At 44.9% G+C, this 96785-nt stretch carries 83 protein-coding genes and 2 tRNA genes (1 of these 85 cut by a window edge); 43 read left to right on the top strand and 42 right to left on the bottom strand.

Annotated elements, in window-relative coordinates:
* The 3 genes from recN to nadK form a co-directional block, all read right to left on the bottom strand.
* On the bottom strand, window positions 1-1611 hold the 5' portion of the coding sequence (gene recN / locus R7D93_RS17030) for a DNA repair protein RecN (RefSeq protein WP_005383750.1). It extends 54 nt beyond the left edge of the window; the window shows 1611 of its 1665 coding nt (coding positions 1-1611); its start codon is at window positions 1609-1611; its stop codon lies beyond the left edge, outside the window.
* A 165-nt stretch (window positions 1612-1776) separates the two neighbouring features.
* Complete coding sequence (locus tag R7D93_RS17035; RefSeq protein ID WP_017820586.1) at window positions 1777-2958, bottom strand: DUF3103 domain-containing protein; 1182 nt, start codon at window positions 2956-2958, stop codon at window positions 1777-1779.
* A 265-nt stretch (window positions 2959-3223) separates the two neighbouring features.
* Window positions 3224-4108 carry an NAD(+) kinase gene (gene nadK, locus R7D93_RS17040; RefSeq protein WP_005381631.1) on the bottom strand — a complete coding sequence of 295 codons (885 nt, stop codon included), beginning with the start codon at window positions 4106-4108 and terminating at the stop codon, window positions 3224-3226.
* A 146-nt stretch (window positions 4109-4254) separates the two neighbouring features.
* Between nadK and grpE the strand changes: the two genes are divergently transcribed.
* The 4 genes from grpE (at window position 4255) to dnaJ (ending at window position 10157) form a co-directional block, all read left to right on the top strand.
* Entirely contained in the window at window positions 4255-4851 is a 597-nt protein-coding gene (grpE, locus tag R7D93_RS17045) for a nucleotide exchange factor GrpE (protein ID WP_021034134.1), read from the top strand.
* Window positions 4852-5268: 417 nt separating this feature from the next.
* The gene (locus R7D93_RS17050) at window positions 5269-6543 is read left to right on the top strand and encodes a dicarboxylate/amino acid:cation symporter (protein ID WP_005381625.1); all 1275 of its coding nucleotides are present in this window, start codon (window positions 5269-5271) and stop codon (window positions 6541-6543) included.
* 347 nt (window positions 6544-6890) lie between these two features.
* Window positions 6891-8804 carry a molecular chaperone DnaK gene (gene dnaK, locus R7D93_RS17055; RefSeq protein WP_005381623.1) on the top strand — a complete coding sequence of 638 codons (1914 nt, stop codon included), beginning with the start codon at window positions 6891-6893 and terminating at the stop codon, window positions 8802-8804.
* A 204-nt stretch (window positions 8805-9008) separates the two neighbouring features.
* Window positions 9009-10157 carry a molecular chaperone DnaJ gene (dnaJ, locus tag R7D93_RS17060; RefSeq protein ID WP_005381620.1) on the top strand — a complete coding sequence of 383 codons (1149 nt, stop codon included), beginning with the start codon at window positions 9009-9011 and terminating at the stop codon, window positions 10155-10157.
* A 69-nt stretch (window positions 10158-10226) separates the two neighbouring features.
* Here dnaJ and R7D93_RS17065 read toward each other — a convergent pair whose 3' ends face one another.
* Window positions 10227-10658, bottom strand: a complete 432-nt coding sequence (locus R7D93_RS17065; RefSeq protein ID WP_213868847.1) for a type IV pilin protein — start codon at window positions 10656-10658, stop codon at window positions 10227-10229.
* Between the two features lie 103 nt (window positions 10659-10761).
* On the opposite strand from R7D93_RS17065, the gene R7D93_RS17070 reads away from it, so the two are divergent.
* The 6 genes from R7D93_RS17070 to tadA all read left to right on the top strand — a co-directional run bounded on the left by R7D93_RS17070 (window position 10762) and on the right by tadA (window position 16128).
* On the top strand, window positions 10762-11271 hold the full coding sequence (locus R7D93_RS17070; RefSeq protein ID WP_213868819.1) for a GspH/FimT family pseudopilin: 510 nt from the start codon (window positions 10762-10764) through the stop codon (window positions 11269-11271).
* Window positions 11252-11869: a PilW family protein gene (locus R7D93_RS17075; protein WP_225496916.1), complete on the top strand. Its 618-nt coding sequence runs from the start codon at window positions 11252-11254 to the stop codon at window positions 11867-11869. The genes R7D93_RS17070 and R7D93_RS17075 overlap by 20 nt, the downstream gene beginning before the upstream one ends.
* Entirely contained in the window at window positions 11866-13119 is a 1254-nt protein-coding gene (locus R7D93_RS17080) for a hypothetical protein (protein WP_213868817.1), read from the top strand. The genes R7D93_RS17075 and R7D93_RS17080 overlap by 4 nt, the downstream gene beginning before the upstream one ends.
* Window positions 13109-13519 (top strand): prepilin-type N-terminal cleavage/methylation domain-containing protein, encoded by a 411-nt coding sequence (locus R7D93_RS17085; protein ID WP_031780848.1) that lies wholly within the window; start codon window positions 13109-13111, stop codon window positions 13517-13519. Before R7D93_RS17080 ends, R7D93_RS17085 begins: the two co-directional genes overlap by 11 nt.
* A 288-nt stretch (window positions 13520-13807) precedes the next feature.
* The gene (locus tag R7D93_RS17090; protein WP_017635695.1) at window positions 13808-15367 is read left to right on the top strand and encodes an AbgT family transporter; all 1560 of its coding nucleotides are present in this window, start codon (window positions 13808-13810) and stop codon (window positions 15365-15367) included.
* A gap of 212 nt (window positions 15368-15579) precedes the next feature.
* The gene (gene tadA / locus R7D93_RS17095) at window positions 15580-16128 is read left to right on the top strand and encodes a tRNA adenosine(34) deaminase TadA (RefSeq protein WP_054730513.1); all 549 of its coding nucleotides are present in this window, start codon (window positions 15580-15582) and stop codon (window positions 16126-16128) included.
* A 573-nt stretch (window positions 16129-16701) separates the two neighbouring features.
* On the opposite strand, the gene mltF is transcribed toward tadA, so the two are convergent.
* Window positions 16702-18279: a membrane-bound lytic murein transglycosylase MltF gene (mltF, locus tag R7D93_RS17100; protein ID WP_031779069.1), complete on the bottom strand. Its 1578-nt coding sequence runs from the start codon at window positions 18277-18279 to the stop codon at window positions 16702-16704.
* A 299-nt stretch (window positions 18280-18578) separates the two neighbouring features.
* Here mltF and purL point away from each other — a divergent pair, with 299 nt between their 5' ends.
* The gene (gene purL / locus R7D93_RS17105) at window positions 18579-22472 is read left to right on the top strand and encodes a phosphoribosylformylglycinamidine synthase (RefSeq protein ID WP_225496928.1); all 3894 of its coding nucleotides are present in this window, start codon (window positions 18579-18581) and stop codon (window positions 22470-22472) included.
* A gap of 295 nt (window positions 22473-22767) precedes the next feature.
* A complete protein-coding gene (locus R7D93_RS17110; protein WP_025998700.1) occupies window positions 22768-23076 on the top strand; it encodes a DUF3622 domain-containing protein in 309 nt (102 codons plus the stop codon).
* A 90-nt stretch (window positions 23077-23166) separates the two neighbouring features.
* Here the strand turns inward: R7D93_RS17110 and R7D93_RS17115 are convergent, their stop codons facing one another.
* From R7D93_RS17115 to R7D93_RS17125, 3 genes are all read right to left on the bottom strand, one after another.
* Complete coding sequence (locus R7D93_RS17115; RefSeq protein ID WP_225496914.1) at window positions 23167-23607, bottom strand: DNA-directed RNA polymerase subunit beta; 441 nt, start codon at window positions 23605-23607, stop codon at window positions 23167-23169.
* 118 nt (window positions 23608-23725) lie between these two features.
* Complete coding sequence (locus tag R7D93_RS17120; RefSeq protein WP_225496912.1) at window positions 23726-25912, bottom strand: TonB-dependent receptor domain-containing protein; 2187 nt, start codon at window positions 25910-25912, stop codon at window positions 23726-23728.
* Between the two features lie 263 nt (window positions 25913-26175).
* Complete coding sequence (locus R7D93_RS17125) at window positions 26176-27243, bottom strand: succinylglutamate desuccinylase/aspartoacylase family protein (RefSeq protein WP_017820600.1); 1068 nt, start codon at window positions 27241-27243, stop codon at window positions 26176-26178.
* A gap of 330 nt (window positions 27244-27573) precedes the next feature.
* Between R7D93_RS17125 and R7D93_RS17130 the strand changes: the two genes are divergently transcribed.
* Window positions 27574-28113: a DUF3332 domain-containing protein gene (locus tag R7D93_RS17130; protein ID WP_005381596.1), complete on the top strand. Its 540-nt coding sequence runs from the start codon at window positions 27574-27576 to the stop codon at window positions 28111-28113.
* Between the two features lie 64 nt (window positions 28114-28177).
* Here R7D93_RS17130 and R7D93_RS17135 read toward each other — a convergent pair whose 3' ends face one another.
* On the bottom strand, window positions 28178-29650 hold the full coding sequence (locus R7D93_RS17135) for an aminoacyl-histidine dipeptidase (RefSeq protein ID WP_225496910.1): 1473 nt from the start codon (window positions 29648-29650) through the stop codon (window positions 28178-28180).
* A gap of 1024 nt (window positions 29651-30674) precedes the next feature.
* Here R7D93_RS17135 and R7D93_RS17140 point away from each other — a divergent pair.
* The 14 genes from R7D93_RS17140 (at window position 30675) to pgpA (ending at window position 43549) form a co-directional block, all read left to right on the top strand.
* Entirely contained in the window at window positions 30675-31964 is a 1290-nt protein-coding gene (locus tag R7D93_RS17140; protein WP_005381592.1) for an NCS2 family permease, read from the top strand.
* Window positions 31965-32227: 263 nt separating this feature from the next.
* A complete protein-coding gene (gene tet(34) / locus R7D93_RS17145) occupies window positions 32228-32692 on the top strand; it encodes an oxytetracycline resistance phosphoribosyltransferase domain-containing protein Tet(34) (protein ID WP_005381590.1) in 465 nt (154 codons plus the stop codon).
* Window positions 32693-32783: 91 nt separating this feature from the next.
* Complete coding sequence (gene frsA, locus R7D93_RS17150) at window positions 32784-34031, top strand: esterase FrsA (RefSeq protein ID WP_005381586.1); 1248 nt, start codon at window positions 32784-32786, stop codon at window positions 34029-34031.
* Window positions 34032-34146: 115 nt separating this feature from the next.
* On the top strand, window positions 34147-34536 hold the full coding sequence (gene crl / locus R7D93_RS17155; RefSeq protein WP_005381584.1) for a sigma factor-binding protein Crl: 390 nt from the start codon (window positions 34147-34149) through the stop codon (window positions 34534-34536).
* Between the two features lie 120 nt (window positions 34537-34656).
* Entirely contained in the window at window positions 34657-35796 is a 1140-nt protein-coding gene (gene proB / locus R7D93_RS17160) for a glutamate 5-kinase (RefSeq protein ID WP_005383771.1), read from the top strand.
* A 17-nt stretch (window positions 35797-35813) separates the two neighbouring features.
* Window positions 35814-37064, top strand: coding sequence for a glutamate-5-semialdehyde dehydrogenase (locus R7D93_RS17165; protein ID WP_225496908.1), 1251 nt, complete (start codon window positions 35814-35816; stop codon window positions 37062-37064).
* Window positions 37065-37270: 206 nt separating this feature from the next.
* On the top strand, window positions 37271-37720 hold the full coding sequence (nrdR, locus tag R7D93_RS17170) for a transcriptional regulator NrdR (RefSeq protein WP_005381578.1): 450 nt from the start codon (window positions 37271-37273) through the stop codon (window positions 37718-37720).
* Window positions 37721-37727: 7 nt separating this feature from the next.
* Window positions 37728-38855: a bifunctional diaminohydroxyphosphoribosylaminopyrimidine deaminase/5-amino-6-(5-phosphoribosylamino)uracil reductase RibD gene (gene ribD, locus R7D93_RS17175; RefSeq protein WP_225496906.1), complete on the top strand. Its 1128-nt coding sequence runs from the start codon at window positions 37728-37730 to the stop codon at window positions 38853-38855.
* An 8-nt stretch (window positions 38856-38863) separates the two neighbouring features.
* Complete coding sequence (locus tag R7D93_RS17180) at window positions 38864-39517, top strand: riboflavin synthase (RefSeq protein WP_005381574.1); 654 nt, start codon at window positions 38864-38866, stop codon at window positions 39515-39517.
* A 173-nt stretch (window positions 39518-39690) separates the two neighbouring features.
* Entirely contained in the window at window positions 39691-40800 is a 1110-nt protein-coding gene (gene ribBA, locus R7D93_RS17185; RefSeq protein WP_005381573.1) for a bifunctional 3,4-dihydroxy-2-butanone-4-phosphate synthase/GTP cyclohydrolase II, read from the top strand.
* 169 nt (window positions 40801-40969) lie between these two features.
* Entirely contained in the window at window positions 40970-41440 is a 471-nt protein-coding gene (gene ribE, locus R7D93_RS17190; protein WP_005381572.1) for a 6,7-dimethyl-8-ribityllumazine synthase, read from the top strand.
* Complete coding sequence (nusB, locus tag R7D93_RS17195; protein ID WP_005381571.1) at window positions 41440-41907, top strand: transcription antitermination factor NusB; 468 nt, start codon at window positions 41440-41442, stop codon at window positions 41905-41907. The genes ribE and nusB overlap by 1 nt, the downstream gene beginning before the upstream one ends.
* Before the next feature lie 78 nt (window positions 41908-41985).
* Window positions 41986-42951: a thiamine-phosphate kinase gene (gene thiL / locus R7D93_RS17200; RefSeq protein ID WP_005381570.1), complete on the top strand. Its 966-nt coding sequence runs from the start codon at window positions 41986-41988 to the stop codon at window positions 42949-42951.
* Between the two features lie 91 nt (window positions 42952-43042).
* A complete protein-coding gene (pgpA, locus tag R7D93_RS17205) occupies window positions 43043-43549 on the top strand; it encodes a phosphatidylglycerophosphatase A (protein ID WP_031780838.1) in 507 nt (168 codons plus the stop codon).
* Between the two features lie 47 nt (window positions 43550-43596).
* On the opposite strand, the gene dxs is transcribed toward pgpA, so the two are convergent.
* From dxs to xseB, 3 genes are read right to left on the bottom strand one after another with little or no spacing between them, the layout of a single operon-like run.
* Window positions 43597-45462, bottom strand: a complete 1866-nt coding sequence (gene dxs, locus R7D93_RS17210; RefSeq protein ID WP_017820607.1) for a 1-deoxy-D-xylulose-5-phosphate synthase — start codon at window positions 45460-45462, stop codon at window positions 43597-43599.
* 20 nt (window positions 45463-45482) lie between these two features.
* On the bottom strand, window positions 45483-46367 hold the full coding sequence (gene ispA / locus R7D93_RS17215) for a (2E,6E)-farnesyl diphosphate synthase (RefSeq protein ID WP_065274231.1): 885 nt from the start codon (window positions 46365-46367) through the stop codon (window positions 45483-45485).
* Window positions 46368-46388: 21 nt separating this feature from the next.
* Window positions 46389-46631, bottom strand: a complete 243-nt coding sequence (gene xseB / locus R7D93_RS17220; protein WP_005381566.1) for an exodeoxyribonuclease VII small subunit — start codon at window positions 46629-46631, stop codon at window positions 46389-46391.
* A 263-nt stretch (window positions 46632-46894) separates the two neighbouring features.
* Here xseB and pomA point away from each other — a divergent pair, with 263 nt between their 5' ends.
* The 7 genes from pomA to rlmM all read left to right on the top strand — a co-directional run bounded on the left by pomA (window position 46895) and on the right by rlmM (window position 53789).
* Window positions 46895-47656 carry a flagellar motor protein PomA gene (pomA, locus tag R7D93_RS17225; RefSeq protein WP_005381564.1) on the top strand — a complete coding sequence of 254 codons (762 nt, stop codon included), beginning with the start codon at window positions 46895-46897 and terminating at the stop codon, window positions 47654-47656.
* Between the two features lie 14 nt (window positions 47657-47670).
* Window positions 47671-48618, top strand: coding sequence for a flagellar motor protein MotB (locus R7D93_RS17230; protein ID WP_042521210.1), 948 nt, complete (start codon window positions 47671-47673; stop codon window positions 48616-48618).
* A 211-nt stretch (window positions 48619-48829) separates the two neighbouring features.
* On the top strand, window positions 48830-50278 hold the full coding sequence (gene thiI / locus R7D93_RS17235) for a tRNA uracil 4-sulfurtransferase ThiI (RefSeq protein WP_005383617.1): 1449 nt from the start codon (window positions 48830-48832) through the stop codon (window positions 50276-50278).
* 510 nt (window positions 50279-50788) lie between these two features.
* The gene (locus R7D93_RS17240; RefSeq protein ID WP_005383616.1) at window positions 50789-51709 is read left to right on the top strand and encodes a transcriptional regulator GcvA; all 921 of its coding nucleotides are present in this window, start codon (window positions 50789-50791) and stop codon (window positions 51707-51709) included.
* Window positions 51690-52313, top strand: a complete 624-nt coding sequence (locus R7D93_RS17245; protein WP_137281757.1) for an alpha/beta fold hydrolase — start codon at window positions 51690-51692, stop codon at window positions 52311-52313. Before R7D93_RS17240 ends, R7D93_RS17245 begins: the two co-directional genes overlap by 20 nt.
* A complete protein-coding gene (locus R7D93_RS17250) occupies window positions 52303-52701 on the top strand; it encodes a DUF423 domain-containing protein (RefSeq protein ID WP_065274233.1) in 399 nt (132 codons plus the stop codon). Before R7D93_RS17245 ends, R7D93_RS17250 begins: the two co-directional genes overlap by 11 nt.
* Window positions 52698-53789 carry a 23S rRNA (cytidine(2498)-2'-O)-methyltransferase RlmM gene (gene rlmM, locus R7D93_RS17255; RefSeq protein WP_017820611.1) on the top strand — a complete coding sequence of 364 codons (1092 nt, stop codon included), beginning with the start codon at window positions 52698-52700 and terminating at the stop codon, window positions 53787-53789. Before R7D93_RS17250 ends, rlmM begins: the two co-directional genes overlap by 4 nt.
* A 109-nt stretch (window positions 53790-53898) precedes the next feature.
* Here rlmM and xni read toward each other — a convergent pair whose 3' ends face one another.
* From xni to queF, 5 genes are all read right to left on the bottom strand, one after another.
* On the bottom strand, window positions 53899-54681 hold the full coding sequence (xni, locus tag R7D93_RS17260; RefSeq protein ID WP_213966981.1) for a flap endonuclease Xni: 783 nt from the start codon (window positions 54679-54681) through the stop codon (window positions 53899-53901).
* A 58-nt stretch (window positions 54682-54739) separates the two neighbouring features.
* Window positions 54740-56116 carry a nucleotide 5'-monophosphate nucleosidase PpnN gene (gene ppnN / locus R7D93_RS17265; protein WP_005383611.1) on the bottom strand — a complete coding sequence of 459 codons (1377 nt, stop codon included), beginning with the start codon at window positions 56114-56116 and terminating at the stop codon, window positions 54740-54742.
* Between the two features lie 291 nt (window positions 56117-56407).
* Window positions 56408-57973, bottom strand: a complete 1566-nt coding sequence (locus R7D93_RS17270; protein WP_005381978.1) for a sensor domain-containing diguanylate cyclase — start codon at window positions 57971-57973, stop codon at window positions 56408-56410.
* 98 nt (window positions 57974-58071) lie between these two features.
* Entirely contained in the window at window positions 58072-60354 is a 2283-nt protein-coding gene (locus R7D93_RS17275) for a tetratricopeptide repeat protein (RefSeq protein ID WP_225496904.1), read from the bottom strand.
* Window positions 60355-60518: 164 nt separating this feature from the next.
* Complete coding sequence (queF, locus tag R7D93_RS17280; protein WP_017821755.1) at window positions 60519-61364, bottom strand: NADPH-dependent 7-cyano-7-deazaguanine reductase QueF; 846 nt, start codon at window positions 61362-61364, stop codon at window positions 60519-60521.
* Window positions 61365-61472: 108 nt separating this feature from the next.
* Between queF and syd the strand changes: the two genes are divergently transcribed.
* Together syd and R7D93_RS17290 are read left to right on the top strand one after the other, a co-directional pair.
* Window positions 61473-62009 (top strand): SecY-interacting protein, encoded by a 537-nt coding sequence (gene syd / locus R7D93_RS17285; RefSeq protein WP_213966980.1) that lies wholly within the window; start codon window positions 61473-61475, stop codon window positions 62007-62009.
* Between the two features lie 2 nt (window positions 62010-62011).
* Window positions 62012-62788 carry a Zn-ribbon-containing protein gene (locus tag R7D93_RS17290; protein WP_005383605.1) on the top strand — a complete coding sequence of 259 codons (777 nt, stop codon included), beginning with the start codon at window positions 62012-62014 and terminating at the stop codon, window positions 62786-62788.
* Between the two features lie 126 nt (window positions 62789-62914).
* Here R7D93_RS17290 and R7D93_RS17295 read toward each other — a convergent pair whose 3' ends face one another.
* The 3 genes from R7D93_RS17295 to metN are packed head-to-tail and all read right to left on the bottom strand — an operon-like array spanning window position 62915 to window position 65458.
* Window positions 62915-63724 carry a MetQ/NlpA family lipoprotein gene (locus R7D93_RS17295; RefSeq protein ID WP_005381966.1) on the bottom strand — a complete coding sequence of 270 codons (810 nt, stop codon included), beginning with the start codon at window positions 63722-63724 and terminating at the stop codon, window positions 62915-62917.
* 32 nt (window positions 63725-63756) lie between these two features.
* A complete protein-coding gene (locus tag R7D93_RS17300; protein WP_005383604.1) occupies window positions 63757-64434 on the bottom strand; it encodes a methionine ABC transporter permease in 678 nt (225 codons plus the stop codon).
* Window positions 64424-65458: a methionine ABC transporter ATP-binding protein MetN gene (gene metN, locus R7D93_RS17305; protein ID WP_005381962.1), complete on the bottom strand. Its 1035-nt coding sequence runs from the start codon at window positions 65456-65458 to the stop codon at window positions 64424-64426. Before metN ends, R7D93_RS17300 begins: the two co-directional genes overlap by 11 nt.
* Window positions 65459-65799: 341 nt before the next feature.
* Here metN and gmhB point away from each other — a divergent pair, with 341 nt between their 5' ends.
* The 4 genes from gmhB (at window position 65800) to treC (ending at window position 70747) form a co-directional block, all read left to right on the top strand.
* On the top strand, window positions 65800-66351 hold the full coding sequence (gmhB, locus tag R7D93_RS17310; RefSeq protein WP_005381961.1) for a D-glycero-beta-D-manno-heptose 1,7-bisphosphate 7-phosphatase: 552 nt from the start codon (window positions 65800-65802) through the stop codon (window positions 66349-66351).
* Window positions 66352-66425: 74 nt separating this feature from the next.
* Complete coding sequence (gene treR / locus R7D93_RS17315) at window positions 66426-67373, top strand: trehalose operon repressor TreR (RefSeq protein ID WP_005381960.1); 948 nt, start codon at window positions 66426-66428, stop codon at window positions 67371-67373.
* A 176-nt stretch (window positions 67374-67549) separates the two neighbouring features.
* On the top strand, window positions 67550-68974 hold the full coding sequence (gene treB, locus R7D93_RS17320; RefSeq protein WP_005381959.1) for a PTS trehalose transporter subunit IIBC: 1425 nt from the start codon (window positions 67550-67552) through the stop codon (window positions 68972-68974).
* 87 nt (window positions 68975-69061) lie between these two features.
* Window positions 69062-70747 carry an alpha,alpha-phosphotrehalase gene (treC, locus tag R7D93_RS17325; protein WP_225496902.1) on the top strand — a complete coding sequence of 562 codons (1686 nt, stop codon included), beginning with the start codon at window positions 69062-69064 and terminating at the stop codon, window positions 70745-70747.
* Window positions 70748-70836: 89 nt separating this feature from the next.
* On the opposite strand, the gene R7D93_RS17330 is transcribed toward treC, so the two are convergent.
* The 3 genes from R7D93_RS17330 to R7D93_RS17340 all read right to left on the bottom strand — a co-directional run bounded on the left by R7D93_RS17330 (window position 70837) and on the right by R7D93_RS17340 (window position 74078).
* Window positions 70837-71733, bottom strand: a complete 897-nt coding sequence (locus R7D93_RS17330) for a hypothetical protein (protein ID WP_213868793.1) — start codon at window positions 71731-71733, stop codon at window positions 70837-70839.
* Between the two features lie 131 nt (window positions 71734-71864).
* Complete coding sequence (locus tag R7D93_RS17335; protein WP_213877548.1) at window positions 71865-73385, bottom strand: transcriptional regulator; 1521 nt, start codon at window positions 73383-73385, stop codon at window positions 71865-71867.
* A 90-nt stretch (window positions 73386-73475) separates the two neighbouring features.
* Window positions 73476-74078, bottom strand: coding sequence for a YitT family protein (locus R7D93_RS17340; RefSeq protein WP_054579054.1), 603 nt, complete (start codon window positions 74076-74078; stop codon window positions 73476-73478).
* A 347-nt stretch (window positions 74079-74425) separates the two neighbouring features.
* On the opposite strand from R7D93_RS17340, the gene glyA reads away from it, so the two are divergent.
* On the top strand, window positions 74426-75676 hold the full coding sequence (gene glyA, locus R7D93_RS17345) for a serine hydroxymethyltransferase (RefSeq protein ID WP_005381985.1): 1251 nt from the start codon (window positions 74426-74428) through the stop codon (window positions 75674-75676).
* A 461-nt stretch (window positions 75677-76137) separates the two neighbouring features.
* Here the strand turns inward: glyA and lipA are convergent, their stop codons facing one another.
* The 12 genes from lipA to leuS all read right to left on the bottom strand — a co-directional run bounded on the left by lipA (window position 76138) and on the right by leuS (window position 88671).
* Window positions 76138-77103: a lipoyl synthase gene (gene lipA, locus R7D93_RS17350; RefSeq protein WP_005384139.1), complete on the bottom strand. Its 966-nt coding sequence runs from the start codon at window positions 77101-77103 to the stop codon at window positions 76138-76140.
* Window positions 77100-77762 (bottom strand): lipoyl(octanoyl) transferase LipB, encoded by a 663-nt coding sequence (gene lipB, locus R7D93_RS17355; RefSeq protein WP_005384137.1) that lies wholly within the window; start codon window positions 77760-77762, stop codon window positions 77100-77102. Before lipB ends, lipA begins: the two co-directional genes overlap by 4 nt.
* Window positions 77763-77938: 176 nt before the next feature.
* Window positions 77939-78217 carry a DUF493 family protein YbeD gene (gene ybeD, locus R7D93_RS17360; protein WP_005384135.1) on the bottom strand — a complete coding sequence of 93 codons (279 nt, stop codon included), beginning with the start codon at window positions 78215-78217 and terminating at the stop codon, window positions 77939-77941.
* Between the two features lie 139 nt (window positions 78218-78356).
* A complete protein-coding gene (locus tag R7D93_RS17365; RefSeq protein ID WP_005384132.1) occupies window positions 78357-79535 on the bottom strand; it encodes a serine hydrolase in 1179 nt (392 codons plus the stop codon).
* 91 nt (window positions 79536-79626) lie between these two features.
* The gene (locus tag R7D93_RS17370) at window positions 79627-80430 is read right to left on the bottom strand and encodes a septal ring lytic transglycosylase RlpA family protein (protein ID WP_017635670.1); all 804 of its coding nucleotides are present in this window, start codon (window positions 80428-80430) and stop codon (window positions 79627-79629) included.
* A gap of 2 nt (window positions 80431-80432) precedes the next feature.
* Window positions 80433-81554, bottom strand: a complete 1122-nt coding sequence (gene rodA, locus R7D93_RS17375; RefSeq protein WP_005373004.1) for a rod shape-determining protein RodA — start codon at window positions 81552-81554, stop codon at window positions 80433-80435.
* A complete protein-coding gene (mrdA, locus tag R7D93_RS17380; RefSeq protein ID WP_005384126.1) occupies window positions 81554-83470 on the bottom strand; it encodes a penicillin-binding protein 2 in 1917 nt (638 codons plus the stop codon). The genes rodA and mrdA overlap by 1 nt, the downstream gene beginning before the upstream one ends.
* Window positions 83471-83499: 29 nt before the next feature.
* Window positions 83500-83970 (bottom strand): 23S rRNA (pseudouridine(1915)-N(3))-methyltransferase RlmH, encoded by a 471-nt coding sequence (gene rlmH / locus R7D93_RS17385; RefSeq protein ID WP_017821762.1) that lies wholly within the window; start codon window positions 83968-83970, stop codon window positions 83500-83502.
* Between the two features lie 4 nt (window positions 83971-83974).
* Entirely contained in the window at window positions 83975-84292 is a 318-nt protein-coding gene (gene rsfS / locus R7D93_RS17390) for a ribosome silencing factor (protein WP_005373015.1), read from the bottom strand.
* A gap of 88 nt (window positions 84293-84380) precedes the next feature.
* Window positions 84381-85400, bottom strand: coding sequence for a DNA polymerase III subunit delta (gene holA / locus R7D93_RS17395; protein WP_206949551.1), 1020 nt, complete (start codon window positions 85398-85400; stop codon window positions 84381-84383).
* A 5-nt stretch (window positions 85401-85405) separates the two neighbouring features.
* Window positions 85406-85945: an LPS assembly lipoprotein LptE gene (lptE, locus tag R7D93_RS17400; protein WP_005384122.1), complete on the bottom strand. Its 540-nt coding sequence runs from the start codon at window positions 85943-85945 to the stop codon at window positions 85406-85408.
* 152 nt (window positions 85946-86097) lie between these two features.
* Window positions 86098-88671: a leucine--tRNA ligase gene (gene leuS, locus R7D93_RS17405; protein ID WP_005384121.1), complete on the bottom strand. Its 2574-nt coding sequence runs from the start codon at window positions 88669-88671 to the stop codon at window positions 86098-86100.
* A gap of 153 nt (window positions 88672-88824) precedes the next feature.
* Between leuS and R7D93_RS17410 the strand changes: the two genes are divergently transcribed.
* Window positions 88825-89295, top strand: a complete 471-nt coding sequence (locus R7D93_RS17410) for a zinc ribbon-containing protein (protein ID WP_005373024.1) — start codon at window positions 88825-88827, stop codon at window positions 89293-89295.
* A gap of 84 nt (window positions 89296-89379) precedes the next feature.
* On the opposite strand, the gene lnt is transcribed toward R7D93_RS17410, so the two are convergent.
* From lnt to miaB, 5 genes are all read right to left on the bottom strand, one after another.
* Window positions 89380-90897, bottom strand: a complete 1518-nt coding sequence (gene lnt / locus R7D93_RS17415) for an apolipoprotein N-acyltransferase (RefSeq protein WP_005384119.1) — start codon at window positions 90895-90897, stop codon at window positions 89380-89382.
* A 33-nt stretch (window positions 90898-90930) separates the two neighbouring features.
* Window positions 90931-91830: a CNNM family magnesium/cobalt transport protein CorC gene (gene corC, locus R7D93_RS17420; RefSeq protein ID WP_005384118.1), complete on the bottom strand. Its 900-nt coding sequence runs from the start codon at window positions 91828-91830 to the stop codon at window positions 90931-90933.
* 105 nt (window positions 91831-91935) lie between these two features.
* On the bottom strand, window positions 91936-92400 hold the full coding sequence (gene ybeY, locus R7D93_RS17425) for an rRNA maturation RNase YbeY (RefSeq protein ID WP_005373030.1): 465 nt from the start codon (window positions 92398-92400) through the stop codon (window positions 91936-91938).
* A 2-nt stretch (window positions 92401-92402) separates the two neighbouring features.
* The gene (locus tag R7D93_RS17430) at window positions 92403-93500 is read right to left on the bottom strand and encodes a PhoH family protein (RefSeq protein ID WP_005373033.1); all 1098 of its coding nucleotides are present in this window, start codon (window positions 93498-93500) and stop codon (window positions 92403-92405) included.
* A gap of 73 nt (window positions 93501-93573) precedes the next feature.
* Entirely contained in the window at window positions 93574-94998 is a 1425-nt protein-coding gene (miaB, locus tag R7D93_RS17435; protein WP_005373038.1) for a tRNA (N6-isopentenyl adenosine(37)-C2)-methylthiotransferase MiaB, read from the bottom strand.
* Between the two features lie 258 nt (window positions 94999-95256).
* Between miaB and R7D93_RS17440 the strand changes: the two genes are divergently transcribed.
* On the top strand, window positions 95257-96435 hold the full coding sequence (locus R7D93_RS17440) for a 2-octaprenyl-3-methyl-6-methoxy-1,4-benzoquinol hydroxylase (protein ID WP_017821766.1): 1179 nt from the start codon (window positions 95257-95259) through the stop codon (window positions 96433-96435).
* A 135-nt stretch (window positions 96436-96570) separates the two neighbouring features.
* Here R7D93_RS17440 and R7D93_RS17445 read toward each other — a convergent pair.
* Window positions 96571-96655, bottom strand: a tRNA-Leu gene (locus tag R7D93_RS17445).
* 53 nt (window positions 96656-96708) lie between these two features.
* Window positions 96709-96783: transfer RNA gene (locus tag R7D93_RS17450), tRNA-Gln, on the bottom strand.
* Between the last annotated feature and the right edge of the window lie 2 nt (window positions 96784-96785).

Consider the following 96785-nt stretch of genomic DNA (forward strand, 5'->3'; position numbering starts at 1 on the left):
ACTACCCCCAAGTAAGCGAGCTAATTCTGCCACACGTTGTTGTTCATCTAATGCGTGCATTTGGGTTTCGGTTTGGCCTGCTTTGGTTTGCTTAGCTACAAACATTTGTTGATGGCCGCATCCGGCAACTTGAGGGAGGTGAGTGACACACAATACCTGAGTAGATTCGCCAAGCTTGCGTAGCATTTTGCCCACTACGGCAGCTGTTGGGCCACTAATACCTACGTCCACTTCATCGAAGATTAAACTTGGTGTATCTACTTTCTGAGCGGTGATCACTTGGATCGCTAGAGAGATGCGTGATAGCTCACCGCCTGACGCAACTTTTGCTATAGGTTGTAATGGTTGTCCCGGGTTGGTCGATACTAAGAAGCACACGCTGTCCATGCCAAGCGGCGATGGGTGTGTGTTGTCATTGCTAACTTCGATACTGAATACTGCTTTCTCCATGCTCAATTCGTGCATGCTTTGTGTGATCAGTTTGTTCAGTTCTTTTGCGTAACGGCTGCGTGATTTGTGCAGTTTTTCTGCTTGTGTTAGAAAGCTTTGGTACTTGTGTTCTACTTCTTGAGCAAGTTCATCTAAACGTTCATCGGAGCAATCTAACGCTTCTACTTGGGCCAGAAGATCTTGATGATGCTGGTAGAGTTCTTCTGGCATTACGTGGTGTTTACGAGCTACAGACATCACTTTAGAAAAACGTTCTTCTACATAAGCCATACGAGCTGGATCAACATCGATGCCATCTAAGTAGCTGCGTAATTCATTCTTCGTTTCTTCAAGTTGAATCATTGCTTCTGACAGCATGTTAGGTAGCTCAGATAGCTTTTCATCTAATTCGGCTAATTGAATTAGGGAGTGATTGGCCGATTGCAAAATACCAAGCGCATTGACTTCTTCACCTTCGTAAATAAGTTCGATGGCTTGCTGACAGGTAGTGGCGAGTTCACCACTGTTGGATAGTCGTTTGTGCTCTTGCTCGAGCTCTGCAAATTCTTCTTCACCTAGCGATAACTCATTTAGTTCTTTGATTTGGTATTCAAGCAATTGTTTTTGCGCCTGGTTTTGCTGGCTATTTTCTTTTAGTTGCTTGAGGTTATTGTCTGCCTGACGCCAATGCTGGTAAGCACTTCGTGTGCTTTTTAGTAGGTTTAAATGCCCAGCATATTGGTCGAGCATGGCCATTTGGTGCTCACTTTTCATCAATTGATGATGAGCGTGCTGCCCATGGATATTGATAAGTAGCTGCCCTAGAGATTTGAGTTGTGATAGTGGAACAGGGCTGCCATTAATGAAGGCTCTTGAGCGGCCTTCTTTTGTGATAATACGACGCAAAATACACTCACTGCCATCTAGCAGATCGTTATCTTCTAACCAACGTGTTGCATGTAAGTTGTTGTCCAATAAAAAAGCGGCGCTAACTTCGGTTTTCTCTTCACCTTGTCGCACCATGCCGGCATCGGCTCGTCCGCCTAAGCAGAGCCCTAAAGCATCGATAGCAATGGATTTACCCGCGCCTGTTTCACCTGTAATGGTGGTCATGCCCTTAGAAAGCTCGAGTTGTAAAGACTTAACAATCGCAAAATTATTAACACTTAGATGAGCCAGCATTTTATTTACCTGTATAACTGAACAATACTGTATAAGAGAACAGTATATACTGTTTCTTTATACAGTAAAGTCAGGTGAGGAAAATTTTCTTTGTAGGCTGTTTTTTGTGATGAAGTGGGAAAAATGAGCCGATGTGATTACAACGACTCATTAAAATTGAACAGGTTACGGACGAGTTGGGTTAATCGTTAGTGGTTCTAGCGTGACGACTGCATTCACACCCGCACCTGGGTGATCCACGTATGAAGTGTCTTGCATTAGAGTGTAGTATACGTCGACGAAGTCATCATCATTCGTGAGTACACCATCGGGGATAGTGTCGATGATCTTGTTCGTGATTTGCGGAATAATCGCGTAAGCCTGAACTTCTGGATCTGGAATCGCTTTCAATACTTCTTCGGCAACTTGAACAAGGAGTTTTGCCAATTGTTTATAGTCTGTGCCGTCATCTTGCTCCATGAGCACAATGTCTGCCGCACCCCAGCGGTAACGAGACCAGTGAATAATGATCTGATTTGGATAGTAATCTTGGTTATCGTAGTCTAAGTATGGAAGCTCCACCAAATCGAGAGTAGGTTCATCACGACTTGGATTGACGCCCGTTACGATAGCGTAGATTTCTGCCTTGCCAGAGATCCAAGGTTCTTTGTCATCGGCTAGACGGATCTTTTTCAACTGCGTGGTTTGAATTGGAGCCGCTTCGCTATTTGACAATAGCGGTGTATTTTGGCGTTGTTCATCAGCAATATATGGTTGAACTAAAGCTGGTTGACCGAGTTTTTTCATCTCAGCTTGCATAGCTTGCAAGCCTGCTTTTAGCTCTGCAGAGCTATTGTTATCAACGACAAGCACAGGTACCTCAGGGAGCTGGTAAACATCGAGTTGATGGATGTTGCCATAAACATCAAATGCTTCGATGTATTGCCAATTCTCATCATCACCACTTGGTTCAAATGCAAATAATGGCTCGACCTCGCCACTTTGCCATGCTGTTATCATGGCTTCATTTGCCAAGCGAACTTCTAACAACTGATCTGAGTATTCAGAAATACCTTTCCAGCTACGAATTTGAGTGTCAGCTTGTACAAGCTGGCGGCTGAACTCTGAGTTAGGGTTTTGCTTAACAAATGCTGATACAGAAACGTTAGTCTGTTGCGGAGTAATATCTCTTCTCAGCATGGGTTCAATGGCAGCATAATTCTCACTCAATTGTTGAGCTAGGGCCCGTTTCGTCTTAGTGATATCTTCCGCTTTTGCGTTGGACACACTGTTGACTTGCGTTTCCTCTGATTGGCAGCCAATAAGTGCTAATGTACTGAGAACAGACAGAATGATGGTTTTCTTCATAATATGTCCTTTATTGATTGTATGAAATAGAGTTAATACTCTATTCATGGTGAGAATATCACCGGACATAGATCATTGAATTTGCTTTTCTATCTTTTGTGTAAAGTTTGCCCACAGGATCAAAATTTATAAGCTTCTCTTTAATGATGACAAATATCGTGTCGCCTCACTACTTTGTGTCTATTTCTTGTCTAAGAAAGCCAAAAGCCAGTAGCAATTGAGCTGCTGGCTTTTTTATTGAAGTTATTACCCTGAGTAACAAGTGTTAGAACAATTTACTAGACCAGCCAAGCTTATTCCGTAAGACGTGATAGTAGCTGTAGTCTTTTGGATGGATGAGCTTTAGTACATTTGGACTTTGATAGATGTGAATTTCGTCGCCAGGGGTAACTGGAAGTGAGACTTGTCCATCACAGCTAACTTCTTGTGTTCCACGGTTTTCTGGTGATACCACCAATTTAATTCGACGTTTTCCATCAACCACCAAAGGTCGACTTGACAATGTATGAGGGAACATTGGCACGAGTGAAATGGCATTCAAGCTAGGAGAAAGAATTGGGCCGCCGCCAGAAAGTGAATATGCCGTCGAGCCAGTCGGAGTGGAGACAATCAAACCGTCGGCCCGTAAAGAGAAGGCGAAGCTTTCATCAATATACACTTCAAATTCAATCATATGAGCAATTTGCCCTGGGTGAAGTACGGCTTCGTTTAGCGCAGCGTTATGGCTCTTTATTTGTCCGTGGCGGTGTACTTCCGCCTCTAAAAGAAAACGCTCCTCTTCAATGTACTCACCGTCGAGTACCGCTTGCAGAGACGCTTGGAAGTCGTCTGGGTTCAAGTCAGTTAAGAAGCCCAAATTTCCGCGGTTCACGCCTATAACTGGTACATCAAATCGGGATAAAATTCTTGCTGCACCTAGCATGTTGCCATCGCCACCAACCACAATGGCTAGATCGGCATTTTTTCCTAGTTCAACTAAGCTAGCAAACTGACTCTGTGGGATATCATCCAGTATTGCGGCAAGGCGATCGTCAATGAATACTTTATAGCCCTCAGAGGTCAACCATTGGTACAACTCTTTATGAGTTTGAATTGCTTGTTGATCTCTTGGTTTTCCGATAATCGCGATCACGTTACATGGATTTTTCATAGCATTTCCGCATTAAAGAGGCTTGAATCAGGAATCTTCATCCCCATAATAATGGCAAGTCACCTAAATATGCGAATTTTTATGTGGTTAAAGCCCGCAAAAACGCGCATGGCTTTAAGGGCATTATGTTGAATTCTGGAGATATCATGAGCAACGAAGAAAACAAAGTTACAGAAGAAGAGCTTGATCAAATCATCGAAGAGGCTGAAAAAGTAGAAGCTGAAGCACAAGAAGTTGAAGCTGAGCTTGAAGAGCTTGGTGATGAGACAGACGCTAAGATTGCTCAACTAGAAGCGGCACTATTGTCTAGCGAGGCAAAAGTAAAAGAGCAACAAGATGCGGTGTTGCGTTCTAAAGCTGAAGTAGAAAACATGCGTCGTCGCACTGAGCAAGAGATCGATAAAGCACGTAAGTTTGCGTTGAACAAGTTTGCAGAAGAGCTGCTTCCTGTTATTGATAACCTAGAGCGTGCAATTCAAGCGGCAGATACAGAGAATGAAACTGTGAAGCCGTTCCTAGAAGGCGTTGAACTAACCCATAAAACGTTTGTAGACGTTGTCGCGAAATTTGGCTTGAAAGCAATCAACCCTGAAGGTGAAGCATTCAATCCAGAGTTCCATCAAGCGATGTCGATTCAGGAGAGCCCTGATCATGAATCAAACACTGTTATGTTTGTTATGCAAAAAGGTTACGAACTAAACGGTCGTGTGATTCGTCCGGCAATGGTAATGGTTGCTAAGTAACTTTAACTCCCTGTTTTTTAAATATAAAAGCGCCCATCATTTTTGATGGGCGCTTTTTTGTTTTAAACATAAATGACTGCATCGAACTTCGTTGTATATCGATAAATGAAAATTTGATCCCCTTCATATTTTTTCCTATTGGTTAATTATTTTCCTATAGGAGATTTTCTCTCATCTCGCTGCGTGTTTATTAACGGAAAGGGCTATAAGTGATTGTAATCATTCGCTGTGTGAATGTTTGTTCTGCATAGGAATGTAAATATAGTCATTTTTTCTAAAACAATTTCGTTAACAAAAATGTAAATTATCACTTTATTTTGTAACTTCGGTGTGTATGATTTGCGACTAATGCTTTAAAAGTAAGCATATATAACTACAAAAATGTAAATAGTAAACACAACATATCGGAGATTTATAATGGATAAATCGCTTTCTAGTAAGATTTTTATAGGCTTGTTTGCCGGCCTTGTGCTGGGGACAGCAATTCAGTACTTATTTAGCGGTATTGCGATTTTTGATACATACCTACTTGGAGCAGCAGAAGGTGTTGGCGGCATGTTCGTCTCACTGATCAAATTGCTTGTTGTTCCTTTAGTTTACGTTTCAATCGTATGCGGCATTGTTGACTTGAAAGACATCAGTGCATTTGGTCGTCTTGGTGGAAAAACTTTTACCCTTTACATTCTTAACACCATCATTGCGATTACGGCGGCTTTGACTGTCGGCTTGATCTTCCAGCCAGGAGCGGGCGCTAATCTAGCAGGAACGGTATCTGAGGCTGTACAGCTGACAACGACAGAGACGCCGGACATTTTCTCTTTAGTTGTTAACATTGTTCCTAGCAACCCTGTACAAGCGTTTGCTAGCGGCGACATGCTGCAAATCATCTTTATGGCAATTTTGACGGGGCTTGCAATTCAAGCTTTGGATTCTCGTGGTGGCCCAGCTATTCGCACATTCAAAATGGCAAATGAAATCATGATGAAATTGGTTGGATTAGTGATGAGTCTTGCACCATATGGTGTGTTCGCACTAATGATTCAACTAGGTGCAACGCTAAACGCCAATACATTAATGTCCGTTGCCGGTTACGTGGCTTTGGTGGTTGCGATGTTGGTGTTCTGGATCTTCTTCTTCTACCCAATGGCAGTGAGTATTGCGACAGGAACTTCTCCAAAGACTTTCCTACGTGCAACTCGTGAGCAGATTCTTTTCTCTCTATCTACCGCGAGCTCAAACGCGACTATCCCGGTAACGATGCGAACACTGACAGAAAAGCTTCAGGTCTCTAAATCGGTTGCTGGCTTCGGTGTACCACTGGGCGCAACGATGAATATGTCTGGTGTGTCTATCTATATTGCTCTAGCAACGATGTTTGTTGCGAACGCTTTTGGCCAGCCAATTAACACCGCAGACATCTTCACACTTGGCTTAACTATTCTTCTGTTATCTATTGGTGCTGGCGGTGTTCCTGGGGGCGGCGTGGTAATGGTAGGCGTTTTGCTTCACCAACTAGGTTTACCACCTGAAGGTTTAGCAATCATTGCAGCGGTCGACCGTATTAATGATATGTTCTGTACATCATCTAACGTTGTCGGCGACACGGCAGTGAACACCATTGTTGCAAAAACAGAAGGTGAGATAGGTAAAGAAGAAGGTGTTGATGCTGAGCCTGCTCAAGCGAACGCCTAATACCTTGAATAATTTATTTTAACCCTAATATTGAAGCGAGCTCTTATGAGCTCGTTTTTTATTTAGGAAGAGTCGGACATAAATAAATTTATCTGGGAAATGACGTTTTGTTGCGCTACAGCAGTGTGACGAGTTCCCAACTAATCAGAAAGAAACACATAAATTTCAAAAAAAGACGCTTTTTTTTAATTCTGCCCTTGAAAAGCATTTTGCCGCCCTTATCTATGTGGCATAGAGAAGCAAACATTGATTATTTTTGTTTGTGAGCAAGGGTTGAAACCCGATTCTCCTCCCCCCACATTGGGGTTATAACCAAACGAAAATAGAATTTATTCGGAGATAGCCAGATGGGTAAAATCATTGGTATTGACTTAGGTACTACTAACTCATGTGTTGCTGTATTAGACGGCGACAAACCACGTGTAATTGAAAACGCAGAGGGTGAACGTACTACTGCATCGGTTATTGCTTACACTGACGGTGAGACGCTAGTAGGTCAACCAGCGAAACGTCAAGCAGTAACTAACCCAGAAAACACGCTATTTGCAATTAAGCGTCTAATCGGTCGTCGTTTTGAAGACGAAGAAGTTCAGCGTGACATCGAAATCATGCCTTACAAAATCGTTAAGGCTGACAACGGTGATGCTTGGGTAGAAGCGAAAGGCCAAAAAATGGCAGCTCCTCAGGTTTCTGCTGAAGTTCTTAAGAAAATGAAGAAAACTGCTGAAGACTTCCTTGGTGAGGAAGTAACTGGCGCAGTTATCACAGTACCTGCTTACTTTAACGATGCTCAGCGTCAAGCGACAAAAGATGCTGGCCGTATCGCAGGTCTAGAAGTTAAACGTATCATCAACGAACCAACGGCAGCTGCACTAGCTTACGGTCTAGATAAGAAAGGCGGCGATCGCACTATCGCGGTATACGACCTTGGTGGTGGTACATTCGATATTTCAATCATCGAAATTGATGAAGTTGAAGGCGAGAAAACATTCGAAGTTCTAGCAACTAACGGTGATACTCACCTAGGTGGTGAAGACTTTGATAACCGTCTAATCAACTACTTGGTTGATGAGTTCAACAAAGAGCAAGGCATCAACCTTAAGAACGACCCACTAGCAATGCAGCGTGTTAAAGAAGCAGCAGAGAAAGCGAAAATCGAGCTTTCTTCTACTTCTCAAACAGACGTAAACCTACCTTACGTTACTGCAGATGCAACTGGTCCTAAGCACATGAACATTAAAGTGACTCGTGCAAAACTAGAATCTCTAGTTGAAGACCTAGTACAACGCTCTCTTGAGCCATTAAAAGTAGCTCTAGCTGACGCTGACCTATCAGTAAACGACATCACTGACGTAATCCTAGTTGGTGGTCAGACTCGTATGCCAATGGTTCAAGCGAAAGTTGCTGAGTTCTTTGGTAAAGAAGCGCGCCGTGACGTAAACCCTGACGAAGCAGTAGCAATGGGTGCTGCAGTTCAAGGTGGTGTACTTGCTGGTGACGTTAAAGACGTACTACTACTAGACGTAACTCCACTGTCTCTAGGTATCGAGACAATGGGTGGCGTGATGACTAAGTTAGTTGAGAAGAACACAACTATCCCAACTAAAGCGAACCAAGTTTTCTCTACAGCGGAAGACAACCAGAGCGCGGTAACTATCCACGTTCTACAAGGTGAGCGTAAGCAAGCGATGTACAACAAGTCTCTAGGCCAATTTAACCTAGAAGGCATCCAGCCTGCACCACGTGGTATGCCACAAATCGAGGTTACTTTTGACCTTGATGCGGATGGTATCCTACACGTATCTGCGAAAGACAAGCAGACTGGTAAAGAGCAGAAGATCACTATCCAAGCTTCTGGCGGTCTAAGTGATGAAGACATCGAGAAAATGGTTCAAGAAGCAGAAGCTAACAAAGAAGCGGACAAGAAGTTCGAAGAGCTAGCAACTGCACGTAACCAAGCTGACCAAATGATTCACGGTACTCGTAAGCAAGTAGAAGAAGCTGGTGAAGCGCTACCTGCGGAAGAGAAAGAGAAGATTGAAGCAGCAATTTCTGAGCTAGAAACAGCACGTAAAGGCGAAGACAAAGAAGCTATCGATGCTAAAGTTCAAGCACTAATGACTGCTTCTCAAAAGCTGATGGAAATCGCTCAACAACAAGCTCAAGCGCAGCAAGCACAAGGTGCTGACGCAGGTGCACAGTCTAAAGAAGACGACGTTGTAGATGCTGAGTTCGAAGAAGTTAAAGACGACAAGAAATAATATTTCTTAACCAGATGGCTACTTAGCCATCTGGGGTCGATAAGACTTCGTGTGCGGGCGTTTGGGGCAACTCTTACGCCCGTCTGTTTGTAAACGCTGTCTTTCTAGTTAAGTATGTTGCAGACAAGTGCACTTACCTAGAACGATACAAACACCAAGCGGTGAATCGATGCCGTTTGTAGTAATTAACTGGTGACGAAGAACATGTCAAAACGTGATTTTTACGAAGTATTAGGCGTAAGCCGTGATGCCTCAGAGCGCGATATCAAAAAGGCGTATAAGCGTCTAGCGATGAAATTCCACCCAGACCGAAACCAGGGTGATGATTCTGCGGCGGACAAGTTTAAAGAAGTAAAAGAAGCGTACGAAGTTCTGACCGACCCTCAAAAGAAAGCGGCGTACGACCAATACGGTCATGCTGCTTTTGAACAAGGCGGCGGTGGTTTCGGTGGCGGCGGCTTTGGCGGCGGCGGTGCTGATTTCGGCGACATCTTTGGCGATGTATTCGGTGACATCTTTGGTGGTGGTCGTCGTGGCGGTGGTGGCCACCGTGCCCAGCGAGGTGCTGACCTACGTTACAACATGGAATTAACGCTAGAAGAAGCAGTTCGTGGTGTAACGAAAGAGATCGAAGTACCGACACTAGTACACTGTGATACCTGTGATGGTAGTGGCGCGAAGAAAGGTTCATCTGCTGAAACATGTGGTACCTGTCATGGTCATGGTCAAGTACAGATGCGACAAGGCTTCTTCGCAGTGCAACAAACCTGTCCTACCTGTCACGGTAAAGGTAAAATCATTAAAGACCCTTGTAATGAGTGTCATGGTCAAGGTCGTAAGCAGAAAACAAAAACACTTAACGTTAAGATCCCTGCAGGTGTTGATACTGGCGACCGTATTCGTCTATCTGGCGAAGGTGAAGCGGGAGAAATGGGGGCGCCTGCTGGCGACTTGTATGTACAAGTGCACGTGAAAGAGCACCATATCTTCGAGCGTGATGGCAACAACCTATACTGTGAAGTGCCAGTAAGCTTTGCGATGGCGGCTCTAGGTGGTGAAGTTGAAGTGCCAACTCTAGATGGTCGCGTAAGCCTAAAAGTACCTTCAGAAACGCAAACAGGTCGTATGTTCCGCATGCGTGGTAAAGGTGTGAAAGGCGTTCGCGGTGGCGGTGTTGGTGATCTTATTGTGAAGTTGGTTGTTGAAACACCAGTAAACCTAAGCTCACGCCAAAAAGAACTGCTCAAAGAGTTTGAAGAGTCTTGTGGTGGTGAAGCGGCGACAAAGCACAAGCCTAAATCAGAAGGCTTTTTCAACGGTGTGAAAAAGTTCTTTGACGATTTAACCAGCTAAGACGTTAGTGAAAAGCACAAATACAAAGGCCTGCTAAAATGCAGGCCTTTTTGCATCTCGGTGTTCTTGCTAGTTCCAGCAATCACTAGGTTCTTCGACATTTGTTGACGTTAAAGTAATCGTTTTAGAACCAGTCAAGCACTCGTCGTCGTCTTGTCCCAGAGCCGATTTTGCTGTTGCTGTAATGGTATAGGCCGTACTTGCAGAGCTCGCAATATTGAAAGAAAATCTATCTGTGTCTGAATCGCATAGAGTGCATATGCCTCCAGAGATAATATGACTCCAGTCGTACCCACCATCATAAGATGTCTCTAGCTCTAGCTGAATTCGACTAAGATCGCTCAAGGCAACCGTCCTATGAGACTTGAGCACATGATTGGTGTAAGAAGGGTAGGCGATCGCAGCAATGATCCCGACAATCACGACAGCTATCAGTAATTCGATCAATGTCATCCCTCTCAATCCTTTTTTGTAGCCGTTACAACGAGAAATTCGAATCATCACGAGTAGTTTCCTTTTCACTTTTCCGCCTATTTTTGGCAGGTGATAGCATCTGTGCAAGATGAATTACGGCCCTTTTGCCGTTTACATAGGAATTTGGGAAATGCCTCGCGGGTTTACGTTGTTGGAGCTTCTTATTACTGTTGCTGTACTGAGTATTGTATTGGCGTTTGCAGCTCCAAGCTTTAGCCGTGTTTCACAAACTGTGCAAATGCAGCGATTAGCAACTGAATTAGCTGGTTTTCTAAGCCAAAGTAAGTCCGAGGCGGTAATGAGAAATCAAAAATTATATATTCATTTCTCTATGGCTAAAAACGTCGTTGTCAGTCAAGGTGCATGGTCTCTACAGTTAACTAACTCGTCTAGCGGCTCTGGGGGCGTAATTTTAAGCCTTTCCGGCTCTGCCTACTCTGAATTATCTTTGAAGCACAGCTACGAGAATCAAAAAATAAGCTTCGATGAGGTCCGTGGACGACCCCAAGGAGGAAATATAGAGTTTTTCCCAACTAATGCTCAAAACATAAAACTACAAGCAAAGCTCTCCAACCCTCCCGGAAGGATTAAAATTTGTAGTAACTCTGGAACTAAGTTATATGATTACCGTCAGTGCTAACAAACGCTATCAAATAGGTAGCTCTTTAATCGAATTGATGATTAGTTCTTTAATTGGGTTAATTGTCCTTAGTGTAGTGGGCTCTATATTCTTGAGTTTACAAAAAACAGCAAAGGAAAAAAGCTTAGAGCTAAATTTATTGCAAGGTCTGAATATCACTTTATCTGTTATGAAAGAAGATATTCAAAGAGCAGGTTATGATGGTGGGAACGGTAGTTCACTCAAATTATCCGGAGCTACAGGAACCATAATGCTGAGTGGCGCCTCTTCTGTAGGGCTTGTGTATTTTAAAGAGGACTCAGCTGCCAATGAAGACTATCGAAATATTAAGTATGAGAAGAGAGATACTCGGTTTTTTATATGTGAGAAAGGCGTTGTGTCTCAAACACAAATATTATCTTTTGATGGTATAGATTTTTGTCGTTCTCTATTTGATGATGATATTTTCCAAGTTACCCAATTCACCGTTAGTTCAGAAACAGTGACTAATGGAGGAAGTGTAAGTTCGGTCACGAGCGTTAAGTTAGGTTTGAAAACAATTGATGGAGTCTTTAGTGAAGTTGCGGAGTTTTCTATCAAACAAAGGAATTGGCAATGACATCTAAATATAGCTATTCCGGTTATACCACTTTGCTTGTGACTTCTATACTTTTATTACTTGCTTTAATTGCATCATTAGCATCATCCAAAGGTGTATTTTTTCAAATAAAAGTTGCGCAAAACGAAATAAAAACTCGACAAGCACATTGGTTAGCGGAAGGAGGTGTTGAATGTGCATGGGCGCAATTTAGAGTTAATAATATTGTACCTGCCGTAATAACAGATTGTGGCTCAGGACTTTGGACGATTCCGAATTTTACGAGTACTTCCAATGGGTATTTGGTTACTTCTAATGTTGGATTTACAAGCATTAGTAAGGAGATTATTTTGGGAGGTAACTTGAGTTATGGTGCAATGCAGTCTAATGCCGACATTTATTTTCATTCTAGTGCAACGTTCTCTACTCCAGACCCAGGGGAATTGAGCAGCGATGGGTGGGAGTGTATTGCGTTAAGGTATAAAAAGCGCTTTTACTCCTCTTCAGTTGATAATAAAGGCGTAATTCATGGAGAGTCTCCCTATGCCGATTTTAACAACCCTACAAATAAAGATTGTGCAAACACGACGGCAAACCGTCATCTCTCATCTAGTGTTGGCGGGGTTGGTGCTGGTGATGATTTTACTCAAGATACAGATTTAAAGCCATTTGAATCCTTCTTTGGAGTAAAGGCTGAAGAGCATAACGATGTCCGAGATAATGGTGTATTTCATGTTATGACGGGCTCAGTGGCTGATGGTATACCTAATTGTGGTGCTGCTTTAACAGCAGAAATTCAGTCAGGGAAGCATCATTTATGGGTGGAAGGGAGCTGTGAAATCAAGCAATCGGAATACAATGATTTAGTGAATGCTACATCATCGACCAATGGCGTAACAGTGCTCATTCATGATGGTCTTTTCTCCGTGATGGGACCACCGAGCTCCGGCGCTACATCAAATAAGTTTAAAGGGGTCTTGTTTCATTTCAATCATGATTATACCCCGACAACAGCGGATTGGGTTGGGTTCGAAGCCAATGCTCACCTAAATCATGTGCCAAGTGTTGTAGAAGACTCATACAGGACAATAGCTTCTTATTATCAGCATGGTTCTTTTACGGTATCTGGTGGTCAATATTTTGATAGTGAAGATCAGGCAGCGGTTTTCTTCGATTCTTTGGACTTTAGATACAATAAAGATGTGATAGACAATTCAAGGAATGCGCATGCAATTCCGAGATGGAAAAAAGGCTCCTGGAATGATCTCTAAACAAAAAGGTTTTAACCTTCTTGAAGTTCTAATTTCTTTTCTACTTATCGGTGTTGGGGCTCTAGGTTTAACTAAGCTAAACGTGTATCTAGAACGCGAATCCGAATATGCCATAAAAAGTATTGAAGCACTGCGTCTAACAGAGAACCAGCTTGAATGGTTCCGAACGCGTGGTGCTTCGGATGCGCTTTCTACGATTTCTACTGCCAGTTTTGCCTCTATCGTGACAGGATCTTCCGCCACTGGAGCGTACACGGTGGAGTGGGATGTGCCACCTGCTACTGTATCAGGTTCACTAAAGACGATCATCATCACAACAAGTTGGGAAGATAGAATGGGGCAGACGCAATCCGTTCAGCTGAAAACTATGATTTCACAGTACAGTGAATTCGAAAACTAAGTTCAATTGCATACATGGGCTGAGACAAATGCGGATGTAACTCCTGTTTGATGCCGGATTTGTCACGGTTAATAAATGGTTTTTGAACTGTTAATCGAGTTGATGTGCTACTGTTTTTATTATGTTTAATTGAAGTGGTGTTTTTGCAAAATATGTCTCCAATTATGAAAAAAAATCTAGAACCTTGTGCTTTCTCCATTAGTGTTTACTAGAATACTCGTTGGATAGTAGGTCGTTATAATTATTCAAATAGGCCTTGGCACCAACATCATTCACTATGGAGTTACCATGAGTAACCAAGCTGTAAATAAGGCACCATCATCGAAGCCGAGCGGGATGGAGCGCTTTTTAAACTTTATCGAGAGGACAGGTAACAAAATTCCTGATCCTGCGATTTTGTTCTTCTGGGCATTGATCATTACTTGGGCGGCGTCAGCACTTTTGTCGAATGTATCATTCGATCTTCCAAACCCTCGAACGGGCGAAGCTCTTACTATCACCAACTTACTTACGGGCGAAGCGCTAGCAAGTTTCCTTGCTAATATGGTGACGACGTTTACTGGCTTTGCGCCACTGGGTATCGTACTTGTCGCAATGCTAGGTGTGGGTGTTGCAGATTCTTCGGGTTTTATTACGACGGGTCTTAAGAAGATGCTGAACTTCACGCCAGCTAAGCTTCTTACTCCAATGCTTATTTTGGTTGCCATTGTATCGCATACTGCGGCAGATGCAGGCTATGTTCTGGTTATTCCTCTTGGCGGTATTATCTTCCATGCGGCAGGTCGTCACCCTCTAGCAGGTATTGCGGCAGCATTTGCAGGTGTATCTGGTGGCTTCTCTGCAAACTTTATCCCTTCAGGTATCGATCCACTACTAGCAGGCTTTACGCAAACTGCGGCGCAGGTTCTTGATCCTGAATATGTGGTTAACCCATTAGCGAACATCTTCTTCACTGGCCTATCCTCTATCATTATTGTGGGGATTGGTTGGTACGTGACAGAGAAAATCATCGAGCCTCGTTTATCAAAAATGCCAATTGATGATGACGCGGAAACCGCGCCAAACCTAGGTTCATTTACTGAACTGGAATCAAAAGCATTCCGTTATGCAGGTTGGGCAATGATGGCGGGTATTGCTTTACTTGTTGCAGCGTTAATTCCAGAAACATCAGCACTTCGCTCGCCTGAAGGTGAAATTACTGCCTTCTCAGCACCGATAATGAAGTCTATCGTGCCGTTGATCTTTATTCTGTTTATCATTCCTGGTTACGTTTACGGTAAAGTGTCTGGAACGTTCAAGACCAGCAACGACATTATCAAAGCGATGGCTGATACCATGTCGACCATGGGCGCATACATTGTTATGTCGTTCTTCTGTGCTCAGTTCCTATCTGCATTTGCTCAGTCAAACATCGGTACGATGCTAGCGTTGTATGGCGCAGAAGGCTTAAAAGCGATGAACCTACCAGGTGAAGTGACCATCATCGGTATGATCCTTCTAACCGCGTCTGTAAACCTACTTATTGGTTCGGCATCGGCAAAATGGGCTTTAATTGGTCCAATCCTAGTGCCAATGCTAATGGCGGTTGGTATCTCGCCTGAACTGTCTCAGGCGGCTTACCGTGTGGGTGACTCTGTATCGAACATCATTTCGCCTCTAATGGTATTTTTCCCTCTTGTTGTGGTTTACTGTCAGCGTTATGTGAAGTCGGCTGGTATCGGTACGCTTGCGTCACTAATGATGCCATTCTCGATCGCAATGCTGATCGGTTGGTCTATCTTCCTAGTTGCTTATTGGATGGTAGGTATCCCGCTAGGCATTCAAGCTCCTTACACTTACACAATGTAAAAACGTGTAGGGTGTGAAAGCTGCTAATTGGCAGCCAAAAAGCGCAGGTCTTCGATCTGCGTTTTTTTGTTCTCGTAAAACGAACATCGATAGGCCTTGTAACTAGTTTTTTGGAGTTGCAGACTTTGTCCCGTGATGTGTTGCTGTAGTGAAACCGAAGTTGGTGATAAAATTCCTGACTTCAATCGTTTTTTGTTTCTTTGGAGCCTCCTTTGTCTAACCATCCGTTTTCCCCTCAAGATGAATTGTTTATGCGCAGAGCGATGGAGCTTGCTGAGCAAGCAGAAGCTGAGGGGGAAGTACCTGTTGGCGCAGTGCTTGTCAAAGATGGTGAAATTATCGCTGAGGGGTGGAATCGCTCTATTAGTACTAATGACGCTACCGCACATGCTGAGATCCAAACGCTGCGTAAAGCAGGCCAAAAGCTAGAAAATTACCGCCTTCTGGATACGACGTTATATGTAACACTTGAGCCATGCCCAATGTGTGCCGGAGCCTTATTGCATAGCCGCGTTAAGCGGGTTGTTTTTGGAGCGCCAGATTTAAAAGCTGGAGCAGCAGGAACAGTGCTTAATTTGTTTGAAAGTCAAGCCGCTTACCATTACGCCTTAGTTGAAAAGGGGCTGCTAGAAGATGAGTGCCGTACTCAGCTACAAGCGTTTTTTAAGCGCCGCCGAAAGGAAATTAAAGCGAAGAAGCAAGCACAAAAAGCATTAGAAAATGGAGAGAGCGAACAAGGTAGTAGGAGTAGTGAGGGTTAGCAAACACCTACAACGTGGTAGATGTTTGCTTGGACGCACTAGTGATTGACTAAATGTACAAAAACACGATTACGTGAACTTACTTTCTTTTTCATACATGTCAGTTTACGTTTACGTCGGATAGCAGCTACTGTGTTATTTAAACGCTTTGACTGCACTCTACGTCTTCTCATATTCAAAACCTCCTGCAGACAAGACTTTTACCAGTAAAGTGCGGCTCATCGATGCTTGGCAATAGACTCGATAATCGCACTAAACATTGTATGGTTTAAACGTTCTTCATTTGACTTCTGCATTGCACAGAGCCAGCAAACAATTTCAATACGATGCTTAATAATAGGAGTGACGTTACTTCGGCAGAGCGTAGCCGATAGCGCCGCTTCATCAAGTGAGCTAAACCATGTGGTTACAAAGCAATCAGTTTTACTAACGATGAAGAAAAGGCGACCAACCAAAGGAATGGTTGAGTGTGGTTGGTGTCACTCAGAATATTGGAGTCTAGATAAGTTTTCGTTAGGACTCAACAAAAATGACGAGCTTCATAGGCTCGTCATTTTTTAGTTTACCGCGGGTTTATTCTTCAATGCTTTCTTGTTCGGTGTCTTCTTCAACCGTGACGTCAGAAGCGCCAGAGACTTGTTCTACGACGGTCTCTACTGCGCCCGATATCAAAATGTCGGGGTTGAGCGGCGGAATCACTTGCAAGTCATCGCTATTCTCATCAATCGCTGGCTGTTGGCTGACATGACCAATGATGGATTGGTAGTAACGTCGAATATTTTCTACGTAATTACGCGCTTCATCGCCTCTGGCGTACCCATAGCGAGTTTGGCTGTAATAGCGCTTCTGACGAAGTAAAGGCAGCCTGTCTTTTACATCGGCCCAAGCGTTCGGATCGCCACCTTGTGCTTTGGTGAGTCGTCGTGCGTCCATCATGTGGCCGTAACCAATATTGTATGAAGCTAACGCAAACCATATTTTTTCATGCTCGTTAATGCTATCAGGCACGCGACTTACAATACGACGTAAGTACTCGACACCACCACGAACAGATTGCTCAGGGTCTAAACGGTTTGTTACCCCGACGCTTTTCGCTGTTGGCAGAGTCAGCATCATCATCCCCCTAACACCCGTTGGCGATTTTGCTGTTGGTTTCCAGTGTGACTCTTGATAAGCCAATGCTGCAATTAATCGCCAGTCGAACTCTTCGCTGTATTTTTGGAATAAAGGTGCCCATTTAGGCAATTTGTCATCCAGAGCTCGAATGAATGCGCGAGTATCAACGTAGTCAAATGCTTCAATATGACCAATGTACTTTTCTTCGAGAGTGGACAGTTCTCCTGATTGTTTGATGTTACCGAAAAACTCTATCAGCATCGCATACAAGCTTTCGTCTTCAGAACGTCGAGTAAACCAAGACACTGGTTGATCTTCTGTAAGTTCAAACGCGAGCGCAAGATCGGGGTAAAGGCGTTGAGCTAGGGAAAGTTCTACCGAATCAGTCACAGTAAAACGTAACTCACCCGTCGATACGTATTTGAGTAAGTCTCTCGTGTCAGCATCACCAACAATTTCAAACTGAAGTTCTGGATACTGCTTCTTTAACGCTGTTAGGGTCGGAACATATTGCGATTGTTCAACGATCTTTAATGTTTGAGCGCCTGCATTTGTATCTTCGTCGGACTCGTCGTCTTTCGAGGCTTGGTATTCAATGAGTTGTTCGATATCACGTGGTCGAAGTTGCCCTTTTTTATATACCACTTGTTGGCTTACATAATAATAGGCAGGGCCTGGTCTAAATCGTTTGACTGCTTGTGACGTTTGATTTAAACCCGTAGCGATGATATCGATATCTCCTTTCTTAAGAGCAGGAAAAAGCTCAGCCTGGCGAAAGGCTGGTTTAATCTCGAGTTTGACGCCGAGCTGCTCCGCAAACTGACGCGCCAATTCGTAATCCAACCCTGCGGGACCATCGGGACCTATGTAGTAGGAAAGCTGATTGTTTAGCGTGCCAACACGAAGCACACCACGTTCTTGAATTTTTTCAAATTCACTTTTGGGCTCCGACTCAATCTGGCAAGCAGAGAGCAAAAGAACAGAAACTAAAATTAGAGCACTGCGCTTGAGCCGGTTGAAGTGACTTATTTGCATTAATAGGTACATCTTGGAAAATTTCTATTTGCCTTTATATCAAAGCGAGCTCATGGGGCAAAGTGAATCACACACTTATAACGTGACATTGTGTGTTTTATCGACATTTTAGTTGTAATTCAAATTTGACAAAAAAAATGACGCAAACGGTTGCTTTTAGTGTTACATCACAAAAACAATTACTATATAATGCGCTCGCAATGACGAGGTGGAATCGGCATAGGTTCGACAGGGCTTATCTTAAGTGTCTGAATTTATTCCAATATCACCTTAATCAATTGCATAAGAGACCTAAGCACATGAGAATTTTGCGTGGCTCCCCAGCTCTTTCTGAGTTTCGTGTTAATAAACTACTGGAACTTTGTCGTGAACAAGATCTGCCTGTAACTGGCATTTATGCCGAGTTTATGCACTTTGCCGATCTAAAGTCAGACCTTGATGACCAAGAGTTAGAAAAACTTGAAAAGTTACTAACTTACGGCCCAACCATCGAAGAGCATGAGCCTGAAGGTCTTCTACTTCTTGTCACGCCTCGTCCTGGCACTATCTCGCCTTGGTCTTCTAAATCTACCGATATCGCTGTTAACTGTGGTCTGGATAAAGTGAAACGTCTAGAGCGTGGTACGGCTTATTATGTCGAATCTTCAGTTGTTCTATCAGAAGCTCAAGCTGACGCTGTTAAAGCGTTAATTCACGACCGCATGATGGAAAAAGTATTCACAGAATTTGAAGCCGCATCAACATTATTTACTGTTGCAGAACCTAAGCCTGTCGCACATGTTGATATCTTAGCTGGCGGTCGTCTTGCGCTTGAAGAGGCAAACGTTTCCCTTGGCTTGGCACTCGCAGAAGATGAAATTGATTACTTGGTAGAGAACTTTACTAAGCTTGGGCGTAACCCAAACGACATTGAATTGATGATGTTTGCTCAGGCGAACTCAGAGCATTGTCGCCACAAAATTTTTAACGCAGATTGGACTATCGACGGGGTAGATCAACCTAAGTCTTTGTTCAAAATGATCAAAAACACTTTTGAAACGACACCTGACTATGTGCTGTCTGCATACAAAGACAACGCAGCCGTTATGACAGGTTCTAAAGCGGGGCGTTTCTTCCCTGACCCTAAATCTCGTCAATACACGTACCACCATGAAGATACGCACATCTTGATGAAGGTAGAAACGCACAACCACCCAACGGCAATCTCTCCGTGGCCGGGCGCATCGACTGGCTCAGGCGGTGAAATCCGTGACGAAGGCGCGACGGGTATCGGCGGTAAGCCAAAAGCGGGTCTGGTTGGTTTTACAACCTCTAACTTACGTATTCCTGGTTTTGAACAGCCATGGGAAACCGACTTCGGCAAGCCGGGTCGTATTGTGAATGCGTTAGACATCATGCTTGAAGGTCCTCTAGGAGGCGCGGCATTCAACAACGAATTTGGTCGTCCAAATCTATTGGGTTACTTCCGTACTTACGAAGAAAAAGTCACTTCTCATGCGGGTGAAGAAATTCGTGGTTACCACAAACCAATCATGATTGCTGGTGGTATGGGTAACATCCGCGATGAACACGTGCAGAAGAAAGAGATCCCTGTAGGTGCGAGCCTAATCGTACTTGGTGGTCCGGCAATGAATATCGGTCTTGGTGGTGGTGCGGCATCTTCCATGGCATCTGGTCAGTCAGCAGAAGATCTGGACTTCGCTTCAGTACAGCGTGAAAACCCAGAGATGGAACGTCGCTGTCAGGAAGTGATCGACCGTTGTTGGCAGTTAGGCGACGACAACCCAATCGCATTTATCCACGATGTGGGTGCAGGCGGTATCTCTAACGCATTGCCTGAACTCGTCGACGACGGTGAGCGTGGCGGTAAGTTCCAATTACGCGATGTACCAAACGATGAGCCGGGCATGAGCCCACTGGAAATCTGGTGTAACGAATCACAGGAACGTTACGTTCTAGCGGTAGCGCCAGAAAACATGGAAGCATTCGACGCCATCTGTAAGCGTGAACGCGCACCGTATGCAGTGGTGGGTGTGGCGACAGAAGAGCGTCATTTAACGTTAGAAGATTCTCACTTCGACAATACGCCGATCGATATGCCAATGGATATCCTGCTTGGTAAGCCACCGAAGATGCACCGCGACGCAACCACACTAAAAGTGGAAAGCCCTGCCATTGTTCGTGATGGGATTGAGCTTAATGAAGCGGTGGATCGCGTACTTCGTCTTCCTGCTGTTGCAGAAAAAACATTCCTAATTACTATCGGTGACCGAACAGTAACGGGTCTGGTTGCTCGTGATCAAATGGTTGGTCCTTGGCAGGTACCAGTAGCAAACTGCGCAGTAACAGCGGCAAGCTACGACACTTACCATGGCGAAGCAATGTCGATGGGTGAGCGCACGCCAGTGGCATTACTAGACTTTGGTGCATCGGCTCGCCTAGCAGTTGGTGAGTCACTAACGAACATTGCGGCAACAGACATCGGTGATATTAAACACATTAAACTGTCTGCGAACTGGATGTCTCCAGCGGGTCACCCAGGTGAAGATGCGGGTCTTTACGAAGCAGTGAAAGCGGTTGGTGAAGAATTGTGTCCTGCGTTAGGTTTGACTATCCCAGTTGGTAAAGACTCCATGTCGATGAAAACCAAGTGGGAAGAAAACGGCGAGAGCAAAGAAGTCACTTCTCCACTGTCGCTAGTTATCACGGCATTTGGTCGTGTGGAAGACGTACGTAAGACCGTGACTCCACAACTACGCACTGACAAAGGAGATACCTCTCTAGTTCTTGTTGACTTGGGTAACGGAAAAAACCGCTTAGGTGCGACAGCATTGGCACAAGTATACAAACAGCTGGGTGACAAACCTGCTGACGTAGATAATGCAGAGCAGCTAAAAGGCTTCTTTGATGCAATACAAGCGTTAGTACGTGATGACAAGCTGGTGGCTTACCACGATAAAGGCGACGGCGGTCTGTTTGTAACGCTTGCTGAGATGGCGTTCGCGGGTCACTGTGGCGTAAAAGCGAACATCGCAAAGCTGGGTGACGATGCGCTAGCCGTTCTATTTAACGAAGAGCTAGGTGCGGTTGTTCAAGTTAAGAGTGATGATTTAGATTCAGTTCTATCTACTCTGGCGGCAAACGGCTTAGAGGCATGCTCACATGTGATTGGTTCTGTTGAAGCTTCAGACGACTTTGTTATCACTTCTGGTGATGCTGTTATGCTTGAACGTTCACGTACCGAACTACGCGTTATCTGGGCTGAAACAACGCATAAGATGCAAGGTCTACGTGATAACCCAGCGTGTGCAGACCAAGAGCACGAAGCTAAGAAAGATAACTCTGACCCGGGTCTAAACGTTAAGCTCAGCTTCGACGTAAATGAAGACGTTGCAGCACCGTACATTGCGAAAGGTGCTAAACCTAAGATGGCAATTCTACGTGAGCAGGGCGTTAACTCCCACGTCGAAATGGCAGCAGCGTTTGACCGAGCTGGTTTTGAAGCAACCGACATCCATATGAGCGATATCCTAACGGGCCAAGCGGTACTGGATGAATACCATGGCCTAGTAGCTTGTGGTGGCTTCTCTTACGGCGACGTACTAGGTGCGGGTGAAGGTTGGGCTAAGTCTATCCTGTTTAACGCACAAGCTCGTGAACAGTTCCAAGCCTTCTTCAACCGTGAAGAGACGTTCTCTTTAGGTGTATGTAACGGTTGTCAGATGCTATCAAACCTGAAAGAGCTGATCCCAGGTGCAGACTTGTGGCCACGTTTTGTGCGCAACGAATCTGAGCGTTTTGAAGCGCGCTTTAGTCTAGTTGAAGTTCAGAGATCTGATTCTGTATTCTTCGACGGAATGGCTGGTTCGCGCATGCCAATCGCGGTTTCCCACGGTGAAGGGCGTGTAGAAGTACGTGATGCAGAGCACCTAGCAGCGATTGAAGCATCAGGTACGGTTGCGGTTCGTTACGTGGATAACCTCGGTAACCCAACACAACAATACCCGAACAACCCGAATGGTTCGCCAAACGCGATTACCGGTTTAACAACAACAGACGGTCGCGTAACTATCATGATGCCTCACCCAGAGCGCGTATTCCGCACAGTTGCAAATTCTTGGGCTCCGGAAGGTTGGGGTGAAAATGGCGCTTGGATGCGTATGTTCCAAAATGCCCGTAAGAATATCGGTTAATTAACCAAAGGTTAATCTAGCTTAAGTAAAGCGTTGGTTGAGAGACCAGCGCTTTCTTTTTTCTTATCACTCTTTTTTCTTCGTCGCTCTTTCTAGTGACTTGGCGAAACGTTGCTTTGTTCTGCCTCTTCTTTGTCATCTATTATCTAGCGTAAAAAACTTGCAGCGTTTAGATTACTTTTATGCTCTAATACCGCGCTTACCAAGGGATGGTGTTAAACAGCTCAGCTTAGATGGAGTTATCAAGTTGACCGAATCCCTGATTGATCCCTAAATCCCTTAGGAAATGAAAGAAATGTCTAAGAATCCAAAATTTGCTATCCGCGTCACTGAAAAACGTAACGGCTGGAGCGCAGAAATCACTCGCCAAGTGACATCTCGTAAGACTGTAGTATCAAAGCGTGAAACAGGCTTTGACAGCGAAGAGAAAGCACAAGCTTGGGCTGAACAAGAACTGGCTGGATTTATCCAAAACCAAGTGGTTCGTAACGAGCGTAAAGCAGCGCAACGTCAAGAGCGTGAAGCAGAACAACTAGCGGCAAAAGTTCGTAAAGAAGAAGCCCGCAAAGCACGTGAAACCGAAGTAGACACTGACGAAGAATAAGTTTAAATCGGTGAGATGGTGACGTTACCCATCAAACAAATAGTGAAAATGCCCTGAGTTTTGTCTCAGGGCATTTTTTATTTATATCGGCTAAAAACAATCCGATGATACGGACAGGCTAAACGTGCCGTCTTCAGGGGCTGCAAATTGTTTATTGCCAGGAAGAAGGTGAGGGTTATTAGCATAAGTGCGATGTGTCGATTTGACCTTTGCAGAATGTCTTTCCGGTAAATCAAAGTGTTGTAAGCCGTCAGATAGATCGTTTGCTTCACCGTAGTCGAAATGTGTTGCGACGTCTTTGGGCTGCTTGGCGTAACGACAGTGATCCGGCTTACTATCTTCGTGCCAAGTTAAAGAGTTAGTTTTTGCATCTAGATTCAGGTTATTTGCTGTTGGCTGTGCGTAAAAATCTTCTGAAACTTGGTGCTTGCTTTGTTCTTGTAAGTAGTCTGCAATGTTCTCAGAAGCTTGCGCTAGGCTACCTACAGGGAAGAAGCAAATCAGAAGAAGCCGTGTTTTTAGATTGTTCATAATGTGTATGCAAGCAAAAGGAAATGATAATACTGATAAATAAAACGGCGTGCAATTATGGCCATTGGATACGATATAACAGGGCAGTTAATGTCTGCCCTGCATCTTTTAGGTATGGTTAGTATTGATAAGTGAGGTGCAGTTTGACTTCGCGACCAGGCGAAGGCACGCCATTAGATAGGTATGCTTCGTAGTAACGATCGGTTAAGTTTTTCACAACCGCGCCAACGCTCAAGCCTTCGACTTGTTGTATTTCCCAAACCACGTAAGCGTTTTGTAGCGTGTATTGCTCACTTGGCGATTTCACTTTTAAATTGTTACCGCTTGCCTTGGTTTTGGTTTGTGCATCATACCAACGGACTTCCCAGCCCGTACGTAAACCAGGAATCCATTCGTAACCTAAACCCAGATTAATGTTTAATGGTGGTACATCAGGATGATCATCATCTGAACCTGTAGAGTCAGATAGGCTACCTTTGTTTTTGCCGCGAATGTAACTTGCTGAGAAATTACTGTAGAAATCTTCAATCCGGTATTGTGAAATTAGCTCAAAGCCATAGTTTTTAAAGCCATCTAGGTTTGTATTCCAGCTTTGTAACTCAGTAGTATTTTTGTCGAGGTTTTCGCCCGTTCGTATATCAACTGTGTCGCTAACATCGTTATAGAACATAGTTAACTCTGTTGCGAGGTTATCGCGAGAGTTCACCAGCCCTTCCGTTAAGTTGATAACGCTTGCTTGATAAGCATGGATACGAGACACGTCCAGATTCAAAGCAGTAGCCGTAGCGGTAGCGCGCGCATATTGCACTGAGTAGATGTTATCAACGGTTGGTGCTTTTAAAGCGTAGGCGTAGGAGGCGTTTAAACGCGTATTATTGCTCGCATCAAAGTCGATATCCAAACGTGGGCTAAAGCCTTTATGCGTCGTTTCACCATAGTCATGTCCGGCAGCTGGATCATTATAATCCGGCGCTGCGTTCCCTTTTCCTTCACTCTTGATGTATTCGTAACGCAGAGAAGGTGTGATTGTTAGGCGGTCTGTTGCTTGATAGTGATCAGCAATGTAAGCGGCATAAATTGACTGCGTGCCAGATGGTTCGTAGTAAGGGGTGTACCAACCGTAGTTTTTCGCTTCATTACTGTCGTATGATGCGTTGAATACTAACGAGTCTCTATCGGTTTTTTGATATTGAAGCCCAGTGACTAGAGTGTGGTCTCCGAATTGTGCTTGGTTAAACACATCAACGTAGTCACGCTCGTAACTCAGCCATGACTCATGACCGTAACTGCCAACAGAAACGAACATTTTCTCGAATGCTACGTCAGGGCGAACCCAATGACGATCGTTTTCGGAACGTGCCATTTTGATATTGAAATCAATATACGGGTTAGTCGGCATGTAGTGGTAAGAGATGGTTGTGGTGTTGTCCGTGTATTTGTTATCGACGGTGTAAGCGTATTGGGCTTTTTCTAATGAGCCGTATTTCTTGATATTGTATTCGGTGATGTTAGGCATTTTTCCGCGACGGTTAGCCCAAGGTTTACGACCTTCATCTTTGTAGAGAGTATGGCTAATTTCAAACTCGTGATCGTTATTTTCATAACCGACCTTTACGAGCATGTTTTCTTGCTCATAACCTGAGTAATCTAGCGTTTCACCACCTCCGACTTTAATGTCATCAGAATCTTTTACCGAGCCATTCGCTAGAAAATAAAAACCAGTATCGTTTTTACCATAGAGTGTTAGCGTGTAGGCGTTCTCATCGCCGTTGGTGTTGTATGCACTTGAGATGCGAGCACCAAAGTTTCTTTCGCCGTACAGGAGATCATCGACACTTTTGGTTTTAATGCGAATGGAGCCACCAAACTTCCCGTTGAGTGCTCGATAGTCGTGCGCGCCCTTGATAATTTCTGCTTCGCCAATTAAGAACGGATCAAAAAAGAAGGTACCGTAGCGGTATTGTTGAAAGCCAATTGGAGCGCCATCGACAAAGACGGCGATATCGCTTGGATCATCAAAACCACGAATGTTAATACGTTCGCCACCAGAACGACCGCCACCATCTATTGATGCACCGGGAACGGCATCGATCATTGAGGCAAAATTAGAGTACTGTTGCTCTTCAATCTCTGACCAATTAATGGTGGTTTGCGCAGGCTCAGCAATGGTAATAGGTTTGGCATAACGAACGCCTATGACTTCAAGCTCTTCATTTGGCGCTGTCTCGGCATATGAATAAAGAGGGAAGAGCAAAGCCAGTGAAATGAGATTTACTTTGAATGGATGACTTTTTAATCGTTTCATATTGATGATTTATAGTGTTTTTATGAAGCTCGGATTATAAGAACATTATTACGATTAATAAATGATAATGAGATTAATTATCAAATGTGTTTTTGCGACGGATTGTAAAGTTTTTTATCCATTCGTGGAAACTACGATAAGTATCGTTAGCGTACATAAAACAAAAAGCCCAGCATCATGGACGCTGAGCTTATTGGCTTTAAACAAGATAGTGCGAGCACTGTTGCTCCTTTTGAGCTAATCAGGCGCCTACTTGGTAGGAATTACTGAGTTTCTAACGGTATCTGTCCGGTTGTCAGCGGCTCGGCATCGAATTCAGTGAGGCCTTCAATATAGCTTTCGACTGCTTGCTCTAAAGCATTATCACCTTGGTTAAAATAGGCAAGGTGGAAAATTGCATCGCCTTCGTTCACCAATGGTAATGTTTGTTGACCGATAACCAAACCACGCTTCGGGGCTTTTAGTTCTATCTCATCATGACCAAGAGGAGAGCTAATATAAGCGAGCGTTTCCCCCTGTTCTACTTTGTCTCCCAGATTAACGACAGTACGCAAAATGCCGTTACCTGACGCGCGAACCCAGCTGGTGGACTTCGCTATGATAGGCTCAGGCAGCTTTTTCCTGCTCGCACGCAACATACCAATGGCTTGCATTACGCGCCGAACCCCGAGTACACCAGCGCTTATCGAAAGTGGATCAAAGCGCAATGCTTCGCCAGCCTCGTAGGTGAGCACTGGAATATCACATTTTTCTGCTTCACTGCGTAAAGAGCCATCACGCAATGCTGAATCAACAATCACTGGCGTCGCAAATGCTTGAGCAATACGTAGAGTTTCTGGGTTGCTTAAGTTTGCGCGAATCTGTGGCAAGTTCGTGCGGTGAATGGCTCCTGTGTGTAGATCCAAAATGTAGTCACAACGCTTGGCAATGTTGTTAAAGAACCCGTGTGCCATACGAGATGCAAGTGCGCCTTTTTCACTGCCAGGAAAGCAACGGTTGAGATCTCGTCGGTCGGGCAAGTAACGAGATTTATGGATGAAACCAAAAACGTTAACGATAGGTACTGCAATGACAGTGCCTTTCAGTTTTTGTGGATCCAGTTGGTTAATGATCTGACGAACGATTTCTACGCCATTAAGCTCATCACCATGGATAGCAGCATTCACCATTAACACTGGTCCTTCTTGTTTCCCATGGATGATTTCCACAGGAATAGATAAAGGCGAATGTGTATATAGCTTCGCTGCTTCAAATTCGATCTCTAATCGTTGCCCTGGTTGTATTTGATGTCCTAAGAGCTCAAACACTTTGCTTTTTTTACTTCTGGCCATAAACCATCTCTGTCAAATGCGTCATCAGCAATGTAACAATTGCTGCAAAATCGCACTAATCATTCTCATTAAGGACACGACAAATTACTTTAATCGTCATGCGTGAAATTTTGTTATGTGTGAAGTTTTTGTTTTCAATATGATCTTTTCTATCAGTTTAATACATAACAAGACATAGAGAAGAGAGCGCAATAATAGCCTTAAAAAATGTGACTGTATTAAAAATAATACTGTTCATGGAGGACAAAAAAACGGACTTTTAACCCTACTTTTTATCCGATAATATCCGCGCCGAATTTGAGGTTTCACACTTTATAACTAGAGGTTTTGATGAAAAAGGCAATTGCTAAAATTGGTGCATTGACTGCGGTAGCAGTTTCACTTTCAGGTTGCGTAGGTAGTAATGCCGTGACAGGTTATGTCATGGGATTTAACTTGAAAGCTGTTGACAACCGTTACGCTCGAGGTGGCCTAAATATGCTTTTAGCGCCTGTTTATGGTGTCGCGATCGCAGCGGATTATATCGTGTTTAACTCTCTAGAATTTTGGACGGGTAAGAACCCGTTAAATGGTAAGCCACATATCTTCGATACAAAGGTGGATACTTACATTGATGTCAACCACCAGTTAGATAAATCGTTAACGACGGCACCAATCGCACCATTAGCGGATAACCGTGTCATTGAGCAGGGGCGAATGCAGCAAATCGATGAGAACACTGTTCAAATGGATATTACTTACAGTAACGGTGAAAAGGCGACACTCATGGGTGTACGCGATGGTGAGTTTGTCACTTACTACATTGATGGTGAAGTTGCTGCACAAACGTCAATGGATGAATTAGCCGCTTACGCGCAAAACCGCGTGTAGTTGGGTTCAACTAAACCAAAAAAAGGGTGCCGTATGGCACCCTTTGTCATTTTTCGTGATTGAATTATGCTTTCTCTGGAATCGCTTCTAAAAGCGCGACCATCTGATCCCAGTACAACTGAACAGTATCAATCTTCACTTTCTCATCTGGAGAGTGAGGGAATTTTATTGTTGGACCGAAAGAAACCATATCCATGTGTGGGTATGGTTCTTTAAATAGGCCACACTCAAGACCAGCATGGATGACCATGATGTTCGGCTTATGACCGTAAATGCCTTCATACATATCACGGAAAATTGCCATGATCTCGGAATCTGCATCTGGCTTCCAGCCAGGGTAAGCGCCTGAGAACTGAATTTGTGCGCCTGCTAGCTCAGTAATCGAGCGCAGCATGCTTTCCACTTGGCTACGGCCAGAGTCAATGAGAGAACGAATCAAGCAAAGCACGGTGACTTTATTTTCTTCTGTGCTGATCACACCAACGTTTAGAGAAGTTTCAACAACGCCTTCCACCTCATCACTCATACGGATTACGCCGTTTGGACAAGCGTTAAGTGCCGCAATGAATCGTTGCTGATCGGCGATTGAAAATACTTGCGCGTCAGTCGTGATCACTTCATTAAAGGTTACGATACCTGTTTCGATTTTACCCAATTCAGTTTTAAGCAGCTCAGTGTAGTGGTTGAACAGCTCAGCAAGCTTGTCTTGGTTTTCGACAGGAAGCGCGACAGTAACAAACGCTTCGCGAGGGATTGCATTACGTAAGCTACCGCCACGGATTTCGACTAAACGTAAATCAAGCTCTTGAGCATGACCGGCAAGGAAACGACCAAGTAATTTGTTGGCATTACCGCGACCTGTGTGAATGTCACAACCTGAGTGACCACCTTTTAGGCCTTTCAGCGTCAGTTGGCGTGTTACAAAACCTGCAGGCGTTGATTCTCGAGAAATATCGAAAGTCATGGTGCCATCAACGCCACCTGCACAACCCATGTAGACTTCGCCTTCTTGCTCAGAGTCTGTATTTAGAAGAATCTCACCCTCTAACCAACCAGCTTCAAGGCCAAATGCGCCAGTCATGCCTGCTTCTTCATCAATCGTCAGCAGAACTTCGAGTGGACCGTGCTTAATATCTTTAGATGCCAATACAGCAAGGCAAGAAGCCATACCAATACCGTTATCTGCACCAAGCGTCGTGCCTTTCGCAGTTACCCATTCGCCATCGATGTAAGGTTGGATTGGATCTTTGGTGAAGTCGTGTTCAGTGTCTTCGTTTTTCTGCGGCACCATGTCGATGTGTGCTTGAAGTACAACAGCCTTCTTATTTTCCATTCCTGGTGTCGCGGGCTTTTTGATGAACACGTTACCGGTTGGATCACGGCGAACGTCAAAGCCTTGCTCTGTTGCCCAGTTGATAATGTACTGTGCTAATGCTTCTTCATGTTTCGATGGATGAGGGATAGAACAAATCTTATCGAAAAACTGCCAAAGTGGAGCAGGTGATAAGGTACTGATCTCAGAATGGAACTCAGACACGGAGGACTCCTTTTGATGTGCTTTGCCAAATATATACCGTAAAAATATTGTCAAGGTAGCATTAAATGCTAGACGATTTGGCCTTCAAATTGCCGTTAGCATACCACCAGATAAGGAGTACGAGTAGTCGCGATCACAAGGATTTCTCTCAGAACTGTCACAGTTTGTGAATACAATAACAAGCACTATGTGTTCTCTATCATATATTCTGAAAGTGGCTTTATTTTTTAATTCATAAAATTGTAATTTAATTACACATAAATTTTGATAAAGGTCAATTTGTGCATTTTTTGTGACTCCAGTCACTAAAATGCTTGTAATTAAATTTCTTGGTGGTATATTTGTAACCAGCTTCTGAGAGAAGAATGAAATGCTCAAAGGATGAGTCCGTTTTATCGCCTCCAAGGAACCGAGAAATCAACGAATGTTTAATTGATTTAAAAGGTGATAGTTATGAAAGGTTTACCAAGTACAATGTTCTGGAATAGCAAGTCTGTTTACACCGGTAACTTTGTATACCCAACAAGCTTTGGCTACTAAGTGAAGTCAACGCATGTGACTCGAACAGTTTGTTCACCCCTATAAATTGGAATTTTTTTTCAGTGATAGTGCTGACATGATTCACCGCCACCCAAATTGGGTGGCGTTTTTTTATCTCTATTTTCTCTTCCTGACTCACTTATTGCCATCAAAGCCTTCTTCTATTCCCCATTCTTCGGTTTTATCGACTTTTCCATCAAATCTGTTAGATACCATGTTTAAAATGGGCCTTTTTCATCTGAAAGTTTAGTACATTGCTCAGTTTTTATTCTCTTTTAGAGAACTGTGTTATCTGGGTTACCTATTGTTTTATAAGAATATATTTCTTTGCTTGCTATGATGGATTAGAGAATGTGTTTCATATCCAAAGAAAAAAAACGCATTAGAGTGAAGATTCTATCTAGAATTTGCTATTTGATAACTTTATAATTCCCGCCAATCGATTACGCAACCGTTTACTTTTTTACCTTTACAGGATTCGATCATGCTCGAGAGGCTTTTTAAACTCAGTGAAAATGGCACAAATGTGCGCACTGAGATCATTGCAGGTGTTACGACCTTCCTAACTATGGCTTACATTATTTTTGTAAACCCAGCGATCCTGTCGGATACCGGTATGGACCGTGGCGCCATTTTTGTCGCGACTTGTCTTGCTGCCGCAATCGGCTGTTTTATCATGGGATTTGTTGCCAATTACCCAATCGCACAGGCACCAGGAATGGGCCTGAACGCATTTTTCACTTACTCTGTTGTATTGGGAATGGGTTATACGTGGCAAGTTGCGTTAGCGGCTGTATTTGTTTCTGGCCTTCTGTTCATTCTTTTAAGCGTATTTAAGATCCGTGAGTGGATTATTAACTCGATCCCGCATTCTCTACGAACAGGTATTTCAGCTGGTATTGGTCTTTTCTTAGCGTTTATCGCATTAAAAAATGCAGGTATCGTCGTTGATAACCCAGCGACATTAGTTTCTATGGGAGAGATCACATCATTGCCATCTGTATTGGCCGCGATTGGCTTCTTTCTTACGATTGCACTGGTTCACCGTGGTGTGAAAGGTGCGGTGATGATCGCCATTCTTGGCGTTACAGCGCTTGGTCTTCTATTTGGTGATGTGCAGTGGGGCGGTATTATGTCAACGCCACCAAGCATTGCGCCAACTTTCATGCAACTGGATTTCTCTGGTTTGTTTGAAGTAGGCATGATTTCCGTCGTATTTGCTTTCCTATTTGTCGATTTATTTGACACCGCAGGTACGCTCGTTGGCGTTTCTCAAAAAGCAGGTCTAACTGATGAGAATGGCAACATCCCTCGTTTAAACAAAGCGTTACTTGCAGACTCAACAGCAACGTCAGTAGGTGCATTACTTGGTACCTCTAACACGACATCTTATATTGAAAGCGTTTCTGGTGTGGCTGCGGGTGGGCGTACTGGTCTAACAGCCGTGGTTGTTGGTGTACTCTTCCTACTTGCTCTATTGTTCTCACCACTTGCGGGTATGATCCCTGCTTATGCAACGTCAGGTGCGCTATTCTATGTGGCGATCTTGATGCTGTCTGGGCTAGTAAGCATTGATTGGCGTGACTTAACTGAAGCGTCGCCAGTTGTTGTGACTTGTTTGGTGATGCCGCTAACATTCTCGATTGCAGAAGGTATCACGTTAGGCTTTATCGCATACGCGGCGATCAAGTTATTCAGCGGTAAGGGCCGTGAAGTGTCGATGAGTGTATGGGTGATGTCAGCCATCTTCATCGTTAAATACCTCGTCGGTTAATTTCTCGAGCAAAAAGCCAGTGTGGATTTATTCACGCTGGCTTTTTCTTTTTTACGTTGTTCACAGAAGACGGTTTTTCTGCGGAATAGGCAGAGAATTTTGATATCACCGTTGGTATTAGCGGTGTGTTTCGGTAGAATAATCGTTTGCGCAGCTTGAAATCCTCGTCTCCAAACATTTTGGAGAAGTTAGTGAGCATTCCGCTTTTGAGTGACTTCGCTAGATTTTGAGGATGCATATTTTCAAATTATTAGGTTATTACAATGAGTAAAAAATTCATTATCACTTGGGATGCAATGCAGACTTACTGCCGTGAACTGGCTGAAAAACAAATGCCAGCTGAGCAATGGAAAGGAATTTGGGCGGTAAGCCGCGGCGGTTTGGTTCCTGGCGCTATTTTGGCTCGTGAACTGGGTATTCGTTACGTTGATACAATCTGTATTTCAAGCTACGACCATGATCATCAGCGCGATATGACGGTACTAAAAGCACCTGAAGGTGATGGCGAAGGTTACCTAATCGTTGAAGACCTAGTAGACAGTGGTGATACAGCGCGCAAACTACGTGAGATGTATCCAAAAGCGAAAATGATCGCTGTGTGTGCGAAACCATCAGGCAAAGAGCTGCTGGATGATTACGTTGTAGATATTGCTCAAGACACTTGGATCGAGCAGCCTTGGGATATGTCAATCCAGTATGCTGAGCCAGTAAACCGCAAGCAAAAATAAGCGCGGTTAAAGAATATTGAGAAATGCCCCTTTATAGGGGCATTTTTTTTATTATGATATTAAATCATGCTAATAGCCTAGGGTTCTTCCTATGTCTGAAGACGTCAGTAAAAATCTTTCCGAAACTTTGTTCGTGAAACATAAGCAAGCAAAAGAAACCTCCGCGCTTACCCAGTACATGCCGACCAGTAAAAAAATACTTGATGAACGAGAAGCGCAGGGTGATCGTGCTTGGTATCGTCATTTGCGTCGCTTGCAATGGGCTTGGCAAGGATTGTCTCCGATCGAAATGGAAGGCGTACTGTCCAAAATTGCTTCATCATCTCACTCGCGAACCAATGATGATTGGTTAGACACTGTAATGGGTTATCACAGTGGTAACTGGACATTTGAGTGGATCAAGCTTGGTATGGATCATCAGAAGCGAGCAAATGAAATGCAAGGAGAAGAGGCAGCGGATGAACTCTTCACTGCTTCTTTGTGTTTTAGTATTGCCGGCTACCCACATTTAAAAAATGACAACTTGGCATCGCAGGCTCAAGTACTGGCAAACAAAGCGTATTCTGACGGCGCAGAAAAAACTAAGTACACCATCAAGCAAATTGAAGTGCCTTACCAAAATCGCAAAATCATCGCGAACCTCCATTTACCAAGAACGGATAAACAGTTACCTGTGGTCATGGTGAGCGCTGGTTTGGATACTCTACAAACCGACATGTGGCGTTTGTTCCGTAATCGTCTTGCACCGCGAGATATTGCGATGTTAACCGTGGACATGCCTTCGGTAGGGCATAGCTCTCATTGGCCCTTGACCGAGAATTCAAGTTGCCTACATCAAGCGGTATTGAATGAGCTTTACTCGCTACCTTGGGTTGATCATCACAAAGTGGGGTTAGTTGGGTTTCGTTTTGGTGGTAATGCCATGATCAGACTCTCTTTTGTTGAGCAAGAAAAGATCAAAGCTTGTGTCGCTCTAGGCGCACCCGTACATGATATTTTTACTTCCCCTCAGAAGTTGCAAAAAATGCCGAAGATGTACTTAGATCTTTTGGCTTCCCGTTTGGGGAAAAATGCGGTTGATATTAATAGCATGGCTGGTCAGATGATGGCGTGGTCATTGAAGGTTCAGGGCTTCCTGAGCAGTCGAAAAACCAAAGTGCCTATTTTGGCTTTGAGTCTTGAAGGCGATCCAGTGTCGCCACACAGTGATAATCAACTTGTTGCTCTATTTAGCCAGTATGGTAGAGCGAAAAAAATCAGTTCCAAAACAATTACAAAAGGATATGAGCAATCCCTCGATTTAGCCATAAAGTGGCTAGAAGATGAATTATTAGGGTGACAATTCTCCTAAATTAGTTAAGAGTGATATATCTGAGCAAAAAATAAGCTCATGATAATTAAAAATAATAATCATTCTTGGGTGTTTACTTTTAACTATGAAAACGGAGATTCATATGTCAGAGACGACTCAGGGCCCGACTCACTTTCGCTTGATGTCAAAGTTGAAGGCGATAGGGCCTTACCTGCGCGAACCACAATCGCAAGAAGGGCGCTATTATTTTGATTGTTTATCTGTATGTGTAGACGACAAAAAATCGCCTGAGAAGCGTGAATTTTGGGGCTGGTGGATGGATTTGGAATCCATCGAGGGAGGCTTTACTGCTAAATATCATATTGGCAAGTACAACAAAGAAGGGCAATGGGTATCTGAAGCCCTTCCCAAAAAAGTGGTAGAGGAAGTGTATCTCACGCAGAGCACATTCCATCAAAAGCTGGTTGATACTTTAGAAGAACACTTCAAATTAGAAGTCGAATATCACACGGAGTCTTTCGATTTCGCTTAATTTGGTTGTTTTCATTTAATACCAAACAAAAAGGTGCGAAAACGCACCTTTTCTCTTGTTAATTCCCTATTTGATTGTTAAAACATCCCTCTTTATTTGTTTTTCACTTCAGAAGACATCATGACAACGAATCAACAAAATGCAGTTGTTTCACAACCACAAACTGTCGTTGTGAAACTGGGTACAAGTGTGCTGACAGGCGGCACTTTGGCGCTCGACCGTGCACACATGGTTGAGTTAGCACGCCAGTGTGCTGAGCTTAAAAAACAAGGCCATTCAATCGTAATGGTTTCGTCTGGTGCGATTGCAGCAGGCCGTGAGCATCTTGGTTACCCCGCATTGCCCAACGAGATGGCGAGTAAGCAGTTACTTGCCGCGGTGGGGCAGAGTCGCTTGATTCAAACATGGGAGTCTTTGTTTGGTATTTATGGTATCAAGATCGGCCAAATGCTACTAACCCGTGCCGATTTAGAAGATCGTGAGCGATTCCTTAACGCGCGTGACACTATTAATGCGCTCGTTGCGAACGATATTGTTCCTATCGTAAACGAAAATGATGCCGTTGCGACTAGCGAGATTAAAGTTGGCGATAACGACAACCTTTCCGCTTTGGTAGGCATTTTATGTGGTGCAGATAAGCTCTTGCTTTTAACGGACCAAAAAGGTCTGTTTACTGCTGACCCTCGTAAAGATCCGAACGCAGAGCTTATCAAGGAAGTAAAAACCATCGACGATACGCTGCGTAAAATCGCAGGTGGAAGCGGTACAACATTGGGTACTGGTGGTATGGCAACGAAGCTGCAAGCCGCAGACATCGCTCGCCGCGCAGGTATCGAGGTTATTATTGCTGCTGGTAGTGCGCCGAATGTTATCTTTGACTCTTTAAGTGCTGAACCTCAGGGTACGCGCTTCCTACCTTGCGCTGAAGCCTTAGAGAACCGTAAACGCTGGATTCTAGCGGGACCTGCGGCATCGGGCGACATCGTTATTGATGATGGTGCAGTCAATGCTGTGGTCGGCAAGGGCAGTAGCCTACTTGCTAAAGGGGTCATCAAAGTTAGTGGTGACTTCGCACGAGGCGAAGTGGCGCGTGTAACAAACGCTCACGGTAAGTTGGTGGCTCGTGGCATCAGCGCCTACTCAAGTGATGACCTAACTAAAATTACGGGTAAGCACAGTAAAGATATCATCTCTATTTTGGGTCATGATTATGGCTCTGAGGTGATTCACCGCGATGATTTGGTCGTCATTCAGGAATAGAATTAGAGGGAAGCAAAGTGGATTTAACGAATATGGGTAAAGCTGCTAAAGATGCAGCTTTCGAATTAGCGACAGCGTCAACTGCGCAAAAGAACCAAGCATTAGCCATCATTGCTGATGAGCTAGAAGCAAACTCTGCTGCTATTTTGGCGGCAAACGCTAAAGACATCGAACTTGGCCGTGAAGCGGGTTTAACCGATGCGCTGCTCGATCGCCTTTTGCTTAATGAAGAACGATTGACTGCAATTGCGAATGATGTTCGCAACGTCATTAGCTTGAACGATCCTGTAGGCAGCGAAATAGACAGTAAGGTACTGGAAAATGGGATGTCACTGTCTCGTCGTCGCGTGCCGCTTGGTGTCGTAGGCGTAATTTATGAAGCGCGTCCAAACGTAACCATTGATATCGCAGCGTTGTGCTTGAAAACCGGCAACGCAAGCATTTTACGTGGTGGCAAAGAGACCTTTTTCTCGAATATGGAATTAGTGAAGGTTATTCAGTCTGCGCTCGCAAAGGCGAACCTTCCAGCCTCTTCTGTGCAGTACATTGAAAAACCAGATCGTGAGCTTGTTTCTCAATTGCTTCAGTTGGACGATTACGTCGACATGATCATTCCACGCGGTGGTGCTGGCCTACACAAAATGTGTAAAGAAAACAGCACGATTCCGGTGATTATTGGTGGCTTTGGTATCAGCCATATCTTTGTCGACGAATCCGCTGATCTAGAGAAATCCCTGAATGTGGTTGAGAACTCTAAAGTTCAACGTCCATCTGCGTGTAACTCATTAGATACGCTGCTCGTGCATGAAAAAATTGCAGCGCAATTCCTACCAATGATCGTAGAGCGCATGAACGATAAAGTGACCTTCGTGACAGAGCCTAAGGCAAAAGCACTGATGGCTCAAGTAACACAAATTCGCGATGCTGTTGAGGGTGACTTTGATACGGAATGGTTGAGTTACACTCTTAGTGTAAAAGTTGTGTCTGATGTGAAAGATGCCATTGATCATATGCGTGTCCATAACGCGAGCCACTCAGATGCGATCATGACCAATAGTTTGGAAAACTCAGAACTGTTCATCAATTCTGTCGGCTCGGCGGCGGTTTATGTGAATGCTTCAACGCGCTTTACAGACGGTGCGCAATTTGGCCTTGGCGCAGAAGTCGCAGTATCTACGCAAAAGCTACATGCACGCGGTCCGATGGGCTTAGAAGAGCTAACTAGCTACAAGTGGGTTGGTAAAGCGAACTACTTAGCACGCAGTTAACACATTCGACGAGATCTTGAGTGAAAAAGGGGCCTTTGTGCCCCTTTTTGTTTTGTCTAACATACCAATTCCGCTACACTACATGAGCTTTTATTTCGGTTTGAAAGCGTTATACCCAAATAGCTTTAATAGAGTCCGTATAACCATGAACGCGTGGTTATCCGTGATTGCTCATGAGGTTATTTTGGTATAGATATGGAGGTGATATGCATTGTCCTTTTTGTTCCGAGAACGATACCAAAGTTATTGATTCCCGCTTAGTGGCTGATGGCCATCAAGTTCGACGTCGCCGTCAGTGCTTGGCATGTAGCGAGCGTTTCACTACGTTTGAAAGCGCAGAGTTAGTGATGCCTAAAGTGATCAAATCGAATGGCAACCGTGAACCATTTGATGAAGATAAAATGGTTGGCGGTATTCAACGCGCTTTAGAGAAACGCCCAGTGAGTGCCGATTCTATAGAGTTAGCGATCAGTATGATCAAATCACAACTGCGTGCGACGGGTGAGCGAGAGGTTCCGAGTGAAATGATTGGTAATTTAGTCATGGACCAGCTCAAAGAGCTCGATAAGGTGGCTTACATTCGTTTCGCTTCCGTTTACCGCAGCTTTGAAGATATTCGCGAGTTTGGCGAAGAGATTGCCCGCCTAGAAGACTGAGTAGCTCATGACTCAACACTCTCCTGAAAGAGCGTTTTCTGATTTAGATTTCGCCATGATGTCACGAGCTATTAAGTTAGCGAAACGTGGCATTTATACCACCGCCCCTAATCCAAATGTAGGGTGTGTCATCGTTCGTGATGAAGAAATTGTCGGTGAAGGCTATCACCATCGTGCTGGTGAGCCGCATGCCGAAGTGCACGCGATGCGCATGGCGGGTGAAAAAGCAGTTGGTGCAACCGCTTATGTGACGCTAGAACCTTGCTCTCATTACGGCCGTACACCGCCATGTGCCGAAGGGCTGATTAAAGCCAAAGTGGCACGTGTGGTTTGCGCCATGGTAGACCCAAACCCGAAAGTTGCAGGTCGCGGCATCCAGATGTTACGTGATGCCGGAATTGAAGTACAAATCGGCTTGTTAGAGCAAGATGCCCTTGCCCTTAACCCTGGTTTTATAAAGTACATGCGTACAGGCATGCCGTTTGTTCAATTAAAAATGGCAGCCAGTTTGGATGGGCAAAGCGCACTCAGTAATGGTCAGAGCCAATGGATCACCTCCCCAGCGGCCCGCCAAGATGTGCAGCGTTATCGAGCGATAAGTGGTGGCATTCTTTCTACTAGCAAAACGGTGATTGATGATAATGCATCACTCAACGTGCGCTGGGATGACTTACCTGATAGTGTTCAAGCGCAGTATTTACAAGAAGAGCTTCGTCAACCAGTACGTGTAATCCTAGATCGTCAGAACCATTTAACTGATGCGCTCAAGCTGTTCCATACCGATGGAGAGCGAGTTATTGTTCGCTCTGATGGAGACTGTATCCCTCTATTGGACAGCGCTGACCAAATTGACTTATCAACGACATTAAAACGTATCTCGGATGAGCGCCACATCAATCACTTATGGGTTGAAGCTGGAGCTACGCTAGCGAGTGCGATGATAAAGGCTAATCTTGTAGATGAGCTCATTGTTTACCTTGCGCCAAAACTCATGGGCAGCGATGGTCGGGGGCTTATCGGTGCTTTAGGGTTAAGCGCTATGGCTGACGTCATAGATTTAAACATTACAGACGTTCGTATGGTTGGGGTAGACATTCGCATCACCGCCACCATAAAACGTAATGAAATTAGATAAGAAATAGTATGTTTACAGGAATAGTAGAAGCAGTTGGCAAGTTAGCTGCGATTACGCCGAAGGGCGAAGACATCACCGTCACGGTTGAAACGGGTACGCTTGATATGTCAGACGTTAAGTTAGGCGATAGCATTGCGACCAATGGTGTTTGCTTAACGGTAGTTGACTTCGGAAGCCACTATTACAGTGCTGATCTGTCATTAGAAACCTTGAAGAAAACTGGGTTTGCTGAATACCAAGTAGGCGATAAGGTGAATCTAGAAAAAGCCATGTTGCCAACAACGCGATTGGGTGGACATATCGTTTCTGGCCATGTCGATGGGGTTGGTGAAATTGTCGAACGCAATTCAGTTGGCCGTGCGATAGAGTTTTGGGTTGCAATGCCTGCGGAAATTAGCAAGTACGTTGCAGAGAAAGGCTCGATTACTGTTGATGGTATTAGCCTAACCGTCAACGACTTACGTAAAAATGCTTTTAAGCTGACGATCGTTCCTCATACGAGTGAAGAAACTACGATTGACCAGTTTCAAGTGGGGCGCAAAGTCAACTTAGAAGTTGATGTACTTGCGCGTTATATGGAGCGTTTACTGCAAGGACAACAAGAAGATAAGGCCGAGTCTCGTATCACGATGGACTTTTTACAGCAAAACGGTTTTGCATAAGTCTTGGGAGTGGCTGCGTGAGGCATGCGATAAAGAGCAGACTCACAGAACACCGCGAGATTCATTGACTTGCTTAATGCAAAGCTCAAACTATTGACCTAACTAGCATTCACTGCAACGTAATTTTTCATTGCTGTCGCAATAACAAATTTAGAATAACGGGATAACAGACTATGCCAATCAGTACGCCACAAGAAATTATTGATGATATTCGCGCAGGCAAAATGGTCATCCTAATGGATGATGAAGACCGCGAGAATGAAGGTGACTTGATCATGGCTGCCGAGCATATTACGCCGGAAGCCATCAACTTTATGGCAACCTATGGCCGTGGCCTGATTTGTTTAACCATGACCAAAGATCGTTGCGAAAGTCTAGGTCTGCCACCAATGGTGCAAGACAATAATGCGCAATACACCACCAACTTTACTGTTTCGATTGAGGCAGCAGAAGGGGTAACGACTGGTATTTCAGCCGCAGATCGCGCACGTACCGTTCAAGCAGCAGTCGCGCCAAACGCTAAAGCTGCGGATTTGGTGCAGCCTGGTCACATCTTCCCTCTCGCAGCTCAAGACGGCGGTGTACTGACTCGCGCAGGTCACACTGAAGCTGGCTGTGATTTGGCTCGTCTTGCTGGTTTAGAGCCAGCATCGGTGATTGTTGAGATCTTAAATGACGACGGCACCATGGCTCGTCGCCCTGATCTAGAGATCTTTGCAGAGAAGCACGGTATTAAATTGGGCACTATTGCCGACCTAATTGAGTACCGCAATAACACTGAGACAACGATTGAACGTGTGGCTGAGTGCAAGTTACCGACAGAGTTTGGCGAGTTCACGTTAGTCACGTACAAAGACACCATTGATAACCAAGTGCACTACGCAATGTGCAAGGGCGATTTGAAAGAAAAAGCGCCACTGGTTCGCGTACATCTTCAAGACGTTTTTACCGACTTACTACGTAGCGATCGTAATGCAGAGCGCAGTTGGACACTAGATAAGGCAATGAAACGCATTGGTGAAGAGGGCGGTGTATTGGTTGTTCTTGGCCATGAAGAATCGACTGATCTACTTATTCATCGCGTGAAGATGTTCGAAGCGCAAGACAAAGGTGAAGCCCCAACGCTTGCTAAAAAACAAGGCACGTCTCGCCGTGTTGGCGTTGGTTCACAGATTCTTGCGGATCTCGGTGTACATGATATGCGTCTTCTGTCATCGACCAACAAAAAGTACCACGCGTTAGGTGGTTTTGGTCTGAATGTTGTTGAGTACGTCTGCGAGTAACAACCGAACAATAAGTTCCTAGTCTTTGACGTGCTTAACTCGTCAATGGCTAGGAACCGGTGATTTGCCTCCAATTTCCATTAGATATTGCTCACAAATTTGTGCTAGAATCCGGCGATTCTCACTTGATGAACATATTTCACTTATAAATAGAGTTAAAGGAAAGCTTATGAAAGTGATCGAGGGTGGCTTCCCAGCGCCAAATGCAAAAATTGCTATCGTTATTTCTCGTTTCAACAGTTTTATTAACGAAAGCCTACTTTCTGGTGCGATCGATACACTAAAGCGTCACGGACAAGTAAGCGAAGACAACATCACGGTTGTGCGTTGTCCAGGTGCCGTAGAACTACCTCTAGTAGCTCAGCGTGTTGCTAAAACTGGCAAATTCGACGCTATTGTTTCTCTAGGGTCTGTTATTCGCGGTGGAACGCCTCACTTTGACTATGTTTGTAGTGAAATGAACAAAGGTCTAGCACAAGTGTCTATGGAATTCAGCATTCCAGTAGCATTTGGTGTTTTGACTGTTGATACGATCGATCAAGCGATTGAACGCGCAGGAACCAAGGCTGGTAATAAAGGTGCAGAGGCTGCACTAAGCGCACTTGAAATGATTAATGTACTATCTGAAATTGATTCCTAATGGGGGCCAGTGTGAAACCAGCCGCACGTCGTAACGCACGTCAATTCGCTCTACAGGCGATCTACTCATGGCAAATTACTAAAGAGAATGTTGCCAAGATTGAAGAACAGTTTTTGTCTGGCGACAAATACGATGAAGAAGAACTTCATGCATCTGAGCCAGCGCTTGCTGCTCCAGAGACAGACGTAGCTTACTTCCGTGAACTATTAAGCGGTGTTGTACTTAGCCACGCTGAGCTAGATAGCAAAATTCGTCCATACATCTCTCGTCCTATGCAGGATTTAGATATGATGGAACTTGCTCTTCTTCGCCTTGCTATGTACGAGATGACTCGTCGCGAAGATGTTCCTTACAAAGTTGTTATCAATGAAGCGATTGAACTTGCAAAAGTTTTCGCAGCAGAAGATAGCCACAAGTTTGTGAATGGTGTACTTGATAAAGCAGCACCTCACATTCGTAAGAAATAACGATTTCTTCAATGAAAAGGTCAGCACATGCTGACCTTTTTTGTATCAAAAGCTTTTACATCAAAAAGTAAGTGAATTATGTCTGGTGAATTTAATCTGATAGACAAGTATTTCGTCGGTCGTCAGAGCCAACGTAAAGATGTCCATCTAGCCGCTGGTGATGATTGCGCTTTGGTCAAAGCGCCAGCTAATGTTCAGATTGCGATTAGCACGGATACATTGGTAGCTGGAACGCATTTCTTAGCCGACGCGAACCCAGCATGGGTCGCACACAAAGCATTGGCTTCTAACATCAGTGATTTGGCTGCGATGGGCGCAACGCCTGCGTGGGTGAGCTTCGCATTAACGATGCCTGAGCCAGATGAAGAATGGCTTGCACCTTTCTGTGATGCATTTTTCGAACTGGCTGATTACTATGGTATTCAGTTAATAGGCGGTGATACCACCAAAGGGCCATTGTGTCTGACACTCACGGTGCAAGGTTTTGTACCTGAAGACAAAGCGCTCACGCGATCCGGCGCAAAGCCTGGGGATTGGGTATACGTAACGGGAAACCTTGGCGATGCAAAAGCTGGCTTGGATGTGATTCTAGATGACTCTCTGCGCAGCAGAGCCGGCGCGGAAGCACTAGAGCGAGCTCATTACCTTAGTTCTCCGCGTGTGCTTGCTGGACAAGCTCTTGTTGGCTTAGCCTCTTCGGCGATAGATATTTCAGATGGTTTAATCTCTGATATTAAGCATATTTTACAGCGATCTCAGGTTGGGGTTAGTATTGATGTCTCTCAGCTACCGATCTCTTCAGAATTAGTCCAGTTTTTAGATGATAAGATCAGCGCGCAGCAGTATGCTTTAGCAAGTGGCGAAGAATACGAGTTGTGTTTTACCGTGCCGGAGCAAAATCGAGGCTCGTTACAAAGCGCTTTGTCTCATACTGGCTGTAAGGTCACATGTATTGGTCAAATCCGACCAAATGGAACCTTCGAGCTGCATGATAACAATCAACCACTTGATTGGGACTTAAGTGGCTTCGACCACTTTAAATGATCTGAGCTAAGCTCTAGCCAAGAGCCTGTTACTATTGAGTAACTCGCAGGCATGACGATTGAAACCAAACTAGCAGTATAGGTTTAAGGATATGACCAACCCTCTTTCTCTGATTTCATTAAAGAACCCGTGGCATCTATTGGCGACGGGTTTTGGCAGTGGATTATCCCCGTTTATCCCTGGAACAATGGGCACACTGGCGGCCGTGCCTTTCTTTTTGTTGTTGGCACAATTACCATTTACGGCGTATGTCATTGTTGTTCTGATTTCGTGTGTGATCGGCATTCAAATATGCCAAGTGACGTCTGCAGACATGAAGGTGCATGATCATGGTTCAATCGTATGGGATGAGTTTGCGGGCTTTTGGATTACGATGAGCATTGTACCTGCGTTGAATATTCCACTCACTGAATGGAAGTGGTTGATCACTGGCTTCATCTTGTTTCGTTTTTTCGATATGGTAAAACCTTGGCCAATTGGGTGGCTAGATAAGCGAGTTCACGGTGGGCTGGGTATTATGGTTGATGATATCGTGGCGGGAGTTATGGCCGGTGTTGCCCTGTTTCTAGTCGCAAAATATGCGGGCTGGATGAATTAAACGTTGACCGTAAAAAAAGGGATGCTATGAGCATCCCTTTTTACATTCTATTTTGCTAAATAATCCAAGATGGATTTTTCAATTCCTTTTGCATCGAGACCAAGCTCTTCATGCAGTTCATCTTGTGTTCCCTGATGAATAAACTCATCTGGTAAACCTAGGTTCAACACAGGTTTAATGATTTTATCTTTCATCATGAACTCAACGACACCAGCACCAGCACCACCCGCGATAACATTTTCTTCTAACGTCACGAGCACGTCATGATCTGCGGCTAATTGACGAATTAATGCTTCATCGAGCGGCTTCACAAAGCGCATATCAGCAACAGTGGCGTTAAGGTATTCTGCCGCTTCTAGTGCGTTACCCAAGAAAGTACCAAAGTTCAGAATAGCAACTTTTTCACCTTGGCGAACCATGCGCCCTTTACCGATTTCTAACGCTGTAAACTCAGTTTCGATTTCTACGCCCATGCCGCTACCACGAGGGTATCGAACCGCACTCGGGCCAGCATGTTTATGGCCAGTGTAAAGCATTTGTCGGCACTCGTTTTCGTCGCTTGGCGCCATGATCACCATGTTCGGAATACAGCGCATAAAGCTCAAATCGAACGCACCTTGGTGAGTTTGACCATCTGCGCCAACGAGACCTGCGCGGTCGATCGCAAACATCACTGGTAAGTCCATGATCGCGATGTCGTGGATCAATTGGTCATAACCACGTTGCAAGAAAGTCGAATAGATAGCAACGATTGGATGATCGCCCGCAATTGCCATGCCTGTTGCCAGTGTCACAGCGTGCTGCTCAGCAATCGCCACATCAAAGTATTGGTCTGGGTACTCTTTTGAGAAACGCACCATACCTGATCCTTCGCGCATTGCTGGCGTAATTGCCATTAGCTTAGGATCTTGGGCCGCCATGTCACATAAAAAGTCACCGAAGATCTTTGAGTAAGTTGGCTTACCGCCACTGCTCTTCGGCAGACAATTATGCGTTGGATCGAATTTAGGAACACCATGGTAGCCGATAGGATCTTTCTCGGCAGGCTCATAACCTTTGCCTTTCTTGGTCATGATGTGTAGGAATTGAGGGCCTTTGAGCTCACGCATGTTTTTTAGCGTTTTGACGAGTTCATTGACGTCGTGTCCATCAATCGGGCCAATGTAATTAAAGCCGAACTCTTCGAACAGAGTACCAGGCACTACCATGCCTTTGAGGTGTTCTTCCGTACGGCGAACCAACTCTTTAATAGGTGGAACACCAGACAACACTTTTTTACCGCCTTCACGGATAGAAGTGTACAAGCTGCCAGAAAGTACTTTCGCAAGGTGGTTATTCAGGGCGCCGACGTTTTCTGAAATCGACATTTCGTTGTCGTTCAAAATCACCAACATATCAGGATGAACGTCGCCAGCGTGGTTCATGGCTTCGAATGCCATGCCTGCTGTAATTGCGCCATCACCAATCACACTGACAATTTTACGGCCTTTGCCTTCTTTTTGTGCGCTGATGGCCAAGCCAAGACCTGCACTGATAGATGTCGAAGAGTGACCGACAGACAACGTGTCATATTCACTTTCTTCACGCCAAGGGAAAGGGTGTAGACCATCCTTTTGGCGAATTGTTGGCATTTTATCGCGACGTCCGGTGAGGATTTTGTGCGGGTAAGCCTGATGACCAACATCCCAGATCAATTTATCGATAGGGGTGTTGTAAACATAATGCAGAGCGACAGTTAGCTCCACGGTGCCTAAGCCAGACGCTAAGTGTCCGCTAGATTGGCTCACTGAATTTAGCAGATACGTTCGCAGTTCATCACACAGATTTGGTAATGTTTCTTTCGGAAGAAGACGTAATTCTTCCGGTGTATTTGCTAACGCCAGTGTTGGGTACTTTGAAATATCAAGAGTCATATAAATGCGCGCTTATAGTGTTAATTTTTGCGCTCGATGACATATCGGGCGAACTCTTCGAGTAACTGAGTATTGTATGGGATAGCTTCCAATGCTTGAAGTGCTTCCTGTAACAGAGTGTGAGCTTTCTCTATGGCTCCCTCTAAACCCAGCAGGGAAGGATAAGTGCTCTTATTCAGACCTTGGTCGGAACCTTGAGGCTTACCCAGTGTTTCTGTGTCACTGATGATATCAAGAATATCGTCTTGAACCTGAAACGCCAAACCAATTGCTTTTGAGTAGCGCTCCAAGTGAGGTAGAACCTCGATACCTTTCTCACCAGCAGCTAATGCACCTAATTTTACCGCACAATCAATCAGAGCTCCGGTTTTTTTACGGTGTATCTCTTCCATTTCTTCAAGAGAAACTAGGCGATTTTCCGCGCCTAAATCTAAGGCTTGCCCTACACACATGCCGCTGGCACCAGAGGAATGCGCTAAGGCTTTGATCATATTGATGCGTTGAGCTTCAGCCGCCGGGCTTAATTGACCATCAGCAATAATAGTGAAGGCAAGGGTTTGTAGTGCATCACCTGTCAGTATTGCGGTTGCTTCATCAAACTTAATATGACAAGTTGGTTGACCTCGACGCAGTTCATCATCGTCCATGGCTGGCAGATCATCATGAATGAGTGAGTAGGCATGTATACATTCGATAGCAGCGGCGGGGGTGTCTAAGTCTTCAGGTTTACAGCCGAGCATTTGACCTGTGATGTAAACAAGAAAAGGGCGAACGCGTTTTCCACCTAGCAAAAGGCCGTATTTCATTGCTTGAATCAATGGCTGCTCTTGATATGGAAGCTGATCGAGCCACAAATTCAATTGCTGATTGTTTCTTTGTTGAAAAGACGTCAATGTCTGTTGCATCACATTGCTCACTACTGATTGTTATTCTGAATCTGGTTTGAAGTCACTCAGTGGTGCTTCATCATCTTCACTAAGAAGAATGCTCACGCGCTGTTCGGCGTCGCTTAATTTAGTTTGGCCTGCACGAGCTAAGGCAATGCCTCGTTCAAACTTACGCAGGGCATCATCTAGAGCAAGATCGCCATTTTCTAATTGATCAACCAAGCTATCAAGCTCTTCAATGGTTGCTTCAAAGGTCATGTTTTCTGGTTTCTTGACCGCCATCTTTTTTCTGCCTTAATCAAGCCTCGGGTAAGATGCACGAAAGTTACCTTAGCCTAGTAACTTGGTCAAATTTAACCTTATATAATTGTCACAAAATTAGCGTTCAACGAGTCTAAGCGGTGAAACCCCATATTTTGGTTGAGGTTGTTAGGTGTAATTTGTGATCCATTAGCTAAGATTTTTCTAAAAATTCTGCGCGAGTTGTCGATACAGGTAATAATCCGCCCAATGGCAGTATTTGAGTATAGCGTGAGGAGTGCTTTGTGGATTTAGCAACCCTATTAGGTTTGATTGGTGGTTTTGCATTCGTCATTATGGCGATGGTGCTTGGTGGCAGCATCGGCATGTTTGTCGATGTCACGTCGATCCTTATTGTCGTTGGTGGCTCAATATTCGTCGTGTTGATGAAGTTCACAATGGGACAGTTTTTTGGTGCGACAAAGATTGCTGGCAAAGCCTTCATGTTTAAAGCGGATGAACCCGAAGACCTGATCGCAAAAATTGTGGAAATGGCCGACGCGGCGCGTAAAGGTGGTTTTCTTGCTCTTGAAGAGATGGAAATAAACAACACATTCATGCAGAAAGGCATTGATCTACTGGTTGATGGCCATGATGCCGACGTTGTGAGAGCGGCACTCAAAAAAGACATCGCGCTTACAGATGAACGACATACGCAAGGTACTGGCGTATTTCGCGCCTTTGGCGACGTTGCTCCTGCGATGGGAATGATTGGTACCTTGGTTGGTCTTGTTGCGATGCTTTCAAACATGGATGATCCTAAAGCGATTGGACCAGCAATGGCCGTTGCACTCTTGACCACATTGTATGGCGCGATCCTGTCCAATATGGTGTTTTTCCCTATTGCGGATAAGCTTTCTCTTCGTCGTGACCAAGAAACGCTAAATCGCCGTTTGATCATGGATGGCGTATTAGCGATTCAAGATGGTCAAAACCCGCGAGTGATCGATAGTTACTTGAAGAACTACCTCAATGAAGGTAAACGTGCCCTTGAGATTGACGAGTAACTTGGAGAGTCGTGATGGATGATGAAGATAACAAATGCGATTGTCCGCCACCTGGCCTCCCGTTATGGATGGGGACATTCGCAGATTTGATGTCGCTACTGATGTGTTTCTTTGTTCTTCTGCTCTCGTTTTCTGAGATGGATGTACTGAAGTTCAAACAAATTGCAGGATCAATGAAATTTGCCTTCGGTGTGCAAAATCAGCTTGAAGTGAAAGACATTCCCAAAGGTACTAGCATTATTGCCCAAGAGTTTCGACCGGGTCGGCCGGAACCAACTCCGATTGATGTCATCATGCAGCAAACCATGGACATCACTCAGCAGACGCTCGAATTTCATGAAGGGGAGTCTGATCGAGCTGGTGGCACAAAACGTGATGAAGGCAAGTTAACGGGTGGGCAATCGCCAGAAACGTCAACTCAAAACAATGAATCTGCCGAAGCGGACATGCAGCAACAGCAATCTAAAGAGATGTCGCAAGAGATGGAAACCTTGATGGAAAGCATCAAGAAAGCCTTAGAGCGAGAGATTGAACAAGGCGCCATTGAAGTTGAAAACCTCGGTCAGCAGATTGTTATACGTATGCGTGAAAAAGGTGCATTCCCAGAAGGTTCGGCCTTCTTGCAGCCTAAGTTTCGTCCTTTAGTTCGTCAGATTGCAGAGCTAGTAAAAGACGTGCCAGGCATTGTTCGAGTATCTGGCCATACAGACAATCGACCGCTAGACTCGGAACTTTATCGTTCTAACTGGGATCTCTCTTCTCAGCGTGCAGTATCAGTCGCGCAAGAGATGGAGAAAGTGAGAGGCTTCTCTCATCAACGTTTAAGAGTACGAGGCATGGCGGATACGGAACCCTTGTTACCGAATGATTCTGATGAAAATCGCGCGCTTAACCGACGGGTTGAAATCAGCATTATGCAAGGCGAGCCTCTCTACAGTGAAGAAGTGCCGGTAATTCAATAACTAGGCTTTAGTTTTAAGTCAGTAAAGAGATAAGAAAGCGAGCAGATTGCTCGCTTTTTTTGTTTTTCCAATCCGCTTGGGTGTATAATCTTGCGCCTTAAAAGTGAGCTCAGACTACTTTTTGTGACTGAAACGCGGTTTTACTGCGTATGAAGTATTGAAGTTGAGTGTCACTCTTTGTTGATTGCGAAACTAACCTGCGAATTAGACTATGAAATTTATTGTAAAGCCCCATCCAGAAATTTTTGTAAAAAGTGAATCTGTGCGTAAGCGCTTCACAAAGATTTTAGAGTGCAACATTCGTAACATCATTAAGAGCCGCACGGAGTCTGTCGCGGTATTTAACCGTCGTGATCACATTGAAGTGACCTCTGAGAGTAACGAATTCCACGCTGAAGTTCTTGAGGTTTTGACTCATACACCAGGCATTCACCACGTACTGGAAGTGAAGCAAACTGAATTTAAAGACTTGCACGATATCTTCGAGCAAGTGCTAGAACTCAACCGTGCTGCACTCGAAAATAAAACCTTTGTTGTACGTGCGAAGCGTCGTGGCAAGCATGACTTTACCTCCATTGAACTAGAGCGTTATGTAGGCGGTGGTTTAAATCAAGCGATTGAAAGCGCTAGTGTTAAGCTACGAAACCCAGACGTGACGATCAAGGTAGAAGTCTCGAACGACAAGCTAAACCAAGTATTGTCTCGTCATAAAGGCCTAGGTGGTTTCCCTCTGGGTACGCAAGAAGACGTGTTAAGCCTGATCTCGGGTGGTTTCGATTCTGGTGTTTCAAGCTATCTTCATATCAAGCGTGGTTCAAAAGTACATTACTGCTTCTTTAACTTAGGTGGTCCAGCACACGAAATCGGCGTTAAGCAGGTTTCTCACTACCTATGGAACAAATACGGTTCTTCAGCAAAAGTACGTTTTATCTCAGTTGATTTCGAGCCTGTGGTTGCGGAAATCCTAGAGAAAGTCGATGACGGCCAAATGGGCGTGATCTTGAAGCGTATGTTTATGCGTGCAGCAGGCATGATCGCTCAGAAGATGAAGATCGAAGCATTGGTAACAGGTGAAGCACTAGGTCAAGTATCGAGCCAAACGCTAACCAATCTACGCCACATCGATAACGTAACTGACACGCTGATTCTGCGTCCACTTATCAACTGGGATAAAGAAGACATCATCAATCTAGCACGTGAAATCGGCACAGAAGATTTCGCAAAGACAATGCCAGAATACTGTGGTGTTATCTCTAAGAAGCCAACCGTGAAAGCGGTGAAAGGCAAGCTAGAAGCTGAAGAAGAGAAATTCGACTTCAGTATCCTTGAGCAAGTGGTTCAAGAAGCTCGCATGATGGACATTCGTGATATCGCGAAAGAGTCTGAGCAAGCCGCACCAGAAGTAGAGCAAGTTCAAGCGGTAGAAGAGCACGCGGTTGTGCTAGATATTCGTAGTCCTGAAGAGGAAGACGATAACCCACTTGAAATCGAAGGTGTGGATGTGAAACATATCCCTTTCTACAAGCTGGGTACACAGTTTGGTGACTTAGACCAGTCTAAGACATACCTACTTTACTGTGACCGCGGTGTGATGAGCCGTCTGCAAGCGCTTTACTTGCAAGAGCAAGGCTTCAGCAACGTAAAGGTTTACCGTCCATAGCTGACTGTTAAAATACGTTAAAAGGCGCAAATTGAGACATCAATTTGCGCCTTTTTTGTTTTTGATCGCGTTACAGACAACCATTACTTAGCATAATGTTGAGGCTCATCGCAAAGCCATACACTTTGTGTTGATATAACGATAATTAATCCGAAAGAAGAGTAATAAAGTGATATTGCTGCCAGATATGCGGATGAGATTTTTGATAGATAAAAAAACACCGCCTAATTTAGGCGGTGTAACAAATTTGACAGACAGGTCAAAAATAAATACAGGAAGTATATGTTTTGTCACAGGGAGTGTGGACAAAACATTATGGTAGAAATCTACCTAACTCGAAATACGAGTTTGCAAACACAACATCGCAACAACGAAGCCAATTGATTTCCAAAGAAATCAAGCCGTTCAGGCCCGTGTTGCGGGGTGAAATATAGAATTTATCTGGCTGTTCGACAACGGACATTTTATAATGTTTCAGATTAAAAAAACTAATCCTATTAGAGGTCCCATATGTCTCGCAGATTGCCTCCATTAAATTCGCTTCGAGTCTTCGAAGCGGCTGCTCGTCATCTCAGTTTTACACGAGCAGCAGAAGAGTTATTTGTTACTCAAGCCGCGGTCAGTCACCAGATTAAAGCGCTTGAAGAGTTCTTATCATTGAAGCTCTTCCGTCGACGTAATCGTTCTTTGTTGTTAACAGAAGAAGGCCAAAGTTACTTTCTCGATATCAAAGATATTTTCACCTCGATTGCGGAAGCGACAGATAAGGTGTTGGAACGTAGCGAAAAAGGGGCATTGACGATTAGCCTACCGCCGAGTTTTGCTATCCAATGGCTTGTACCTCGTTTGGCCGATTTTAATGCTCAAGAGCCCGATATCGATGTACGTATTAAAGCCGTAGATATGGATGAAGGCTCACTGACTGATGATGTTGATGTGGCGATCTACTATGGCCGTGGGAACTGGCCAGGTTTGCGAGCAGATAAATTGTACCAAGAGTTTTTGATCCCACTTTGTTCACCTTCATTACTTTTGGGTAACAAACCATTAGAATCTTTAAGTGACCTCAAATTACATACTTTGTTACACGATACTTCGCGTAAAGACTGGAAGCAGTTTGCTCGTCATTACAACATTGAAGGCATCAACGTAAACCACGGTCCTATTTTTAGTCACTCAACGATGGTGCTACAGGCTGCTGCGCACGGTCAGGGGGTCGCGCTCGGTAACAACGTACTCGCCAAACCTGAAATGGAAGCCGGACGACTCATTGCACCATTCGACGAGGTGTTGATATCTAAGAATGCATTCTATGTGGTGTGTCATGAACAGCAGGCAGATATGGGCCGAATCGCAACGTTTAGAGACTGGATGTTAGCAACCGCGAGAAAAGAACAAGAGGAAGTATTGGATGAATCACTGGATAGCTGAGGGACCTGAAAACGGACCGCTGTTTATTTTTGCTCACGGCGCAGGTGCGGGGATGGAGCATGATTTCATGACAGCGGTCGCCAAAGGATTAGTGGAGCAAGGTATTCGTGTAGTGCGTTTTAATTTCCCTTACATGGTGAAACGTTCGGAAGATGGCAAAAAGCGTCCGCCCGATCGCGCGCCAAAGTTGCTCGAAGCATACAGCGAAGTGATCGCTCACTTTACTTCTTCTCCCGTGGTTATTGGTGGTAAGTCAATGGGCGGTCGTATGTCGAGCTTGTTGGCTGAAAATGAGCTGGTGGCGGGCATTGCCTGTTTAGGGTTTCCATTTCACCCGCCAGGAAAGCCAGAGAAATACAAAGGCGAGCACTTAGCAACCATTGAGAAACCTACGCTGATTCTGCAAGGGGAACGAGACACCTTTGGTAAGCGTGAGGAATTCGATGATTTCGTCCTTTCGTCACAAGTAACGGTGAGCTTTTTACCTGATGGTGACCACAGCTTCAAACCGCGCAAGATCTCAGGTCATACTGAAGTGGGTAACATTGCACTCGCGATAGAGAAGTTAGCGGCGTTTATAAAAGAGGTGTACAGTGAAAAGTAAGTGGTTACTCTCATTCTCTGCTCTGTCTGGGCTGATTTCGGTCGCTCTTGGAGCATTTGCTGCTCATGGGCTAAAAGCGATACTGACCCCTTATTTGCTCGGTGTATTTGAGACCGGAGTTCTGTATCAATTTATTCATACGTTGGCGATTGTGTTTTGTGCCATTCTGCTTCTGCTCAATTTGGGACAAAAAGCACAAAAGTATTTTTTCATTGCGGCGATTTGCTTTATTATCGGCATCTTTTGTTTTAGCGGCAGTCTTTACGCGCTGGCGCTGACGGGCATTAAGTGGTTTGGGCCAATTACTCCTGTGGGAGGGTTGCTGTTCATGATTGGTTGGTGTCTGTTCTTTTTTGCTGCGTTCAATATCAAAGAGGTCTCCAAGTGAAACAACTAATGCTCTATTGTCGTTCTGGCTTTGAGAAAGAGTGTGCTGGTGAAATTCAGGACAAAGCGACACAGTTGGAAGTGTATGGCTTCCCTCGTGTGAAGAGAAACTCAGGTTATGTTGTCTTCGAGTGTTACCAAGATGGAGATGCCGACAAACTTGCGAGAGGTTTAGACTTTAAGTCTTTAATTTTTGCTCGACAAATGTTTGCGGTAGCAGCTGAGTTTCAATCGTTGCCAAGCGATGACCGCATTAGTCCAATTTTGAATGAACTAGCAGACATCGAAGCATTCCCTCGTTGTGGTGATTTGAGAATTGAAACGCCAGATACAAATGAAGCGAAAGAGCTACTGAAATTCTGCCGTAAGTTTACCGTCCCAATGCGTCAAGCGTTGCGTGGCAAAGGCTTAATGCTGAACAAAGATAACGCGAAAAAACCAGTACTGCACATTTGCTTTGTTGAGCCTGGCCACTGTTACGTTGGTTACTCTTACACTGACAACAACTCACAGTTCTTCATGGGTATCCCTCGCCTTAAATTCCCAGCAGACGCCCCAAGTCGTTCAACACTTAAACTGGAAGAAGCATTTCATGTCTTTATTCCACGTGAAGAGTGGGATGAGCGTTTGGCACCAGGTATGTGGGGTGTGGATTTAGGTGCATGTCCAGGCGGTTGGACGTACCAATTAGTGAAGCGCTCAATGTTCGTTCACTGCGTTGATAACGGCATGATGGCAGACAGTTTGATGGAAACTGGCCAGATCAAGCACCATATGGTGGATGGTTTTAAGTTCGAACCAGACCGCAAGAACGTAACATGGATTGTTTGTGACATGGTGGAAAAGCCAGCTCGTGTTGCTCACCTGATGGGACAGTGGCTGTTAAAAGGTTGGGCAAAAGAGGCCATCTTTAACCTTAAGCTGCCAATGAAAGGGCGTTATGACGAAGTGCTGCAAGACCTTGAAAATCTGAAGCAGTTCCTCATTGATAATAAGGTAAAGTTCAAGCTACAAGCTAAACATTTGTATCATGATCGTGAAGAAATCACGATTCATATCCAATGTCTGTCGAATATTTCACCTTACTAACTTTATTCCCCGAGTCTTTTGGGAATAGTGATTAGAATAGAAAAAGCGCCTTCAAATGGCGCTTTTTTAATATCTGCCGGATTTCATTGTGTGAAACTACCATCGGGCACTACTTCGCTTTGTTTGGCCCTACAAAGCGAATATCTTGCAAGTTAAAGCCTAGTTCGATATCGCACTTTAAAGCGGCGACGCGTTTACATAAACGAGCAGACTCAATGTGCTCATCCAATTTTTTACGGTATTTCGGTACGAGATCTTCACTAGCGTAGGCAGCTTCAATACTCTCAAACTGAGTGAGAATCTCTTTCGCTGCTTTCGGGCCAATTCCAGGTACGCCCGGAACCTGGCTAGAGCTTATCCCCGTCAATCCCCAGTAGTCCGCTAGTTGATTTGGTTTTACGCCGAACTCTTTTTCGATAAATGGTTCATCTAACCAACGGTGTTGGAAATAATCACGGATTTGTAGGGTAGGGGAAAGTAGCTGGCAGTAACCTTTGTCTGTGGAAACGATGGTGACTTTTTCACCATGGCTGGCCACTTTCGTTGCGAGTGTAGCAACCAAATCATCTGCTTCATCGCCTTCAGAAAGCAATGAATCAATACCTTGCTCCCACCACGCTTGTTGAATCGCATCTAACCCTTGCAGTAGTGGCTGAGGCATTGGTTTTCGGTTTTGCTTATAGTCAGGGAGAATTTCAGCGCGCCAACCTCTGTCTTGTTCGTGGTGATCAAAAACTGCGATGATGTGTGTCGGGTTGGCCTCTGACAGAATGCGAGTGAGGGTTCTTTGCGTTGTGGTTATGGTTCTTGCTATGTCGGTTGGATCTGGTTGTGCTGAGTGCACTCGGCGGATCAGATTTAGGGCATCAATGATAACAAGATGAATAGACATAATGACTTAGCAATAAAAAAGGGGCGTAATGCCCCTAGTGTAACGAATGCTAGCCTGACTATCGACCACCAATTTCCGGGTGAGCGATTCGATAACACGGTTCGTAGTCTGAACCGCCAGGTAATTTCATTCGGTGCTGTTCGACAAAGTCTTTTAGCAACTTATCGAGTTTTTTCATGAGGACTGCGTCGCCATGAATGGTGAAAGGCCCTCTACGTTCTATTTCTCGAATGCCTTCAGCCTTTACGTTACCTGCCACTATGCCAGAGAAGGCTTGACGCAAGTTGGCCGCTAAAACTTGCGGTTCTTGATCTAGGCTTAAATCCAATTGTTCCATCGACTCATGAGTAGGCTCGAATGGCAGTTGGAAGTTTGGCTCAATTTTCAATGACCAGTTAAAGCTGTACGCATCGCCTTTCTCTTTTCGGTGAAGGCGTACCGAGTCCATGGAGCGTTTCATAATACGAGCGACTTCTGCCGGGTCGTCAATGATGATCTCGTAGTGCTTTTGCCCTTCCTCACCAAGTGTGTCGCGAATGAACTCATCAATAGAGCGGAAGTACTCTTCACTCTCTTTTGGTCCTGTTAATACGATAGGCATTGGCTGATCGGCGTTATCCGGGTGCATCATGATGCCAAGAATGTACAGTAGCTCTTCCGCTGTGCCCGGGCCACCTGGGAAAATAACGATACCATGAGCCATACGGACGAAAGCTTCCAAGCGCTTTTCGATGTCGGGCATGATGACCAGCTCATTTACTATTGGGTTTGGTGGCTCGGCCGCAATAATCGAGGGTTCGGTTAAACCAAGATAACGTTGCTGAGTATAACGTTGCTTTGCGTGCCCAATTGCTGCACCTTTCATCGGCCCTTCCATTGCACCAGGGCCGCAACCTGTGCAGATGTTAAGTTCACGCAGGCCCAGTTCGTTACCCACTTCACGTGTGTACTGATACTCCACTCCATTGATAGAGTGACCACCCCAACATACGACAAGATTCGGTGCGATACCTGGAGTTAATGCTCTGGCATTACGAAGAATGCCGAACACGAGGTTCGTAATGTGAATTGGGTTAGTAAGGTTGAGCCGCTGGGCGTCTGCCAAATGCATGTTTACGTAAACGATATCACGCAATACGGAGAACAGATGCTCTTGGATACCTTTAATTATTTCGCCGTCAACAAAAGCGTGCTCTGGCGGATTAGTCAGCTCAAGCTTAATACCACGCTCACGACGCACGACGTTGACATCAAACGATTGGTATTTATCGAGCAGTTCTTTCGAGTTATCGGTATGGCTACCGGAGTTCAACACCGCTAATGTGCAATTACGGTACAGCTGATAAAGTTCACTCGAGGCTGTGTTCTTTAAGCGCTCTACTTCTAGTTGAGATAGCAAGTCCATGCTACCAGCGGGGCTTATATGGGTAATCATAACGCCTCCTTGTGTTGCATTAATTTGAGGGAAAGTACCAACTTACCTTTTTGGGGTTATACGTATGGTTTGATGAAAGGTAGTTGGCCGATTTGGTTTTATGGTTATCAACTCCCAAGCAACCTCAAGATGATACATTTGCCTTTTATAAATACATCATCTTGAAGTGACTTGGGTTTTTACAGCTTAGCAGACTAAAAGGGAATAAATGTGATAACTCGTTGAAAATGGGTGGTTATAAAGCGTAGATTGCACCAAATTTGGTTTATTTGCTCGCTTTTTGTACGAATCTTAGCTCCAGTTAAGCTGGTTTGTTCCACGTTTTTTAGCGTCCGCAAGCATCTTGCCAAGACGATCGAGCACATACTCTGGCGTATCGGACTCTTTGAAAGACGTCGATACAGCAGCTAAGGTAATCATGATATTTTGCTCACGGAACTTAAAGGGTAATTGGCTAATATCACGCTGGATATGCTTAATCAGATCCAGTGTGTATTCTTCAGATTGTTCCGGGACGAGTAGAATAAACTCCTCGCCACCAAAGCGAGCCACTGTTTCCGTTTCTGATACGCGCTTGTTAATAGTACGAGCGATGATCTTCAGCGCTTTATCGCCAGCCGTATAACCATAGCTATCATTCACCGCTTTGAAGTTGTCTACATCAAATAGCACAACACGAAGGTTTTGCTGAGAGCGAATCCAACGGCGATACTCTAGCTCTAGTCGATCGTTAAATGCAGTGCGGTTATAAACTTTAGTCAGCGGGTCGAGCAACATACGCTGAGCTTGGTCATCTAAGCGTCGACGATAATCTTGCGTAGTTTCAAATACCGCTTCGAGTTGGTTCTTACTGTAACTTAACCGCTCTTGCAGCGCTTGCTCTCGCTCTTCCGTCATTTTCAGTCGCTCTGTCAGCGACGCCATTTTTTCGAGAAGAGGCGTGATTTCTTTTTTCACAACCGCGATATCTTGAGCTTGATTAAGTGACTTTTGGCTTAATTCAACCAAGCTGTTCATTTCTGTGTTGAGCTCTTGGCGGTGTTCAAAGTAGGTATGATGCTGGTCGACGTTCTGATGAACGGTTTTTAGGTTACTTGCGAGAGAAGTGTTCAGCTGATCAAGGAATTGGCTAGACGCCTCGCGCTCGAACTTTGTTGCTTCGACAACCAATTTCAGCGTTGAGAGCGTAAGCTCAATGAGAGACTCGGCACTCACGCCAAGGAGCAACTTAGCGCGAATATCCAGCAATCTATCGCCTGATTCTCCCTCGAAATCCAGCTCTGTAATAGTATGTTGAAGGTCGCTGGCCAAGCATTCAAGTTGAGATCTGTCAGGATTGTTTTCAAATTCACTAAGATGTAGACGTGAATTAGACGTAATGATTTTCAGAGCGCGTTCGTAAATACTCAGTAGCTTAGTGGCTTGATCAGCTTTATTGCTGGCGTGAACTTCAGAGAAACTCATCAGGTTCCGTAGTTCACGTTTTAACTGCGCAGGTAAGCCAGTGACACGTTGCAGTGTTTCACCACTGTGCTTGATTTGTTCGTCAAGGTAACCGTTCTGTTTATCCATCGTCTTCGACTGCTGTTTGAGCATCCTCTCTAATACCGCTAAACGCGGGATAAGAGTGCTGATATCTTTTTGATGTTGCAGCTCTTGTTGGATTTCAAATAGGTAGTTGGATACCTGAGTGTTCGAACCCTGGCAAGCTGAAGACAATGATGCCACAACGCGTTTAAGAACTTGTTGTTCACGTTTGAATTTGAGTGAAGTATCACGATGAGTCAGTCTGAGTTGGTCAAGTTGACAACTCAGCTGATGCAGCTGCGACTGAATATCGGATTCCAAGATTCCCATGAAGTGACTACGGTTAAGTCCATGTACTACTGACAATTATCTGATAATAACAAAAAACTTTATAGCGTCATTAGTTATTACGTTCAACAGGCGTTTAATTATCCATTTTTTAATATTTTCTTGATGTCGTCCTCATTCTTGTAGGACGAATGGATCTTGATCAGGCCTTGGCTAATGGCATGTTGACAGGCAGTTCTTATGTTACCTGTTGCAAAGCTAGCAGCAGGCGCATTATCGATGGCTTTTAAGAACACCCAGTGGCTTTGCTTATCCTTCAAGCTGACTTCTCGTGCGATGTGAGTCGCAAGCAACAACAGATCGAGTAATTCCTCATCGTTAATTGCAGTGTAGGCTCGGGGTAAGAACGGATAATCACTGATGCCCATACGAATAATACGATTGACGTTGTGCTGCTGAGCGAACTCATCCACCCAAGTCTGGAATTTTTCGAACATGACTTCGGCAGAAGCATCACGGTCAGCGTTCGGTTCTATATAGAGTAAGTTCGCATCTGAGAAATGGTAAAGACGCGACGGTTTTTCTATTTTTTCCGCAAGGAAGTCGCCAAATGCCCGTTCTAGTTCTAGACCTGCCTTATAGCCGTTATGGACGTACATGCTTCGTAAGAATGGCAAATCGATCATAACAAAGCGTAGGCGATCATTAAGTGGTTCGTGGATCAATTCACCCATTTGCCATTGCTCGAAAGTTTCGCTCGACTTTTTCAATGAGCGAGAAAGCTTAACATTCAGCATACGCAAGTTACGTAAACGAGAGCGAGAGTGGGTGAAGAGGTCGTTACGTAGTTTTTCGATTTCACTTGCTTGGAGCTGCATAATGACACCACGGCGCATAATGAACAAAAACATGACCAAGACAGTAATAAACAATGCAAATGAGATTTTCTGGAATTTACGATGCTCTCTTTCCACTTGCTCTAAGCGTTCTGATTGACCGATGTAATGGATGGTTTGTTCGGCAAATTCTTTTTGCTGACGGAACGCATCCTCACTGATTTGGTTAAGCTGCTTTTGTTCTAGACGAACGAGGTTGGTGTATTTTTTATAAGCTTGCAGAGAAAGTTTGTATTCGCCTGCCTGCTCGTAACCCAAACCAAGTAAACGGTATGACTGCTGCTTAATGAAGTTGTTATTTTCAGGTGACTTTTCAGCAAGCGCTAACGCCAGCTTTGCATTAGTAATGACGTCTTTACTGTCATTTTGATGATAAGCCAGACCTGACTGAAGCAGGGCAGCCTTTGCTTCAAGCTTAGGAATATTGGTGTATTCTAAAAGCTCTTTAGAGCGGTCTAAGTACTGCTCTGCTAGCGCGTAGTTATAGAGTTGTAGGTAGGTAGCCGCCAAGCTTAAGCGAATTTTAATGATTCTATTGATGTTCTTACTGGTACTTTCATGGTCAAGCACGTTGAAGTAATGCACTAACGCAAGGTTAAACTTACCCTGATAAAAGTAGATGTCGCCCATTTGCTCTAGGACGTCCGCTAGGATCGGAGAGCTAGGGTAAGAGTCATAAAAATCTGCGGCTTGAGATAAGTATTCGATCGCTTTGTCGTACACTCGTCGCTCCTGGAAGAGCCTAGCCAAAAGGCGATTCACTTTTGCTAACCTTGCACCACTGTTACTTTCAATAGATTGCCAATAACCGTATAGCAGTTCTGACAAAGCCAAATTGTATTTCTTGCTATTGAGGTAGAACTCGCCGACGGCTGTGTAGTAGTCGATCAAGGCTAACTCAGAGCGGCTATCGTCAAGCATGGTCTTTGCTTCAGAGTACAAGTTTTCCGCTTTAATGATATCGCCACTATGTGAAGCGAGGAGTGCTCTTTGCATCACTAGTCGGTAGCGAACACTGTCGGTGCGTTGTAATACGGCATCGGCTTCATCGAGCTGTTGTTCAATTTGGTTAAGCGTATCTTCCGCTTTTGAGTAGTTTTCGTCGTACATCCAAATCATTTGGTTGCGCATCAGCTGGAGATCTAAGTCCATGTACGGCAATTGATATTCTTGCGCTAAGCGTTCCGCTTTATTTAGGTGCTCGATAGCCGAACGAACATTACCCATGGCGTAATCTGCCTGAGCGATAATCTTGTGCGCTTCGATGGTGCTGCTTGGTGTGCGAACGCTACGATCTGTTTCGTCGCGAGACATGGCTGAAGGGCTGTCACTTTCTTTGCGTTCTGTTAGTTCACGCTGTGACAAATAGTTGGTTGCCGCTTGTTTTGCTTGTGATGGCTCTATTTCCGCCAATTGTTGTGCTTCGTTGAGTAACGCGGACGATAAAATGGTTGCATGAAGTGGCTGTACAAACAGCAAGCAAAGAAAGCCAATCAATTTGAATAGACGCGAACTGTCCCAAAACATCCTTTCGTTCCCTCGAACTGTTTTTAGATATGGCGATAACGGCGAAAAGCCTCAGTTAGCCGTTTAAATGCGGGTTGAAGCCATTTGATATAGTAACATGCTTGGACAATAAAAACGTCCGGCAACCCTTTAGATTGCCGAACTTATTTCTGTTGCCTATGCGTTTACTGACGAGCCATACGGTGATTGTGAGCTGGCTTATCTTGTTCCGTTGAGCGGTAAGGGTTGATATCCAAGCCTCCACGGCGCGTATAGCGGGCAAATACGGTCAGTTTGCTTGGTTGGCAGTATTTCATTAGATCCGTAAAAATACGCTCTACACACTGCTCGTGGAACTCATTGTGCTCGCGGAAAGACACTAAGTAACGTAACAGCTTCTCACGATCTATTTTTGCGCCTTGGTAGCGAATTTCTACACTGCCCCAGTCGGGTTGGTTAGTGATCAAACAGTTTGATTTCAATAGGTGGCTATGTAGCACCTCTTCAACTTGTGCTTCACCTGCCGCACCTCCAAGCAAATCGGCATCAAAATCGTAACTGGTGATGTCAATGTCTTGGTCATCTATACATTCACCGTCCATTGTTACGATAGGTTGATTGGTATAGTGGGTCACTGGATTCACCTCAACCAGCACCTTTTCACCTGCGCATTCAGACAGGTCTTGTGTTAAACGCTCAGTCACTTCTTCCCAGCTTGCAAAGCGGGTTTGGTTATAGCTGTTTAAGTACAGTTTGAAAGACTTCGATTCAATCAAGTTTGCGCTGGTGGCTGGAATGTATACTTCGCCAACGGCCACTTGTGGTAAACCTTTACTATTTAACCAAGACAGTTCATACAGCGTCCAAATGTCGTGCCCCATGAAAGGCAGAGTATCGCCTAACTGAAGGTCATCTCGGTTCAGGCTGCGAGGGACTGGTTGCAGCAAGCTTGGGTCATACTGGTTCGCATACTCGGTCGTTTTACCTAGTGTTAGGCCAGCAAGCTCTTTAGCGTCAGAATATTTGCTCATACTTTGTGGTCGTTTTCGATTAGAATGGCGAGAATTTTACTGAATCCGCTGGTCAATTGCCATCCGGCAAGTACGGCTATCTGATAAATAAGGAATGAGGAGACCTTCATGACCCAAAACGTTACTCAGGCGCTACAAGAGTTCAGCCTGCGCTACCAACAAGCTTGGCAAGCTAAGCACAATGAGTTGCCAAGCAGTGCAGAGCTTGTTTCTCCTTGTGTCGAAGAGAAGCGTGATGGAAAGGTGCTTTGGAAAGCGGTCGCACGTGATGAAATGGCCGATTTCACCAATGTGGAAAATGCGATTGAGTTGTCACTGCAAGATGATGTTAAAGCCTTTTATGGTTCTCAATACTGCGCTGATATGGAGGCAACTTGGCAAGGTAATTCGTTGACGCTGCTGCAAGTCTGGAGCGATGACGATTTCGTGCGTCTACAAGAAAATATTCTTGGTCATTTGGTGACGCAGCGCCGCTTGAAACTTAAACCAACAGTATTTATCGCAGCGACAGATGAGGAAATGGATGTGATTTCTATTTGTAACCTCACTGGCAATGTGATTCTAGAGCGTTTGGGCACCTCTAAACGTGATGTATTGGCAGATTCATTGGTTGAGTTCTTGAATAAGTTAGAGGCTGCCGTCTAAGTATGTATGTTGTTGAGTTGCAGTTTGAGTGTTTTGATAACACCACCGTCAGCGCGGTAGACAAAGCCATTAATGGCTTGATGGATGCTCTGCGTTACAACGGCCAAGTATTAGGTCGTGAATTCCCGATAGTGATGGGAGAAGGTGAATTTTTCGTTCGTGTTGTTTGCCCAGAACAAGACAGCTTGCATCCACGTTATCACTCAGATTTCGTCAAAGTGTGCATGAACCGTTTGTCGGATGCGTCTTTGCTTGCTCCGAAAATGCGTATGCTGGGGCGTGATTTGAATTCAGAACAAGCAGCCGAAGAAGAGACACCTAGCTGGCAAGTGTTGTACACGACTTATGTTCATACGTGTTCGCCTTTGCGAAGTGGTGAAACCCTGTTGCCAATTCCTTTGTATCGTAATGAGCCAACACTTAATGGAGACCATAAAGCCGTCATTAAGTGGCAGACTGAGTGGCAAGCGTGTGATGAAATCCAAATGGCAGGGGGTTGCCGAGCGGAACATGCGGCGCTGCACGAAATTTGCGATGTGGATAGTGTGCTGTTTCGTCGAGGTTGGGACTTACGTGGCCGTATCGAATACATCACGAAGATCCCTACGTACTATTACCAGTATCGTGTCGGAGGTCAGTCGCTGGAGAGCGAGAAAGCGCGCAAGTGTCCAAAATGCGATGGCGAGTGGCTACTCGATGAGCCACTACATGACATATTTCATTTTAAGTGTGATGACTGCCGAATCGTGTCGAATATCTCTTGGGACCACCTTAAGTAGCGAATTGAAGTTACTTAAATGGGCGGATAGACAAATAGAAAGGGCTGATGTTTTCACATCAGCCCTTTTAGGTTTAGAACGTTTATGTTTAGAACGTTGTTTTCGGTCATGTTTTGAAAAGTGGGATTACCAACCTTTCACAACACCGCCTTTGAACAGCTCTTTTGCCGCTTCGTAAACTTCTTCCGTTTGGTAAGCTTTTACGAAGTTTTGTACGTTTTGCGCATTAACATTTTCTTCGCGAGCGACAATTAGGTTTACGTATGGTGAGTCTTTATCTTCAACGAACACGCCGTCACGCTCTGGCGATAGGTCGATAGAGCTTGCGTAAGTGGTGTTGATGATAGATAGCGTTACGTCATCCAGTGAACGTGGAAGCTGTGGGGCTTCTAGTTCAATGATTTCGATATTTTTAGGGTTGCCTACGATGTCACGTACTGTAGCGAGTAGACCAACGCCATCACGTAGCGTAATTAAACCTTGCTGCTCAAGAAGCAGTAGTGAGCGACCTAGGTTAGTTGGGTCGTTTGGTACTGCGATGCGTGCGCCATCTTGAATTTCATCAATTGATTTTACTTGCTTTGAGTAACCAGCAATAGGGTAAACGAATGAGTTACCCGCGATAGCCAGTTTGTAGCCGCGGTCTTTCACTTGTTGGTCTAGGTATGGTTTGTGCTGGAACGCATTCGCGTCTACTGAACCATCATCCAGAGCGGCGTTTGGTGTTACGTAATCGGTAAATGTTACTAGCTCAACGTCTAGGTTGTATTTCTCTTTTGCTACTTTAGCGGCAACTTCGGCTACTTGTGCTTCAGCACCAGCAATAACGCCAACTTTTACTTTGTTTACGTCTACTTCTTTGTCGCCGCAACCCGCTAGAGCAAGAGCAGAGGCGGCCGTTGCTACAGTCAAAAGACCTTTAAGGCTAAATTTCATCTTTATCTCCTTATAATTTGTATTTTTGATGCTTATCTGTGGTCTACACGGCGCACCACTGCGTCGCCGATAGACTGAATAATCTGTACTAGAACAATCAACATCACGACAGTCACGGCCATGATAGTTACATCGTAGCGGTGGAAACCGTAACGAATGGCTACGTCACCTAGGCCGCCGCCGCCTACCGTACCCGCCATAGCTGAGTAGCTAACGAGAGTGACCAAGGTAATCGTTACTGAGTTAACAATAGTCGGCATTGCTTCAGGTAGTAGAACTTTTGTGATGATCTGTGTTGGTGTCGCCCCCATTGACTGCGCTGCTTCCACCAAGCCTGTCGGTACTTCTAATAAAGCACCTTCAATAAGACGAGCGACAAAAGGAATGGCGCCAATAGTCAGTGGGACAATTGCTGCGGTTGTACCGATAAAGGTTCCAACCAGCATTTTTGTCACTGGAATAATCGCAACCATCAATACGAGGAATGGCACTGAGCGACCAATGTTAACGATAGCGCCTAAGCCGCTATTTAGTTTGGTGTTTTCAAGTAGGCCGCCTTTCTTAGTAATATGGAGGATTACGCCTAATGGAATACCCACAGCAAAGCCGACTAATCCGGCAACCGCAACCATGTAAAGCGTTTCCCACGTTGCACCTAAAAGTAGTTTGCTGTTTAAACTCAGCCATTCAGAAATAGTATTAAAGGACATAACCAAGTACCTCTACTTTTACGTTGTGCTTACGCAGGTATTCAAGAGCTGCGTTGTCATCTTCTTCGTTACCAAATAGCTCTGCGACCATCATGCCGAATTTCACGCCACCAGCGTAATCAAGGTCGGAACTCAAAATACTCACATCAATATTGTATTTACGAGAAATTTGCGACATTAACGGTGCATCGACGGTTGCGCCAGTAAACTCTAAGCGAACCAACGGGTAGCTGCCATCAACACGCTCTGCTTGCAGACGAGCTTGGTAATCTTCAGGAATGGAAAGATCCAGCGTTGAGCGAATGAATTGGTGCGCTAGCTCTGTCTTAGGGTGCGCAAAAATATCGCCAACGGTGCCTTTTTCCACTAGCTCACCACCACCGATGATTGCTACTTCGTGACAGATACTTTTTACGACTTCCATTTCGTGAGTGATAAGTAAAATCGTGATGTTGAGTTTGCGGTTGATCTCTTTCAATAACTCAAGGATAGATTGAGTTGTTGCCGGATCTAGTGCGCTAGTGGCCTCATCACAAAGCAGCACGCTAGGATCGGATGCCAATGCACGAGCAATTGCCACACGCTGTTTTTGTCCGCCACTTAAGTTAGATGGGTAGCTCTCGTGTTTGTCGGCTAAGCCTACAAGCTTTAGCAACTCAGTTACTTTTGTTGTGATTTGCGATTTGTCTTTACCTGCCAGTTCTAGGGGTAATGCCACATTATCAAACACAGTACGAGACGAAAGCAGGTTAAAGTGCTGGAAGATCATGCCAATGTTACGGCGTGTTTCGACTAGTTGTTTTTTACTGAGTTTGGTTAGATCCACACCATCAACGATGATGGAACCAGAGGTCGGCGCTTCTAACATGTTGACACAGCGGATCAGCGTACTTTTACCAGCACCTGATGAACCGATAACACCAAAGATAGTGCCTTTGTCGATGTGTAGGTTAATGTCTTTCAGGGCAAGGATTTCCTTACTGCCTTGGTAGAACACTTTATTGACGTTTTTTATTTCTATCATGTTTCAACCTGCCCAAAGATACGGGGAACTTCGCTGTCAAAAACGGCCTTTGACAGAACTTAATGTTGAGCTTTATCTCAATTTTCAGTTGATGCTATGGGTTAAGCAGAATGAAGTCAATAGATATTTTTACGTCTAGACGTCTAAATGTATGGATGTTCTGTTTTGAAACGAAGATGTATAGATAACAAGCAGGAGGTAGACGGCGGGGCACCCTCAGATTTACCGATTCTTGCCCAACAAATCAACCGTTTTGTCGAGGCCTAGAATGAATTAGATAGTGTTGAAGTTTATAAGGTATGTAATAATCTGATTAAACCGAGTTAATAGAGAAATACGTTTTGGCAAAACCTGCTGTTTTTATCGATCGTGATGGCGTGATAAACGTTGACCACGGCTACGTTCATGACGAACATGATTTTGAGTACATTGATGGTGTATTTGAAGCGACGAAAGCGCTAAAAGATAAAGGCTACCTTCTAGTGTTAGTGACGAATCAATCGGGCATCGCACGCGGTAAATTCAGTGAAGACCGTTTCTTGTCTCTGACTCAATGGATGGATTGGAACTTTGCTGATAATGGTGTTGAGTTCGATGGTATCTATTACTGCCCACATCATCCAGAACATGGCATTGGCGAGTACAAGCAAGATTGTGAGTGCCGTAAGCCAAAACCAGGCATGTTCATTTCTGCGCGTGACTTCTTGAAGATCGACATGGAGAAATCTGTGATGATCGGCGATAAAGCTGAAGACATGATGGCAGCAGAAGCGGCAGGCGTTGGCACTAAGATTTTGGTTCGCACTGGTAAGCCAGTAACAGAACAGGGCGAAGCCATTGCAACGGTAGTATTAGATAGCATTGCGGATGTGCCTGCGTACTTAAACAAGTAATCTTCATTACTGACTGAGTTAAGGGAAGCCACTGCTTCCCTTTTGTTTGATTCCTTCTTTTAGTCTGAACACTTATGAGCAAAAAACTCACCATTCTTGATATCGCAAAATTGGCAGGCGTGGGCAAATCAACAGTAAGCCGTGTGCTTACTAACGATCCAAAAGTGAAACCCCAAACGCGAGAGAAGGTTGAGCAAATCATTCGTGAATCTGGTTATGTGCCGTCCAAATCTGCGCAATCAATGCGTGGCGGCAGCCAAAAAGTTATTGGGGTTATCATCTCCCGTTTAGACTCACCATCAGAAAATCGCGCCGTTGGTACCATGCTCAATGCTTTGTATTCCGCTGGTTATGATGCGGTGATCATGGAGAGCCAATTCGATCGCGATAAAACCAATGAACATTTGGATGTGCTTAAACGTCGCAACGTCGATGGGGTGATCGTGTTTGGTTTTACTGGATGTGATGAGCGAGCATTGGCAGAGTGGGGTAATCGTATCGTTGTGATCGCGATGGACACGCAAATGGTTTCTTCGATCAACTACGACAACCAAGGTGTGATAGACATGGCTTTGTCTCATCTTGAGCAGCAATCTTTATCTCGCATTGCTTATATTGGTGTTGATCCTGAAGACAAAACCACTGGCTTAGCTCGTCTAAATGCTTATAAAGCTTGGTGTCAACGCAAGCAAATTGCACCTTGTTTCCAAACGGGTAAGTTGAGCCATGAAAGTGCTTATCAGTTGGTAGACAAAGTCCTTCAATCTGATACTCAGGCCATCGTGTGCGCCAGTGACACCATCGCGTTGGGCGTGATTAAGCGTCTTCAAGAGTTAGGCCGTGAAGACGTGGTTGTGACAGGTGTTGGTGGTAATGAATTGCTCTCTTTCCTTTTCCCTAAAGTATTTAGTGTCGACCCAGGTTATACCCTTGCAGGTGAGAAGTCCGCTAACATGCTGATCAATCAATTAAATGGTGATGAGGAAGTGGTTCACTTTACTCAACAGCCTATCGTTTGTTAATCCACACTAAAACGATCTGCTCTAAAATTATACTGTGATCATTCTCAATTAATGGGACTGTTCCCATTTTGTTTTTTGTCTTCGAATGGCAATATTAAAATTAAGAAATGGGAATGTTCCCATTTATAAAAACAAAATGATGAATCGAATGTATCCAATACAGGGTGGACAAAGTTATGAGTAAGATTGCGCGTAAAGACGTGGAGCGTCTTATTGAGCTGGTCGGGGGGCCGGACAACATTGCCAGTGTAAGTCACTGTTTAACTCGCTTGCGTTTTGTTCTAAATGATACGGACAAAGCAGATACGAAACAGTTAGAAGCATTACCGATGGTGAAGGGCTGTTTTACCAACGCAGGCCAGTTCCAAGTGGTTATCGGTACTGAAGTGGATGAAGTTTACAAGGTACTGATCGGACTGACGGGTAAAAGTGAAGCCAGCAAAGACGAAGCGAAGAACGCTGCTCGTCAAAACATGAATATCGTTGAGCGTGGTATTTCCCACCTTGCAGAAATCTTTGTACCACTGCTACCAGCGATCATCACCGGTGGTCTGATCCTTGGTTTCCGTAACGTGATTGGCGACATCAAGATGTTTGATGGTCAAACGCTAACGGAAATCAGCCAGTTTTGGGCAACGGTACACTCTTTCTTATGGCTGATTGGTGAGGCGATCTTCTTCTTCCTACCGGTTGGCGTGTGTTGGTCGACAGTGAAAAAGCTCGGCGGTACTCCGATTCTGGGTATCACGCTTGGTGTAACATTGGTTTCGCCACAGTTGATGAACGCCTACCTGATTGGTAAGCAAGTACCCGAAGTGTGGGACTTTGGCTTATTTGCCATCGAGAAAGTGGGCTATCAGGCGCAAGTGATTCCAGCAATGCTTGCTGGTATGGCTCTGGCGTTTATTGAAACCAACTTAAAACGCATCATTCCGTCTTACCTTTACCTAGTGGTCGTGCCGTTTGTCTCAATCATTGTGTCTGTGATTCTTGCGCACTCTATCATTGGTCCATTCGGTCGTATGTTGGGTGACGGCGTGGCATTCGCAGCAAAAGCAGCCATGACGGGTGACTTCGCAATGATTGGCTCAACCATCTTCGGCTTCCTATACGCGCCATTGGTCATTACTGGTATTCACCACACCACCAACGCGGTTGACCTTCAATTAATGCAAGAGCTAGGCGGCACGCCAATTTGGCCACTGATTGCGCTTTCAAATATTGCTCAAGCGTCTGCGGTCGTCGGCATCATTATCATCAGTAAAAAACACGGCGAGCGTGATATCTCAGTGCCTGCGGCTATCTCTGCTTACCTTGGCGTGACTGAACCGGCGATGTACGGCATCAACTTGAAATACAAGTTCCCAATGTTGAGCGCGATGATCGGTAGTGCGTGTGCTGCTGCTATTTGTGGTAGTGCGGGCGTAATGGCGAACGGTATCGGTGTGGGCGGTTTGCCGGGCATCTTGTCTATCCAACCGCAGTTCTGGGGCATTTTTGCTTTGGCTATGTTAGTCGCAATGCTGGTACCTGCTGCATTAACGTTAATTCTTTATAAGCGTGCACAAGCCAAAGGTGAGCTTGAGCCTGCAAACGCGTAATTCTATTTGAGGCAGTGACTTGGCTGCCTCCTCCTATTTTTCTTTTCAAATTTTAAGTTTCCGATTACTGGTAAGTGAGTGTTAGAAATGGCTATGACCAAGCATGATGAGAGCTGGTGGAAAACCGCAACCATCTATCAAATTTACCCAAAAAGCTTTTGTGACAGTGGCAGTAAAGGCACGGGCGACATCAAAGGGATCATTTCTAAGCTGGATTATCTTAAGCATCTTGGTGTGGATGCGATTTGGCTGACGCCGGTTTACCAATCGCCAATGATCGACAACGGTTATGACATCTCCGATTACTACTCGATCAACCCTGAGTTCGGCACGATGCAAGACTTTGATACTTTGCTAGCAGAAGCGCATCAGTTGGGTATTCGTATCATCATGGACATTGTAGTGAACCACACGTCGACAGAACACAAGTGGTTCCAATCCGCACTGGGTGATAAAAACAGCCCATACCGTGATTACTACATCTGGAAAGATTCGGTAGATGGTGCTGAACCAAACAACTGGCAATCAAAGTTTGGTGGCAACGCTTGGGCGCTGGATGAAAAAACAGGCCAGTACTATTTGCACCTTTTTGCTAAAGAGCAAGCGGACTTAAACTGGGAAAACCCAGTAGTGCGTGAAGAAGTGAAAGAAGTCATCAGCTTCTGGGCAGAAAAAGGAGTGGATGGTTTCCGTCTCGACGTTATCAACCTGATTTCCAAGCAGCAAGATTTTCCAAGTGACGATATTGGTGATGGTCGTCGTTTCTACACGGATGGTCCACGTGTGCACGAATACCTTCAAGAGATTAGCGAATCTGTGTTTCAAAAATACGGCAGCGTGACGGTGGGTGAAATGTCTTCCACTACGCTAGAGCACTGCCAGCAATATTCTTCGCTAGACGGCAAAGAGCTATCCATGGTGTTCAACTTCCATCATCTGAAAGTCGATTATCCAAATGGTGAAAAATGGACCAAAGCGCCGTTTGATTTCATTCAGTTAAAACAGATCTTCAATCATTGGCAAACGGGCTTAAATGGCAAAGGGTGGGGGGCGCTGTTCTGGTGTAACCACGACCAGCCACGCGTTGTGAGCCGATTAGGTAACGACGAGCAATACCGTGTTGAATCTGCCAAGATGCTTGCGGCATCAGTGCACATGATGCAAGGCACACCTTATGTTTACCAGGGGGAAGAGATCGGCATGACCAACCCGGGTTATACCGAAATCAGCCAATATCGTGATGTTGAAAGTACTAACATGTACGACATCATGGTCAACCGTGATGGTGTATCTCATGACGATATGATGGCGATCTTGGCACAGAAGTCGCGTGATAACTCACGTACACCAATGCAATGGAACAGTGCAAAACACGCGGGCTTTACTGAGGGCACGCCTTGGCTTGAAGTGGCGCAGAATTACACTGAAATCAATGCTGAAGCTGCGGTTGCCGATTTAAACTCGGTGTTCTACTTTTACAAGCGTCTGATTGAACTGCGTAAACAGGTTCCAGTCATCACCGATGGCCGTTATGAAGATTTACTGCCAGAGCACAAACGTATTTTCGCTTACGCTCGTCAGAACGATAAGCAAACGCTGCTGTGTATCAATAACTACTACGCTGAAGAGGTGGAATGCGTTCTGCCAGAACGTTTTGATATGAGTAAAGCGAAAAACTTGCTATCTAACTATCAAAACTCAGCGAGCGCAGTCGCGTCAAACCATCAAGTGTTACGACCTTACGAAACTCGTATTTTGTTGATAGAAGAATAAACTCGGGTGTCATCACCCCTAGGATTGATATTCGAGATGAAGGCTTTGGTGTGCTCCCCAAAGCCTTCTTTTATTGAGATATCTCTAGCTTATTTTGTTTCAATCGCTGTTAGCTGCACTTTCTCTTCGTTGATTTGTACTTGTTGTACTTTCAGCAGTTCAATTTGTTCAATCAGACCTAAGCTCGGATTAAACCAACGTTCTGCCGAAGTGGCGAACTCCATTGAGTCCATATCATCACAGTTTAGGTTGTAGATGTTCTCTTCCATCAGGTATGCCGCTTCAATTTTCTTGCCTGAGATCGAGAACGCTTTACGCACACCAGTCTCTCGGATTTGCTGTTGCCAAACCACTTGGCAAGATGCTGTCATAGGAAGGTTTTGTACCCACTCATGATCTTCAAAACGGTCTAGAAGGTTGTGAACTGCGTAGCCTGTAAGAGTGGTTTGCAGAGACATAGTTTCTTCACCGATGTCAATATTCGGGCTTTTCTCTTTTACGTCGTCACCGTTTAGGCGGAAAATCGGACCGCTGTGCATAAGCATGGCAATAAACTGATGACCAATGAAATAAGCGTCAGTAATTTCATGGAGTGCACCATCTGATCCTGCAAAGTAAAGCGTATTGCTCTCGTCGTCGTTGTACTGCTCGTCTGAATAGTAGAACTGTTCGGCGCCGTAGTTCACCAAGTCATTAACCAACTGGACCATTGCCTCGCTGTTTGGGATTTGTGCCAATGCTGCCAATATTTGCTCGCTATCCATCGCTTGGAAGCTCAGTTTCATGTCGCCCTCTGGTTGGCCATCCAAGCTAAACGAATAGCTCAATTGTGTGTTTGGTACAGGAGCGAAAATGGAGTTGTGAATCGATACGTCGAAACTTTCTTGAGGCACTTTGTTTGGATTCGCACTGCCAGAAGACGAACCTCCGCCACAGCCGTAAAGAGCCAGAGTTGCTGCTGCGATAAGCGTCATTTTGTTTAGCATGGTTTACATTCCTGATTGATAAGGCCGCTTCATGTTGGGCCGTTGCTTGAATGCGAGCATGCTAAGTTCAGTGAGAGAAAAAGGGCAAAAAACAAAAGATAACAGGGGTTAATGAAAGCTTAATTTTATATTTAGGTCTTTGTTTTATTTGGAGTTATTTCGTTGGCCACATTAGTGCAATACTCGTTAATGAGCGCTTTCCATCGGCTTATGATTTCTTGATCGGTCACACTAACATGCAACGTTTTCCACGGTTGGAGGCAAGTCTCTTTTGATTCAGATTGAGAAAGACGCTCAAACAAGGTTTCGGAAGGTAAAACGCGCAGCAGCGCCACCAGTGATTCCATGTAGTTGAGACGGAACTGTTCAAGTTTGTTCTGCTTATAAGCAATGTGAGACACAAAGGTATAAATCAGTGCGTTTTGGATACGTGAGTCGCCATCTGGTGTCGTTAACAGAGCTTTTGCCCTGTCTAAGTTACCTAATTTGAAATGCAATAGACCTAACCAGAGGCTCAGCTCATCTGGCAAAACATCAAACGACGATTGTACTTGAGTTAAATACGCTTCCAGCTTTTGATGTTCGTGCTCGTATAAGGCGAGATGTCTTGCCGTTGTTATAGCCGCAAACTCATCAGATTGTCGGAGAGGTTGGCTAGAAAAGGCATTCTCGAATAACATTTTTTTGTGAATATCCGAAAGCTGCCACGTACTTGCCGAAGGTGCAGGCAGATTGAAGTATTGCGCGACATCCGAGTGCATTTGGAAAATATCCGATTGTAGGTCAGATAAACGCAGTGTGTACTCATTGCGAAACGCCAGCTTGCCCGTCGCAGGATAAATAAGGTTCATCTGCGCTTTCAAGATGCCTTGCTCTGCGCCGTCTTTTAACTCGATATTGAGCTCGTAGTCGCTGGTCTGCATGTTTCGTGCGCCAGGGAAATATGGCGTATGACCGATAGGATCAAGAAAGTAACTGGGAGCATCTTGGTTGGCGATGTCGGTGTATGGATATTCGACTTGTTGTTGCAGCAAGATGGCTTTGACCAGTATGCGGTATTTTCGCGCCTGAGAGCCGATTGAATCGACACGTTTGAGTAGTAGCTCGACTTTGGGAATCAGTAGTTGATGACGTGTTTGTTGTGTTGAGATTTCTTGGCGTTGCCATAACAAGCTTGCGAGTGTCATGCTACATACCGCAAGTATGGCACATAAGCTGTAAGCAAAAATCAGCTTGAAGTTCTTATTACTCGCCACCTGGGTTGAGATAACGCGCCGATGGTTTTTCGCTGGTGGCACTAAACGAATATTGGCAGGGTTAAGAAAATAGCCTTTGCGGGGGTAAGTGACTAAAAGCTTAGCGGCATCGTATTCGGGTAAGTACTGCTGTAGCAGGGCACGTAAGGTGCTAATGCGGTTCGTGAGCACATTCTTAGAGATGAACTTGCTCTGCCAAATGGTTTCAATAATGGTGTCAGCAGAGAGTGGGTGGCCAACGCTTGTTAACAGCAGTTCTAATAATTCAACGGTGCGAGGTTCAAGATCAATCGCGATAGCATCTTGATGAAGGCTCTGTGTCTTCGGGTTATAGATCAGCTCTCCAATCGCAATACAACTGTGAGTCTGTTTAGCTTGTTGCAGAAAGTCGCGCATACCGTACCGATCTATTTGGAAATCGCGAAGTATTATATAGCGATTGGAGCGCGAAATCTTATAAATCGCGCTTCAATCATTATCAAAAATTTATGAACCGTAGGTCACGGAATAGCGGTGCGGTTTGTGGTTCATCGCTAACACGACATTGAGTGCAAACGCCCCCAAAATTGAAAGGCCAATCACTTCTGGTGTGACAAAGAAGAATGAAGCAAACAGGATACATGCATCGATTGCCATTTGGCTTTTGCCAACTGAAATGCCAAATTTGTCTTGGATAAACAAACACAGCACGTTAAAGCCACCTAAGCTGGAGCGATGTCTGAATAGGATCAGCATACCGAGCCCCATTAAAAGCCCACCTGCGACGGCGCAATAAACTTCATTTACCGATTCGAGCGAGATTAGCAAATAAAGATGATCGGCAAAGATAGAAACCAACGCGCCAGAAATGGCACTATTAATGGCGAAATGACGGCCGAAGCGTTTCCATGCTAGTAAGTAAAAAGGACTGTTTGCTAAAAAGTACAGCACACCAAAGGTAAAAGGTGTAAATTGGCTAACAAGCAGAGCCAATCCAGTCGTGCCTCCCGTTAGAAGGTTCGCGGATTGGAGAAAGAAAACGCCTTGAGCTACTAAAAAGGTACCCGTGAGAATCGCTATCCAGTCTTCTTTTAATGAGTGTTTTTCCATCAATGTTGCAGTCATTAGTGATAAATAAGGCGTGCATAGTAGTAAAAAGATGATCTTTTCGGTAGCTAGAGGGTAAAATTTACGGTAAACCTATGTAATTGCTGTTTTACAGGGTGTAAAGCACAAATTTGACAGGCAATAGATTGTCGTTATGCGATTGCAATGCTGGCATGATAAACATTGCTTGTCATCATGAAAAAACTGCATGAGAAAAATTGTAAATTTCTCTTTATGACCTAAATCAAATTATGTAGAATGCGCGCCATTAGGGTGACGAAAACGTTTGCGTCGGGTCATTCAACAGTTTTTTTGCAACTTTCAGTACTAATCTGAGTCAGGAGATACAGATGCTTAAGCGTGATATGAACATCGCAGATTACGATGCGGAACTGTTCGCAGCTATCCAGGAAGAAACTCTTCGCCAGGAAGAACACATTGAACTTATCGCTTCTGAAAACTACACAAGCCCACGTGTAATGGAAGCGCAAGGTTCTCAGCTAACGAACAAATACGCTGAAGGCTACCCAGGTAAGCGTTACTACGGCGGTTGTGAGTACGTAGATAAAGCTGAAGCACTAGCAATTGAGCGTGCATGCCAACTATTTGGTTGTGAGTACGCTAACGTACAGCCTCACTCAGGTTCTCAAGCAAACAGCGCAGTTTACATGGCGCTTCTTAACCCTGGCGATACAGTTTTAGGCATGAGCCTAGCACACGGTGGTCACCTAACTCACGGTTCACCAGTAAACTTCTCGGGTAAGCACTACAACGTTATCCCTTACGGTATCGATGAAGCTGGTCAAATCAACTACGACGAGATGGAACAGCTAGCACTTGAACACAAACCTAAGATGATCATCGGTGGTTTCTCTGCTTACTCGCAAATCGTTGATTGGAAACGCATGCGTGAAATCGCTGACAAAGCAGGTGCTTACTTATTTGTTGATATGGCGCACGTAGCTGGTCTTATCGCCGCCGGTGAATACCCAACACCAGTACCGCATGCTCACGTGGTAACAACAACGACGCACAAAACACTAGCAGGTCCTCGCGGTGGTCTTATCTTGTCAAATGCTGGCGAAGATATGTACAAGAAATTGAACTCAGCAGTGTTCCCTGGTGGTCAAGGTGGCCCTCTAATGCACGTTATCGCTGGTAAAGCAGTAGCGTTCAAAGAAGCGATGGAGCCAGAGTTCAAAGCTTATCAAGCTCGCGTAGTGAAAAACGCAAAAGCAATGGTTGGTCAGTTCCAAGAGCGTGGCTACAAAATCGTATCTAACGGTACAGAAAACCACTTGTTCCTTGTTGACCTAATCGACAAAGATATCACTGGTAAAGACGCAGACGCGGCACTAGGTGCAGCAAACATCACTGTAAACAAGAACTCAGTACCAAATGACCCACGCAGCCCATTCGTAACGTCTGGTATCCGTGTAGGTACGCCAGCGATCACTCGCCGTGGCTTCACTGAAGAAGATGCAAAAGAGCTAGCAAACTGGATGTGTGACGTTCTAGATAACATCGGCAACGAAGAAGTTATCGAAGCGACTAAACAGAAAGTGCTCGAAATTTGTAAGCGTCTACCGGTTTACGCCTAACTATTCTTCATAGAATGAGTCAATTTCGGTGTCGAACATACTCACTTGCTCGCGCAAACTCCGTGTGTTCTCCTAGAACTCGACTCATCTATTTTGAACATTGATATACTAAAGGTCCTCAATTGAGGGCCTTTTTGTTTGTCTGGCGTTTGGAATGAGATATAGCGAAGAGTGTGTGATAAGGAGATGGCTACCAACACTGTCCCTTTCAATATATCCAAACCGCGTCATTCCGACGAGCCTAGGCGAGAGCAGGAATCTTGTTGAGGCACACTCTTTTACTCAGCGTTTCCCAAAAAATCATCAGTACGTTGGAAACTGATTCTCAATCACGCTCGTTCCTCGCTGTTCAGAATGACGGTGGTAGAATGGCTTTTTATCATCATTTGACAGATACAAAAAAGGTTGGCACTGAGCCAACCTTTTCTCTTCAAAACAAGCTTTTCAAAACAAGCGAGAGCTTATTTAATCTCGATACCTTGAGCTTGCATATCGGCATGGTAAGAAGAGCGAACAAATGGACCACACGCTGCGTGCGTGAAGCCAAGCTCTAGTGCAACTTCTTTTAGCTCGTCAAACTCTGATGGCGGAACGTAACGTTCTACTGGCAAGTGGTGACGGCTTGGCGCTAAGTACTGACCTAGAGTCAGCATCGTTACGCCGTGTGCGCGTAGATCTTTCAGTACTTCGATGATTTCTTCTTTGGTTTCACCAAGACCCATCATCAAACCAGATTTGGTCGGTACATTTGGATGCTGCTCTTTGAACTTCTTAAGAAGCTCCAGCGACCACTTGTAGTTTGCACCTGGGCGAGCTTTACGGTAAAGACGTGGCGCTGTTTCTAGGTTGTGGTTGAAGACATCTGGCGGGTTATCTTTCATTAGATCAAGCGCTACGTCCATACGACCACGGAAGTCAGGAACCAGAGTTTCAATCTTAATATGCGGGTTTAACGCACGGATCTCGCGGTTACAATCGGCAAAGTGTTGTGCACCGCCGTCACGCAGATCGTCACGGTCGACAGAAGTGATTACTACGTATTTCAGCTTCATATCGGCGATGGTTTTCGCCAGTTTTTGAGGCTCTTCTGCTTCCGGTGGTAATGGGCGGCCATGAGCAACGTCACAGAAAGGACAACGACGAGTACAAATAGCACCTAAGATCATGAAGGTTGCTGTACCGTGGTTAAAACATTCCGCTAGGTTCGGGCAAGATGCTTCTTCACATACGGAGTGAAGTTTATTCTTACGCATCGCCGCTTTGATGTCTTGAATTCGTTGGCTGTCGGCTGGTAGCTTGATCTTCATCCAATCAGGCTTACGTAGCACTTCTTTCTGCTCTGTAGGCATGTTCTTTACGGGAATCAATGCCATTTTATCGGCGTCACGATATTTAACGCCTTTTTCCATCTGGATTGGTTTGCTCATGCTTTATTACCTTGAGAAGGTGCTTCTGTGCTGAATTCTACTTGCTCATAATCGAGCAAAGTAACGAGTTCTTCTATTAATTGTTTTTCTACGGCTTCTACATTGTCTGGGCCGCCAAATTGGCTGACCTGAACCATTTCCATACCTTCATAACCACAAGGGTTAATACGCAGAAACGGTGTTAAATCCATATTTACGTTCAAGGCTAAGCCATGAAACGAGCATCCTTTACGAATGCGTAAACCGAGAGAGCATATTTTCTTACCGGCAACGTAGACACCTGGTGCGTCAGGTCGCGCGGCTGAGTCAATATTGTATGCTTTTAGCGTATTGATCACGAGGTTCTCGATTGTGGTAACGAGATCTCGTACACCTAATTTTTTACGGCGTAGGTTGATCAAGAAGTAGGCGACCAACTGACCAGGGCCATGATACGTAACCTGGCCTCCGCGATCACTTTGTACAACAGGAATATCGCCAGTGTTAATCAAGTGCTCAGCTTTACCTGCCTGTCCTTGCGTAAATACTGGGTTATGTTCTACCAACCAGACTTCATCACGGGTTTCTTCTGTGCGTTGGTCGGTGAACTCATGCATCGCCTTCCATACAGGCTCATAGTCTTGGCGGCCAAGTCGTTTTACAACAAGTTGGTGTTGCATGGGAATTCCTGTTGCTAATATATAAAGTTTTTGGATTATAAACCGGATAACCCTGATGCTCTACCGCTGCGTAACAGATTTTTAACTGAAAGCGATGTAAAGCCTCGTTATCTCTTTGATAAATAAAAAGAAAGCAGCCAAGGCTGCTTTCAAAAAAAATTTAATATATCAAAAAATTATAGAACCATGCGTACGATGTCAATTTCACCTAACTCTTTGTACAGTGTCTCAACCTGCTCGATAGAGGTTGCAGTAATGTTGATTGACACAGAGTGGTAGTTGCCCTTAGCACTTGGTTTAACGGTCGGGCTGTAGTCACCTGGAGCATGGCGCTGAATAACTTCAAGAACAAGCTCTGGAAGTTCAGGCTTTGCATGACCCATTACCTTGTAAGTAAATGAACAAGGGAACTCAAGCAGGTCTTTTAATTTTGCATCAGAGTTGATGGTTAGCATATCGATAACTCCAGTAGATATTCGTTGCGGTGCGAAATAGTACAGTCAAATTAGGGGGAACTCAAGACGAGGAGCTCAAACTTAAAAAGCCGCCCTTTCAGGCGGCTTTGCGAATAAGTTTGCTACTCTAACGTCCTTCTTAGAAGAAGCTCTTGAATAACAATACGATGTAATCCCACATGCGGCTAAATAGACTACCTTGCTCTACGGTTTCTAGTGCCATTAGTGGGTACTCGGCAATATCTTCACCATCGATCTGATAGTATAGCTTACCAACTACATCACCTTTATTAATTGGGGCTTCTAGCTCTTTTTCAAGGACGAAGCTTGCTTTTAGGTTTTTCGCTTCACCACGCGGTAGTGTTACGTAAGTATCTTGGTCAAGACCCAGTGCTACGGTGTCTTTGTTACCCATCCACACTTTTTCTTCTACGAACGTTTCACCTGCTTTGTGCGGTGCCACTGTTTCGAAGAAACGGAAGCCGTAGCTTAGCAGCTTTTTGCTTTCTGACTTACGAGCATTGGCATCTTTAGTACCCATAACGACCGCAACCAAGCGCATTTGACCTTCAGTTGCTGAACTTACTAGGCTGTAACCCGCATTACTTGTGTGACCCGTTTTGATGCCGTCAACGTTCATGCTCTTATCCCAAAGTAGACCGTTACGGTTGTATTGGGTGATGCCGTTGTAAGTAAATTTCTTCTCTGAGTACACTCGGTACTCATTTGGTACGTCACGGATAAGTGCTTTACCTAGCAGTGCCATGTCGTATGGTGTTGAGTACAACTCTGCGTTATCTAAGCCATGAACGTTGGCAAAGTGCGAGTTAGTCATACCCAATGTGTTGGCCCAAGCGTTCATTAGGTCAACAAACGCATCTTCTGAACCTGCAATATGTTCTGCCATCGCAACACAGGCATCGTTACCTGACTGGACGATGATGCCTCGGTTCAGGTCACGTACTTTAACTGTTGTGCCTACTTCAATGAACATCTTTGATGAATCAGGGAAGTTTTTCGCCCACGCATTTTTACTGATGGTGACATCATCATCTTCTGAGATATTACCACGCGCTAGCTCTTGGCCGATTACATAGCTGGTCATCATCTTAGTCAGACTAGCTGGAGACAATTTTGTGTTCATCTCTTTCTCTGCCAGTACTTTACCTGAATGATAATCCATCAGCACGTAGCCCTTCGCCGCGATTTGAGGGGCATCTGGAACAACGATAGGTGATGCAAGAGCAGATTGAGCGAAAGTTGCAGAAAGGGCAACCGAAGAAACGAGAATAGATTTCACAAACTTATTTTTATTCATGGTAATTCAAATTTTTGGGTTAACTGCAGACATCTTATCAGAATCCCTAGTTATGTAAGAGGGGGATCAAAGAGAAATTCATGACACGAGGTCATTTGGCAGTGTTGTGTTTTTTAATAAATGCAGACGAATAGCCGAGCAACTTTACTTTATCTAGTGTGGCTTGCGTCAGGGAATAGTCAGTAAATGGCCCTAACAACAAGCGATAAGACTCTTTCGCACTCTCTAGGAAAGTTTCTGTATCCAATTTTTGACCAAGCTCGGTACCTAAAGTTCGCGCGCGCTCTTCATTTTTTGATGATGCTACTTGAATAACGTACCTAGGGTGCGCTTCTAATGACTTTTTGTCCGTAGGCTGATTGATACTGATCACTTCAATTTCCACGTTCGCGGTGCCTGTTTTTATGACATCTAACTTGTGCGCGGCGGCATAGCTTAAATCAATGATACGGCCATCGTGAAAAGGACCTCGGTCATTAACTCGTACTATGGTGGTTTTGCCGTTGTCAGTATTGGTAACTTTTACGTAACTTGGTAACGGTAGCGTTTTATGCGCTGCCGTCATTGAGTACATGTCATAGATTTCGCCATTAGAAGTCAAATGACCTTGGAATTTTTTCCCATACCAAGATGCTCGGCCTTTTTCTTTAAAGCCTTTCGCATTGCGAACTATTTTGTAGTCTTTGCCACGCAAGTGGTAATCTTTGTTCCCACCTAGGCTGTACGGTTCATATTTAGGATGCGCATCCTCGATGTGTTCGACTGAAAGCGGTGTATCCGGTGCAACATCGGATTCGAGTTCGTAACGGCCTTCTTGTTCTTTTTGGCTAGTTGATGAACAGCCTGCCAAAATAAGAGCAGAGAAAACCAAGGAATATAAAGCGCGTTTTTGCATGTCTAGGTCGCCTTAGAGAATGCTTTTCGGTGCGTATGAATCGACATCAGAATACCAAAACCAGCCATCAAGGTTACCATTGATGTGCCGCCATAACTGATGAGTGGCAACGGTACACCTACTACAGGTAGGATGCCACTTACCATGCCAATATTTACAAAAATATACACGAAGAAGCTGAGTACAATACTGCCTGCCATCATTCGTCCAAATGCGGTTTGCGCTTGGCTGGCGAGATATAAACCTCGTCCAATAATAAATAGATAGATGGCTAAAAGGCAAAGGAAGCCAATCATACCCCATTCTTCAGCAATTACTGCAAAGATAAAGTCAGTGTGTCGTTCAGGAAGAAATTCTAGTTGTGACTGCGTACCTTGCAACCAACCTTTGCCGGAAATACCACCGGAGCCAATCGCAATTTTACTCTGAATAATGTGGTAGCCCGCTCCTAGCGGATCAGATTCCGGGTTAAATAGAGTACGAACTCGCACTTTTTGATACTCTCGCATCAAGAAAAACCACAGAATTGGAATGAAACCACCTAATGCAATCGCAGCACCAGCGATGATTTTCCAGCTAATGCCGGCGAGGAAGATAACAAAAATACCGGAAGCGGCGATCAGGATCGAGGTACCTAAGTCAGGCTGCTTTGCAATGAGAATGGTTGGTAAGCAGACCATAATCAGTGCAACAATGAGTGTTTTTAGCGTTGGTGGAAGGGGCTGTCTACCGACATAGCGAGCCACCATTAATGGCACCGCGAGCTTCAATAGCTCTGACGGTTGAAAGCGCACAAAACCGAGGTTAAGCCAACGCTGCGCGCCTTTCGATGCTTCACCGAAAAACAGCACGCCGAAAAGCAGTATAACGCCACCAACGAACATCAAAGGTGCCAAGCTTTCGTAAGTTCGTGGAGAAAGCTGCGCAAGGACGAGCATCACAACGAGTGAAAGCACCATTCGCATGGCTTGGCGATCCATCATCAGTAAACTTTGGCCACTGGCGCTGTACATGATCACCAGGCCAAACCCCATCAGGGCCAATATGCCAAGTAGGAGTGGTAAGTCGATATGGAAGCGTTCAAACAGGGCGCGATTTTTACCTGTAGAGGGATCCATCTTCATTACTGTTTTACCTCTTTCTTCGCATTGTTTTCAGGCTCAATTTCTTCTGGACCAAGAACGACTCGGTCAAAAATTTTCCTTACTACTGGGGCACCGTTACTAGAACCACCACCGGCATTTTCTAGTACTACAGTGACGACCACTTTAGGATCATCAAATGGTGCAAAGCCAGTAAATAACGCATGGTCACGTAAGTGCTCGGCGATCTCATCGGCGTTGTACTCTTCGTTTTCACCCAGACCGAAGACCTGTGCAGTACCTGATTTACCCGCTGTTTCATAATTCATTTTGTAGAATGAGCGACGAGCTGTTCCGCGCGTGCCATGGTTTACCCGACGCATGCCTTCTTTCGCCATATCCCAGTACTTTTTAGGCACATTCTTGATTGGTGGGTAAGTCACGTATTCTGTCGTTTGCTGCTCTTCGAAGTCGTTACCATTTTCTATCGTCGCTTTGAGCAAGTGAGGTGCGATCACTTCTCCCTCGTTTACTAATACGGAGGTTGCTTTGGCGATTTGCATTGGTGTTGCTGTCCAATATCCTTGGCCGATACCCACAGGGATCGTATCACCTTTATACCATGGGGTTTTATGGCGAGACATTTTCCAGTCACGAGTCGGCATATTCGCCTTACTTTCTTCGTAGATATCAATGCCAGTGTAATCACCAAAACCGAACATCATCATCCAATTCGAAATACGGTCAATACCCATGTCATAAGCGATTTGATAGTAGAAGGTATCAACAGACTCTTCGATCGACTTAATGATATCGACGCGTCCGTGTCCCCAACGCAACCAGTCCCGGAACGGACGTGTGTTAGAGTTTGGTATGCGCCAATAACCAGGATCATTTCGTGTGGTGTTAGGTGTTACGACACCTTCTTGCAGCGCGGCTACCGCCATAAATGGTTTGATGGTAGACGCAGGGGGGTAAATGCCAAGTGTAGTGCGGTTGACCAAAGGACGGTTTTTATCGTTCAAAAGGGCGCGATAGTCTTTACCTGAGATTCCGTGCACGAACGAGTTAGGATCGTAGCTAGGGCTCGAAACCATAGCCAGTACGCCGTTGTCTCTAGGATCGATTACTACAGCACTGCCTCGGCGGCCGTCCAATAATTGGTGTACGTACAACTGCAAGTTGATATCAAGGTTTAAAACGATGTCTTTTCCGGGTACAGGTGGAACGTACTTTAAGGTACGGATTACTCGGCCGCGGCTGTTTACCTCGACTTCTTGATATCCGGCTGTACCGTGTAAGAGGTCTTCGTAGTATTTTTCAATACCCAGCTTACCAATGTCGCGAGTGGCTTGATAGTTTGCGTCTTTTTCTTCTCGGATCAGGCGCTGCATGTCGCGATCATTGATTCGAGAAACGTAACCAATCACGTGGGTTAAGACTTCGCTGAAAGGGTAGTAGCGCTTTAAGGTCGCACTTATTTCCACACCCGGAAAGCGGTACTGATTGACGGAGAATACCGCTACTTGTTTTTCGTTCAGTTGGGTAAGCAGTGGGACCGATTTAAATCGACGAGTCCGTTTACGCTCGTGGTGGAAACGTTCAATCTGGTCTGGTGTAATTTCCAGAATAGTTTGTAATTCTTGGATGGTTGCATCAATGTCTTTAATTTTTTCTGGGGTCAGTTCTAAGTTAAAGACGGGACGGTTCTCTGCCAGTAAAACGCCATTTCGGTCATAAATTAGACCTCGGTTAGGCGCGATAGGCACCACTTTGATGCGGTTATCGTTCGAGCGGGTTTGATAGTCTTGAAACTGGTTCACCTGAATGTTGTACATGTTGGCAACCAGAGCTCCCATCAAGACAACAATGCCGATAAAAGCAACAATAGCGCGGCTGGCAAACAGACGCGCTTCGGCTTGATAATCTCGGATTTGACTGCGGCGTTTACGAATCATTAACGCTTGGCTCTAAAGTTAAACAACGATTATTCGCGATGATAAGGGTGGTTAGCGGTGATGCTCCACGCTCGGTACAAGCTTTCTGCCATTACGATACGCACTAGAGGGTGGGGTAGCGTTAAGGCAGACAATGACCAGCTTTGGTCTGCTGCAGCTTTGCATGCAGGAGCGAGTCCTTCAGGACCGCCGATTAATATTGATACATCACGGCCATCTAATTTCCAAGCTTCTAACTGCTCAGCGAGTTGAGGAGTGTCCCATTTTTTACCTGGGATATCTAACGTGACGATACGGTTGCCTTTTGGTACCGCAGCGAGCATCGCTTCCCCTTCTTTTTGCAGGATGCGAGCGATATCGGCATTTTTTCCGCGTTTGCCAGCAGAGATTTCAATCAACTCCAACGGCATATCATGCGGGAAACGGCGACGATATTCTTGAAAGCCTTCCTCAACCCATTTTGGCATTTTTGTGCCAACAGCAATTAGTTGAATTTTCAAAAGATTAACCCCAGAGTTTTTCTAGCTGGTAGAGTTCGCGGTGCTCTTCTTGCATCACGTGAAGCATGGCGTCGCCCATATCTAGGACTACCCATTCACCTTCGTTTTCACCTTCCATTCCTAGTGGCTCAAGACCGGCTTTTTTCACTTCTGTTGCAACATGGTCAGCGATGGATGAAACGTGGCGTTTGGATGTACCAGTACAGATGATCATGTAATCTGTCACGCTTGATTTATCTTCCACATTTAGGACGATAATGTCTTCCGCTTTCATGTCGTCGGCTTTATCAGCTAAAAAGTCTTTCAGTTCTTCGCGAAGCACTCGGTTTTCCTCGGTTTGTCTCTTATCTCTATAGTGTTTTACATTCTTGCTTGCAAAACAGGTCGCGCACTATATCACGCTTTGATTTTTAAATTGCCAGCTTAATATCAGGAGAGCAGGTTTCTAAGCTCAACTGATGAATAGTTGGCCATACAGACTCGTCATACTGAGTTTTGGCTTTTATCTCGGCTTGAGCCAATAAGGAGAGCAATGCACAAATACGACTCGCTGATAAGCGGGCCAGTGCTGCGTTATAGAGTGGACGCTTGTTTTGCCAAACTCGATATTTCTCAAATACCTGGTTCATTCCCATTTGAGTTAAGTCTTGATGCATATTTAAAAGTTGGCTCAACTCTTTTTGTACACTTCGAATCAAGATCACGGTCTCAACCCCTTCCGCCTCAAGTTGGCGAAGAATACGTTGTGCACGGTTTGCTTTACCTGCCAGTAAGGCGTCGATCCAGTTAAAGGTAGTGAAGTGATTATGGCGACTTAGGGCTTCCTCTAAACGTATGACGGTCAGCTCACCATCCGGGTAGAGTAGGGCCAATTTCTCTAAGCTTTGTGACAATGCAAATAGGTTACCTTCATGCCATTGAGCCAACATTTGCAGTGATTGTTGATTGGGTTTTAGTCCCAACGTGCGGCAACGTGTCTGAATGAACATAGGTAAGCGTTGTAGATCTGGCGACAAGCAGCTTACCCAATCGCCTTTTGAGCTTAATGCTTTGAACCATTTCGCATTTTCTTGGGCTTTGGTCAGTTTGCTACCAACAATGACGAGCATGATGTCATCATGAAGCATATCACACAGTGTTTGCAGCTCTTTGCTGACGGCGGTTGTCACGCCACTTTCAGGAATTTCAAGCTCAATCAGTTGACGGTTTGAAAACAGGCTCATCGCTTGGAAACAGTCGTAAACTTGATTCCAGTCGATGCTAGCATCCACCGCAAAGCGGTGTTTTTCCTCAAAACCTTGCTGAAACGCTGCCTTTTGGATTGCTTGGCGGCTTTCTTGAATCAGTAACGGCTCATTACCAAAGATTAAGTAAACCTGTTTAACTTGTTTAGTTAAATGATCCGTTAGCTTATCGGCATAAATTCGCATAGTGACTAAGAGTTTTTGTTCGCTGGCTCAGAGATTTGTCCTGCTTCATATTCGGCACGAATACGGCCCAACTGGCGCATCATCTGTTTTGCAGCTTGCAAGCGCATCTCGTCTTCAATTACGTCACGCTCAACAGATTTTGCAAGTGCGGTCAACGGGTTGTCTAGGTAGTTGCGGTTTACTGTTGTCGTAAAGTTTTTAGAACCATAGCCAGGAATTGTCACACGGTATTTTACTACGTATGTCAGCTCTTTTTCTGCTGCACGGCTATTTTGATAAAGCGATAGTGTACGCTCATCGATTGTCGCTTCCGTCAAATGAAGGTTGGGTACCGTCGATGATGGTTGAACAAGTTCAACTTTGTTCAGTTCGAGTTGAGAGCGAACATAGCGAGTTAATTCACTGTATTCATCGTAGCTGGAGAAAGACATAGTGTGCAGCTCTTCCGGTACGGAATACTCGCCGCGAAGGTGAAAACCACAGGCAGAAAGAAGCCCCGCTAATACCAATACCACTGGTAGTTTAATCAAAGAGAAAAAGCGCATTGATTGTATTCATCCTAAATTGAAGGGGTTATTTACCTTAAACCACTCATGTGAATGGTTTGAGGTAAATAAACAGGGTAGCGAACTACCCTGTTTAATGACTCTTGGTTAACAAATAAGTTCGCTAAACAGAGACAAATTGCATGCTGTGATTAGTTTGCAACGATGTTCAGCAGTTTACCTGGAACGTAAATAACTTTACGAATAGTCAGGCCATCAGTGAACTTAACCACGTTTTCGTCGTTTAGACCAAGCTGTTCGATATCGTCTTTAGAGATATCCGCTGGGACTGTTAGCTTCGCACGTAGCTTACCGTTAACTTGAACAACGATAGTTTTTTCGTCTTCAACTAGCGCTTTTTCGTCAAACGTCGGCCATGCCGCGTTATCAATGTCTGTTTCACCTAGTGCTGCCCATAGCTCGTATGAGATATGCGGAGTGATAGGGTAAAGCATGACAACAATAGCTTTCAGTGCTTCGTCAAGGATTGCACGATCTTGCGCAGATTCTTGAGGCGCTTTCGCTAGTTTGTTCATCAGCTCCATGATCGCTGCGATCGCGGTGTTGAATGTTTGACGACGAGCGATATCGTCCGTCACTTTCGCGATAGTTTTGTGAACGTCGCGGCGAAGTGCTTTTTGATCACCAGAAAGCGCTGAGGTATCTACTGCTTCTGCTGCGCCTTTCGCTGTGTGCTCTTTCACTAGTTTCCAAACACGTTTTAGGAAGCGGTTCGCACCTTCTACGCCAGACTCTTGCCATTCAAGTGTCATGTCCGCTGGAGACGCGAACATCATGAATAGACGTACTGTGTCAGCGCCGTACTTATCTACCATTTCTTGAGGGTCGATACCGTTGTTCTTAGACTTAGACATCTTGATCATGCCTGAGTGCGTTACATCGCGACCTTCAGTGTCTTTAGCAGAAGTAATGCGGCCTTTACCATCACGTTCAACGGCTACGTCTGTTGGAGCTACCCACTCTTTGCCGCCTTTCTCGTTCTCGAAGTAGAACGCATCAGCCAGTACCATGCCTTGACACAGTAGTTGCTTGAACGGTTCGTCAGAAGTTACGTAACCCGCATCGCGCAGTAGTTTGTGGAAGAAGCGTGAGTACAGTAGGTGCATACAAGCATGCTCGATACCACCGATGTACTGGTCTACTGGTAGCCAATAGTTTGCTTTTTCTGGGTCTAGGATGTCGTCCGCTTGTGGTGAACAGTAACGCGCGTAGTACCAAGAAGATTCCATGAACGTATCGAACGTATCTGTCTCACGTAGAGCAGGTTCGCCGTTAAAGGTTGTCTTCGCCCACTCTTTGTCTGCTTTGATTGGGCTCGTTACGCCGTCCATTACTACGTCTTCTGGAAGAATCACTGGTAGTTGGTCAGCAGGTACTGGGTGAACTTCACCGTCTTCAGTGGTTACCATTGGGATTGGCGCACCCCAATAACGTTGACGAGATACACCCCAGTCGCGTAGACGGAAGTTTACAGTCTTAGTGCCTTTGCCCTCTGCTTCTAGCTTCGCTGCGATTGCGTCGAATGCCGCTTGGAATTCTAGGCCATCGAATTCACCTGAATCGAACAGTACACCTTTCTCAGTGTATGCTGCTTCAGAGATGTCTAGCTCGCTGCCATCAGCAGGCTTGATAACTGGCACGATGTCTAGACCGTACTTCGTTGCGAACTCGTAGTCACGTTGGTCGTGCGCAGGTACAGCCATTACCGCGCCTGTACCGTAGTCCATCAGAACGAAGTTTGCTACGTATACTGGTACTTCGCGGCCGTTCAATGGATGAATAGCAGTAAGGCCAGTTGCCATACCTTTCTTCTCCATTGTCGCTAGCTCAGCTTCTGCAACCTTGTTGTTCTTACATTCGTCGATAAACGCTGCAAGCTCTGGATTGTTCTCTGCTGCAAGAGCTGCAAGAGGGTGGCCGGCTGCGATACCCACGTAAGTCACACCCATTAGCGTATCTGGACGTGTTGTGTAAACTTCTAGGTCTTGTTGACCCTTAACTTCAAACTTCAGTTCAACACCTTCAGAACGACCAATCCAGTTGCGCTGCATGGTTTTCACCATTTCAGGCCAACCTTCAAGCTTGTCTAAGTCGTCTAGTAGCTCTTGAGCGTACTCAGTGATTTTGATGAACCATTGAGGGATTTCTTTTTGCTCTACAGGCGTATCACAACGCCAGCAACAACCGTCTTCAACCTGCTCGTTTGCAAGAACAGTTTGGTCGTTAGGACACCAGTTAACAGAAGAAGTCTTTTTGTAAACTAAACCTTTCTCGTAAAGTTTAGTGAAGAACTCTTGTTCCCAGCGGTAGTACTCCGGTGTACATGTTGCGAATTCACGGTTCCAATCGTAACCAAAGCCTAGAAGCTTAAGTTGGTTCTTCATGTATTCGATGTTTTCGTAAGTCCAAGGTGCTGGCGCAGTTTTGTTTTTTACTGCTGCGTTTTCTGCAGGTAGACCGAATGCGTCCCAACCGATTGGTTGCATCACGTTTTTGCCTTGTAGGCGTTGGAAACGAGATACTACATCACCGATAGTGTAGTTGCGCACGTGACCCATGTGCAGTCGACCACTTGGGTATGGGAACATGGACAGACAGTAGAATTTTTCTTTATTTGGGTCTTCACTTACAACAAAGGTTTTGTTGTCATCCCAGTGCTTTTGAACTTTTTGTTCAATATCTTGTGGGTTGTATTGTTCTTGCATCGATGGTATCCGTTATCTTGGAATTTGTGAGTTCGGTTAGAACAGACTTAAATAGATCGTCATAGAATACCTAAAGCTAGGGATCACAACAATAGCCAATCTGTACCCATGCGCCCTTAAGTGACGCAGGTAGGAGAAAGATGGAGGTCAGTTATGCCTAAACGTAAAACAGGTTATGAGGAAATGCTCGAGGATGTGATTGAAACCTTGAAGCACAGTCCGGAAGAAGTTAACAAAGCGATTGAGACGTCGGGCAAAGTGGTGGATGCTGCTAATGACTTGACCAAAGATGAATTGGCTTTAATCAAAGCGTACCTTAAAGCAGACTTAAAAGAGTTTTCAGAGAGTTACGAGGATAGCAAAAGCGGTCCGTTTTACTTAACGATTGCGGATTCGATATGGCAAGGGCTGTTAGAGATTACAGACCGAACTAAAGTTGAGTGGGTTGAGTTGTTCGATGACTTAGAGCATCAAGGGCTATATGAAGCAGGAGAGGTGATAGGCTTAGGCACTTTAGTTTGTGATGAGTGTGGTCACAAGACAACGTATAACCACCCAACAGTAATCATTCCGTGTATTAAGTGTGGTCACAAAGGCTTTACTCGTCAGTCATTAAAGCCATAAATGGCGAGTAACGACTGTATAATGCAATGAATAAAAAAGAGGCTTAGTCGCCTCTTTTTTGTCTTTTCTACTTTCAAGCTGTTATCAGCTCTGTTTTCTTCTTAAACCGAAAGCCAGCGCTAAACTTAACCCTACCCAAATATACAATGGCCAAGTACCAACGATTCGATATGGCGTTTTCCCATCGGTTGGGGTGAGCTCTGCGCGCAGTACTGCAGTTTCAAACTGCGGAACTTGCTCAACGATTTTACCCTTGTGATCGGTTACCGCTGTTAATCCATTGTTAGTCGAGCGGATGAGCGGTTTGCCCAACTCTAAGGCACGCATACGGGCGATCTCCATATGCTGAAGAGGGCCGATAGAGTGACCAAACCATGCATCGTTTGAAAGCGTTAGAATGAAGTCTGTTTCGTCAGTCACATTTTGACGCACTTGCTCATTAAAGATGATCTCATAGCAAAGCGCTGGTGCCATGTGCATGCCATTCGCAACGATGTTTGGCTGCACAAAAGCCCCACGGCTAAACGATGACATCGGTAGGTTAAAGAATGGCGCTAATGGGCGCAAAATATCTTCAAATGGTACAAACTCACCAAACGGTAGTAGGTGATGCTTATGGTAACGTTCGCTTAAATCGAAGCTGTAGTCACCGTATGGTGTGATGCCGAGTGACAGAATACTGTTGTAGAACTGTCGATCTTCAGCTTGATTGACGACACCGGTGATGATTGCGCTGTTATTCATTTTTGCAGCGCTGTCGATATTGCTCAAAAATGAAGGCACTTCAATTTCAAAAGCGGGAATTGCTGCTTCTGGCCAAACGATAATGTCAGCGTCCCAGTTTTCACGAGTTAAGTCAGCGTATTTCATGATGGTTGGCCAGCGTTGACTTGGTAGCCACTTTAGGTTCTGGTCTACGTTACCTTGAATCAGCGCGAGCTTAGTCGTGTCTTCTGGTCGGGGTGTTACCCAATCGTAGTTGCGAATCCCAAAGCCAGTACTGAGTAGTACCGCAGGGATAATCACCATCAGCCACTGCTTATGAATCCATGCATAGGCTAACGCCCCTGCGCTGATAAGGATAAATAGAGTAAGCAGTTCTACGCCGCCAATTGGTGCAAAGCTTGCGAGTGGAGCATCTATCTGGCTATAGCCTAGCCATAACCAAGGGAAGCCGGTCATCACCCAACCACGCAACCAATCACTGATCAGCCATAAAGCAGGTGCAGCGAGAAGTGCTTTTGTGAGCGTAAATTGAGGAAACAGTTTGTTGTTGAGCCAAGCAAATAAGCCTGAATAAACAGCCAAGTAGGCAACAAGTAAGCCCATTAAAAATAAATTGGCAATGAGCGGCATACCGCCAAAACCGGAGATACTGACGTAAACCCAGCTAACGCCAGTTGCAAATTGACCTAACCCCCAAGCATAACCAATCCATAGTGCGCGTTTCGGAGTTTGGTTAGCAAGAAGAATCAGTAGAATTGCAGGGCTAAGAATGGCAATAGGCCACAGCTGGTAAGGAGCGAAAGCGAGTGTAGTAGAGGCGCCAACAAAAGCGGCCACTAAGGGCCGCTTAAGGCGATGAAAGAGTTCATTCATCATTGTAATTTTCTGAGATTCCCAATGGGTATCGCGTTACTCTTGAGTGGCTTCAACCAGGGTTTCTTCGTCTGGGATCGTCACTTGGAGTTGAATGACACGACGGTTATCGGCAGCGGTGACTTTGAAGTTGTAGCCTTCAATTTCAACCAGTTCACCACGAGAAGGTAAGTGACCAAAGGCAGTCATGACCATACCACCAACGGTATCAACTTCCTCATCGCTGAAGTTGGTTCCGAATGTCTCATTAAACTCTTCGATGGTTGTCAGCGCTCTGACAGCAAACGTATGCTTGCTCAGCTTACGAATGTCCGTCTCTTCACTTTCATCGAATTCATCTTCAATATCCCCGACGATTTCCTCAAGGATATCTTCAATGGTCACAAGACCAGAAACACCACCGAATTCATCGACAACAATGGCCATATGATAACGTTCTTCACGGAATTCTTTCAGCAGTCGATCAACGCGTTTACTTTCCGGTACTACAACCGCTGGTCGAATGACTTCTTCGATATCAAATGGATTGCTGCCTGAGCCTAAGTATTTAAGTAAGTCCTTCGCTAGAAGTATGCCTTCCACATGGTCTTTATCTTCGCTGATCACAGGGTAGCGAGAGTGTTGAGCATCGGTAATCAAAGCAACCAAGGTATCAAGGTCGTGAGTACGCTCAACTGTAACCATTTGCGAACGCGGGATCATAATGTCACGCACACGCATTTCGGAGATTTCCATAACACCTTCAAGCATATCGCGAGTGTCATGGTCAATCAGGTCGTTAACTTCAGAGTCGCGGATAACATCCACAAGCTCTTGGCGATCTTTTGGTTCGCCCTGAAATAGTTGACCTAGACGTTCAAAGAAGGACTTTCTACTCGGACCTTCTGCCTTTTCTTTCTTATCTTCGTTAGAAGAGGGAGAATTATCTTCGTTCATTGTTTCTCAATTAAGTAACGCTATCAGAAGTGTGATAGCACACATAGAGAGGCGAACACGAGAGTCATTTAGGTGGTTCGCCTTTCCCTGTCGAGTGGCCAATAGCTACTCTTTTTCAGCAATGTAAGGATCTTCATAACCCATACCTTGCATGATTTCGGTTTCGAGGGACTCCATCTCTTCGGCTTCGTCATCCTCTATATGATCATAACCTAGCAGATGCAAGCTGCCATGTACAACCATATGCGCCCAATGTGCTAGCAGAGGCTTGCTCTGTTCAACCGCCTCTTTTTCAACAACTTGGCGGCAAATAATCAAATCACCAAGTAAATCTATTTCCATACCAGGAGGTGCTTCAAATGGAAACGACAACACATTAGTTGGTTTATCTTTGCCGCGATACTCATGGTTGAGCGTATGACTTTCTTGTTCATCAACAATACGAATGGTGACTTCGGCTTGTGGCTGGAAGAGAGGTATTGTCTTATCTAGCCACAATTGGAAATCTTGCTGCGAAGGCAGACCTTCTTCATTTTCGACTGCCAGTTGCAGATCAAGTTCAATCGCCATGGTTATTCCTTAGTTGAAGCAACTTGTGCATTCAGTTCGGCTTTTGCTGCTTCTAGTAACTTCGCATCGCGTTCTTCACGACGGCGTTTCTCGAACTCTTTACGCTCTTTCTGGTCTTGTGCTTCCCACTTCTCGTACGCGTTAACGATACGAGCAACCACAGGGTGACGTACAACGTCGTCGGCCAAGAAGAAGTTAAAGCTGATGTCGTCAACTTCGCTTAGTACTTCAATAGCATGACGAAGACCCGATTTCGCACCACGAGGTAAGTCAATCTGCGTGACATCACCAGTGATAACCGCGCGAGAGTTAAAACCAATACGTGTTAGGAACATCTTCATCTGCTCAACAGTGGTGTTCTGACTCTCATCAAGAATGATGAAGGCGTCGTTTAGAGTACGACCACGCATGTAAGCAAGAGGGGCGACCTCAATCACGTTACGTTCAATCAGCTTCTCTACGCGCTCAAAGCCCAGCATTTCAAATAGGGCGTCGTATAGCGGACGTAGGTATGGGTCGACTTTCTGGCTTAAATCACCAGGTAGGAAGCCCAATTTCTCACCAGCTTCAACCGCTGGACGAGTAAGTAGAATACGACGGATCTCTTGGCGCTCTAGTGCGTCAACAGCTGCTGCTACAGCAAGGTAGGTTTTACCTGTACCAGCCGGGCCAATACCAAAAGAAATATCATGCGTGACCATGTTAACCAAGTACTGCGCTTGGTTTGGCGTACGTGGTTTGATCACACCTTTCTTGGTTTTGACGAAGACTTCTTTACCATGCTCGATGTTAGACTCAGTATTCTGCTCAAGAACACCAGACTCTTTGATCGCTAGATGGATTTGCTCAGGCTCAATATCTGGGATCTCACCTCGTACAGGTGCGGTATCAACATATAGAGTTTTCAGGATATCCAGCGCAGCTGATGCGGTATGAGGTTTACCGACAATCGTAAAGTGGTCACTACGGTGGTTAATTTCAACGCCTAGACGACGTTCTAAATGCTTGATGTTGTCATCGAATGGACCGCACAGGCTAGCTAGTCGGCGGTTGTCTGAAGGTTCTAGGTTAATTTCTAGAGTTACGATTTTATTGCTCAATGTTGCCTCTCATTTTTTGCCACTTAGTGAGAGCCTGATAACGACCAGGCTCTCTATGGCTATTTATACGAGCTTACGGCGTAAAAGTAGCTACACCCAGCTCATCTTCGCGACGTGTTTTCGCCATCATCTGCGTTGGGGAAATCACACTACGAAGATCCATGTCTTTTTCAGTACGTACTAGCTCACCACGCAGTGAGTTTGCAAATACGTCTACGATCTTCACATCAACGAACTGACCAATTAGGTCTGCACTACCTTCAAAGTTTACTACACGGTTGTTTTCTGTACGAGCGCGTAGTTCCATTAGGTTTTTCTTCGAAGGACCTTCAACTAGAACACGTTGTTCTGTGCCAAGCATTAAGCGAGAGTAACGCATCGCTTGAGCATTGATAGTTTGCTGTAGTTCGTAAAGGCGCTCTTTCTTCACTTGTTCTGACACATCACAAGGGTAATCCGCTGCTGGCGTACCTGGACGTGGAGAGAAAATAAAGCTGAAGCTCATGTCAAAGTCTACATCTTTGATTAGCTTCATGGTGTCTTGGAAGTCTTTGTCTGTCTCACCAGGGAAACCAACAATAAAGTCTGAACTGATTTGGATATCAGGACGAGCTTTACGCAGTTTACGGATGATCGATTTGTATTCGATAGCGGTGTGAGGGCGTTTCATCATCGTTAGGATACGGTCACTACCACTTTGCACAGGTAAGTGCAGGAAGCTCACAAGTTCTGGCGTATCTTCGTATACTGCGATGATGTCGTCTGTGAATTCTAACGGGTGGCTCGTCGTGAAACGAATACGGTCGATACCATCGATAGACGCAACCAAACGAAGCAGTTCTGCAAATGAACAGATCTCACCATCGTGCATAGGACCACGGTACGCGTTTACGTTTTGACCCAGAAGGTTTACTTCACGTACGCCTTGTTCAGCAAGTTGGGCGATTTCGAACAGTACGTCATCCATTGGACGGCTTACTTCTTCGCCACGAGTGTACGGTACGACACAGTAAGTACAGTACTTAGAGCAGCCTTCCATAATAGAAACGAATGCTGTCGCACCTTCAGCGCGAGGTTCAGGTAGGCGGTCGAATTTTTCGATCTCTGGGAACGAAATGTCCATAACTGGTGCATCATCGGACTGAGATTGTTTGATCATCTCAGGTAGGCGGTGCAAAGTTTGTGGGCCAAAAATAACGTCAACGTATGGTGCACGTTCACGAATATGGTCACCTTCTTGCGTTGCTACACAACCACCTACACCGATAACTACGCCAGGTTTTTTATCTTTTAGTGTTTTCCAGCGGCCTAGCTGGTGGAAAACTTTCTCTTGCGCTTTTTCACGGATCGAACAGGTGTTAAGTAGAAGTACGTCTGCTTCCTCTGGCTCTTCCGTCAGCTCATAGCCGTTTGCAGCATTAAGCAGGTCGGCCATTTTTGATGAATCGTATTCGTTCATCTGGCAGCCCCAGGTTTTAATTAGCAGTTTCTTACTCATCTCACTTTCGCTCGTTCAGTTGTACTTAAATCGGAGAGCTATTGCTCAAATTATAGCCGCCATCACGGCGGTAAGCGGCGTATTGTACTGCTTTAAAAAGCACCTGACTAGTGATCTAGCTAATTCTCTGCAAAGCCTGATGAAATCTAGTTTTTCGCCCTATGCAGAACAAGGTTTTTTGTTAAACAATTTTGTAAAAATAGCCATGGAAAGTACAATAAAAAAACGCCAATTAATCAGCACGATGAAGAGTGAAAAATGAACAAGTATGACATCGCCGTGATCGGTGGCGGTATGGTTGGGGCAGCCGTCGCTGTTGGATTTGCCAAGCAGGGCAGAAGCGTTGTCTTGGTCGAAGGTACAAAACCTAAAGTTTTTGATGCCGCTCAGGCGATGGATATTCGTGTATCTGCAATCTCGCACCAGTCGGTGGAGTTACTTGATTCACTCGGAGCATGGTCAGAGATCAAGAGCATGCGAGTTTGTCCTTATCGGCGCTTAGAAACTTGGGAGCACCCAGAGTGCCGTACTCGTTTTCACTCTGATGAATTGTCATTGGATCAGCTAGGTTACATCGTTGAAAATCGCCTAATCCAATTAGGTCTTTGGCAAGTCTTCTCTCAGTATGAAAATCTAACCGTGATGTGTCCTGAGCGATTAAAAGCCATTGAGTTTGCAGATGTAAACCTTGTGACACTAGAAAGTGGGGAGCAGTTTGAAGCTAACTGGGTGATTGGTGCTGATGGTGCAAACTCTAAAGTTCGTCAATTGGCTGGAATTGGTGTAACTGCGTGGGATTACCGACAACACTGCATGTTGATTAACGTGAAAACAGAATTGCCTCAGCAAGATATTACTTGGCAACAATTTACACCTTCAGGCCCACGTTCATTTTTACCTCTGTGCTCTTTGAGTAACGACGATGGTCAAGTAGTAGGCCAAGGTTCTTTGGTTTGGTATGACTCGCCTAAACGTATTAAACAACTGTGTGCGATGGGTAAACCTCAACTAAGGGAAGAAATTTTACGTCATTTCCCTGCTGAATTAGGCGATATTGAAGTTTTACAGTTTGGCTCATTCCCACTCACTCGTCGTCATGCGCAAAGCTACTCAAGCAAAAATTGCGTGTTAGTGGGTGACTCTGCTCATACGATCAACCCGCTTGCAGGGCAAGGGGTAAACTTAGGCTTCAAAGATGTAGACGTTCTCCTTTCGGTAACAGAACACCAAGAAAAGCTGGAAGATACCTTACTCGCGAAATACGAACGCGCACGTCGACCTGACAACTTACTCATGCAGACGGGCATGGACTTTTTCTATAAAGGTTTTAGCAACGATCTTGGGCCATTGAAGTTCGTACGTAATGCTGCATTGAAGCTTGCTGAAAACTCAGGGCCAATTAAGGCTCAAGTACTGAAATACGCGTTAGGTATGTAGTAAGCTACTCAAATCACAGATAGAAAAAAAGCGAGCCATGAGCTCGCTTTTTTAATTCGGCAAATCTAATGATTTCCCGAGTCCAGAACCAAAAAAAGAAAAAACCCAGCAAAGTCATGCTGGGTTTTCCGATAATGGTGCGGAAGGAGAGACTTGAACTCTCACACCTTGCGGCGCCAGAACCTAAATCTGGTGCGTCTACCAATTCCGCCACTTCCGCAACTTAATCTATAGATATCAAGATAATTGGTAAAATCTCAATATCGTTGTATATGGCAGGGCTACCTGGATTCGAACCAGGGAATGGCGGCATCAAAAGCCGCTGCCTTACCGCTTGGCGATAGCCCTAC

The organism is Vibrio sp. YT-15, from assembly GCF_033337445.1.
Classification (GTDB): Bacteria; Pseudomonadota; Gammaproteobacteria; order Enterobacterales; family Vibrionaceae; genus Vibrio; species Vibrio alginolyticus.

Excerpts from the sequence above, each read along its gene's own strand:
- R7D93_RS17035 (WP_017820586.1), bottom strand. The coding sequence starts at position 2,958 with ATGAAGAAAACCATCATTCTGTCTGTTCTCAGTACATTAGCACTTATT.
- nadK (WP_005381631.1), bottom strand. The coding sequence starts at position 4,108 with ATGAAAAATCCATGTAACGTGATCGCGATTATCGGAAAACCAAGAGAT.
- grpE (WP_021034134.1), top strand. The coding sequence starts at position 4,255 with ATGAGCAACGAAGAAAACAAAGTTACAGAAGAAGAGCTTGATCAAATC.
- R7D93_RS17050 (WP_005381625.1), top strand. The coding sequence starts at position 5,269 with ATGGATAAATCGCTTTCTAGTAAGATTTTTATAGGCTTGTTTGCCGGC.
- dnaK (WP_005381623.1), top strand. The coding sequence starts at position 6,891 with ATGGGTAAAATCATTGGTATTGACTTAGGTACTACTAACTCATGTGTT.
- dnaJ (WP_005381620.1), top strand. The coding sequence starts at position 9,009 with ATGTCAAAACGTGATTTTTACGAAGTATTAGGCGTAAGCCGTGATGCC.
- R7D93_RS17065 (WP_213868847.1), bottom strand. The coding sequence starts at position 10,658 with ATGATTCGAATTTCTCGTTGTAACGGCTACAAAAAAGGATTGAGAGGG.
- R7D93_RS17070 (WP_213868819.1), top strand. The coding sequence starts at position 10,762 with ATGCCTCGCGGGTTTACGTTGTTGGAGCTTCTTATTACTGTTGCTGTA.
- R7D93_RS17075 (WP_225496916.1), top strand. The coding sequence starts at position 11,252 with ATGATTACCGTCAGTGCTAACAAACGCTATCAAATAGGTAGCTCTTTA.
- R7D93_RS17080 (WP_213868817.1), top strand. The coding sequence starts at position 11,866 with ATGACATCTAAATATAGCTATTCCGGTTATACCACTTTGCTTGTGACT.
- R7D93_RS17085 (WP_031780848.1), top strand. The coding sequence starts at position 13,109 with ATGATCTCTAAACAAAAAGGTTTTAACCTTCTTGAAGTTCTAATTTCT.
- R7D93_RS17090 (WP_017635695.1), top strand. The coding sequence starts at position 13,808 with ATGAGTAACCAAGCTGTAAATAAGGCACCATCATCGAAGCCGAGCGGG.
- mltF (WP_031779069.1), bottom strand. The coding sequence starts at position 18,279 with ATGCAAATAAGTCACTTCAACCGGCTCAAGCGCAGTGCTCTAATTTTA.
- purL (WP_225496928.1), top strand. The coding sequence starts at position 18,579 with ATGAGAATTTTGCGTGGCTCCCCAGCTCTTTCTGAGTTTCGTGTTAAT.
- R7D93_RS17110 (WP_025998700.1), top strand. The coding sequence starts at position 22,768 with ATGTCTAAGAATCCAAAATTTGCTATCCGCGTCACTGAAAAACGTAAC.
- R7D93_RS17115 (WP_225496914.1), bottom strand. The coding sequence starts at position 23,607 with ATGAACAATCTAAAAACACGGCTTCTTCTGATTTGCTTCTTCCCTGTA.
- R7D93_RS17120 (WP_225496912.1), bottom strand. The coding sequence starts at position 25,912 with ATGAAACGATTAAAAAGTCATCCATTCAAAGTAAATCTCATTTCACTG.
- R7D93_RS17125 (WP_017820600.1), bottom strand. The coding sequence starts at position 27,243 with ATGGCCAGAAGTAAAAAAAGCAAAGTGTTTGAGCTCTTAGGACATCAA.
- R7D93_RS17130 (WP_005381596.1), top strand. The coding sequence starts at position 27,574 with ATGAAAAAGGCAATTGCTAAAATTGGTGCATTGACTGCGGTAGCAGTT.
- R7D93_RS17140 (WP_005381592.1), top strand. The coding sequence starts at position 30,675 with ATGCTCGAGAGGCTTTTTAAACTCAGTGAAAATGGCACAAATGTGCGC.
- frsA (WP_005381586.1), top strand. The coding sequence starts at position 32,784 with ATGTCTGAAGACGTCAGTAAAAATCTTTCCGAAACTTTGTTCGTGAAA.
- crl (WP_005381584.1), top strand. The coding sequence starts at position 34,147 with ATGTCAGAGACGACTCAGGGCCCGACTCACTTTCGCTTGATGTCAAAG.
- proB (WP_005383771.1), top strand. The coding sequence starts at position 34,657 with ATGACAACGAATCAACAAAATGCAGTTGTTTCACAACCACAAACTGTC.
- nrdR (WP_005381578.1), top strand. The coding sequence starts at position 37,271 with ATGCATTGTCCTTTTTGTTCCGAGAACGATACCAAAGTTATTGATTCC.
- ribD (WP_225496906.1), top strand. The coding sequence starts at position 37,728 with ATGACTCAACACTCTCCTGAAAGAGCGTTTTCTGATTTAGATTTCGCC.
- R7D93_RS17180 (WP_005381574.1), top strand. The coding sequence starts at position 38,864 with ATGTTTACAGGAATAGTAGAAGCAGTTGGCAAGTTAGCTGCGATTACG.
- ribBA (WP_005381573.1), top strand. The coding sequence starts at position 39,691 with ATGCCAATCAGTACGCCACAAGAAATTATTGATGATATTCGCGCAGGC.
- ribE (WP_005381572.1), top strand. The coding sequence starts at position 40,970 with ATGAAAGTGATCGAGGGTGGCTTCCCAGCGCCAAATGCAAAAATTGCT.
- nusB (WP_005381571.1), top strand. The coding sequence starts at position 41,440 with ATGGGGGCCAGTGTGAAACCAGCCGCACGTCGTAACGCACGTCAATTC.
- thiL (WP_005381570.1), top strand. The coding sequence starts at position 41,986 with ATGTCTGGTGAATTTAATCTGATAGACAAGTATTTCGTCGGTCGTCAG.
- pgpA (WP_031780838.1), top strand. The coding sequence starts at position 43,043 with ATGACCAACCCTCTTTCTCTGATTTCATTAAAGAACCCGTGGCATCTA.
- dxs (WP_017820607.1), bottom strand. The coding sequence starts at position 45,462 with ATGACTCTTGATATTTCAAAGTACCCAACACTGGCGTTAGCAAATACA.
- ispA (WP_065274231.1), bottom strand. The coding sequence starts at position 46,367 with ATGCAACAGACATTGACGTCTTTTCAACAAAGAAACAATCAGCAATTG.
- xseB (WP_005381566.1), bottom strand. The coding sequence starts at position 46,631 with ATGGCGGTCAAGAAACCAGAAAACATGACCTTTGAAGCAACCATTGAA.
- R7D93_RS17230 (WP_042521210.1), top strand. The coding sequence starts at position 47,671 with ATGGATGATGAAGATAACAAATGCGATTGTCCGCCACCTGGCCTCCCG.
- thiI (WP_005383617.1), top strand. The coding sequence starts at position 48,830 with ATGAAATTTATTGTAAAGCCCCATCCAGAAATTTTTGTAAAAAGTGAA.
- R7D93_RS17240 (WP_005383616.1), top strand. The coding sequence starts at position 50,789 with ATGTCTCGCAGATTGCCTCCATTAAATTCGCTTCGAGTCTTCGAAGCG.
- R7D93_RS17245 (WP_137281757.1), top strand. The coding sequence starts at position 51,690 with ATGAATCACTGGATAGCTGAGGGACCTGAAAACGGACCGCTGTTTATT.
- xni (WP_213966981.1), bottom strand. The coding sequence starts at position 54,681 with ATGTCTATTCATCTTGTTATCATTGATGCCCTAAATCTGATCCGCCGA.
- ppnN (WP_005383611.1), bottom strand. The coding sequence starts at position 56,116 with ATGATTACCCATATAAGCCCCGCTGGTAGCATGGACTTGCTATCTCAA.
- R7D93_RS17270 (WP_005381978.1), bottom strand. The coding sequence starts at position 57,973 with ATGGGAATCTTGGAATCCGATATTCAGTCGCAGCTGCATCAGCTGAGT.
- R7D93_RS17275 (WP_225496904.1), bottom strand. The coding sequence starts at position 60,354 with ATGTTTTGGGACAGTTCGCGTCTATTCAAATTGATTGGCTTTCTTTGC.
- queF (WP_017821755.1), bottom strand. The coding sequence starts at position 61,364 with ATGAGCAAATATTCTGACGCTAAAGAGCTTGCTGGCCTAACACTAGGT.
- syd (WP_213966980.1), top strand. The coding sequence starts at position 61,473 with ATGACCCAAAACGTTACTCAGGCGCTACAAGAGTTCAGCCTGCGCTAC.
- R7D93_RS17290 (WP_005383605.1), top strand. The coding sequence starts at position 62,012 with ATGTATGTTGTTGAGTTGCAGTTTGAGTGTTTTGATAACACCACCGTC.
- R7D93_RS17295 (WP_005381966.1), bottom strand. The coding sequence starts at position 63,724 with ATGAAATTTAGCCTTAAAGGTCTTTTGACTGTAGCAACGGCCGCCTCT.
- R7D93_RS17300 (WP_005383604.1), bottom strand. The coding sequence starts at position 64,434 with ATGTCCTTTAATACTATTTCTGAATGGCTGAGTTTAAACAGCAAACTA.
- metN (WP_005381962.1), bottom strand. The coding sequence starts at position 65,458 with ATGATAGAAATAAAAAACGTCAATAAAGTGTTCTACCAAGGCAGTAAG.
- treR (WP_005381960.1), top strand. The coding sequence starts at position 66,426 with ATGAGCAAAAAACTCACCATTCTTGATATCGCAAAATTGGCAGGCGTG.
- treB (WP_005381959.1), top strand. The coding sequence starts at position 67,550 with ATGAGTAAGATTGCGCGTAAAGACGTGGAGCGTCTTATTGAGCTGGTC.
- treC (WP_225496902.1), top strand. The coding sequence starts at position 69,062 with ATGGCTATGACCAAGCATGATGAGAGCTGGTGGAAAACCGCAACCATC.
- R7D93_RS17330 (WP_213868793.1), bottom strand. The coding sequence starts at position 71,733 with ATGCTAAACAAAATGACGCTTATCGCAGCAGCAACTCTGGCTCTTTAC.
- R7D93_RS17335 (WP_213877548.1), bottom strand. The coding sequence starts at position 73,385 with ATGCGCGACTTTCTGCAACAAGCTAAACAGACTCACAGTTGTATTGCG.
- R7D93_RS17340 (WP_054579054.1), bottom strand. The coding sequence starts at position 74,078 with ATGGAAAAACACTCATTAAAAGAAGACTGGATAGCGATTCTCACGGGT.
- glyA (WP_005381985.1), top strand. The coding sequence starts at position 74,426 with ATGCTTAAGCGTGATATGAACATCGCAGATTACGATGCGGAACTGTTC.
- lipA (WP_005384139.1), bottom strand. The coding sequence starts at position 77,103 with ATGAGCAAACCAATCCAGATGGAAAAAGGCGTTAAATATCGTGACGCC.
- lipB (WP_005384137.1), bottom strand. The coding sequence starts at position 77,762 with ATGCAACACCAACTTGTTGTAAAACGACTTGGCCGCCAAGACTATGAG.
- ybeD (WP_005384135.1), bottom strand. The coding sequence starts at position 78,217 with ATGCTAACCATCAACTCTGATGCAAAATTAAAAGACCTGCTTGAGTTC.
- R7D93_RS17365 (WP_005384132.1), bottom strand. The coding sequence starts at position 79,535 with ATGAATAAAAATAAGTTTGTGAAATCTATTCTCGTTTCTTCGGTTGCC.
- R7D93_RS17370 (WP_017635670.1), bottom strand. The coding sequence starts at position 80,430 with ATGCAAAAACGCGCTTTATATTCCTTGGTTTTCTCTGCTCTTATTTTG.
- rodA (WP_005373004.1), bottom strand. The coding sequence starts at position 81,554 with ATGAAGATGGATCCCTCTACAGGTAAAAATCGCGCCCTGTTTGAACGC.
- mrdA (WP_005384126.1), bottom strand. The coding sequence starts at position 83,470 with ATGATTCGTAAACGCCGCAGTCAAATCCGAGATTATCAAGCCGAAGCG.
- holA (WP_206949551.1), bottom strand. The coding sequence starts at position 85,400 with ATGCGAATTTATGCCGATAAGCTAACGGATCATTTAACTAAACAAGTT.
- lptE (WP_005384122.1), bottom strand. The coding sequence starts at position 85,945 with ATGCGCTTTTTCTCTTTGATTAAACTACCAGTGGTATTGGTATTAGCG.
- leuS (WP_005384121.1), bottom strand. The coding sequence starts at position 88,671 with ATGCAAGAACAATACAACCCACAAGATATTGAACAAAAAGTTCAAAAG.
- R7D93_RS17410 (WP_005373024.1), top strand. The coding sequence starts at position 88,825 with ATGCCTAAACGTAAAACAGGTTATGAGGAAATGCTCGAGGATGTGATT.
- lnt (WP_005384119.1), bottom strand. The coding sequence starts at position 90,897 with ATGATGAATGAACTCTTTCATCGCCTTAAGCGGCCCTTAGTGGCCGCT.
- corC (WP_005384118.1), bottom strand. The coding sequence starts at position 91,830 with ATGAACGAAGATAATTCTCCCTCTTCTAACGAAGATAAGAAAGAAAAG.
- ybeY (WP_005373030.1), bottom strand. The coding sequence starts at position 92,400 with ATGGCGATTGAACTTGATCTGCAACTGGCAGTCGAAAATGAAGAAGGT.
- miaB (WP_005373038.1), bottom strand. The coding sequence starts at position 94,998 with ATGAGTAAGAAACTGCTAATTAAAACCTGGGGCTGCCAGATGAACGAA.
- R7D93_RS17440 (WP_017821766.1), top strand. The coding sequence starts at position 95,257 with ATGAACAAGTATGACATCGCCGTGATCGGTGGCGGTATGGTTGGGGCA.